Origin of the sequence: Nocardia sp. NPDC051756 (assembly GCF_040681495.1) — a bacterium.
GTDB lineage: Bacteria > Actinomycetota > Actinomycetes > Mycobacteriales > Mycobacteriaceae > Nocardia.
The window spans coordinates 1083914-1175367 of sequence record NZ_JBFAYV010000003.1 but is presented as its reverse complement, the minus strand read 5'-3'; the positions used below and the strand labels follow the sequence as shown (position 1 = coordinate 1175367).

The following is a 91454-nucleotide window of genomic DNA, read 5'->3' as shown; positions in this document are numbered from 1 at the left end:
TCGGTACCGATGTAGTTGTGGTTGAGCATCCGGGCCTCTTCTTGGGCCAGGACAACGACACGCCTCGCGCGGTCGGTGAACCTCTCGAACATCGCTCCCTCACTCTCCTGCTTCCGACATTCTGGCAACAGACGCCGCAGTGTGCTGTGTAACAACCGTGGGCGTCAGCCTGCCATGAAGCCCGGGGGTCGTGGCCCCCGCCTTCCACTCTAGTTGGCGGGAGATGCTGCCGCCGCCAGTCCACCCTATTGGCGACCAGCGTCAGCACGGTCATTCACTCATAACGTGAGCATTGCATGATTCGTTTCCGAAATGGGTTTTGCCCTCAGCGAACACCGCTGCCGCACCCGATGACCGTTCGTCCGGGTGCTACCCCGTGAAGGGTGGGATGAAACCGCACGGCGCCTCGCGCGGGTGTCCGGGGTCGAGCGCGTTGAGCACGTAGGCGGCGGCGCGTGGGCTGCCCGCGATGCCCGCGTGTTCGGAAAAGTCCTGGGCACAGCCGTCCTGGACGACAATGTTGGTCACGTTGGGACCGGGCACCAGGCCCGCCGTATAGGGCACCACGAGTTCGTCCAGGCGGGTGGCAATGTTGGTATAGGCGACCGCCGGGTCGTAGACGCCGTCCGCGTTCAGGGCCCGGAGGAAGTCCGAGCCGGCCACGACCTGACGGCAGGCCTGGCACAGCGAGCCGACCAGCGCGTCGAACGCCGGTCCGGCGCCGAGCCGCTGACTGAAGGCGGCGATTTCACCGGCGCCCGCGACGTTCGAGCCGAGCCAGGGCGGCGCGATGGCGACCAGTTTGTCCACTTTGGCCGCGCCGCCGAGCCGCTTGACGAAGTAATTGCCGATGAAATTGCCCTGCGAGTGACCGACGATGTCGACCCGCGCGGCCCCGGTCGCGGCCAGCACCCGGTCGACGAAGGCGGCGAACTGCGGTGCGCTCTGCTCCATCGGCAGCATGCCGCCGATGGCTGAAATCGGCCAGGGCAGGTCGTAGGCGCCGTAGGTCATCGAGTACACGCAGTAGCCCTGATTGGCCAGCAGCGGGGCATATACGCCCCAATTCGTCTGTGCTCCACCGCCGGTGCCGTGCGCGAGCACCACCGGGTTCGGATGCGCGGCGCTCGGGCGGCAGGACCAGTCGTTGGCGCCGGGCAGCGAACCGCCCGGATTCGCCAGTTCGTTCGGGATGCCGGCGAAGAAGTTGTAGTCGACCGGATACGGCACGGCCTGGGCCGGCGCCGAGGCGACCGCGCACAGGGCGGCGAACAGGACGACGAGCAGCGAAAAGCCTGGAACACGCGGCACAGTAGCCTCCAAATCTGGAACGTGTTCCAGAAAGCTACCGTGTGGCGGGTCCCAGGCGCGGTCGAGTCGCGAAACTGGTTGCGGCCGTTGCGGTCTAGCCCTGCCGGTAGGCGGGGACGCCCGGCTGGCCGGGGAACTGACCCTGCGCCACCTGCGGTCCGGGGGCCGCGGCACTCGCCTTGCCCTGCTGGATGCCGGAGGCGAACAGCGCGCCGCAGAGCACCAGGAAGGCCAGCGTGTGCAGCACCGCGCGGACGATGTTCCACCGCACCCAGGTGGCTTCGAAGTCGGCCCGGACCTTGGCCAGGTCGGCGATCTGCGCCGGATCACCCGCGGCGGCCAGCTGGTCGTTCAGCGGCACGTTCAGGCCGGAGGTGACGGCGAAGGCGATGATGTTGATGACCAGGCCGACGCCGATCCAGATCAGCGTGGTGCGCTGGTCCTTACCCAGGTGCAGCGCCGCGGCCAGAATCGAGAATCCGACCGTGCCCAGGAACCCGAGCATGAACACCGGGTTGATGATGACCACGTTGATCTTCTGCATCACGTCGATCATGGTGCGGTCATCGGTCTGATTCAGCGCCGGCATCACCGAGTTCGCGTAGCCGTAGAAAAGTCCGGCGATCAGTCCGGTGGCCAGGATGGCCGCGACCAGAGCGGCCAGGCGTGCGGCGGTCATAATTCCTCCTGCGAAAAACCCGACCGGAGCCCTCATCGCTCCGGTTCGATGTGTCCAATTCAAGCCGGTTTCGACACGGCTCTCCATGGCCGAGACACTCGGCCGGCTAAGCGATCGTCTACGCGCGGGTCACAGATCCCGGTCGGAGATGAGCCCGCTCTGAATCGCCAGGAAGGCCAGGCGGACTCGCTTCGCGTTCTGCGGCAGGTCTTCGACGCCGAACTTGGCGAACAGCGCGCGCAGATGCGTCTTGATCGCGTCGACGCTGAGGAACAATTCCTCGGCGATCTGCTGATTGGAGGCGGGCGTCGCGAAGGCCGCGCCGTTCTTGTACGGGCGGCACAGCGCGATCAGCACCGAACGCTGAGTTTCGGTGAGCGAGCGGAAACTCGGCGGCACCGTTCCGCTGGAGACCCGGGTGATGTCGTCGGCGACGCCGCCGAAATCGTGGAAGGACACCCGCGAGGTGCCGACCCGGATGACGTCGCCGGCCATCAGCCTGCGCCGGCCGACCAGCCGGTCGCCGTTGACGAAAGTGCCGTTGCGGGAAAGGCCGTCGTCCACGATGGTCCACTGCGCGCCGAGATATTCGATCGCCGCGTGCAGCCGGGACACCTCGGCGTCCCAGGGCAGCGCGAGGTCGGCCTGCGGCGAGCGTCCGATGGTCACGCGCTCGCGATCGGCGGTGAGCATGAGTTCCTGCTGACGACCCGTGTCATCTTGGAATCGCAAAAATGATCCGACGAATCCAGTCACTGCGCTGATACCTCGTCTCTCCATACCGCCAGTGACCGTCGCACGTTTCCATGGTGCCGCGTCCTGGAACCACGAGCAAGATCGATCCGCGCGCCACTTCGAGCAGCGTGTCATCGCGCCGCGCGGTTATATCAGCAGCCTATGAGCCGCCGGACAAAGAGAAAACCGCCGCCCCGGCGTCGCACGATTCGCTGGGACGGCGGCTGAAAAATATGAAACTAACCCTTCGCGGCCTTGTTGTACGCGTCGGTGATGTCGGCGGAGATACGTCCCCGCGCGGACACCTTGTGTCCATTCCGGCGAGCCCACTCGCGAATTGCTGCACTTTGTTCGCGATCGATGGAGACCCGACTCTTCGGGGCACCCGTCGCGGTCGCGGCGGCCTTGACCCGGCGACGGCCACTGACTCGGCGTGCGCTCGAAACCCACTCTTCCAGCCCGTCGCGCAGCTTCGCGGCATTCGCCGACGACAGGTCGATCTCGTACGAAACACCGTCGATCGCAAACTCGATGGTCTCGTCCGCGATGGACTCCCCATCGACATCGTCGATCAGGCTAACGGTGACCTTCTTTGCCATGAGATGAACGTCCTCTCGAAATCGTGCGACCCGCATACTAGGCCGATTACCCGAGGCAAGAATACCTCGAATTCCAAATTTTCCAAGACGAGGCCGAGATTTTGCAATCAGCTGGTCAGCGAGTGACCGGTCGCACAATTGGGAACAGTATTGTTTCCCGGATTCCGAGACCCGTCAACGCCATCAACAGCCGATCGATTCCCATACCCGTACCGGTGGTCGGCGGCATGCCGTGCTCCATCGCGGCAAGGAAGTCCTCGTCCAACGCCATCGCTTCGTCGTCACCTTGCGCGGCCAGTCGCGCCTGATCCACGAAGCGCTCACGCTGGATCACCGGATCCACCAACTCCGAATAGCCAGTAGCCAACTCGAAGCCACGGACATAGAGATCCCACTTCTCGGTGACCCCGGCCTTGGTCCGGTGCTGCCTGGTGAGCGGTGAGGTCTCCACCGGGAAGTCACGCACGAAAGTCGGTGCGTACAGCTTGTCGCCGTACTGGTGTTCCCACAGTTCCTCGACGAGTTTGCCGTGGCCATAGCCCTTGCCGTCGGGAATTTCCAGACCCACCCGATCGGCGAGCGCACGCAATTCCTCGACCGACGTTTCCGGTGTCACGGAGACGCCGAGGGCGTCGGAGAGCGACGGGTACATCTCGACCGTCGCCCACTCCCCGCGCAGGTCGTATTCCGTGCCGTCGGCCAGGGTGACCACCTGGGTGCCGAACACCTCCTGGGCGACTTCCTGGACCAATTCCCGGGTCATCCGCGCGGAGTCGTCGTAGGTGCCGTACGCCTCGTACGTTTCCAGCATCGCGAACTCCGGGGAATGCGTGGAGTCCGAGCCTTCGTTGCGGAAGTTCCGGTTGATCTCGAAGACCTGCTCCAGCCCGCCGACCACGCAGCGCTTCAGGAACAGCTCCGGCGCGATTCGCAGGTAGAGATCGATATCCAGGGCATTGGAATGGGTGACGAACGGCCGGGCCGCGGCGCCGCCGTGCAGCGTCTGCAGCATCGGCGTCTCCACCTCGAGGAAGCCGCGCCGTTCCAGCGCATTGCGCATGGCGCGCACCACCGCGATGCGCGTCCTGGCCATTTCCCTGGCCTCCGGACGCACGATCAGATCGACATAGCGCTGCCGGACCCGGGACTCCTCGTTCATCTCCTTGTGCGCCACCGGCAGCGGCCGCAGCGACTTGGCCGCCATGAACCAGGAATCGGCCATGACGCTCAATTCACCGGTGCGCGAGGAGATCACCTCGCCGTGCACGAAAACGAAGTCGCCGAGGTCGACATCGGACTTCCAGGCCGCGAGCGCGTCGGCGCCGACACCGTTGAGGCTGATCATCGCCTGCAGCTTGGTGCCGTCGCCCTCCTGCAGCGTCGCGAAACACAGCTTGCCGGTATTACGCATGAATATGACGCGACCAGCGACACCCGCCTGCAACCCGGTCTGGGTGTCGGCGGCCAGATCCGGATATGCGGCGCGAATTTCGGCGAGGGTATGCGTACGCGGCACGACGACGGGATAGGCGTCACCGCCGTCCGCGAGCAACCGCTCCCGCTTCTCCTTACGAATCCGTATCTGCTCCGGGGCATCGTCGGCGTCGGGCGCCACGGCAGGCCGCGAATCCGATGCGGGATCGCTGGACGAGGAAGTGTCGCTGGTGCTCACATCCAACAACCCTAGCGTGCACCGGAAATCGTTTTGCGGCCCGCCCGGCCTACTTCCCGGAGTAACGAATCGGTCTCGGCCCGGCCCCGCGTTGTTCGCCTGATTTGCGCGGTCCGCTATCCGGGGAAATAGCGGGCAGGCATCGATCCGGACACGAAACCGCTTGCGCGCCCGGATGTTTCGAGATGGAAGTGATGTAGGGTAATTACAGCGAGGCGAGCGAGTCGACCTCGCGGGCGAAGTGCGGCGCCCGGATTCCGATGTGCAGCAGACCGGCCGCCTTCAATGCGTGGAAGCCGCCGATCAGGTCGGTCGCCCGGTGCAGCCCGAGTTGCTGCAACGCCGCCGCGGCGAGGCTGGAGGTATAGCCCTCGGAGCAGGCGACGATCCATTCCACATCATGATCGGTGGCCAGGGCCAAGCGGGCCGAACTGGTCGGGTCGAGCCGCCATTCCAGCACATTCCGCTCGATCACCAGGGCGCCGGGCAACGCGCCCTCGCGCACCCGCTGCGCCTGCGGGCGGATGTCCACCAGAATCGCGCCGCGGGCGAGCGCCTGCGGCAATTCGAAGGCATAGATGCGGTTCAGCTGGGCCCGCGCTTGGTCGAGCATCTGATCGATGGTCAAACGGGTCATTACATATCACCTTCGGGCTGGTCGGTGAGAACGGTTCGGGTACGCCGCAGGGTTCCGTGGCCGGTGACCTCGTAATAGGACATGGCGGTGAGCGGCGGTGAATAGGCGTGCACGCTGAGCGTCGGTTCGAGCAGTGCGGGGTCGATCGACTCGGGGGTGCTGCCGGCCACGGACTGCGCCGGGGCCCGCATTACATCGTGCACCCAGCCGATCGGAAAGGACGCTTGATCGCCCGCGGACAGCACGCGGCGGCGCAGTTCGGTGCCGTTCCAGCGGAATTCCGAAAGCGCCCCGCTGAGCACGGTCAACGCGCCGAGCGAGCCGGCGTGGTCGTGCAGTTCGGTGGATTTTCCCGGCGTCCAGCTGATCAGCCAGACATCTACTTCGTCGTCGGTGAGCAGCCGGGTCGCCCACCGTTCGTCGGCGGGCCAAATGCCATTCGCGGGCAGCAGGTGGTCATACCGCCCGGCCAGCACGTCCTCGGCACCTTCGTCGGTCAGCCGCAATAAGTCGGCGGGACGCAGGCGAGTCGGCAATGCGGAGGCCACGGCACGTTCGAGCGGCGGGGTGGCCGAATAGGCGTCCCGGGCTACAGAAAGGGAAAGAACGGAAGAACGCATGAGCGAATCTCCAGGAGGTTGCGAACGGTCGAGGGCGGTAAGTCAGCCTCGATCGGTCGAGGCTTGGTCAGCCTCGACAACACTCCTGGGTGCGCACGCGGAAATACACAGCGGTGAGTGTATCAGCATCGGGCACTGGGGAGGCAAGCGCCGATGGGTGCGACGAATCCGACATGGCGAGAATCAGACAGCGCCCTTGCGGCGCTGGTTTCGCTCGTATACGAGACGCAACCCGGTCAGGGTGAGGTACGGGTCGTGATCGTCGATGGTCTCCGATTCCGGCACGATCAACGCCGCGGTCGGGCCGGTGGCGACCACCGCGACATCATTGCCGGAAAATGCCTCGAACTCGTCGCGAATCCGATCGATCAGTCCGTCCACCATCCCGGCGAAACCGAAAACCGCGCCGGATTGCATGGCTTCCATACTGTTCTTCCCCAGTACCGAACGCGGCCGCGCCAGCTCTACCCGGCGCAGCGCGCTGCGCTCCACCAGGGCCTCGGTCGCGATCTCCACGCCGGGCGCGATGATTCCGCCGAGGAACTCGCCCTTGGCCGAGACCAGGTCGACGCAGATCGCGGTGCCGAAATCGATCACGATGGCCGGCGAATTGTAGTGCTGATAGGCGGCCAGGCAGTTCACGATCCGGTCCGCGCCGACCTCTTTCGGGTTATCCACCAGCAGCGGAATTCCGGTGCGCACACCGGGTTCCACCAGCACGTGCGGCACGTGACTCCAATATTGGCTCAGCATGGTGCGTAGTTCACGCAGCACCGGCGGCACCGTGGCCAGCCCGGAAACTCCGACCACCTGGTCGAGTTGCGGGCCGACCAGGCCGCGCACCTGCATCGCGAATTCGTCCGCGGTCAGCAGTGGATTGGTGTGAATCCGCCAGTGCCGCACCAGTTTCGAATGCGCGCCGGTACCCGAGAAAAGGCCGAGCACGATATTCGTATTGCGGACATCGATGGTCAGCAGCATGTCAGGCGAGCGAGAGCGTGCGCGGCGAGGTGAGCCCGGAGCCTTCCGGCGCGTGCGCCGGATCGGAGCCGAGTTCGACCGGACGGTTGCGCTCGTCCACGAAAACGACCTTCGGATCGTATTCCGCGATTTCCTGCTCGTTCAGCTGGCCGTAGGCGATGAGAATGACCAGATCGCCGGGGTGGACCAGATGCGCGGCGGCGCCGTTGATGCCGATCACGCCGGACCCGCGGGCACCCGCTATGACATAGGTCTCCAGGCGCGCGCCGTTGTCGATGTCGACGATGCAGACCTGCTCGCCCTCCAGCAGATCGGCGGCGTCCAGGAGATCCTGGTCCACCGTCACCGAGCCGACGTAGTGCAGGTCGGCGTGGGTCACGGTGGCGCGGTGGATCTTCGACTTCATCATGGTGCGCAGCATTGCGTCGCCCTTTCGTTGGTTCGTCGCCTATACGGGCTGGGAGGTCCGCTGGACGGAGGCGTTGGGGTGGCCGTCGATCGGCGCGCCGAGGGTGACGGCGACATTGTCGATCAGCCGGGTGGGGCCGACCCGGGCGGCGACCAGCAGCCGGGCGTTGCCGGTCTCCGGCGCGGGACCGAGGTTGGTGGAACGTAATTCGAGGTAGTCGACGTCGACGCCGGGCACCGCGGCCAGCACCTGGCGGGCCGCTTCGACCACGGCTTCGGGTCCGAGGCCGCCCGCGTGCTTGCCCGCGGCCAGCGCCGCGGACAGGCCGAGCGCCGATTCCCGCTGGGCCGCATCGAGAAACCGGTTCCGCGAGGACATGGCCAGGCCGTCGTGCTCGCGCACGGTGGCCACCGGCTTGATCCGCACGTCGAAGTTCAGGTCCCGGACCAGCTGCCGGATCAGCGTGAGCTGCTGGTAGTCCTTCTCGCCGAAGTACACCTCGGTCGGGCGCGCGATCTGCAGCAGTTTGGCGACCACGGTCAGCATGCCGGCGAAATGCGTTGGCCTGCTTGCCCCTTCGAGCTCGGCGCCGATCGGGCCCGGCTGCACGGTGGTGCGCGGGCCGTCCGGGTACATGTCGGCGACGCTGGGCGCGAACACCAGCCCGACGCCCTCCGCGCGCAGCAGCTCCACGTCGGAATCCAGGGTGCGCGGGTACTTGTCCAGGTCTTCGTTCGCGGCGAACTGCAACGGATTCACGAAGATCGAGACGATCACGACCTGGTTGTTCCGCTTGGCCAGCCGGACGATCTCCAGGTGACCCTCGTGCAGCGCGCCCATGGTCGGCACCAGCGCGACCGTGCGGCCGACACTGCGCAGGGCGTTGGACACCTGGGTGATCACGGCGGGATCGTGGTGCACGGTCAGCTCACCGGGCTTATAGGCGGCACGTAATTTCGGATCGAACATCAGCGCCCTTTCAGCAGCTCGATGACGGCGGGATTGGTGCCTGCGCGTTCGGCGGTGCGCAGCGACAGCGCGCGATAGCCCTCGGCCAGGCGGGGATCGACGGATTCCAGTGCGGTCAGGTGCGCGGCGACGGCGTCCGCGTCACCGCGGGCGACCGGGCCGGTCAGCGCGGATTGCCCGCGGCGCAGGGCGTTGTCCAGCGCGGCGGAGGCGAGCGGGGCGAGCAGGCGCTCGGCCAGACCGTTCGGCTGGTCGTCGACGATCTGCTGCCCGAGCAGGCCGGGGCCCGCCAGCGCGACCCGAAGCGCGGCAACGGCATCCACGATCAGTGTGACCAGATGGTTGCTGCCGTGCGCGAGCGCCGCGTGATAGAGCGCCCGGTTCTGCTCGAGCACCCGGACCGGCTCGCCGCCCATCTCGATCACCAGCGCCTGCGCGATGGCGTACCCGATCTCGTCGGCGGCGGTGATGCCGAAGCACGCGTTGCCCAGCCGGGTGAGGTCTTCGTCGTGGCCGGTGAAGGTCATCGCCGGATGAATGGCCAGCGGCATGGCGCCGACGTCGGCCAGCGGGGCGAGCACGCCGACCCCGTTGGCGCCGGAGGTGTGCGCGACGATCGTGCCCGGCCGGACCACCTTCGCACTGGCCAGACCGCGGGCCAGACCGGCCAGCTCGGTGTCCGGCACGGCGAGTAGCAGCAGCTCACTGCGGGCGGCCACGTCCTCGACCGGCATGATCTCGGAATCGGGCAGCCGGGTCTGCGCGCGGCGCACCGAGGCGTCGGAGATCGCGGAGACGCCGAACACCACATGGCCGACGCGTTCGAGTGCCGCGCCGAGGGCGGAGCCGACGCGGCCCGCCGAGACGATGCCGACGGTCAGCCGGGCGGGCGCCAGATCGCCGCCCACCACCGATTGGGGGTCGTTCGAAACGGGGTAGCCCGAAGCCGCGTCGTCGTCAGAATTCACGCTTCTCGAGGTCAACGGTGTCCTCTCGATTTCGTTCCAGTCCCGCCGTGCGGGTACCGGACGTACGGCATCGAGAATATCGGCCCGATGTTTGCCAGTGCCACGGCCCTGGGCAGTGATTTACAACGCAGTGTCTGCTACCACGCCGGACGACAAGTCAGTGCCGGTCGCGACTCTTCTCCTCCGATTGCAGGTTGGCCATGATCTCGGCGACCGAGAGCCGGCGCTCGGGCGCATCGGAATCCGCGTCGGCCTCGGCCCGGCGCCGCCTGCGCGAGCTGGCCGTGCCGACCGTCGGGCCCTCCGTCGTCGGCCAGGCCGAGGGGCGGGTCGACTGGTAGGTCGGCTTGGGGGCCGGCCGGGGCGCGGGCGTCGGCTGGATGACCGGGCCCTCGGTGAAGGCGTCGGCCCAGCCGGACCCGGACTGCTCCGGATCGCCGTTGCGCACGTCGGTCACGTCGACATCGGTGACTTCGGCGTCGGACTCGTCGTCGTCCAGCGAGACCGCGGAGGTCTCGGCGGTGACCGGGTCGTCGAAGGGGCTGGCGAAGAGCGGCGGCTCCGGATGGTCGGGCACGAACACCGGGGTCACACTGCTGCGCGGTTGCTGGTTCGACGGCACGGACCAGGGTCCGGCATTCGCGGAGCTATTGTTCGCCGGCTCGCCGACCGCGCTGGTCAGCTCTTGAATCCGGGTCGCGTCGGCGCGCAGGGCGGGCCGATCCATCGGCAGGTCGCCGTCGAACAGGCGTTGCAGACTCGTCCGGAGCACGGTGAGTTCGGCGCGCAGCGCGGCCAGTTCGGTGGCGTCGGCGCCGACTTCCTCGCGCACCCGCGCCTCGATGCCGAGCTCGAATTCGCGCCGGGCGGTGACCTCACGCTCGAGCTGCAACTCGTAAACGGTCTGCAGATCACGAACCTTGGCCTTGTCTATCGTCGCTTCCTTGCGATACCTAGTCGCAGCTAATGCGCCGATGACCGCCGCCCACAGGGCCGCGACCAAACCGATCCGGACGAACTGCAAGCTGTTGCTGAAGACCAGGAAAACGCTGGCAACCAGTCCGAGCAGAATCAATACGCCGATGAACAATTTTCCCGCGTCGTCCCGCCGTCGACGGGAAGTGCTGGTACGGGAGGGTGAAACCATGCAAGCCAGGGTAGCTTGATCGACTCGGTGCGCCCACAACTCGGTGCGGCAATTCCGGAGGTGATATTTGCTACGTGGTTGCCGGATCGTCCGTCGGGTCCTCGGGAGCCCGGCAGCAATACTCGAGCCACAGGGCCGCAGCAACCAAAGCCACCCCCGCCAGCATCCCGACGATCGCGCCCGGACTGTCCGCGGCGGCCGCGCCGAGCGTGCCGCGCTGCGGGAAGACCCAGCACAGGAATCCGAGCCACACGCCCGCGGCGATCGAACCGACTTGCAGCGACGCCTTGGCCAGCGCGACCGCGCGGGCCGCGGTGATCGGATGCAGCTGATGCCTGCCGTTGCCGAGCTGGTTGTCGCTGACCCTGGCCCGGATGACGAACCCGAGCACCGCCTCGAGCGCCGCGACCGGATACAGCGACGCCCCCGCGTAGGTGGAGATCGGCGGAAAACTGTTGTACGCCATCCGGGTCGCGACCCACGCGACGATGGCCGCGATCACCACGTTCGCGGCGAGGTCCAGGATGCGGGTGGGTTTCAGCTGCACGACGCCGGACCTTCGGCGGCCGCGGACAGGATCAGCTCGGTGCGTTGCACGCCGATGCGTTCGGCGGCGGGCAGTTCGTCGAGCAGGTCGGTGATCGCCTGCGCCCGGCCGTCGACCTCGAGCACCGCGTCCGGTTCCACGTCCAGCCAGGGGATCAGGACGAACGCGCGGCGATGCGCCTGCGGATGCGGCAGCGTCAATTGCGGGTCGGCACTGCTGATCACGACCAGTTCGCCGTGCACGCGCTCGGCGCACCAGACCACGTCGACATCGAGTGTCCGTGCGCCCCAGCGCACTTCGCGGACCCGTTCGGCGGCCTGCTCGAGCCGCCGGCCGTGGCGCAGCCAGTCGACCGCGGCCAGCTCCGGATCATCGACCAGGAGAACGGCATTGAGGTAGTCGTCCTGTTCGACGCCGCCCCACGGCGGCGTCGAGTAAACCGGCGACACGGCGACGACCCGGTCGCCGAAGCCGTCCACCACGCTGCGCAGATGCGCCAGCCGGTCGCCCAGGTTGGAACCGATCGACAGCACGGCGCGGGTCATAACGGCTCCTCGCGGTGCCGCGAGGTGACCACCCGGACGTCGGCGAAGGTGTGCGGGATCGGCGCGGACGGTTTGTGCACGACCACCTCGACCGAGGCGATGCGCGGGTCGGTCATCACGTCGTCGGCGATCTCGGAGGCCACGGTCTCGATGAGGTTGCGCGGCGGGCCCTGGATGATGCGCACGGCGTTCTCAGCGAGCTCGCCGTAATGCGCGGTGGCGAGCAGGTCGTCGGCGGCCGCGGCCGCGGCGAAGTCCAGCCACACGGTCAGATCGACGACGAATTCCTGGCCGTCGCGACGTTCGTGATCGAACACCCCGTGATAGCCGAAGGCGCGCAGCCCGCGCAGCTCGATGCGGTCGGCGCCGCGCCGGACCGCCGAATTCGCCTGCGCCACGGCCGGTTCAGGGGTCGGGTTCATCGATGCGCTCCTTGTGACAGACTCGGCTGGGTGCTGCGGTGCCGGGCGGCGGCCTGCCACGCGTCGGTCACGGTGATGGCGTCCAGCGAGGCGCGCACGTCGTGCACCCGCACGCCCCAGGCGCCGTGCATGGCGACCAGCGCCGAGACGGTCGCGGTGGCGGTCTCGCGGCCGTCGGGCGGGCGCGGGCCGGCGTCGTCGGCGAGCAGCGCGCCGAGGAAGCGTTTGCGGGAGGCGCCGATGAGGATCGGCAGGCCCTGGCCGATCAGCTCGGGCAGCGCGCCGAGCAGGTCCCAGTTGTGTTCGGCATTCTTGGCGAAACCGAGGCCGGGATCGAGAATCAGGCGAGACGGGTCGACGCCGGCGGCAACGGCCAGGTCCACCTGGGTGGTCAGCTCGGCGAGCACCTCGGCGACCACGTCGTCGTAGTGATCGGCCGGGCCGGTGTGCCGGTAGTCGGCGCCCGCGCGCCAGTGCATGAGGATCCACGGGACATCCGCGGCGGCAACGACTTTCACCATGTCCGGGTCGGCGCGGCCGCCGGACACGTCGTTCACCACGGAGACGCCGGCCGCGAGCGCGGCCTCGGCGACACTGGCCCGCATGGTGTCGACGCTGGTCGGCACGCCCGCTGCGACCAGGCCGCGGATCACCGGAACCACCCGTGCGGCTTCGGTTTCCGGGTCGATGCGCACCGCGCCGGGCCTGGTCGACTCGCCGCCGATGTCGACGATGTCCGCGCCGTCGGCGTACAGCTCGATGCCGTGCGCGATGGCGAGTTCGGGGTCGAGGTAGCGACCGCCGTCAGAGAACGAATCACTGGTGACGTTGACGACGCCCATCACCACACAGGAGCGATCGCCACGCGCGAAGCTGCTCCCACCTGCGGTCATGTGATCCTCGTTCACTTCCGAAGAATGAGATCGAGCGCCTCGGAGCGCGACGACGGGCTGGACTGCAACAGTCCGCGCACCGCCGAGGTGGTGGTGCTCGCGCCCGGCTTGCGGATGCCGCGCATCGCCATGCACAGATGCTCGGCCTCGATCACCACGATGGCGCCGCGCGGGTCCAGCTTGCGCATCACCGCGTCGGCGATCTGGCTGGTCAGCCGCTCCTGCACCTGCGGGCGCTTGGCGTACAGGTCGACCACGCGGGCCAGCTTGGACAGCCCGGTGACCCGGCCGTGCTTGCCCGGGATGTAGCCGACGTGCGCGACACCGTGGAACGACACCAGATGATGTTCACAGGTGGAGTACATCGGAATGTCGCGGACCAGCACCAATTCCTGGTGACCCTCGTCGAACGTGGTGTTCAGCACCGCGTCCGGCTCGACGTAGAGTCCGGCGAACATCTCACGGTAGGCGCGGGCGACGCGAGCGGGTGTGTCGAGCAGCCCGGGCCGGTCCGGATCCTCCCCGACCGCGAGCAGCAATTCGCGCACCGCGGCTTCGGCCCTGGCCTGGTCGAACGGCTGACCGGTCTCCAGCGCGACGAGCTCTTTCCTGGTCACGCCGTTGCCGGAACCGTTCTCGTCAACACCGTCCGAATCGGCGAGCGCGTGGCCGCCGATGTGATTGTTGGCCGACAATCGAGGACACCTCCAAAATCTCGGGTCCCGGCAATCACTCGGCACCCCGATGGTCGAGCCTAATCGTCACTGCGCACGATGCGAGCAAGCGGCCCGAAGGCGGGGGCTCGCATGACCACGCAGGTCACGCGAGCCCCCGCCCGACTAGCTCAGTGCCGGCCGTTGTTCGGCCTGTCCCACTCGCCGTTCTCGCCCTCACCGTTGGGGTTCGGGCGACCCGGCTCTTCGTATCCGGGGTGTTCGCCGTAGTTGCCGCGTTCGTAGCCACCCTCCGGCTGGGCGCCCTGCGGACCCCACGCCGGCGGATAACCCTGGTTCGGCGGCGGCTCGGTCCAGCCACTGGGCTGACCCGGCTGCTGCTGCTCGTCCCGCGGCGGCCAGCCGGGGGCCGACCAACCGGCCGGAGCGCCGTAGTCCGGCCGCGAGCCGTGCGTGCCGCCGCGCTGCGGGTAACCGCCCTGCGCGGGACCCTGCGGCCCGGGGTAGCCGGTCGCGGGCTGCGCCGGGTAGCCGTACTGCGGCGGCGCGTCGTAGGCGCCGGTGTCCGGGTAACCGTTGGCGGGCTGGTTCTCCCGAGCCACGCCTGCCGGCAGCGGTGCCGGGATCTGCTCCGGCGGCGGCCACGGCTCGCCGCGCTCCAGCGCCAGCTCACCCGGGGTCTTCACCGGCGGCTTGTTCGACGGCACGCGATCGCCGAAGTCGTTGAACGCGGTGATCCGCGGCCGCTTCTGCACCGACGCGAGCAGGGTCTCGAGTTCCTTGCGGTGCAAGGTCTCCTTCTCCAGCAGCGCCGTCGCCAGCACGTCGAGCACGTCGCGGTACTCGTTCAGGATGGCCCACGCCTCGGTGTGCGCGGCCTCGATCAGGTTGCGCACTTCCTCGTCGATGGCGCCTGCGACCTCGTGCGAATAATCCGAGGCCTGGCCCATCGAGCGGCCGAGGAACGGATCCCCGGCCTCCTGGCCGTAGCGCACCGCGCCGAGGCGCGAGCTCATGCCGTACTCGGTCACCATCGCGCGAGCGATCTTGGTGGCCTGGTCGATATCGGAGGACGCGCCGGTGGTCGGCTCGTGGAACACCAGTTCCTCGGCCGCGCGGCCGCCCATCGCCATCACCAGGCGGGCGATCATCTCCGAGCGGGTCATCAGGCCCTTGTCGTCCTCGGGCACCGTCATGGCGTGGCCGCCGGTGCGGCCGCGGGCCAGGATGGTCACCTTGTAGACGGGCTCGATGTCCGGCATCGCCCAGGCGGCCAGGGTGTGGCCGCCCTCGTGGTACGCGGTGATCTTCTTCTCGTGCTCGCTGATGATCCGGCTCTTGCGGCGCGGGCCGCCGACCACGCGGTCCACCGATTCCTCGAGCGAGTCGCCGGTGATGACCGCGCCGTTCTCCCGAGCGGTGAGCAGCGCGGCCTCGTTGATCACATTGGCCAGGTCGGCGCCGGACATGCCGACGGTCCGCTTGGCCAGACCGTCGAGGTCGGCGTCGGGCGAGATCGGCTTGCCCTGCGAGTGCACCCGCAGGATAGCGCGACGACCGGCCAGGTCGGGGTTGCCGACCGGGATCTGCCGGTCGAACCGGCCCGGGCGCAGCAGCGCGGGATCGAGGATGTCGGGGCGGTTGGTCGCCGCGATCAGGATGACGCCGGTGCGATCACCGAAGCCGTCCATCTCGACCAGCAGCTGGTTCAGCGTCTGCTCACGTTCGTCGTGGCCACCGCCGAGGCCGGCGCCGCGCTGGCGGCCGACCGCGTCGATCTCGTCGACGAAGATGATGCAGGGGCTGTTCTGCTTGGCCTGTTCGAACAGGTCGCGCACGCGCGACGCGCCGACACCGACGAACATCTCGACGAAGTCCGAACCGGAGATGGTGAAGAACGGCACGCCCGCCTCGCCGGCCACGGCGCGCGCGAGCAGCGTCTTACCGGTTCCGGGCGGGCCGTAGAGCAGCACGCCCTTCGGGATCTTGGCGCCGAGGGCCTGGTAGCGCACCGGGTTCTGGAGGAAGTCCTTGATCTCGTAGAGCTCTTCGACCGCCTCGTCGGCACCGGCCACATCGCCGAACGTGGTCTTCGGCATGTCCTTGGACAGCTGCTTGGCCTTCGACTTGCCGAAGCCCATCATGCCGCCGCGACCACCGCCCTGCATGCGGGCCATGACGAAGACGAACAGGCCGAGCAGGATGATCATCGGCAGCACGAACAGCAGGATCTGGGTGAGCCAGCTGTCCTGCTTGACCACGGTGTTATAGGTCGCGCCGGAATTCTTCACAGCGTCGAAGACCTGTCCGGAACTCGCGCTGCCGCCGGGGTATTTGGCGATGATCTTGCTCTGGCCACCGGTCGCATCGTTGCCGTTTTTCAGCTCGATGCGCAGTTGCTGTTCACGATCATCGATCTGAACATTCTTGACGTTGCTCTTGTCGTTCAGCTGGCTCAATGCGACGGACGTATCGACGCTCTTCCAGCCGCGCGTGTCGTTGCCGAAATAGCTGAACGCATAGATCACGAGCAAGATGCCCGAGACTATGGCCAGGGTGCGAAACACAGTCTTGCGGTTCATAGAGCGTCGGCCGGTCCGGCCAGTCCTTTCCGGTGTCTCCGGTTCTTGCTAGCGATGCGTCGGGCGCGTCCGGCTCCGGGAGGGTTCGGATGCGGACATGCCACGTTACCGCGTACGGTCTAGTCGATACATCGCGCAGTTCGGCTGCAGGTGCAGTTAAAGGGGTAAACGGTCAAGGGACCTCGGTGGTTCCCGAAGACCCCGGTCCGGGTTACTCCAAGTGGTCACAATCATGGCATGTTCGGCCTATCGTGAGCGACGACACAACACCGCAGTGCGAGCGACGGGCACGGAGACGGTAGCTTGCGTAAACAGATAAAGGCCCCGCGAGCACCGTAAACCCAACAGAGCGCAGGGGGTATGGACATAGTTGAGCTACGGACACCCACAGCGATAGTGCGTCACGGCCGCGGGCGGTTGATCGTCCTGCGTCCTGGCTCCGATGGCGAGCGGGTGCTCGACGTCCCGATCTCGGATCTGTTGAAGGTCCGGTTGAATCGACGCGCCGACGACGCCGTTGTCATCGAGATCTATCTGAGATACCCCACTCCCGTGCTGACCGGCGTGCCCGCCGACCGCACCCCGCTGCCCGTGCTGATCGCCGAGCACGACGTCCCGGCCGCGACCGAGATCGTCGACCGGATCAACGGCCAGATCCTGGCCACCCAGCGCATCGACGTGGCCGCCCCCGATTTGAACCCGCCCGCGCCGACCTGGGGCAAGTCCGGCCCGACCCGGGCCGACGTGGACCGCGCCGTGCGCCGGATGGCGCCGAACCGCGAGGCGAAGCCGGCCATCGCCGCGCTGCACCGATATGTCACGCCCGACGAATACGTGCTGGAAACCGCGATCGCGGTCGCGCGTCCGCCGGCGGGCAGCGGCCCCGGCCTGCTCGCCGCGACCACCGGGCGGCTGCTGTTCATCTCGATCGGCACCGGCGACCGCTACGCGCACGAACTACCCATCCCGGCCGTGCTGTGGGCCCGCAACACCGACGGCACGCCGACCATGGCGGGCGAGATCGGCGCGCCCCGCGGCGAGACCGGCATGGACGTGCACGACGGCAACATCACCCTGCACTTCACCGGCAACGATCGCGCCGACACCGAACGGGTCACCCTCGCGGTGAATTTCGCGGTGCGCCGGGACTCCGCCGACGGCGGCGCGGGCCCGGCCGATCCCGGTGTGGCCCAGCTGTATTCGGAGTGGGAGCTGCTGGTCGAGCGGCATTCGCTCGGCATGGTCGACGACGCGCAGTTCCAGCGCTACGGCCGCGGCATCCTGCGCTCCTTGCCCGATGGCGGCTAGCTCGACAAATAGCTAGCCGCTCCGGCAGGTCCGGCTCAGGCCTGCACCACCGGCGGCACGGTCAGGCTGATCCGTCGCCACGGGCTGGTCGGCCGCATCCACAGCCGCAGCAGTTCCATCCGGCGGTCGACGCCGCCGTTCTTCAGCTCGGCGAGGTCCTCGCACGCCTGCCAGTAGGTCCAGCCGGTCAGGTAGGCGTCGCCGAACTGCCGCCAGTTGCGGTACTTGGCCTGCGCGATGGGCAGTGCGCGGGCCAGATAGTCCCAGGCCAGGTCGGCGTCGAGGTATCCGGCGGTGAAGGCCATCCGCGCGACCGCGACCACCCTGGCCAGATCCCACGCGTGGATGTCGCTGGGCAGCGGCCGGGCCAGATGATCGGTGAACCCGATCTTGATCGCCTGCGACCAGATGTCGTAGTCGCGGACCAGCGCCTCCGGGTTGTCCATGCCGCGGAACGAACCGACCTGCCGCAGGAACGCCCGGTGCCGATCGGCGCGCTCGCCGAAGCGGTCCCGCTCGCTGGCGTTGATCGAGGCCATCACCAGCGGATGGACCAGCGCGTACAACGGCGCGTGCATGCCGTCGAGCAACTGCTCCATCGAGGCCTGCGCCTCGGTCGCGTCGGTGATGCCCCACGCGCCGGTGAGCGTGTCGATGGCAAGCTCTCGGCGATCGCCGAGCGGATGCTCGCGCTCGGGGCCGAGCAGCAGCGCGTCGTGGAAGGCGTCCCAGCGCGCGGAGTAGAAGGCGCCGAGCGCCAGCGCGCGCAGTTCGTCGTCCGCGACCGCAGCGCCGGACCAGTGGTCCTCTTCGCGCTGATCCAGCTCCTCGTACGGGAAGGTTGTCAACGTGGGTACACCGCGGGCAGGCATGTCCCCGATTGTTCACTATGGATCTTGGAAGAGCCTGTGTAATGGGACGAATTCTGCGTGTCCGCGCAGGCGCGGCGGAGTTCGGAGATTTTCTTGCCCTGCCGCATCCCGTGCTGGAGAGCTACTGTGCTCGCATGAGTAGTAACATCACCCTCCTTCGCGGCCTGGAGCCTGCCCCGACCGAGCAGGAAATCTATGCTGCCGCACTGCAGTACGTGCGCACGGTCGGTGGTGTGTCCGGCCTGAGCTCCACGACCAAGGTCGCCGTGGACAAGGCCGTCGCGGCCATCGCCGCGGCCACCACCCAGCTACTCGCGGATCTACCCGATCGCCCGGTCGCGGCGGCGTCGGACTGATCGCCCGCTCGCCGGTTCAGGGCAGCGCGTCCACCCCGTAGGCGGCGACGCAGGCCAGCGCGACCTCCAGCGGCAGACTGCGCTGCTCGATCGGATGACCGAGCAGTTCCTCGATCCGCTGGATCCGGTAACGCACCGTGTTCTTGTGCACCCCAAGTAGTTTCGCCGTGGCCTCCGGGCTGCGGTGGCTTTTGAGATAGGCGTGCAGTGTCGCGCGCAAGCGCGCCGCGTTCGGGTCCGAGCCGGACAGCGTGCGCAATTCCCGGCCGATCAGGCCGCGCATGGCCGCGTCGTCCGCGCCGGCCAGGTAGGCGATCTCCACCTCGCGATAGCCGATGACCCGCGCCGTCGTGGCCGGACCGCGCTCGGCCACGTGCCGAGCGGCGACCGCCTCGCGATGACTCTGCCGGAATCCGGCGACCTGCCCGGCGGGCACGCCGAAGGCGATCCGGACCGGCGATTCGACCAGCCCGGCGGCGACCCGCTCCAGCGCGCCGGGTTCCTGTTCGATCCGGGCCACGTCGGCGCCGGACAGGTCGTCCAGGCCGGCCCAGGCCCACATGCCGCTCGAACCGGACGCGACCGTGAGCACCCGCGCGGTGCCGAGTTCGGTCGCCACCCGGGTCGCGACCCGCTCGAGCAGGCCGACGATCTCGTCGTCCCCGCTGCCGGATTCGCGCTCGTCGGTCCACAGCACGAAGGCGATGTGCCGCTGGCCGAGCCGGTAACCGAGCCGGGCCGAGGCCTGGTCCAGGTCGAGCTCGTCACCGGCCAGCAGCGCGCGAATGGTCTCGGTGCGCCGGTTCAGCGCGGCGCGCAGGACCCGCTCGCGCTCTTCCATGTAGGTGTCGGTGAGCAATTCGACCGACAGGCTGACCCACTTGGTCGCCCGCTCGAACAGCCGCAGCATCACCGCCCGCTCGATCTCCTGCGGCGCGGGCCGCTGATCGATGGTGTCGGTCATGTAGTCGAGCACCGCTTCCATGCCCACGTGATAGGTCCGCAGCAGCATGCGCAGTTCGAAGCCGCGCCGGGCGATGGTCCGCGCGAACGTGTGCGCCTCTTCGGGTAACGCGTATTCGAAAGTGTCGCTGGTGATTCCGCTCAGCATCACCCTGGCGTGCGCGCGGGTGCTTGCGGCCAGGTCGCGGCGCACGTCGCGGTCGGCGAGTTCGGGGACGCGGGCGATGATCGCGCTGTCGAGCCGGTCCACGATCTGCTCGAGCTGCTCGGTGCGCATCGTCTCGTAGACGTACTCCGCCAGCCAGTCGCGGACCACTTCGCTGTTGGGTCCGATGCGTTCCGGTGATGCGGCGGTCACAGCTCCTCCGATTTGTTCTCTGAGCACAAATATGCGCGCATCCGTTGACCAAAGGAGCCAAGAAACTCGCAGTTCATTGTGTCACGATCATAGTTCAGTGGCCAGATTCACAGTAGTCGGCCGATGCGGTTCACAGCACAACGTCAGTGGGAGAACAGCGTGACCAATACCGACCCAGCGCCCGCCGCGGCCAAAAAGGCACCGGCCCGGAAGACGGCCGCGAAGAAGGCGGCACCGCAGGCCGCCGAGCCGGCCCGCCCGGAGCCGGTGGCCGACGCCCCCGCCCTGCTCGAGGTGCGCAACCCCGGCACCGGCGCGCTCGTCGGTACGGTGCCCGTGGCGAGCGCGGACGAGGTCGCCGCCAAGGTCCGCGAGCTGCGGCTGTTCCAGCCGGAGTGGGAGGCCATCGGCCCGGACGGCCGCAAGGAATGGCTGCTGAAGTTCCAGGACTGGTTGATCGACAACACCGACACCCTGGCCGACGTGGTGCAGTCCGAGACCGGCAAGCCGCGCGTCGACTCGCTGATCGATCCGGCCTTCGCCACCGACCTGGTCGGCTACTACGCCCGCCGCGCCGCCAAGTTCCTCGCCGACGACCACCCGTCCCCGCACAGCCCGCTGGCCCGGGTGAAGAAGCTGACCACGGTGTACAAGCCGTATCCGGTGGTCGGCGTGATCACCCCGTGGAACTTCCCGCTGGCCATGCCCGCGCTGGACGTGATCCCCGCGCTGGCCGCCGGCGCCGCGGTGCTGCTGAAGCCGTCCGAGGTGACCCCGCTGTCCGCGCTCGAAATGGCAAGGGGCTGGGCCGAAATCGGCGCACCGCCGGTGTTCGCCGTGGTCACCGGCGCGGGCGCGACCGGCGGCGCGGTGGTCGAGCACACCGACTACATCCAGTTCACCGGCTCGACCGCGACCGGCCGCAAGATCGCCGCGGCCTGCGCCGAGCGGATGGTCCCGTACAGCCTGGAACTCGGCGGCAAGGACCCGGCCATCGTGCTGGCCGACGCCGACCTGGACCGGGCCGCGCACGGCATCGCGTTCGGCGGCATGTTCAACTCCGGCCAGGTGTGTATCTCGGTGGAGCGGGTCTACGTCGAGGCGCCGGTCTACGACGAGTTCGTGGCCAAGCTGACCGCGAACGTCAAGGCGTTGCGTCAGGGCATCGACGGCCGCGAGTCCAAGCACGACGTCGGCGCGCTGGCCAACGAGAACCAGACGAACATCGTGCAGCGCCACGTCGACGAGGCCGTCGCGGCCGGGGCGAAGGTGCTCACCGGTGGCAAGCGGGCCGGGTTCGGCACCGCGTTCGAGCCGACCGTGCTGGTCGACGTCGACCACACCATGTCCTGCATCACCGAGGAGACCTTCGGCCCGACCCTGCCGGTGATGAAGGTGGCCGACGAGGCGGAAGCCGTTCGGCTGGCCAATGATTCGATCTACGGCCTGTCCGCGTCGGTGTGGACCGGCGACAAGGACCGCGGCGAGCGGATCGCCCGGCAGCTGAACGCGGGCGCGGTGAACATCAACGACGTCTTCAGCAACCTGTTCAACTTCGCGCTGCCGATGGGCGGCTGGGGCCAGTCCGGCGTCGGCGCGCGCTGGGGCGGCGCGAACGGCGTCCGCAAGTACTGCAGGCAGCAGGCGATCACCGCGCCGATCCTGCCGACCCAGGACAAGGAGCTGTTCTGGTACCCGTACTCGATGCCGAAGCTGCTCTTCGCCCTCGGCGCCATGCGCGCCGCCGGCGCCCGCGGCCTGCGCCGCATCGACCTGCCCGCCGTTTTGAAACTCAAGGGAGACAGCAAGTGACGGACACTTCGAAGATTCGCGGCAAGATCGTCGTCATCACCGGCGGCGCCCGCGGCATCGGCCTGGCTACCGCCACCGCGTTGCAGGCGCTCGGCGCCAAGATCGCCATCGGCGACATCGACGAGGCCACCGTCAAGGAGTCCGGCACCGCCCGCGGCTTCGAGCTCTACGGCAAGCTCGACGTCACCGATCCGGCCTCGTTCGAGAGCTTCCTCGACGAGGTCGAGCGCTCGGTCGGGCCGATCGACGTGCTGGTCAACAACGCGGGCATCATGCCGACCGGCAAGCTGGTCGACGAGCCGGACCAGATCACCCGGCGCATCCTGGACATCAATGTCTACGGTGTAATTCTCGGCTCCAAGCTGGGTCTGGCCCGGATGCTGCCGCGCAAGCGCGGGCACGTCATCAACATCGCCTCGCTGGCCGGCGAGACGCACATCCCCGGCCTGGCTACCTACAACGCGAGCAAGCACGCGGTGCTCGGCTTCACCGACACGCTGCGCGAGGAGTACCGCGATTCCGGCGTGCGCTTCTCCTCGGTGCTGCCCACGCTGACCAACACCGAGCTCGGCGCCGGCGTCACCGCGCCGAAGCTGCTGCGCCCGGCCGAGCCGGAGGAGATCGCGGACGCGATCGTCGGCCTGATCGTCGCGCCGAAGTCGAAGGTCAGGGTGACCGCGGTGGCGGGGATCATCTCGCAGGTGGTCGGACTGCTGCCGGATGTGGTCGGCGACGGCATCGCCCGGGCGCTCGGCGCGGGCCACGCGTTCCTCGACGACGTCGATGCGGACAAGCGCAAGGCGTATGAGGATCGGGCGCGCAGCGTCTAGATCGCAGTCACGCAGCGGGCGCTGCGGCCGGGGATCGGTCCCGGCCGCAGCGCCTTTTTGCGTGTCCGGTGAGTGTCCGGGAGGCGTTCCGGACAGCAATACAAACCAAATTGTGACGAACATCACTATCGAGGGAGGAAATGACCGCCCGTCGGCCATATGGGGGTGTCCAGCGGACGATCGGCAATCGCGAATACCGCCAGATCCGACTCTCCCTACTGCTCGTCGGCAAACATCGGTGCTGGTCACGCGCCCAACTACATTCGACCGGCCGGATCGGGGGTCACATGCCGAAGATTCGCGGAGTCGATGGTGCGTCCCACCATCACAAGCAATATGCTGTCCCTAACAAACCTGTAGAACGTTTTGGTACCCGTATCCGAACTTTCTGGCCTGATAAGGCTGGAAATTCAGGACTGATTCTGATAGCAAGGGGCTATGGACCCGCATTTGCGCGACCTGCGGTATTTCGTCGCCGTCGCTGAGGAACTGCACTTCACCAACGCCGCTCAGCGGCTGCACATCGCTCAACCCACCCTGTCGCGTCAGATCCGTCAGCTGGAACGCCAGCTCGACGTGGTCCTGTTCGACCGCAACCAGCGCAGCGTCGCCTTGACCGTGGCAGGCAAGGAACTGCTCGAGGGCGCACGCAAGATCCTGGAGCTGTGGGAGGTCACCAACGTCTCCCTGCAGGAGGCGGGCGAGGTGCTGCGCGTCGGCATCCAATCCGCGCTCGGCCGTGGGTTGTTGAACGACCTGGAAAGCGCGAGCGGTCATCGGCTCGCGCTGCACGCGGCCTCGTGGACCGACCCGTCCAGCGGCCTGTCCGGCCGGCAGGCGGATCTGTCGCTGGTGTGGCTGCCACTGCCCGACCCGAACCGCTACCGCTGGCAGGTGCTGCGCACCGAGCCACGCTGGGTACTGCTGCCGGAGAACCATCCGCTGGCCGATCGGGAGATCATCGAGTTCACCGATCTGCTCGACGAGCCGTTCATCGCGCTGCCCACCGAAGCCGGTGCGGTGCGCGACTTCTGGCTCGGCAACGACGCGCGCAACGGACGGCAGCCGAAGATCGGCGCCGAGGCGGCGACCCCCGAGGACAAGCTGGAGGCAGTCAGTCTCGGACTGGGTGTCTGCCTGCTCGCCGAGAACAACGTGCCGATGTACCGCTGGCCGGGCCTCACCGCGCGACCGGTGGCCGGCCTCGCGCCGTGCGAACTGGCCGTCGCGTGGCGGGCCGACGACCAGCGCCCGACCATCCTCGAATTCGCCGGACGCGCGGTCGATGGCGGGTTCTCGGTCCAGCAGCCGCAACCCGCCGTCAGCGCCTGATCAGTTGATGGTGCGCCGCCACGGGTGCAGCGATTCCAGTTGCGCGGACAACCGCAGCAGGCTGGATTCGCTACCCGGCGGCCCGGCGAGCTGAGCCGCGACCGGCGTCCCGACATCGGGATGCATGCCCATCGGGATGGACGCGGCGGGCCAGCCGACCAGGTTCCACAGCGGGGTGAACGGGGAAAACCGGGCGGTGGCAAGCACATTCGCCAGCCAGCCACGGTGATGCCAGGCCCGCGCCTTGGGCGGCGGGCAGGCGAGCGTGGGGGTGATCACCACGTCATAGCGTTCGAAGTATTCGAGCAGGCGCGCCTCGACCCGGTCGATCTGGGCCGGTCGCACCAGGCGTAGTCGCTGCACCAGGCGGCCGAGCGCGAGGTGGCGGCGGGTGCGCGGCTGCAGGCGGTCGGGGTGCGGTAGCGCGGCGGCGTCCCGGGAGCCAACGGCCAACCAGCGCAAGAGGATCGACAACATCGCGTCGCCATAGGGCAACGTGGTCGGCTCGACCAGATGACCCGCCGCGGCGGCGACCGAGGCCGCGGTGCGCGCAGCATTGGTCCAGTGCCGATCGACCGGGAAGCAGCGGAGCGGCGAAGCCACGGCTAGGCCGATGCGTAGTCGGCCGGGCGGCTCCACCTCGGCTAGGTCCGGCCGGGCGGCCAGCACCGATAGCGCGAGCGCCGCGTCGCCGACTGTCGTTGCGAGCACACCGTTTTCGAACATGCCCGACCACGAGTCGACGCCGATCTCCGCGGGCACCGTGTATCGGCCCGGCTTGATGCCGTACACCCCGCAGCAGGCCGCGGGCACCCGGATCGAGCCGAGTCCGTCGTTGCCGTGCGCGATCGGCACCAGCCCGGCGGCGACCGCCGCGGCCGCGCCGCCGGACGAGCCGCCCGCGCTGCGCGCGACATTCCACGGATTACCGGTGATCCGCTCGGGAGTATCGGTGGTCCCCCACAGTCCGAGTTCCGGCACCGTGGTGAGGCCGACGACCACCGCGCCCGCCGCGCGCAACCTGCGCACCACCGAATGATCGTCGGCGACCGGACGGGCGTCGGTGGCGGCCGAGCCGGAGCGCAGGGTCTCGCCCGCCACCGCGATGTTGTGCTTGATCGCGATCGGCACCCCGGCCAGCGGCAGCACGTCGAGGTCGGCACGCTGCTCCAGCGCGGCCGCCTCGGTTCTGGCCTTCTCGGTGCGAATGACGCTGAAGGCATTGGTGTTCCGGTGTTCGGCCACGATCCGGGCCATGGTCGTCTCGACCACCTCCGTCGCGGTCAGCGAACCCTCGCGCACGCCCGCCGCGATGGTCGCGGCCGGACCGCGCGCGGCATCCTTGTCGGCGGAGTCGGCGGGGATTTGGTCGTTCGCGCCTAGCGGACTATCTTGAGCGGGCGCACTCGCTTCGGTGTTCGATCGAACAGGTGGCGCGACGACTATCTCCGCGTCCGCCACCGCTGTGGCCTTGATCTGCATGTGCTGGTCGTCCCCCGTCGCATCGTTGTCGAATTCGGGTGATCGCTCTCAAGCCGCAAGTTATCATTCCGAATACTGCTCGGGGGACGATGGCGTCGGGTGTGGCGGAAATTCTCCGCGACATCCACCGACCGACCAGTGCGGATTCTTCGGTGTCCGCCGAAGCCACTAGGTCCGAGAATGAGTGCCGACTCCGATAGAAGTTCCGAATCCACCACGGGTTTCGACCCGGGTACTGGTTTCGGCCATCCCCCGCCGCGGGCCGAATTCAGCGTTGTCGCCGCGTTCTCCGCGGCCTGGGAAGACGCCGCCTATGCCGCCGCGGGCCCGCCCGAGATCGCCGAGTTCCTGCCCGACGCGCACACCCTGCGCACCGCGGCGCTGCTCGACCTGATCCGCGTCGACCTGCGACATCGCTGGCTCCGCCGGACCGTGCTCGACGCGAACCCTACGAACGCGGACACCCGGAAACGGCTCGCCGAATACTGCGCGGAGTTTCCCGAACTTCAGCCCGGAAGTATCCCCGCCGGTCTGGTGTACGAGGAGTTCGTCATCCGCAGGCACAGCGGCGAACGCGTCGATCCGCGCGAATGTCTGCGCGAATATCCACACCAGGCGAGCGAACTCCGCGCACTGCTGAACGCCGACGATGTTGATCAGAGCACGCGGCGCGCGGCGCTCGAGGATTCCACGCTGACCGCGCTCGCGCGCACCCGGGCCGCGTTCGTCGATAACGAATTGAACCGAACCACCGAGTCGACTCGTAGTTCAGAAGTGACCCGAGCGACCACAACTGATCTGACGGGAACGGCGACAGCCATTCCCACCACGATCGGCACCGGACCGGGCCGGCTCGACGCGCTCGACCGCATCGAAATCGGCCAGCGGATCGATGATTTCGATCTGCTCACCGGCCTGGGCAGCGGCGCGTTCGCGCGGGTCTTCCTGGCCCGGCAGCGCTCGCTGCAACGGCTGGTCGCGGTCAAGATCTCCACCGACCACGGCACCGAGCCGCAGACCCTGGCCCAGCTCGACCACGACTACATCGTGCGGGTCTTCGACCAGCGCGTGCTCGACGACGGCGCCGGGGCCGCGCGCCGGCTCCGGCTGCTCTACATGCAGTTCCTGCCCGGCGGCACGCTGCTCGGCGTGCTGCGCTGGGTGCGCGCCACCCCGCCCGCCGAACGCAGCGGCCAGCTGCTGCTCGACGCCGTCGACGCGGCGATGGAGGAGAAGGGCGAGATCCGGCCGACGGATTCCAGCGTGCGCGCCGAGATCGCCGCGCTCAGCTGGCCGGAAACCGTGGCCTGGCTCGGCCGCAGGCTGGCCGAGGCGCTGGACTACGCCTCGGCGCACGGCGTGCTGCACCGCGACGTGAAACCGGCCAATGTGCTGCTGACCGCCGAGGCGGTGCCGAAGCTGGCCGACTTCAACATCAGCTTCAGCCGCAATGTCGAGGGCACCAGTCCGGTGTCCTATTTCGGCGGCTCGCTGGCGTACATGTCGCCGGAGCAGCTGGAGGCCTGCCACCCCGGATTCGGGCGCAGCGCCGCGGATCTGGACACCCGCGCGGATATCTACTCGCTCGGGGTGGTGCTGTGGGAACTGCTCACCGGGGCGAAACCGTTCGACGACAGCACCGCGGGCGCCGACGACCACGGCGACGACACGACCCTCGAAGCCATGCTGGAGCGGCGCAGCTCCGGCGTGGATGCCGCGGCGCTGGAACGGGTTCCGGCCGATTGCCCGGCGGCGCTGCGGCGGGTGCTGCTGAGCTGCCTGTCGCCGGAGCGGACGAACCGGTGGGCCAGCGGGTCGGTGCTGGCCAGGCAGCTGGAGCTGTGCCTGGATCCGCGCGCCCGCGAGCTCGTCGATCCCGCGCCGACCAGCTGGCGACTGCGGCTGCGGCCGTGGCTCGTGCTGGTCACGCTGCTGTCCGTCGGACTGCCGAATGTACTTGCCTCGCTGTACAACATCCAGCACAACCAGCACCTGATCATCAGCAGGCTGAACGAGGACGCCCAGCACAGCTTCGTGGTGATCACCGGCGTGGTGAACGCGGTGTTCTTCCCCGCGGGCATCGCGATCGTGGTGTACATGTCGCGGTCGCTGCTGACCGTGCCGCGCGGGCTACGCAAGGGCAGGCGATACGACCCGCAGACGCTGCGCCATGCCCGGCGCGACGCGCTGCTGCTCGGGGATCGCGCTGTGGCCGTGGCATTTTCGCTGTGGGTGCTGTCCGGCATCACCTTCCCGCTCACCCTGCAATTGGTGACCGGCGACCTGCCCGCGCGGGCGATCGTGCACTTCCTCGCGTCCCTGGTGGTGTGCGGGGCGATCGCGGTGGCGTATCCGTTCTTCCTGCTGACGTTCTACATGGTGCGCTGCATCTATCCGCTGTTCCTCCGGCACGGCGACATCAGCCCGGAGGACGCGATCTGGTTGCGCGGGCTGGACCGCCGGTGCAACGGATATCTGGCGGTCGCGGCGTCGGTGCCGCTGCTCGCGGTGGCGGGCGTGACCTTCCTGCCGCCGCCCGATATTCCGTTGGTGATCTTCGCGGTCCGGGTGCTGTGCGCGGGCGGCATCCTCGCGTTCGTCGGCTCCTACCTGCTGTTCCGCGCGCTGGAGGCGGACCTGCGCGCGCTGGAGCGCGTCGTCGCGCCGGAGTCGGCCGGACCGAATACCGTTGCGGCGGTGTCCGAACTCGACCAGACCGAGCCCGTGCTGGAGACCCGCACGTGAGCTCCCCGCGCGCCGATGCCGTGGCGCGGTTCGCCGCGGAGTGGCAACGCTGCCTGCGGTCCGATTCGTTCGCGCCGCCGCGCCTCGCGGATTACGTGCCCGACGGCGCCCAGGTGCGTCTCACGGTGCTGGCCGAGTTGCTGCGCATCGATCTGCGCGAACGCTGGGCCATGGCCGCTGAACTCGGCAAGCGGATTGCCGAGTACCGCAAGGAATTTCCGGAGGTCGAGCACAGTCCCGAGCTGGCCGACCTGCTCTGCGAGGAATTCCTCGCGCGCCGCAGGCACGCCCCGCTGGCCATCGACGAGTTCGTCGCCGAGTACCCCGACCTCGCCGGCGAGGTGCGCGAACGCCTCGCCGCGTTCGGCATCGACGACAGCACCGCCGACTTCGGCACCGCGGAATCGACCGAAGCCATTGCCGCACTGGCCGATCTGGCGCCCGGCCGGCAGATCGACGACTTCGACCTGATCACCGATCTCGGCACCGGGATGCTCGGCCGAGTGTTCCTGGCCAGGCAGCGGTCCATGCAACGGCTTGTCGCGGTGCGGCTTTCGGCGGGGCGGGCGAGTGCGCCGCACACCATGGCGCAGCTCGATCACGCACACATCGTCCGGGTCTTCGATCAGCGACTGCTGAGCACCGGCCCCGCGCAGGACCCCGACGACGCGTTCGATTGGGAGACAGACGATTCCGTCCGCGAGACGAGCACTGCCGCCCGCCCCCGACGACTCGGCTTCCACAGCATGGAGCGGACCGTCCCGGACGACGCCACCGTCGCCGCTCCACCCGACCTCGACACCGACCGCACCGTGGCCGACCGCAAGTCGCGGGTCGACGATGCCACGGACGCGGGCTCGCGCGACGCCGACGGCACCCTGCCGGCGAGCCACCCCGACGACGCCACCGTCGCCGCATCGCACGCTCCGGACGACGACACGGTCGCCAGCCCGCGCGCCCGCAGCACGGATTACCCGCGGCCGACGAGAACCGAGCTGCCGCCACGCGTTTCGGGCGGCAGCACAGCCGACACCGGCCGTTCCCTGCTCAGCGCCGCCGCGCCGCGCCTCGTCTACATGCAGTACCTCCCCGGCGGCACCGCGGTCGGCGTCCTCGACCAGCGACGCACCGGCCCCGAATCAGACGGCGGCGCGCTGCTGCTACGCGCCATCGATGCGGCCATGGAGTCGAAAGGCGAGATCCGGCCTGCGGATTCGAGCGTGCGGTCCGAGATCGCCACGCTCAGCTGGCCGGAGACGGTGGCCTGGGTGGGCAGGCGGCTGGCCGACGCGCTGGATTACGCGGAGCACCACGGGGTCCTGCATCACGACCTCAAACCGGCGAACGTGCTCTTCACCGCCGAGGGCATCCCGAAGCTGGCCGATTTCGCCTTGAGCGAGTCCGGCCCGCGCCCGCCCGCGGTGAATCCGGCTCAGCACGAAGATGATTCGCTGCCCTACCGGTCACCGGAACAGCTGGCCAGGCACCTCGATCCGACCATGCCCGCGCCGGGCACCCGCAGCGACATCTACTCGCTGGGCGTACTGCTGTGGGAAATGCTCACGAGCGCGAGCCCGTTCGATGACACCTGGCAGGCAGGCGATACCCCCGCCGAGATCTATGCGCAGATGCTCGCCGTACGCCGCGCCGGAGTCACCGAAACCGCACTGTCCCAACTCCCCACCGACACCCCGGCGGCCCTGCGCCGAGTGCTCCTCGACTGCCTGCATCCCGACCCGAAACGCCGCTGGCGCAACGGCGCCGAGCTGGCCGGGCAGCTCGACCTCTGCCTCGACGCCCGCGCCCGCAACCTGGCAGATCCGCCGCCGACCAGCCTGGCCCACCGGGCGCGCGGCTGGCTGATCCCGTTCGCGGCCCTGTGCATCGGCGTGCCCAACGCGCTCGCGAGCTGGTACAACATCCAGCTGAACCAGTCCCTGATCATCGATCGGATGTCGGCCGACGACCAGGCCAAGTTCGCCACGGTCGGGCTGGTCAACAATCTGATCGCTTTCTCGGTCGCGGCGATCCTGCTGATCTTCCTCACCCGCCGGCCGCTGACCATCGGCTTCCGGTTGGCCCGCGGCCGCGAGTATTCCGCCCGCACGCTGGCGAAGGCCCGCCGCGACACCTTGCTGATGGGCGACTGGGCGGTGTTGGTGCCCTTCGGTTTCTGGCTCGCGGCCGGCGTGATCTGGCCGCTCGGCCTGGCTTTCACCGGCGTCGACCTGCCGCCGAAGACGTTCCTGCATTTCTTTGCGGCACAGGTGGTTTGCGCCGCCATCGCGCTGGCCTATCCGTTCTTCCCGATCATGGTCTACGCCGTCCGCTCGGTGTATCCACAGTTGCTGGTGCGCGGCGGAATCGGGCCGGGCGACGAACGGCAGCTGCGAAATCTGGCCCGGCGCGGCAACTTCTACCTCGGCGTCGCGGCCTCGGTGCCGCTGCTCGGGGTGGCGGGCGCGACCTTCGTCGACGCCGGCGATCTGGAGTTGGTGATCGTTCCGGTGCGCTTGCTCAGCGTGGGTGGCATCCTGGCTTTCGTGGTTACCTACCGGTTGTTCCGCTGGCTAGAGGCCGACCTGCTGGCGCTCGCGCGGGCCATCCCGCAGCGGAAGCGATGACCTCGCCGCGCCCGCTCGGCCGGCTGGTGAGCCTGTCGCACGTGCATGATCCGGCGACCACGCCGCTGTATCCGGACGATCCGGAGTTCCGCACCGACATCGTCGCGACGGTCGCCAACGACGGCTACTACCTGCGCTATATCCAGCAGGGCGAGCACACCGGAACCCATTGGGGCGCACCGATCCACTTCCATTCCGACGGCCTGGCCGCCGACGAACTCGACCTGGACGATCTGCTGCTGCCCGCGGTGAAGATCGACCTGCGCGATCCGTGCGCCCGCGACCGGGACTACGCGATCACCGTCGCCGATCTGAAGCAGTGGGAGGGCAGGCACGGCCGCATCCCGAACGGCGCGGCGGTGATCGCCTGGACCGGCTGGGATGCCAAGTGGGGCACCCCGGAATTCATCGGCACGGCCGAATCCGCCGATCATCAACCGGGTTTCGCGGTGGAGACCATCGAGTGGCTGCTGCGCACCGGCCGGCTCGGCCATCGCGGCGCGCTCGGCATCGACACCTTCGGGCCCGACCTGGGCACCGACCAGACCTACGCGGTCTCCAAGCTGCTCTACGGCGAGCACCGGATCAGCCTGGAATGCCTGGCCAATCTCGCGGCCATCCCCGCGACCGGCGCCTGGATCCTGGTCGGCAGCCCGCTCTATCGCAGCGGTTCCGGCTCCCCCGCAACGATTTTCGGGATCCTGCCGGACCGCTAGGAGTAGACCTTCGGGTCCAGCGTGCCGATGTAGGGCAGGTCGCGGTAGCGCTCGGCGTAGTCGAGGCCGTAGCCGACGACGAATTCGTTCGGGATGTCGAAGCCGACATGCGCGACGTCGACGTGCGTGCGCAGCGCGTCCGGCTTACGCAGCAACGTGACCACCTCGAGCGAGGCGGGGTTGCGCGTGGACAGGTTGCGCTTGAGCCAGGACAGGGTCAGGCCCGAGTCGATGATGTCCTCGACGATCAGCACATTGCGCCCGGCAATGTCCTTGTCCAGGTCTTTCATGATGCGGACCACGCCGGAGGACGAGGTGGACGACCCGTACGACGAGACGGCCATGAACTCCATCTGGGTCGGGATCGACAACGCCTTGGCCAGGTCGGTCATGAAGAAGATCGCACCCTTGAGCACTCCGACCAGCAGCAGGTCGCCCTCGGGGGCGTCGGCGGGATAGCGCTTGGCGATGAGCTCGGCGAGCTCCTTCGTCTTGGCGGCGATCTCTTCCTGGGTGATCAGAACAGACGCGATGTCGTCCCCGTACACGTCAGCTGTTCCCTTCTGGTTTTCGCTCCCGGACGGCCGACCCATTATGTGTCATCAGCCGCTGCGCAGACGCAGTGTCAGCCTGCCATGTTCCCGCGCCGCGACCAACCTGCTACCCGGCCGGCCGCCGCCGACCGCGACGCCGCCCTGTCCGCGCCAGTCGGTGATCAGCTCGTCGACCGCGTGTAAATGCTTGCCGGTCAGCGCTTTCGCCCCGCCGGCCAGCAGCCAGGCCCGGATCGCCCGGCGGCGCAGCGCGGCCGGCGCAGTGGCGAGCGTCTCGATCGAGAGGGTCGCGCCATCACTCGCGGTGTGCAGCAGCTCACCCGCGAGGGCGTCGAGCACCGCACCGTCTTCGCGCAGTTGTTCGGCGGTTCGCGCGAGCGCGCCGGCGACCCCGCCGCCGAGCACGTCCTCCAGCAACGGCAGCACCTCGGTGCGCAGTCGAACCCTGGTGAACTCGGGTGATGTGTTGTGCGGATCCGCGTAGGGCGGCACGCCCACGTCGGCGCACAACTGCCGGGTCACCGCCCGGCGCACCCCGAGCAACGGCCGGCCCCATGGCTCGGCCCATTCGGTCATCCCGTGAATGGACCGTCCGCCGGACCCGCGAGCCAACCCGAGTAATACGGTTTCCGCCTGATCATCGAGGGTGTGCCCGAGCAGCACCGGCAGCCCGCCGCGCGCTTCGTCCAGCGCCGCGTACCGAGCGCGGCGCGCCGCCGCCTCCATCCCCCCGGCACCGTCGACCTCGACCGGGAGCACCCGGGCCGAGCGACAGCCGAGCGACAGCGCCGCGGCAACGGCAGCGGCCGCAACCACATCGGACCCGGCCTGCAATTGATGGTCGACCACCAGCGCATCGACCGCACCTACCTCGAGCACGGCCGCGGCAGTGAGCGCCAAGGAATCCGCCCCGCCGGACAGCGCAACTGCGACAGCCGTCCCAGCCTCGCCACTCGGCGCGTAGGCGACAACCCAGTCCCGCACCGCCCGCCGCACCTCGAGCACGGCGGCCGTTTCCGGCAGTCGGCGCGGACTCGACGATCCGTCGGCACCCGGCGACAACTCACCCCCGTGCTCGGAGACCCGAGGTCTCCCACCCGGCGCACGCCCCATTCCCGCAGCCTACCGAGGCCGTTCGCCCCGGCTCTGCGCGGCGCGGCGTCAGCCGAGGACGCGGCTGACCCAGAGTTCCGGGCGTTCGATTTCGTCTGTGCGCGGCAGGGTTTCGGCGTTCGTCCAGATGGTGTTGAACTGTTCCATGCCGACCCGGCCCACCACATCGTCCACGAACGCCTTGCCGCGGACGTATTGCGCGACCTTCGCATCGACGCCGAGCAACGCCCGCATGATCCGCTGCAACGGGTTGGTCGGGCGCTTGCGCCGCTGGTCGAACGCGGACCGGATCTGCTCGACCGACGGCACCACGGCCGGGCCGACCGCGTCCATCACATGATCGGCGTGCCCTTCCAGCAGCGTGCCGAGCATCAGCAACCGGTCCAGCGCCTCGCGTTGCGGCGGCGCCTGGGTGGCCCGCAGCAGACCGACCACGCCGCGCGCGGCCGGATCGTCGGGACGACCGCCGCGGCGGCGATCGCGCACCTCGTCGAGCAGCCGGGACAGCATCTCGTTGAGCGGCTCGTCGCCGACCTCGCCGAGCACCTCGACATTGGCCCGCATGTAGTCGGCCAGCCAGGGCGCGGAGGAGAACTGCACCCGGTGGGTCACCTCGTGCAGGCAGACCCAGAGCCGGAAGTCGCTCGGCGAGACGCCGAGTGCGCGTTCGACCGCCATGATGTTCGGCGCGACCAGCAGCAGCGTGCCGTCCGGCCCGGTGAACGGGTCGTACTGGCCGAGGATCGCGGTGGACAGGAAAGCGAGCATCGCGCCCGCCTGTACGCCGGCCGGTTTGCCTTGCAGCAGCCCGCGGTCGCCGGTGTCGGCGCCGGTGCCGGTCAGCTGGCCCATCGAGTCGGCGGCCGCCGCGATCCAGCCGGGCCGGTCGACGATCCGGGCGGCGGGCACCGGCTGGTCGTCGAGCAGCATGCTCACCTCCCGGACCGGTCCTTCCGCGCGCACGGACGCGTCGGCCAATTCGGCGACCACCTGCTCGGCCGAGAACCGTGAGGTCCGCGGCCCGGACGGCACTAGGGTCGCGCCGGTCTTCGCGGCCAGCTTCCAGTCGACGGCACCGGAGAACCCCGATCGGCTCTTGGACTGCTCGACCACCCCGTTGCCGGCGGGCACGACTGAGCCCGTGCCGGTATCAGCTGGGTCGGAACTTTCTCCGTGCATTGTCAACCACCCGTCACGAGCATCCACAGTTGCGTAGCGTGCCTGCGATCGCGTCCAAGGCGGGCCTGCTCACCTCCGGCGGTCGATCGTTCGACATCAACGCGAAGGTCAGCACCCGCCCATCGGCGTCGAGCACATACCCGACCAACGCGCTGGACACCGACAGAGTTCCGGTCTTGGCCCGGACGAACCCCGCGCCCTGCCGGTTGCGTTCGACATAACGGCTGGTCAGCGAACCGGTCGCACCCGCGATCGGCAGGTCGTCGAGCAGCGGCGCCAAAGTCGATGCGAGGCGGTCGTTCTCGGGCCTGGCCTTGGTGCCGGCCGGCTGCACCGCGGTCGACGCGTTCGGCTTGGCCGCGGTCGCGACCACCCGGTCGAGCAGCTTGGCCGGAATGCGGTCGTCCACCGACAGCCCGCTGTTGTCCTGCATGTCCAGCCCGGCCAGGTCGAAGCCCGCCTTGCCGAGCGCGGTGCGCACCGCGTCGACCGCGCCGGCGAAGGAAGCCTCGCCGCCGTTCGCGACGGAGATCTCCCGCCCGACCGCCTCGGCGAGAATGTTGTCGGAGTAGACCATCATGTCGCGCAGGCGGTCGCGCAGCGGCGCCGATTCCACGCTCGCCACCTCGGCCGCGCCGGGCGCCGCAGTGCCGATCCGCACCCGCGCGGGATCGAGGCCGAGGTCGGTGGCCAGCCTGCGCCCGGCGTCGAGCGCGGGCGTCGGGGTGCGCGGGGAGTACTCGACCAGCGGCTGCAACCGGCCGCCGTCGATCATCACCGACTCCATCGGCGCGATCGAGCCGTCGTGGATGTCGATCGGGTCCCAGCCCTTGGCCATGCTCGGGCCGGTGTAGGCCGAGGTGTCGACCACGATCGTGTCGATGCTGCGGCCCGAGTTCTTGATCTGGGTCACCAGGTCGGACACCCGCGCGGCGTTCGGGTAGTAGCCCTTGCCCTCCGGCTCGGCGGTCAGCGTCGGATCGCCGCCGCCGACCAGCACCAGCTCGTTCGGCGCGGCCCCGGCCACCACCTTGGTGGTCAGCCGGTGGTTGTCCGGCAGCGTGAGCAGCGCGGCGGCGGTGGTCAGGATCTTCGCGGTCGAGGACGGGATCATCGGCCGGGTCGGGTCGCCGCTCCACAGCACGGTCGCGCTGTCGGCGTCGGTGACCTGTCCGGCGAACGCGCCCAGATCCGGATTGCCGATGACCGGCGCGAGCGCGGCGGCGATGCCGGCCGGGCTCGGCGCGGGCGCGTTCGAGGGCGCCGGGACGACCTGCGGGAACGGCCGGACCGGGGCCGGCGGCGCGGCCGTGGTGAGCCCGCCGTGCCGGAATTCGTCGGTCCACGGCTTTACCGTGAGCAGCACGCCACCACCCGCCGCGAGGACGACGGCGAGCGTCACGCCGAGTCCGATCCAGATGTTGCGGCGCCGCCGGGCAGCCAAGCCACCGATGTTCTTACCAACCACAGCCCGCAGCTCTCCTCGACTGATTTCCGCAGCAGCCGCCTGCCGCACCCATGTCCCCGCCGACCACACTATCCTCGTTGCGCAACCGTTCCCCCGAACAACCTGGCGAGTCGGCAGTCGTGACTGCTCATGCTCATAGATGCACCGAAGGAGATGGCGTGGAGTTCGACGTCACCATCGAGATCCCCAAGGGCTCTCGGAACAAGTACGAGGTCGATCACGAGACCGGACGGGTCCGGCTCGACCGGCACCTCTACACCTCCATGGTCTACCCCGCCGACTACGGCTACATCGAGAACACCCTCGGCGAGGACGGTGACCCGCTGGACGCGCTGGTCCTGCTGCCCGAGTCGGTGTTCCCCGGCTGCCTCATCGAGGTGCGCCCGGTGGCGATGTACAAGATGGTCGACGAGGCAGGCGGCGACGACAAGGTGCTGTGCGTGCCGGCCGGCGACCCGCGCTGGGACCACATCCAGGATCTGAAGGATGTGCCCGAGTTCGAGCTGGCCGCGATCAAGCACTTCTTCGAGCGCTACAAGGATCTCGAGCCCGGCAAGTACGTCAAGGGCTCGGAGTGGGTCGGCCGCGCCGAGGCCGAGACCGAGATCACCGCCTCGATCCAGCGGCTGAAGGACAACGGCGGCCACTGAGCCTGCCGTACGGCCGGAAAAGCGGGAAGTCCGTTCGGGCTTCCCGCTTTTCGCGTACTACCCGGCGGCGCGCCGCTGATTGCGCTCGGCGATCACCTGGTCCAGGTGCTCACCGAGCAGCGCGAGGATCGGCGCCTCGACTTCGCCGTTCAGCCGTTCGTGGGTGAAGTGCGCGTCCTCCATCGGCGCGAAAGCCTCTGCCGCCGAGCGGTATACGCAGTAGGCCTGATGGGTCCGGCCGAGCGCCTGCAAGATCAGCCCGTGCATCACCAGCACCCGGGCCCGCGACAGCGGGCCGATGGCGCGGTTGAGCATCCGGACCGCCGCGTCGGCGATCGGCTCGGCCTGTTCCAGCTGCCCGGCCATCATGTGCACGTGCGCCAGCCGCGCCAGCGCCCAGCCTTCGCGCAATTCCACCCCGCTGAGCCGGGCCAGCCGCAGCGACTCCCGGCACAGCTCGATCGCCTGCGCGTGGTCGCCCTGGAAGCCGCGGCTCACGCCCAGTTCGTGCGTCGCCATCGCCTCCAATGCGGCGTTGCCGATCTTCGCGGCCAGGGTCTTCGCCTCGGTCGCCCGGTCCTGTGATTCGGCGAATTTGCCTGCGTCGGACAGGGTTTTGGCCATGTGCACCAGGCTGGCGCATTCGACCGCCGGATCCTCGACCCGCCGGGCCAGGCGGATCGCGCGTTCGGCGTGCCCGAGCGAGGCGGCGGTTTCGGTGCCCATCCTGGTCGAGGAGGCGAGCAGCTGCGCCGCGAACGCGGTCAGCCGCACGTCCTCGGCCGAGTCCGGGGTGAGCGACAGCGCGATGCGCTGATGGTCCCGGCCCTGGCGCAGCGTGCCGAGCGAGTAGCTGTAGATCGCGCCGAGCGTCACCCGGATCCGGCATTCGACTCGGCGGTCACCGGTCCGCAGGGCCGCGCCGAGCAGCTTGTCCAGCGCCCGGGACAGCTCCTGGCAGTGCGGGCCGCCGTCGATCAATTCCGCGGTGGCCCAGGCGATGTCGGCGGCCGGCGCGAGCGCGGGGCCACCTACCCGCGCGGTCTGTTCGTAGAGCGAGATCAGGTTCGGCCGCTCGACGTCGAGCCAGTACTGCGCGGCGATGGTGTCCCGGAACGACAGTCCTTCGGCCACCGTGGATCCCAGGTGTTCCGGCAATCGCGACCCCGGATTACACACTGTCATCAGGTTTTTCATGGTGGCCAGATAGAAGTCGAGCAGGCGGGCCAGCGCGCCGGACACCGGCTCGTCGGCGTCCGGTCCGAGGTGCAGTTCGCGGGCGAACAGCCGCGGCAGATCGTGATAGGTGTAGCGCCCGGACGCGCTGGTCTCCATCAGGTTCAGATCGACCAGCGACTCGCAGAGTTCCTCGACCAGCATCCGATCCGAGCCGAGGATCGCGGCCGCGCCGTCCAGCGAGATCTCCGCGACCTCCGGCACCGCCAGCATCCGGAACGCCCTGGCCTGCGCGCAATCGAGCTGGTCGTAGCTGAGCCGGAACGCCGCCTCCACGGCGAGGTCGCCGCTGCGCAGGGTGCCCAGCCGCTGCTTCTCGTCCGCCAGCCGCTCGGCCAGGCTGGCGACGCTCCAGTTGGGTCTGGCCGCCAGTCGCGCGCCGATGATCCGGACCGCGAGCGGCAGCCCGCCGCACGCGTCGAGCACGCTGTCCACCGCGGCCGACTCGGTGCCGACCCGGCGCAGCCCGGCGATCCCGGCGAGCAGCGTGCGCGCCTCCCCTCGCTCCAGCACATCGAGTCGCACGCCGAGAATGCCGACTACGCAAGGCAATTCGGGCATGGACGAGCGGCTGGTGATCAACACCGCGGAGCCGGGCGTGCCGGGGATCAGCGGGGTGACCTGGTCGACGTCGCGGGCGTTGTCCAGCACGACGAGCATCCGCTTGCCGTCGAGGAAGCTGCGGAACTGGGCCGAGCGCTCGGCCAGCGTCGGCGCGATCTCGCCCTCCGGAATGCCCAGGGCGCGCAGGAAATCGCCGAGGGTGTCCGCGGCCGGGGTGCCCGAGTGCCCGGCCGGGCCGCGGGCCTGCGCGAAGCCGTGCAGATCGACGTGCAGCTGCCCGTCCGGGAACTGCTCGCGCACCCGATGCCCGACGTGCACCGCGAGCGCGCTCTTGCCGATCCCGCCCATGCCGGCGATCACGCAGACCGGCACCGCGAAACCGTCTGCCCGGGTGAGCCATTCGCTGATCTGCCGGACCGTGTCGGCGCGGCCGGTGAAGTCGACGACGTCGGCGGGCAGCTGGGCGACCCGGCCGACCGTGCGCCGCGGCGGGCGCACACTGACCCCCGCGTTGTCGGTATCGCGTTGCGGCACGCGCAGATCCGCGCGCAGGATGCGCTGGTGCAGTTCGGCAAGCTGCTGACCGGGTTCGATGCCGAGCCGTTCGATCAGCACCTTGCGGGTGTCGGCGTACACCGCGAGCGCCTCGGCCTGCCTGCCCGCGTGGTAGAGCGCGGTCATCAGCAGGCCGCGGATCTGCTCGCGCATCGGGTGCTCGCCGCACAGCGGGGTCAGTTCGGCGATCACCTCTGGGTAGCGGCCCAGGCGTAGGTCCAGCTCGATTCGCTGCTCCAGCAGGGCGATTCGCCGTTCGACCAGCTGGGTGCGCTGGCGCTCGGCGTAGGGGCCGGGCAGCCCGGCCAGCGGCGTGCCGGACCAGAGCCGCAGCGCGGCGTCGAGCCGCTCGCGGACCACCTCGACCGTGTGCTCCGGCTCGGAGCCGATCCGCTCCGGCTGGACATCGAGCAGCATGTCCTCGACCATCTCCACATCGACCACGCCGGGGGCCAGCCGCAGCGCGTAGCCGCCGCCGAACCCGACCAGCACCGTGGCGGCCGCGCCGGTCGGCCGGTCCGGCTCCAGTGCCCGGCGCAGGTGCAGGATGTGGTTGCGCAGCGCGCCGATCGCGCTCGGCGTCGGATGCTCGCCCCAGACACCGTCGATGAGTTCGGGCACCGTCGCCGAACGTCCGCTGCGCAGCAACAGGGCCGCCAGCAAGGCTCGGCGCTGTTTGGAGCCCAGATCGAGCTCCAGTTCATCGCGCCACGCACGCACCTCGCCGAGTACAGCGAACTTCAGCATTCGGTCCTCTCTCTCTGACCGTCGATCGTTCAACGATGAACGTAGACAATCGTCGGACGTCTCGACGACCAGCCCCGCGTGAAGTCACCGATGAGCCACTGCGGATCCGACGTCATTGTTCAGACATCCAAGCAATGGATTCATGAGGTTTTCATGACAACTAACTGATCGGGCGCTGGTATGGGCACGGGAGCGGACATCGGACTCGGCCGGATGTCCGCCCTCGACGGGTCGAGATCGGTGGTAGATGTACAGATCCCGGTCACCGTATGTTTGCACGCGCTCCCGGCGGCGGCCACCGATGTCCGGCGACGCACGCCGCGTGGTGGTGCTAGCACCACCACGCATCCCCTGTAGGCGATACCCCGGATTCGGGTGCGCGCGGCATGGGCGGGACGGCCGCCGATTCCTAGGCTCGAAGCGTCGGGGACGCACCCATGCCTTCCGGCTCGAACAGGAGGAAATCACTGCTCATGAACCCATTTCGGCGTAACTGCGGGAAAGCGGTCCTTTCGGCCGCGCTGGTCGGTGCGGTACTCGCCGTATCCGCTTGTGGCGGTGACACTTCGGACGCCGCGCCGAAGGATTCGGCGCAGCCGGCGCCCGCCGCGGTCGTCACCGCGATGGACGACGTGGTGCGCACCGGAACGCCCGGCGTGCAGGTGGTGATCGACGGCCCCGGCGGCCATCGCACTTTCACTGCGGGCGCAGGCAACCTGGACACCCGTGCGCCGTTCCCGGCGGACGGACGGGTCCGGATCGGCAGCAACACAAAGACATTCGTGGCGACGGTGATCATGCAGCTGGTCGCCGAGGGCAAGGTCGACCTGGATGCGCCGATCGAGCGCTACCTGCCCGGGCTGGTGCAGGGCAACGGCAACGACGGGAACCGGATCTCGGTGCGCCAGCTGTTGCAGCACACCAGCGGCCTGCCGGACTACCTCGGCCACGGCTCCGCCGACGGCGTCGTGCAGGACCATTCCGAGCAGCTGAACCCGGACGACGAGGCGCTGCGCTGGCAGCACTTCGACATGGCCGACCTGGTCCGCCGGGCGATGACCGCGCCGCCGCAGTTCGAACCCGGCGCGAAATCCGTTTACACCAACACCAACTACCTGATCGCCGGCCTGCTGATCGAGCGGGTGACCGGGCATCCGGCCGCCGACGAGATCGGCCGCCGGATCATCGAACCGCTCGGCCTGCGCGACACCTACGTGCCCGCCGCGCGCGAAACGACCATCCGCGGGTCGCATCCGCAGGGCTACCACCTGGTGGGCGGCAAGTCGGTCGACTTCACCGACCTCGACCCGTCCTGGGGCGGCACGGCCGGCGACATGGTCGCCACGCCGACCGACCTGAACCGGTTCTTCACCGCGTTGTTGGCCGGAAAGCTGCTGGCCCCAGCGCAATTGGCCGAGATGCAGCGCACCGTGCCGTTCGACCGGATGCCCGGCGCCGGTTACGGTCTCGCGCTCATCCAGCGCACCACGCCGTGCGGCAAACAGGTGTGGGGCCACGGCGGCAGCATTCCCGGCTTCGAGACGCGCAACGGCGTGACCGCCGACGGCACCGCGGTGACCGTCACAGTGAACCAGCTGCCGACCTCGGAGGAGACCGCCGACGCGGTCACCCGCGTGCTCGACGCCGCGCTCTGCTCTGCCTGACCCCCACCGCGCCGATATCGGTTGCGGCCGAACAACATCGAAGGATCATCAGTGAAACGCACAAGAGCGCTGACGGCCGTCCTGGCCTCGGTCACCAGCCTGGTGGCCGGCGCCGGGCTGATCGGCTGTGCGGGGCCCGCCGCGAAGGCGGAACCGCCTGCGCTGGACCGCTTCTACAGCCAGCGGCTGGACTGGAAAGCGTGCGGAGAACCGACGCTCGACGAGGCGGGTGCGCAGTGCGCCGATGTCACCGTGCCGCTCGATTACGCTGAGCCGCAAGGACCCACCCTCACCGTCGCGATCTCCCGGCTGGCCGCCACCGATCCCGCGCAGAAGCACGGCGTCATGCTGTCCAACCCGGGTGGACCGGGCGGCGCCGGCCTGGACTTCATGGTCACCGTCAGCAAGGCGATGACGCCCGAGGTGCGGGCCCGCTACGACCTGATCGGCATGGACCCGCGCGGCGTCGGCCGCTCCTCCCCCGTGCAGTGCCACTGGCCGCGCGGCATCGGCCTGCAATCGGCCGGGGTCGACGCGGCGAGCTTCGCGGAATCCGTGGCGATGCAAGGCGAACTGGCCGCCCGCTGTGCCACCACGGAGGCGGCCCGGCTGCCCTACATCACCACCCGCAACACCGCGCGGGACATGGACGTCATCCGCGGCATCTTCGGCGAGGAGCGGATCAACTTCTACGGCACCTCGTATGGCACCTACCTCGGTGCGGTGTTCACCCAGATGTTCCCCGAACGCAGCGACCGGATCGTGCTGGACAGCGCGGCTGATCCGGACACCTACGGCACGGTGGGCATGATGCAGGCGATGGGGCCGCCGAACGAGGCCGCGCTCGACCTGTGGGCGGATTGGGTCGCGGCGCGCGACGGCGAATACCACTTCGGCACCGACCGCGCCCAGGTTCGCGGCGCGGTGCGGGATCTGATCCGCCGGGGCGCGGACCGGCCGATCCGGTTGGGCGAGTACGAGATCGACGATCACTGGATTCCGCTGGTGCTGTTCGTCGGGCTGGACTCCCCGAACCAGTACGAGATGCTGGCCGGTCAGATCCGCAAGATCGCCGACGCCGCCGAGGGCAAGCCGGTCGAGGTCGACCCGACCCTGGACGCCACCCTCGGGTACGCGTTGAAGGCCCGGCCGCAAGACAATTCGTCCCAAATGGCGATCCTGTGCGGCGACGTGGCCGCACCGCGCGATCCCGGATTCTATTGGCGCAACATCGAAGCCGCGCGGGCCGCGCAACCGGTTTTCGGCGCGTTCAGCAACAACATCACACCGTGCGCGTTCTGGGCCCCGCCCGCCGAACCCGCGACGGTGGTACGCAATTCGGTGCCTGCCCTGATCGTGCAGTCCACCGGGACACCCGGACCGCCTACGCCGGCGCGGTCGCCATGCATCACGACCTGAGCGCGTCGCGCATGGTCACGCTGCAAGACGTCCCGATCCACTGGATCTTCGGGCGCTACCAGAACTCGTGCACCTATGCGGCGGTGAACACCTACTTCCGCGACGGCACGCTGCCCGCCGCCGACGTCACCTGTCAGGCGGATTGAGCAGAGCCTAAAGGCCTGAACCCCAACGGGTTCAGGCCTTTACGCATTCAGATAGGCGAGCACGGCCAGCACCCTGCGGTGCCCCACATCCTCGGTGGACAGCCCGAGCTTCGCGAAAATACTCCGAATGTGTTTGTGCACAGCGCCTTCGCTGACCACCAGCCGCTCAGCGATGGTCGCGTTGTTGTGCCCCTCCGCCATCAACGCGAGCACCTCGCGTTCGCGCGCGGTCAACGCCGCCAGCGGATCATCGGACTTGCGCCGCACCAGCAGCTGCGAGATCACCTCGGGGTCCATCGCGGTGCCGCCCGCGGCGACCCGGCGCAGCGAATCCAGGAACCGGTCGACCTTGCCGACCCGCTCCTTGAGCAGATAGCCCACCCCGCCCGCGCCGTCGCCCAGCAGTTCGGCGGCGTAGCTGTCCTCCACCCAGGACGACAGCACCAGCACCGGCAGGCCGGGATGAATCTTGCGGGCGCTGACCGCCGCGCGCAGCCCGTCGTCGGTGAATGTCGGCGGCAACCGGATGTCGACCACCACCGCGTCCGGCCGGTCCGCGGTCACCGCGGCGAGGAAATCGTCCGCGTTGTCCACCGCGGCGACCACCTCGATGCCCGCGGTGCTCAGCAAGAGCACGAGACCCTCCCGTAGCAGGGCGTCGTCCTCGGCGATCATGACCCGCACGGCAACTCCACCCGCAACACAGTAGGGCCACCGGGCGGACTGGTCAGCACCATGCTGCCGTCCAGCGCCTCGGCCCGGCGCCGGATGCCGGCCAGGCCGCCGCCGTAGGTCTCCACCGCGCCGCCGACGCCGTCGTCGCGGATCTCGATCCGCAGCACCTCGGGCGGGCCGCCGATGGTCAGCGAAAGACCTTCGGCACCAGAATGTTTGGTCGCGTTGGTGAGCGCCTCGGTGATCACGAAGTAGGCCGCCGCCTCCACCGCCGCGGGCCGCCTGCCGACTTCGCTCGAGTCGAGCACGCACGGGATCGGGCTGCGCGCGGCGATCGCCGAGATGGCGCTCACCAGGCCTCGATCGGAGAGCACCGGTGGGTACACGTTGCGGACCACATCGCGTAGTTCGGCGAGCGCGGCCGTCGCGGTGTCCTGCGCCTTGCGCACCAAGCCCTGCGCCGCCTCGGGATCCTGGTCGCGCAGCTGATCGGCCAGGCCGAGTTGCATGATCACCGCCGCGATCCTGGCCTGCGCGCCGTCGTGCAGGTCGCGCTCGATCCGGCGCAGTTCCGCGCCGTGCGCGTCCAGCGCGGCGGCCCTGGTCGCGGTCAGGGCGGCGACCCGGTCGGCGAGCACGATGCCCTCGGCCGGTCCGAGCAGGGCGCGGGCCAGCAGCGCCTGCCAGCGGGCGACGAGCGGGATCTGCAAGACCAAGAAGCCGATGGGGAACGCGATGAGGAAGCTCAGCGCCGCCCGCGACCAGGAGTCGACCTCGAATCCGTAGCTGGTCAGCTCCCCCGGCGGGACATGCTGCCAAATCGCCGGGGTGGCCAGCTGAACCACGGTGCTGAGCGGCAGCGCGACGGCGAAGGCCGCGACCACGATCCCGGTCAGCATGTGGGTGACCAGCCAGGCGAGGTCGCGGCGATTCGCCGGATCGGTGAACACCGTCGTCACCCGCTCCCGCAACCCACCCGTGAGGGGTTGATAGGCCTCGATGATCGGCGCACCGAGTCGCCTTGCGGCCCTGCGTCGTTCGAACGACACCACCGGGCGGACCACCCGGACCGCCTCGGGCAGCGCCGGGATCCCCACCCCGATCAAGCAGAACGCGCCGACGAGCAGCAGGCCGATCACCGCGAGCATGGCCAGCACCGACGTCGCGCCGCCGACCGCCAGATATCCGATCGCACCTGGCAGGCGCCGCAATCGATCGCGCACCACGCGCAAGGCAACCATCACCTGGTCATGCTGTCAGAACGATCGGCGGGCCCGCCCGCCCGGTCGCCGCCGCGCCCGTGTCCCTCATCGACCCGGGCGCGGCAGGACCGGATTCGGTCACGCCGAGCCGGAACCTTCCGTCGGCCTGCCCGCGGCGCCATCGCGCCGGCCGCTGCCGTTCGGCGGGCTCACCGCCTCGCCGCCGCCGAGCAGCAGCCCGGCCTGGTCCACCACCCGCGCCTCGGCGTCGAGCACCGAGTTCGACTCGTCGGCGGCCGCGTCCTTGGCCGCCTGGATGCCGCTGACCATGCGCAGCGGCACCTCCCGCCAGAACAGCACCAGGATCAGCGCGAGCAACGCGATACCGGTCGCGGACAGGAACACCGTCGACATGGATTCGGCGAAGCCGACCTTGAACGGACGGGCCAGATCCGGGCTCAGCTGCTGGATCACCGAGCTGTCCTTGAGCACCGAACCGGCGGCCGAAGTGTCCTGCGCGAGCATGCCTTTCGCCAACGCGGCGTCGGCGGGGTTGCTGCTCTGCGCGCCCTCGACCACCGCGTGCTGGAACTGCGGATCGGTGGCCGCGCTGCGCATCTCGTCGGAGATGTTCGGGGTCAGCTGGGCGAACAGGATGGACAGGAACACCGCGACCCCGAGCGTGCCGCCGATCTGCCGGAAGAAGGTCGCGGCCGCGGTGGACACGCCCATGTCCTTGGGCGGCAACGCGTTCTGCAACGCCAGGGTGAGCGGCTGCATCAGGTTGCCGAGCCCGAAACCGGTGCACGCCATGAAGATCATCGCGAGCCACAGCGGGGTGTCGGCGGTCAGGAAGTGCAGCAGGAACAGGCCCAGCGTCAGCATGCTCGCGCCGATGATGGTGAAGCTGCGGTAGCGACCGGTCCGCGAGATCAGCTGGCCGGACACGACCGAGCCGGTCATCAGGCCGAGCACCATGGGCAGCATCTGCAGGCCCGCCATGGTCGGGCTGGCCCCGCGCACCACCTGCAGGTACTGCGGCAGCAGCGAGATGCCGCCGAACATGCCCGCGCCGACCACGAACGAGATCACCACGCCGAGCGCGAAGGTCTTGTTCTTGAAGATCCGCAGCGGGATCAGCGCGGCATCACGCAGCGCCTTCTCGACGAACACGAAGCCGATCACACCGAGCACACCGACCACGTAGCAGGCGATGGAACGCCCACTGGCCCAACCCCATTCGCGCCCCTGCTCGGCCACGATGAGCAGCGGGACCAGGCCGACCGCGAGGACGAACACGCCCCACCAGTCCACCCGGTCGGTCGAATGCGGCCGCTTCGGCAGCTTGAGCACCCGGTACACCACCGCGAGCGCGATCAGGCCGATCGGCACGTTCACCAGGAACACCCAGCGCCAGCCGCTGACCCCGAGGATGGTGTCCTGACCGGCCAGCACGCCGCCCAGGACCGGGCCGATCACGCTGGAGGTACCGAACACGGCGAGGAAGTAGCCCTGATACTTGGCCCGTTCCCGCGGCCCGACGATGTCGCCGAGGATGGTCAGCGCCAGCGACATCAGGCCGCCGGCGCCGATGCCCTGCACGGCGCGGAACGCCGCGAGCTGATACATCGACTGGGCCATCGTGCACAGCAGCGAGCCGACGATGAAGATCGCGATGGCCAGCATGAAGAACTGCTTGCGGCCGAACATGTCGGACAACTTGCCGTACAGCGGCGTCGCCAGCGTCGCGGTGATCAGGTAGGCGGTGGTCGCCCACGCCTGCAACGAGTAGCCGTCCAGGTCGTCGGCGATGGTGCGGATCGCGGTGGACACGATCGTCTGGTCCAGCGCTGCGAGCAGCATCCCGAGCATCAAGCCGCTCAGGATCACCAGAATCTGGCGATGGGTGAACGCGGGTGGCGCCTCCACCTTCTCCACTGTTGTCACGTGTCTTTCTCCGTCCCAGTAAAGGTCTGATCCCAATTGCGGCGCATCGCGGCGATCATCTCGGGTCTGGTGCGCTCGAAGTCGTCGACGAACTGCCGGAGCAGTTCGGCGAAATCGGCCCGGGATTGCGGCGCCCATTCGGCCATCACCCGGGACAGGTTCTCGTTGCGCCGCCTGCGGACCTCTTCGGCGACCGTCCGGCCACGTTCCGTCACGACCAGCACCGTGGCCCGGCCGTCCGCCGGGTCGGCCTGCCGCTCGACCAGTTGCTTGCCGACCAGCTGCGCCACCTGACGACTCACCGTCGAGGCGTCCGAGTGCAGCGCACCGGCCAGCGCGCCTGATCGCATCGGACCGTCACAGCACAGCCGTAGCAGCGTGCCGTAGGCCGCGGGATCGAGACCGTCCTTGGTCCACGTGCCGATCTGGGCCGCGGTGCGGTCACGGATCCGCTGCAATCGGGAAAGCTGCATCGCGATCGTGTCGACCGTTTGCTCGTCCAAACCCAAACCTTTGCTTGCATCAATCAATTAGTTGCGCGATGCAAGTATGCGGACGAGACTCCTACTGGGGCAAGTGATATACCGAGCTTTACCTGCCCTTGAACTCCGGCGTCCGCTTCTCGAACACCGCCTTGAGCGCCTCGGCGAGGTCTTCCGACGGCAGGAACGCGGAGTTCCACGCGGACACGTAGCGCAGCCCGGCGGCCACCTCGTCCTTGTTCCGCTGATCCAGCACGTCCTTCACACCCTGCACCACCAGCGGCGGATTGACGGCGATCTCGCGTGCCGTGGCGTGTGCCGCGTCCAGCACCGCCTCCTGATCCTCGAACACGTCGCTGACCAGTCCGATCTTCTCCGCCCGCGCCGCGTCGATGTCCTTGCCGGTGTAGGCGAGTTCGCGCAGCTGGCCCTCGCCGATGATGCCGGGCAGCCGCTGCAACGAGCCGATGTCGGCGACGATGGCCACCCGCGCCTCACGCAGGCTGAACTTCGCGTCCGCGCTCGCGTAGCGGATGTCCACGGCCGCGATCAGGTCCAGCCCGCCGCCGATGCACCAGCCGGAGATCGCCGCGATCACCGGCTTGCGGCAATCCGCCACCGCGGTCACCGCCGCCTGCATCTTGCGCAGCTCCACCAGGAACTCGGTGCGTGGTGCGGCCTGCGCCCGATCCGCCATCAGCGGGCCGAACGTGCCCGCCATGGCCGGCAGATCCAGGCCGTAGGAGAAGTGCTTGCCCGAACCGGTGAGCACGACCGCGCGCACCTCGGGGTCGGCGTCGAGTTCCCGGAAGATCTCCGGCAGCTCCCGCCAGAAATCCGGGCCCATCGCATTGCCCTTGCCGGGACCGGTCAACGTCACCTGCGCGACGTGGTCCTTCGTTTCTACGGTGAACGCCTGCCAATCAGTCATTCTTACAGCGTATCGAGGATCCTGGAGGCCGATACTCCGCATCCCGGAAATAGGGGTAGACCAGGCGAGACCTCCCTGCTCGACCCGTTCGCGGCCCGCGCGACCGAAGACTCTGTAAATCCTGCGCAAATTCGGTGCGGCGCACTAGGTCCCAGCTCGTCCGCCAGCGGATCATGGACAGCGTCAGCAAACCTCATTCATCGATTCGGAGGCGATCATGCTGATGCATCAAGGAATCGGTCTCGACCGGTTCAACGAAATCTCCCGGGCCCGTGCGATTCACGCGCTCTTCGCCTGCTGCGCCAACGTCACCTGGGCCGCCGTGCTCGCCGATGCCCGGCCCTATCCGGATCGGGACGCGCTGCTGGCCACGGCCGATGTCGAGTTGCTCGCGCTGTCCCAGGACGATCTGGATCGGGCGCTCGAAGCGGTTGCGCACGAACAGGTCTCGGGCGGCAGCGTGACCGAGCTGGCGCAGATCACCCGCACCCGCATCGCGCAGATGCTCGGGCCCAGTGCGGGTTACCCGGAATACTGACGCATTCGCCGAGTAGCCCGGCGCACCATCCGCAATCGCTCTACTCTGGTGGCATGCGCAGGTCGACATTGCCACCGATCGCCTGCCGAGTCGCGGACACCCTCATCGCCCGAGGCCATCACGGTGTCATCGTGACCCAGCCGGCACCAACCCCCACCGTCGCGGATGCCGCGCGAACCCTCGGTGTCGAAGTGGGCGCCATCACCAGTTCCGTGGTGTTCCTGCTGGACGAGGACCCGGTGCTGCTGCTGGTCTCCGGCGCGCACGAGGTAGACCTGGAGTCCACCGGAAAGCGCCTCGAAGGCACCCTCACCCACGCCCCCGCGGAGATGATCCGCGAGGTCACCGGCCAACCGCTCGGCGGCGTCGCCCCCGTCGGTCACCCCACCAACCTCCCCACCTGGGTGGATACCGCCCTCTCGAACCATCGCGAGGTCTGGGCCGCGGGCGGGCACCCGAACACGGTCTTCCGCACGTCATTTCACGAGTTGGTCCGGATCACCGCAGGCCTGCCGATCGACGTCGACTGAATCACTGCTTGCCGCACCGAAAATCCGTTGAGCAGCGAAAACTTTCCGGTGAACCGAAAACGTGGCTGGACGCGATGGCCCTGTGACCCGAATCCAAGCGTAGGTTTGGACTGGTGACCGAAGCAGAACGGCCCGCCACGGATTTCCAGATCCCCGATGATCTGAGCGGGATCACCGCCGAGCAATTCCGCGCGTCCATGCGCCACTACCCGGCCGGCGTCACCGTCGTCACGCTGAACTCCCCGAACGGCCCGATCGGCTTCACCGCGACCTCGTTCGCGTCCCTGTCGCTGGCCCCGCCGCTGGTCTCGTTCAACATCGCCCACACCTCATCCAGCCTCACCGCGCTGCTGGACGCCGACTCCGTCGTCATCCACTTCCTCGGCGAACACCAGCACGACCTGGCCCAGCGCTTCGCCCGCACCGCCGCCGATCGCTTCACCGACCGCTCCCTCTGGACCACCCTCGACACCGGCGAGCCGGTCCTGCACGGCACCCCCATCTGGCTCCGCGCCACCATCCACCAACTGATCCCCCTCGGCGACCACACCCTCGTCGTAGGCCTGGTCACCCGAGTCCACGACAACACCAACGAAACCCCCGCCGCCGCCCCCCTCCTCTACTACAACGGCCGCTACCACCGCCCCACCAAACTCGGCGACTGAACGCTGACGGCTACGCGACTCGCGGACGCACCTGGACAACCAGATCGGCGTCGAGCGCATGCGCAAGTCGTTCGAGCACAGGAAGACTCGGCACCGTGCCACCGGCTTCGAACCTGGCCACCGAGGATTGCGTCATGCCGGCTGCGTCGGCCAGGTTGGTCTGACTCCACCCGCGCTCCTCGCGCATCTGTCGAATCGTCCGACCGAGTTCGTATGCCAGGCGCGTAGCCTCGTAGGCTTCCGCAGCTCCCGGCTCCTTCATTCGGCGGTTTTTGATCTCCGCCCAGTCGCCGCGCTCAGCCATAGTTCTCATCCTCCTCGGCGGTGTGCAGCTCCGCCATGCAGCGGTTGAGCGCCCGCCGCGCTCTCTCGATCTGTGCCCGCTCCCGCATTCGCGTCTTGGCGAACACTGTAAGCAGAACTATTCGACGACCAGGCGCAATCCAATACGTCAACCGAAACGCGGAACCGTCGAGGTAGAACCGCAATTCCCGCAGCTTGCCGTCCAGCTGGCGGGTATACGGCTCACCTAGCAGCGGCCCATTGTCGGCTAGCAGCTCGACGTAGAACGCTGTGTTGGCGAACATGCCTGGCGGAAGACCTTCCAGCCAGTCACGCACCTCGGGTTCTAGTTCGACAATACCCCATCCCATAGCGTTGATGCTATATAGCAAGAAGGTATTGCTGTAGGTGTTTTGGGCGGAGTGCAGGCAGAACTAGCCGATGAGGCAGGGGGCGGCGCCGGTGGGGGCTTCGGAGGTGAAGGGGCGGGTTTCGGGGGTGGGGTTCCAAAGGCCTTGGGTGGTGGCGTAGTTCCAGGTCGGGCCGGTGTGGACGAGGGTGGCCACGGCTTGGATCAGGCGGTCTACGTCGGCGGGGGTGGTGCCGAGGCCGATGCTGGCGCGCAGGGCGCCGTCGAGGTCCAGGCGGGCGATCAGCGGGTGGGCGCAGAAGCGGCCGTCGCGGACGCCGATGCCATGTTCGGCGGAGAGGTAGGCGGCGACGTGGCCGGGGACGAATCCGTCCAGGGTGAAGGCGACGATGCCGACGGTGTCGGGGGCGTCGGTCCAGATGCGCAGCAGGTTGACGCCGGGGATGGCGGCGAGGCCGTCGCGGAGTCGGTCGGCGAGCCGATGTTCGGTGGCGGCGAGGGTTTCCGCATCGATCGCACAGAGCGCGTCACAGGCGGCGGCGAGCGCGGCGGCGCCGAGCACGTTGGGCGAACCGCCCTCGTGCCGCTGCGGCGCGGGCGCCCACTCGGCGCCGGTGGTGGTGACCTCGCGGACCGCGCCGCCGCCGGCCAGGTAGGGCTCCGCACGGTCGAGCCAGTCACGCCTTCCGACCAGCACGCCCGCGCCGAACGGCGCGTACAGCTTGTGCCCGGAGAACGCGAGGTAGTCGATGCCGCTGTCGCGCAGGCTGATTCGCCGATGCGGCGCGAGCTGGGCCGCGTCCACCAGGATGCGGGCGCCGCACTGGTGGGCGATGGTAGCCAGGCGTTCGAGCGGCAGCACCTCGCCGGTGACGTTGGACGCGCCGGTCACCGCGAGCAGCGCGGCGGGCTTGCTGCACAGCTCGGCGACCAGCCGCCCGATGGTCTCCTCGACGGTGGTGGCGGCCTGCACGACGCGGCGGCCGTGCCTGGTCCAGGGCAGGAAGTTGGCGTGATGCTCGATGTCGAGCACCACGGTGTCGCCGGGCACGCAGGCGGCGAGCAGGTTCAGCGAGTCGGTGGTGTTGCGGGTGAACACGACGACCTGGTCGTCGGCCGCGTCGAGGAAGCGGGTGACCGAACCGCGGGCGGCCTCGTAGCACTCGGTGGAGATCCGCGAGGCGTAGCCGGCGCCGCGGTGCACGCTCGCGTAGAACGGCAGCAGCTGCTGAATCCGGTCGGTGACCTGGGCCAAGGCCGGCGCGCTCGCGGCGTAGTCGAAGTTGGCGTAGGTGGTCGTCCCACCCTGGACCAGCGGCACCTGGAGGTCGTCACCGGAAACCCGGGCGAGGGGGGCACAGTCCTGGGTCACAACAGCAGTCATCACGAAATCCCGTCGGCTCTGGGACCCGCAATCAGGAGATTCGTCGAGTCCGCGCTTGCCACACCCGGTCGGGCGTCGGCCTGGTCGTCACCCGGAGCACCCCACCGCGGAGGAGGGTTGCCGACCAGCAAGCCGGGGCTGAACGCTGGTACTCATGACCTGATCCGAGATTGGCAGACAGCCCCCCGCGCTGTCAACCATGATCTTGTCGCGTGTGTCGGCAGGCGATAAAGCGTTGCCAATCCGGCCGTTCTGGGTTCACATCGTGGGGTGTCACTTTCGCTGCTGATCAGCTTCATCGGCCTGTGCGTCCTGCTGGCGCTCACGCCGGGGCCGGATTCGTTCCTCGTGCTGCGGTTCTCGCTGGTCGACGCGCGACCGGGGATCGCCGCCGCGATCGGGTCGGCGCTGGGCGGGATCCTGTGGGCGGTGGTGGTCGCCGCGGGTGTCGCCGCACTGCTGGAGCAGTCCGCGACGGCGTACCGCACGCTCAAGCTGATCGGCGGAATCTACTTGGTGTACTTGGGTATTCGCGCGCTGCTCGATCAGCGGCGGCAACGCCGGGCGGCCCGGGAATCCGGCGCTGCCGAGGACCTGACGCCCGCCGCCCGCGGCACCCGCACCTCGGTTCGCTCGGCGTTCACCGCGGGCGTCGTCTCGTGCATGTTCAACCCGAAGGTCGGCCTGTTCTACCTCGCCGTGCTGCCCCAGTTCCTGACCGAGGTCACCTTCGCCAACACACTCGCGCTCGGCGCCGTCGAATCGTCGATCGCCGCGGTAGCGATGGTGCTCCTGGCCCTGGCGGCCTCCCGCGCGGTCGCGCTGCTGCGCCGCCCGAAGCTCCGGGATCGGCTCGAACAGGTCAGCGCCGCCATCCTGGCCACCATCGGCCTCGGCACCGCCGCCTCCGCGGCCTGACCCGATCCGCCCCGAAACGCCCTGAGCTGCAAGATCACCAAGCTCATGTGGGGAATCACACCGGCCTGGACGGGTCGGCGCAGCGACCGCCTGGCGAACCCCACGCGCGACCCGTCCACCAGGCATTGCTTCGGCGTGCCCGACAGAAATCGCCACGACCTGCAACAACCCGGCCTGCCGTCGAGCAGTAGGCAACCGCGCCGGTGAACAACAAACGTCGACAACCCCGAGTACCGTGGACAACTGGTCACCACAGTGTTTGCCAACTGGTAACCCAGCTATGACACAAACAACATCAGGGAAGTGCGAGGCAGGTCGAATGGGAGGTGGGCAGGGCGTCATGCTCCAACCACAGGTTGATGCGACGATTGATCCCCTGCTCCGGACCGCGCACACGCCGCCGGCCCGGACCCTCGTCGACATCCTGACCGCGACCGCGCTGACCCATCCCGATGCCCCCGCCATCGACGACGGCCAGGTGGTGCTCAGCTACCTCGAACTCGTCGTCGAGATCGAGAAGACCATGGCCAGGCTCGCCAACGCGGGCGTGCGGCCGGGCGATCGGGTCGGCGTGCGGATGCCGTCCGGCTCCCGGGAGCTCTATCTGACCATCCTCGCCGTCCTGTACGCGGGCGCGGCGTATGTGCCGGTCGACGCCGACGACCCGGACGAACGCGCCCAGTTGGTCTTCGGCGAAGCGCAGGTCACCGCGATCGTCACCGGCGCGGGCATCGAGACCACCCCGGCGGGCATCCGGGCCACCGCGGACAACCCGGCCGACGCGAGCAAGAGCACCCTGCCGACCCCCGCCGACGACGCCTGGATCATCTTCACCTCCGGCTCCACCGGAACGCCGAAAGGTGTTGCGGTGACTCATCGCAACGCCGCCGCGTTCGTGGACGCCGAGGCAAATCTCTTCCTGCCGGACGCCCCGATCGGCCCCGGCGACCGGGTGCTGGCCGGACTCTCGGTCGCCTTCGACGCCTCCTGCGAGGAGATGTGGCTGGCCTGGCGCAACGGCGCCTGCCTGGTCCCCGCGCCGCGCGACCTGGTGCGCACCGGCGCCGACCTCGGCCCGTGGCTGGTCCGCCGGGAGATCAGCATCGTCTCCACCGTGCCGACGCTGGCCGCGACCTGGCCCGCCGAGGCGCTGGACGCGGTCCGGCTGTTGATCTTCGGCGGCGAGGCGGTGCCGCCGGAACTCGCGGAACGCCTTGCCGGGAACGGGGATACCGATCGCGAGGTCTGGAATACCTACGGCCCCACCGAGGCAACGGTGGTCGCCTGCGCCGCGCTGCTCGATGGCTCGTGGCCGATCCGGATCGGCCTGCCGCTCGACGGCTGGGATCTCGTGGTGATCGACGCGGCCGGAAGCCCGGTGGCCGAGGGCGAATCCGGCGAACTGGTGATCGGCGGCGTCGGCCTGGCCCGCTACCTCGATCCGGCGAAGGACGCGGAGAAGTACGCGCCGCTGCCTTCGGTCGGCTGGGATCGCGCCTATCGCAGCGGCGATCTGGTCCGCAACGACAGCGCGGGCCTGGTCTTCCTCGGCCGCGCCGACGACCAGATCAAGCTCGGCGGCCGGCGAATCGAGCTCGGCGAGATCGACAACGCGCTGCAACACCTGCCCGGGGTCGCCGGCGCGGCCGCCGCGATCCGAACAACCAAGGCGGGCAACAAGATCCTGGTCGGCTACCTCACCGGACCCGGCCCCGATTTCGACACCAAGGCGGCCAGAGCCCAACTCGCCGAACAGCTTCCGGCCCCGCTGGTCCCCCGGCTCGCGATCGTCGACGAACTGCCCACCCGCACCTCGGGCAAGGTCGACCGCAACGCCCTGCCCTGGCCGCTGCCGAACAGCACCGAGGACGACAACGACAACGATTTGACCGGCACCGCGCAATGGGTTGCGCAGCTGTGGGATTCGGTGCTGGGCGGCGAGGTCACCGACCTCGACGCCGACTTCTTCGACCTGGGCGGCGGTTCGCTCGCGGCGGCCCAGATGGTCACCGCGCTGCGTGCGCGTTATCCGCAGATCACCGTCGCCGACCTCTACGACCATCCCCGGCTCGGCGCGCTGGTGGAACTGCTGGAGCAGAGCACCCCGGCCGTCGCCGTCGAGGAACGCGTCGTGCGACCGACGCCGCGGCGCGCGCAGTGGACGCAGGTGCTCGCCACCATCCCGCTCACCACGCTCACCGGCCTGCAATGGCTCACCTGGCTGGCCATCGTCGGCAATGTCGCGGGCTGGTCCGGCTCGCTGCCGTGGCTGCCGCACCTGTCCTGGTGGTGGACCCTCGCCGCGTTCCTGCTCTTCATCTCCCCGCCCGGCCGGATGGCGATCTGCGTGGCCGGCGCTCGGCTGCTGCTGCGCGGGGTCGAACCCGGCCGGTATCCGCGCGGGGGGTCGGTGCACCTGCGGCTGTGGGCCGCGGTGCGCCTGTCCGAGGCCAGCGGCGCCGAAAACCTCTCCGGCGCACCGTGGATGGTGCCCTTCGCCCGGGCGCTCGGCGCGAAGATCGGCAAGGGTGTCGACCTGCACACCCTGCCGCCGGTGACCGGCATGCTCGAACTGGGCGACGGGTGCAGCGTGGAACCCGAGGTGGACCTGTCCGGTTACTGGATCGACGGCGACGTCGTGCACATCGGACCGGTCACCGTCGGACCTGGCGCGGTGGTCGGCTCCCGATCGATCCTGTTGCCCGGCACCAGGATCGGCAAGAACGCCGAGGTCGCCCCCGGCTCCGCGGTCTCCGGCAAGGTCAAGGCCGAGCAGGAGTGGGCGGGCTCGCCCGCCGCGAAAATCGGTAAGGCACAACACCGCTGGCCCGGGCATACGCCCGATCGGGCGGCGCACTGGGTGGCGATCTTCGGCGTCACCTCGATGGCGCTGGCCGCGGTGCCCATCCTCGGGCTCGGCGCGGGTGGGCTGTTCATCGCCTGGTTCATCCGCGATACCCGCACGCTCGCGGGCGGTTTGGGCCGCGCCTTCGCGATCCTGCCGGTCGCGACGCTGCTCAGCCTCGCGGTCTACGCGGCGATCACCATCATCCTGGTGCGGCTGCTCAGCTTCCGCTTGCGCGAGGGTTATCACCCCGTGCGCAGCCGGACGGGCTGGCAGGTCTGGTCCACCGAACGCCTGCTGGATTCCGCGCGCACCTTCCTGTTCCCGCTGTACGCGAGCCTGCTGACGCCGATCTGGCTGCGCCTGCTCGGCGCGAAGATCGGCCAGGGCGTCGAGGCGTCGACCGTGCTGCTGCTGCCCAAGTTCACCACCGTCGCCGACGGCGCGTTCCTGGCCGACGACACCATGATCGCCAGCTACGAGCTCGGCGGCGGCTGGCTGCGCATCGGCGAGGCGAAGGTCGGCAAGCGCGCGTTCCTCGGCAACTCGGGCATGACCGCGCCCGGTCGCCGGGTGCCGAAAAACGGTCTGGTGGCGGTTCTTTCGGCCGCGCCATCCAAGTCCAAGGCCGGCTCGTCCTGGCTGGGCAGCCCGCCGGTCCGGCTGCGCCGCGCACCGGAAAGCTCGGACACCGCGCGCACTTTCGATCCGCCGCCGAAGCTGCGGATCGCCCGCGCCGTCGTCGAGACCTGCCGCCTGTTCCCGGTGCTGGTCACCTTCGCCATCGGGCTCGGTGTGCTGTTCACCCTCGCCTGGCTCGCGCAGAGCCTCGGTCACCTGCCCGCCGCGCTGCTCAGCGGTGTGGTGCTGCTGGCCGCCGGCGCGATCGCGGGCGCCAGCTCGGTGGCGGCGAAGTGGTTGCTGGTCGGCCGGATCGGGGCCGAGGAACATCCGCTGTGGAGTTCGTTCGTCTGGCGCAACGAGGTCTCCGACACCTTCGTGGAAACCGTTGCCGCGCCGTGGTTCGCGCGCGCCGCGACGGGTACCCCGGTGCTGAACCTGTGGCTTCGCGGACTCGGTGCCAAGATCGGCCGCGGGGTATGGTGCGAATCTTATTGGCTACCGGAGGCGGACCTGGTGACACTCGGTGACGGCGCGACCGTGGAACGCGGCTGCGTCGTGCAGACCCATCTCTTCCACGACCGCATCATGTCCATGGACACGGTCACCCTCGGTGCCGGCGCCACCCTCGGCCCGCACTGCGTCGCGCTGCCCGCCTCGACCATCGGCGAGGGCGCGACCATCGGCCCCGCCTCGCTGGTGATGCGCGGCGACACCGTTCCCCCGTCCACTCGCTGGTGGGGCAACCCGATCGCGCCTTGGTTCGGAGGCGACCCGGGAGCGGCCCGCTGATGCCGGGGAAGTTCTACGAAGCGCCGATCGACGAATACCTGCCGCAGAACGGAAATCGGGGCTACCGGGTATCGCGGTACGAGCTCGACCTCACCTACAAGGTCACGGGCAACCGGCTGGCCGGCCGCGCCGAGATCACCGCGGTGACCACCGCCGTGCAGCCGCGCTTCGCGCTGGATCTGTCCCAGGCGCTCACCGTGACCAAGGTGTTCGTCAACGGCGCCAAGGCCGCGAAATACACCCATCAGCGCGGCAAATTGGTGATCACCCCGCAGCAGCGGATCCCGGCGGGCGGCGTGCTCTCGCTGGTCGTGCAGTACGGCGGCATCCCGCGCCCGGTGCGCGGGCCGTGGGGCGCGGTCGGCTGGGAAGAACTCACCGAGGGCGCGCTGGTGGCCAGCCAGCCGAACGGCGCGGCGTCCTGGTTCCCGTGCGACGACCATCCGAGTTCCAAAGCCAGCTACCGGATTTCGATCACCACCGACAGTCCGTACTACGCGCTGGCCAACGGCACGCTGCTGCGCAAGCAGGTCAAGGCCAGCCAGACCACCTGGGTGTACGAGCAGGCCGAGCCGATGGCGACCTATCTGGCGACCATCCAGATCGGGCCGTATCAGAAGCACCGCATCGTCGCCCCGGCCAACTCGGTGCCCATGCACGCCGTGGCGCCGGTCCGGTTGCGCGCCAACTTCGAACACGACTTCGCCCGGCAGCCGCAGATGATGGAGGTCTTCAGCGAGCGGTTCGGTCCGTATCCGTTCGAGGGCTACACCGTGGTCGTCACCGACGACGAGCTGGAGATCCCGATCGAGGCGCAGGGCATCTCCATCTTCGGCGCCAACCACTGCGACGGCAGGCGCGGTGCCGAGCGGCTGGTCGCGCACGAGCTGGCGCATCAGTGGTTCGGCAACAGCCTGACCATCCGGCAGTGGCGCGACATCTGGCTACACGAGGGCTTCGCCTGTTACGCCGAATGGATCTGGTCCGAGGAAGCGGGCGGGCCGACGGCCGATCAGCTGGCCCGCGCGGCCAGGCACAATCTGTCCAGGCAGCCGCAGGACATCGCGGTCGGCGACCCGGGTCCGCAGCACATGTTCGACGATCGGGTGTACAAGCGCGGTGCGCTCACGCTGCACGCGTTGCGCCTGGAACTGGGCGATCTGGGTTTCTACGATCTGTTGCGGGAGTGGACGATTCGCTACCGGCACGGGTCGGTGAGCACCGAGGAGTTCACCGATCTGGCCGGGCATTACAGCCGGATTCCGTTGCGGCCGCTGTGGGACAGCTGGCTGGTCGGCAAGCCGTTGCCGCAGCTTCCGCCGTCCGCGGTGTAGCTCAGAACACCAGGTAGCGCGAGGCGAGTTCTTCGACCAGGGGGTCGTCGTCGGGGACGCTGTTGAGCGCCTCGAGGTCGGATTCGACCGAGAGCTGGCGGGTGTCTTCTTGTTCGGTGTCCGGTGCGCCGTCTTCCGCGAGTTGACGTAGTAGCTTCGCGCGGACCCGGTCCTTCAGGGAATCACTCATGGATGCAGCTTGCCCGGTCCGCGGCGGCGGAATCGCGGTGGCACGCCGGGTTGGATCACACCGGAGAGAGCCAGGTTCCCCACGGGGTGTTGCGCAGCACGGTGTAGATGGTCAGCAGCGCGAAGAAGGTCCACATCGTGGCGCGGCTGATCGAGGGCAGGCGCATTCGCCGGCCGCGCCAGGCACGCAGGGTCCAGTCGGTTATCCACAGGACGAACGCGAGCACCAGCGGGATCGCAAGCAGGTTGCTGTGCAACGAATCCAGCAGATTGCCGTCGGTCAGGTTGTGGATCGCCCGCATGCCGCCGCAGCCGGGGCACCAGAATCCGGTGAGCGCGTAGACCGGGCACACGCCATAGGAACCTTCGACATGTGGGTCGCGCACGTGCAGCAGCACACCGATCCCGATGCCCACGCCCGCCACCAGCAGCGGAACCCCTATGCCACGCAGACCCTGCCTGGTCGGGGGCGCTGATTGCTGGTGCGCCGCCGGTTCCGGTGCCACGTGCGTGCTGTCCACAGCACCAACGGTAACTGCGCGCCGCCGGTCACCGCCACAGGTCCTACTCGGGTTGGGCGAAGCGCAGGGTGTTGCCGGACGGGTCGATCAGCTCGAAGCCGAGGCCGCCCGGGCCGTCCTCGGGCGGACCCGGTTTGGCGTAGCGGTATTCCTTCCCCGCCAGCTCGGCGTACCACGCCTTGACGTCGGCCACCGCCATCCACACGACGGTGCCCGGTGTGCCGTCCCCGTGATGCTCGCTGAGGTGTAGTTTCGCCACGCCCCGGGAGACCTCCGCGTAGAGCGGGAAGTTGTCGCCGAACCGGTGTTCCCAGTCGACGGTGAAACCCAGGTAATCGCAATAGAACTCGTATGCCCGCGCGGCGTCGAACATGCGCAGGACGGGGATGGGAGCTGCGAAGCCGATCTCGTCGGAAGCCACCCGGCGATCATCGCACCGGGGTCCGACAAGATCGAATATATTTGCTATTTACGCAGGTAGAGTATGATTTCCGCTGTGGATGCCGCTGGTTCTACCCGGCTCGACGGATTCGCGATCAACGCGACTCGCAAGCTCGAATTCGGGCATGTGGGGCACTGGTCCGCACCCGGGCATCGCGATCTCGACGACGACAGCCAGCGGATGGTCGCGGTCGAGATCGATCCCGGCGACGGTTCCTCGGTCGTGGTGTTCGTCCGCGCACCCAACCGCAGCGACGTGCCGAGCGACTTCCATCCGGACGACCAGGTGTGCCTGGTGATCCCCGAGGTGATCGCCGCGCTGTACTCCGCCAACTGAGCGGGTGCGCGTAAACCGTTACTGGATTGCCACTTTCGCGGGCTAACGCAACCCTGCTCGATTAGCGATGAAGACAGCAGAGGCCCGCTCCGGACGTTAATTCTTTGTGAAAACAGACAGTGTCACTGCACCGAATTCCGGGTATTCAAGCCTACGAGCCAGAAGTTCCGCTGCGGCGCGCTTGCACTAGCAAGCACTCAGCTTGCACTGTACTGTGGCGGCAGACACAAAGGAGTGCCCGATGCTGGTGAAGTCGATGAAGACTTTGGCGGACGCGCGTAATGGCGCCCTGACCGCCGGTTACCGCGCCGGATTGCGATCACGCACCTTCCGGACCGCGTCGTTGAACGCTCCTACCGCTCCCCTGGAAGTCATCCCGGTCACCACCGTGGACGGCGCCCGCCTGCGGGTGCACGCGTACGGCCCCGCCGACGGCGAGGTGATCGTGCTGATCCACGGCTGGAGTTGCAGCATCGAGTACTGGAATCCGCAGATCAACGCGTTCGCCGATCGGTATCGGGTGGTCTGCTACGACCAGCGCGGGCACGGCGCCAGCGAGCTCGGCCGGCGCATGCCGAGCCGGGACACCCTGGCCGACGACCTGTCCGCCGTACTCGACGCGACCCTGCGCCCCGGCCAGCGCGCCGTGCTCGCCGGCCACAGCATGGGCGGAATCACCGTGCAGGCGTGGGCCGCTCGCTATCCCGAGCAGGTCGCCCGCCGCGCGTCCGCCGCCATCCTGCTCAACACCACCGCGGGCAACATCCGTTACGACACCGACCTGCTCCCGCTGCTGAACAAGCAGCTCATCGTGCAGAACAAGCCCGTCACCGTGCTCGGCGCCCCGCTGCGCCTGCCGACCTTCGTCTCCGAGACCGTGCTGACCAGCCCGGTCCCGCTGCCCGGCGGCTGGTTGGTCAGCGCGGTGCTCAAGGACCGGGTGATGAGCAAGCACGCCTCCGCCGACGAGGTGAACTTCGCCCTCGGCATCGTTCGCTCCTGTCGTCCGCTGGCCCGCGGCAAGCACGCCGCCGCCCTGGCCGACCTCGACGTCAGCGACGGCGCCGCACACCTGACCATCCCCACCACGGTCATCTCCGGCAGTTTCGACCGGCTGCTGCCGGAGCGGATGGCCCGCCGGATCGCCGACACCCTGTCCCGCACCGGCCATCTCGCCGCTTACCACACCTGGCCGACCGGCCACCTCGGCAATATCGAGGCCGCCGACCGCTTCAACGCCGAACTCGAGCTGGTCGCCCAGCAGGCCACGCAGCGCACCGCCGTCGCGGGCTGACCCCTGAACGTTCTCCTGGGCCGGTCAACGGCGCCCGGCCCAGGAGCAACACCCACGCACCGATGAGTTCTCCGCCGCGAGATCGTCCTTACTGCTGAGCAGGCAATCACCCGTCAGCAGAAGAGGTTTCGCGAATGTTGATCATCGCCGGTTATGCGGAAGTCGACCCCGTCCAGCGGGACACGTACGTCAGCGCCTTCCGGGACCTGCTCAGCCGCTGCCGATCCGCCGTCGGCTGCCTGGATTGCGCCATCACCGCCGACCCCGTCGACCCGGCCCGGGTGAACGTCTTCGAACGCTGGGACACCCCGGAAAACCTCGAAGCCTGGCGCGCGGTGGCCAACGCCCCCGACCTCGCTATCGATATCAAGAGCAACTACGTCATGCAGTACACCGTCACCGACGAACGCCCGCCCTTCGACTGAGCCGACGCTGTCGTCTGAACAACTGTCCCCTGAACAGCGGATATCCGCCGACCGATCCCGATGGAATCGTGTCCAACGTACATTCCCCAAACATTTTGTTAAGGAAATACGTTGAGTACTTCAGATTTTCGATCTTTCAGCATTCGCAAGGCAGCAACGGCAGTCGTCCTGGCGGCAGCGGTAACCATGGCGGCGGCCGCGGGCGTGTCCGCGGCCCCGCCGTCGGGTAGCAGCGGCAGCGGGAGTGGCAGCAGCGGCGGCGGACCCGGCAGCAGCGGCAGCGGGTAGCGGCCCCGGCACCCCCGCCCCGCCGACCCAGCAGTGCAACCAATCGACCCAAGCCGGTGGCCCAGGCGTCACCAACACGATGCACCAACTCGGCCGCCCCGGACCGGCCTCGTTCGTCCTGTCCTACGAAACCTTCAACATCCCCGACCAGATCGAGGTCTTCTACCAGGGCGCCCGCGTCCACAACACCGGCTACATCGGCGACGACATCAACGAAGGCACCGGTTCAGCCGTGATCAACATCCCGCCCGGCACCGCAACCGCCGTACTCGTCCGCGTCACCGGCCCAGGCGGCACCGACTGGAACTACACCGTCCACTGCCCCCGCTGAACCCCTCTTACCGGACGGGACATGACGACGGCCGCTCATGTCCCGTTCTACGAGCTTGGTCAGAATTCGAGCTCAGTCCATGGGATGGCGATCGAGAACGGGAACTCGATCTCGATGCCCGCCTCGTCGGCATGGGTCCATTCGCCGGCAAGCAGGTAATTGTTCGTGCGTAGCGGATGCACCCCGGTCGGCAGGTGCCCATGCCCCGACTCGAGTGCGTAGGCACGAACCGTGGCAATGGCACTCGACTCAGGCGCCAACCTGACTTCCCAGTACCAGGGGATCCCTGCACCGGCATACCTGCCTTTTTTGGCCTCGACGTCGGTCTGCGTGTTGGACGGGGACAACACCTCACCGACCAGCAGAACCTCTGCGGCACGTACATCTTGGTATGCGGAGCCCAGGCAGCGGTGAACGAGGAAGTCGGGCGTCAGAAAATTCGACTTCCCGCTGACGCCCAAGAAGACATTGGTCTCGAGATTGACCTGCCAGCAATGCTCCGGGCTCTCCGACATGACCTTCCATGCGCACCGCTCGATGGCATTGGTCAAACGGCGCATGAATGTCTGATGTTCAGCGGGGCCACGGCGGACCCACACCACCCGGCCGTCCCATAGCTCGATCTGCTCGGCGACCTCCTCAGGGAGAAGCTGCAACTCCTCCCAGGTCATGAACTCGGGGAGGTCGGGCCGCTCGATGCTCGGGAGAGACATGCCGCAATGATAATGGTCCAACTGCCCGCCTAACCAGGGAGTTTGCCTGCCACGTCGCCGAACGGGACCTGATGACGGCTGCCGTGGCGGGTCAGCGCCATGATGTCCCGTACGACGGGCCATCGACGGTTAGTCCAAGCCGGCGAGTTTGGCGGATAGGACTGCGCGTTCGCGAGCGTTGCCGCACAAGGTGATTGCGTGGGTCAGTTCGGTGCGGGCTTCCGAATTTCGGCCTAGTTGGATCAGGAGTTCGCCGCGGACGCTCGGGAGCAGGTGGGTGCCGGAAAGTTCTGGGGCGGAGGATAATTCGTCGACGATCAGTAGTGCGGCCGCTGGGCCCTGGGCCATGGATACCGCTACCGCGCGGTTGAGGTCGACGACCGGGGAGGGGGTCAGGCGGCCGAGGGCTTCGTAGAGCAGCACGATGCGTTCCCATGCTGTCTCCTCGACCGACGGTGCGACAGCATGGCATTCGGCGATCGCAGCCTGTAGACCGTAGGCGCCGAGACCTCGTCCTACCCGCACCGCGCGATCCAAAGCCGCACGGCCACGGCGGATTGCGGCGCGATCCCAGCGGCGACGGTCCTGGTCCGCCAGCAGGACCGGGTGCCCATCCGGTCCGGTGCGGGCCGGAAAACGTGCCGCGGTGAGCTCGAGCAGGGCCAGAAGTCCTTGTGCCTCAGGCTCGTTCGGCACCAACCGGGAGAGCACCCGGGCCAGTCGCTGTGCCTCGCCGGCGAGCTCGGACCGGATCAGCTCGCTGCCGGAACTGGCCGACGATCCTTCGGTGAAGATCAGATACACCACGTTGAGCACGGATCCGAGCCGCGCCTCCCGCTCCTGCGCGGACGGCACCTCGAACCGCACCCTGGCCGCGGCCAGCGTCTTCTTCGCCCGGGTGATCCGCGCCTGCACGGTCGCCGTCGGCACCAGGCACGCCTTGGCGATCTCGTCGCTGGTGAGACCGCCGACGACGCGCAGCGTGAGCGCAACCCTGGCGTCCCTGGACAGCGTCGGGTGACAGGAGATGAACATCAGCGCCAGGATGTCGTCATCGATCTGGTCCGGATCCCACAGCACGTCACCGGCCGCCGTCGGCTCGGGCGGTTCGCTGCCCGACACGGCACCGCCCTCACCCAGATTGTGGGCGAGGGCCGTGTACCGGTCGTCGAGGGCCGAGCGCCGCCGGAACGCGTCGATGGCGCGCCGCCGGCCGACGGTGAGCAGCCAGCCCGCGGGATTGTTCGGCACCCCGTCGCGTGGCCAGGTCACCAGCGCTTCGGCCAGCGCCTCCTGCGCGAGGTCCTCGGCGAGCGAGAAATCGCCGGTGTAGCGCGCCAGCGCGCCGACGATCCGCGCGGATTCGATCCGCCAGACGGCGGCGACGGCCTCACGACCAGTGTGTTCGGCCATCGCCCGCCGTCCCGGTCAGAGCTGGCCGGTGGCTTCGCGCCACTCCCGCTCCTTCTTGACCCACTCGTTGTCCTGCGGGAATTCGTCGATCGAGGCGACCCGCCTGATCTCGGTCTTGAATCCCGGCCCGGCCATCGGCATGCGCTTGGCCCACTCGATCGCCTCCTCCTTCGACGCCACGTTGAGAATGTAGAAGCCGCCGAACAGCTCCTTGGTCTCACCGTAGGGGCCGTCGGTGACGATGGGCTGCTCGGCGGAGTAATCGACCACCACACCCTCGGCCGCGTCCACCAGCCCCTCGGCCGCGAGCAGCACCCCGGCCCGGATCAGCTCCTCGTTGAACTCCCCAACGATCTCCAGCATCTTCTCGAAGTCGACCTCCCCCATCCCCGCGTACGCCTCATCCGTCGCGCGCATCACCAGCATGTACTTCATGGTTCGTCTCCTCGGTTCATCCGGGTCCCCTGTGGACCCTTTCACTCTTAGGTCGAACGGAGGTCACCAAAGATCGACACGCCCCCAAAATTTCTTTTCGGAGGTGCGCGACTGTCGGCTGTTGCACCGAGAACGCCGGTCGAACGAGCGCCACTGCGCGGCAGATCAAGCAGGCCGAAAACTACGCTGGCATCCGTTGAGTCGAAGCGCGGACGCAAGAAGTCGAACCAGGGGGATCCATGACATCAACCGACTACAAGGCACTGCACTTCTCCCAGGCGAATCCCGCCGGCCCTGGCCAAGGGGATGTGCCGGCCCTGCTGCGCACCATCGCGTCCACGATCGAGACCCTCGGCCCCGTCACGGTGGCGGATCTGATCCTGCACACCGAGGCCACCGCGGACGGCAACTGGCCGTCGATCACGGTGTACTACAGCAAGGACGACACGGAGTAAGAACGAAAAAGCCCCTGCATGCGAATCCGCATGCAGGGGTTATCGGGCTGGAGCCGCCTGCGAGAATCGAACTCGCGACCTTTTCATTACGAGTGAAGCGCTCTACCGACTGAGCTAAGGCGGCGTGCCTTTCGGCGTGGCGAGTCTATCGTCTCGGGGGCTGGATCGCGAAAACGGGTGGTCACCGGGGCGGGGTCAGGTGGTTTGGGCGGCGGTCAAGGCGGCGGCCAGGGCGGCCAGGGCGAAGCGGGGTTTGACGTTGACGTCGAGGGCTTCGCGGCAGGCCAGGACGGCGTCGATGGATTTGAGCAGGCCCTCGGGACGGACACGGTCGGCCAGGTCGTGGATCTGGTCGGACAGGTCGGGGTGGGTGAGGGCTACGCCGGAGCCGTTGCGGGCGGCGCCGAAGCGGACGGCGAGGGCGTCACGGTAGACCCCGGCGACGTCGATGAGGGCGCGGTCGAGCGAGTCGCGGCCGGTGCGGGTGGCGCGTGACTTCTGCCGGCGTTCCAGGTCTTTCAGCACGCCGGCCGAACCACGGGTGGCGCCCGCGGCACCCTTGCCGGTGCCGCCCGCGCCCATCGCGGTGGCCAGTTCTTCGCGCTCGCGGTCGTCGCGGCCGGCGCTCATCTGTTTGGCTTCGTCGTCGGCGGCCTTGACCAGTTCGTCGGCGGCGGCATAGGCGGCACCGGGTTTCGAGGCGGCGGCGACCAGGGCGAGTGCGCGTTGCCGACGTTCACGCGCCTCGGCGTCGGTGGCCAGGCGGCGAGCCCGGCCGACGTGTCCGCCGGAGATCGAAGCCGCCCAGTTCGCGGTCTTCTCGTCGAGGTTGTCGCGTTCACGGAGCACCCGCGCGATGGCGGGCACCGAAGGCGTTACCAGATGGACGTGCCGGCACCGCGAACGCAGGGTCACCGAGATGTCTTCGGGGTCGACCGAGGGCGCGCAGAGCAGGAACACCGTCCGGTCCGGCGGCTCCTCGACCACCTTCAGCAGCACGTTGCCCGCGGCCTCGGTCAATCGGTCGGCGTCCTCGATGACGACCACCTGCCACCGACCGGTGCTCGGCCTGCGCGAGGCGATCTGCACGATCTCGCGCATCTCCTTGGTGCTGATGCTCAGCCCCTCCGGGATCACCCGGCGCACGTCACCGTGCGTGCCCGCCATGGTGGTGGTGCAGGCATGGCAGTGACCGCAGCCGGGCATGCCGGGATCGGTGCACTGCAGCGCGGCCGCAAAGCACAGTGCCGCAACGGATCTGCCCGATCCGGGCGGCCCGGTGAACAGCCACGAGTGCGTCATCGCCCCCTGGACGACCTCCGCCCGGGCCGCGACCGAGGCAGTCGTGAGCGCGGACTCGACCGCCTCCTGGCCGACCAACCGATCGAAGACACCTGCCACGCCGTACACCCTAGCGGCCCGCACCGACACGGATCGCCCGGTCGGGTCCGGGCGACGCGCGGACCGGTATTGACCACGCCGCCGGCCGGGCGGATCCTCGAGAAGGAGGTGGAATCACTGTGAGAATTCTGTTGATCACCGGCGATGCGGCCGAAGACCTCGAGGTCATGTACCCGTATCAGCGTCTGCTGGAAGAGGGCCACGAGGTGCACATCGCGGCCCCGGCTGTGAAGAAGTTGCAGTTCGTGGTGCACGACTTCGTCGACGGCTTCGATACCTATACCGAAAAGCTCGGGCACAGTTGGCCGGCCGATGTCGCGTTCGCCGACGTCGATCCGGCCACCTACGACGCGCTGGTGGTGCCGGGCGGCCGGGCGCCGGAGTACCTGCGCAACAACCCGGACTGCCAGCGCCTGGCCCGGCACTTCGCGGAGGCGGGCAAGCCCATCGCCGCGCTGTGCCACGGACCGCTGATCCTCGCTGCCGCAGGCGTTTTGGTCGGCCGCTCGTGCAGCGCGTACCCGGCGCTGGCCCCGGACATCGAGGCGGCCGGGGCCAAGTTCGTGGACAGCGAGGCCTACGTCGACGAGAACATCGTCACCGGCCGCGCCTGGCCCGACCACCCGGCCTGGATGCGCGAATTCCTCAGGGTGCTGGGCAAATAGCGCGTTACGCGATCCGCGAGTAGGTGCTGTTCGCGCCGTCGAGTTCTTCGCGGATGATGTCGGCGTGCCCGGAGTGGTGCGCGATCTCCCGCAGGATGTGCAGCAGCGTGTAGCGCACGGTCCACCAGATCCGTTCCTGTGACCAGGGGGCGGTCGGCGTCGGGACCGAGGTGTCCAGGCTGTCCACGGTGCGGATCAGCTCCGCCGTCGCCGCCGCGACCGCGTCCCACTCGGCGAGCAGGCCTGCGACGGTCTCGCCCTCGGCCATCACGTACTCGCCGTCGAACTGCGCGGCATCGAGTTCCGCGGTCTCGTCCCGCTCGATGAGCACGGTGGTCCAGTGCCGCTCACAGTTGATCAGGTGGTGCAGCAGTCCGCCGAGGGTCAGTTCGCTGGCTGTGGTGCGCCTGCGTGCCTGCTCGTCATCGATGCCGCGCACCGTGATTCGGAACAGATCGCGCTGGTCGGCGAGAATGCTGATCAGGTCTTCGCGTTCCTGGTCGGCCATGGGTGGATCCTTTCGCGGGTCGAGCACTCGGACCGTAGATTACGGTGGTCCGCCCGACCCGCGAACTCAGGACTTCCCGACGCCGGTCTTCTTCGCCGCCGTCTTCTGCGCGGCGGTCTTCTTGGCGACCGTCTTGGTGGTCGTCGACTTGCTCGCGGTGGCCTTCTTGGCCGCGGTTTTCTTCGCCGCGGTCTTCTTGGCGGGCGCCTTCTTGGCCGCGGCCTTCTTCTTCACCGGTCCGCGTGCACGTCGATCCGCGAGCAGCTCCATCGCCCGCTCCGGGGTGATGGACTCGATCTCGTCGCCCTTGCGCAGGGTGGCATTGGTCTCGCCGTCGGTGACGTACGGACCGAAACGTCCGTCCTTGATCACCATCGGCTGACCGGATGCGGAGTCGTTGCCCAGCTCGCGCAACGGCGCCGTGGCCGAGGCCTGCCGCCCGCGCCGCTTCGGCTCGGCGTAGATCTTCAGCGCCTCGTCGAGCGTGACGTCGAAGATCTGATCCTCACTGGTGAGCGAGCGAGAATCGGTGCCCTTCTTCAGATATGGGCCGTAACGGCCGTTCTGCGCGGTGATCTCCTCGCCGGAGGCCGGATCGGCACCGACCACGCGCGGCAACGACAGCAGCTTGAGTGCGTCGTCGAGGGTGACGCTCGCCAGTTCCATCGACTTGAACAGCGACCCGGTGCGCGGCTTGGGCGCGGCCGCCTTCTTCGCCGTTTTCTTGGCGGGCGCCGGGGTCTCATCGGCGGCGGGTTCGGGCAGCACCTCGGTGACGTACGGGCCGAAACGTCCTTCCTTGGCGACGATTTCATGCCCGGACGTCGGATCGATGCCGAGTGAGCGGCCTTCCTGCGGCGTCGAGAACAGCTTCTCGGCGACCTCGATGGTCAGCTCGTCCGGCGGCAGATCGTCGGGCAGGTTGGCCCGCTGCGAGACCGAATTGCCTTCGGGGTCATCGGGATTGATGACCATTCGCTCCAGGTACGGCCCGTACCGGCCGACCCGGACGACCACGTCGCGGCCCTCGTCATCGGCAAAGAGCTTGATGGAGTTGATTTCTCGCGCGTCGATGTCGTCGAGCCGCTCGCCGACCATCTTCTTCAGACCGCCGGACCGCGCGACCGAACCCTCGGCGCCGGTCTCGCCGCCGAAATAGAAGCTGGACAGCCAACTTCCGCGCTGCTCGCGACCGCCGGCGATGGCGTCGAGGTCGTCCTCCATGCCCGCGGTGAAGTCGAAGTCGACCAACCGGCCGAAATGCTCTTCCAGCAAACCGATTACGGCGAACGCCACCCACGACGGCACCAGCGCGCTACCGCGCTTGTACACATAGCCGCGGTCGAGAATCGTCTTGATGATCGACGCGTAGGTCGACGGGCGGCCGATGCCGAGCTCTTCGAGCGTCTTGATCAGCGAGGCTTCGGTGTATCGCGCGGGCGGATTCGTGCTGTGCCCATCGGGATTCAGCTCGACCGCGGTGACGCCCTGGCCCTCGGCCAGCGCGGGCAGCCGGGATTCGGCGTCGTCGGATTGACCGCCCGCCTCCTCGTCCACGCTCTCCACGTAGGCCTTGAGGAAGCCGGCGAAGGTGATGGTGCGACCCGACGCGGAGAACACGCATTCCTCGCCGGTGGTGGCGGTGCCGGTGATGCGCAACGTCAGCGTGGTGCCCCTGGCGTCGGCCATCTGCGAGGCGACCGTGCGCTGCCAGATCATCTCGTAGAGCCGGAACTCGTCGTTGTCCAGCCGCGCGTGCAGCTGGCCCGGGGTGGCGAAGGTGTCGCCGGCCGGGCGGATCGCCTCGTGGGCCTCCTGCGCGTTCTTCACCTTGCGGGTGAATTGCCGCGGGGTCGGATGCACGTACTCGGCGCCGTACAGCTGGGTCGCCTGCGATCGGGCCGCGGCGATAGCCGACTCGGACAGCGTGGTCGAGTCGGTACGCATATAGGTGATGTAGCCGTTTTCGTACAGCCGCTGCGCGACCCGCATCGTGCGCTCGGAGTTGAAGCGCAGCTTGCGCCCGGCCTCCTGCTGCAGCGTCGAGGTCATGAACGGCGGATACGGCTTGCGGGTGTACGGCTTGGCCTCCGCGGAGGAGACCACCAGGTCGGCGCCGTCGAGCGCCTGCGCCAAGCGGCGGGCATAGCCCTCGTCCAGCACGACGACGCCGGACGCGGTCTTGAGCTGACCGTCCGAGCTGAAGTCACGACCGGTCGCGACGCGCGCGCCTGCGACATTCACCAGCCGCGCACCGAAGGTCCGCGGGTTGCTGGTGTCGCCGTCTTCGCCGGGGCCCGCGTCGAGCTTCGCGGCGATGTCCCAGTATTCGGCCGAGCGGAAGGCCATCCGTTCGCGCTCGCGCTGGACGATCACCCTGGTGGCGACCGACTGCACGCGACCGGCGGAGAGCCGGGGCATGACCTTCTTCCACAGCACCGGACTGACTTCGTAGCCGTAGAGCCGGTCCAGGATGCGGCGGGTCTCCTGCGCGTCGACCAGATCGTTGTCCAGGTCTCGCGTGTCGGCCGCGGCCGCTTGAATGGCGGGCTCGGTGATCTCGTGGAAGACCATGCGCCGGACCGGGACCTTGGGCTTGAGCGTTTCCAGGAGGTGCCAGGCGATCGCCTCGCCCTCCCGGTCGGGGTCGGTGGCGAGGTAGAGCTCGTCGGCGTCCTTCAGCAAGCTCTTGAGCTCGGCGACCTTGGCCTTCTTATCGGGGCTCACCACATAGATGGCCTCGAAGTCGTGGTCCACGTCGACGCCGAGGCGCGCCCAGGACTCACCCTTGTATTTGGCGGGAACGTCCGCCGCTCCCCGTGGCAAGTCCCGGATATGTCCCACCGAGGCCTCGACCGTGTAGTTACGGCCTAGGTAGGGCGCGATTTTTCGGGCCTTGGTTGGGGACTCGACGATCACGAGACGACGCAGGGGACGGCCCTGGTCGGCTGCACCGCGGTCTCGTGTTGCCACCGGCGAATACACCTTTCCTGTCGACCCGCGTTGGCGCTTTTCGGCGCTGTGCGCGGCTGGGGCAAGCGGGGACGACGGCTGGGCGTCGCCACCAGACACGTTTATACCTTGACGCTACGTGTGGTCGAGTGCTTGCGACTTGAACCACAGAGCGTACGCGCGTCACTGCGACTCAGTATGCCTTGTGTTCAGGCCCCGGCTGTGCCACGGCGTGTTCACCAGTCTCCGACCCGAGTCACCCGGGTGTGTCTTTGCCCTAGATATAGCTCGTCCCCCACCCCCGGGTTACCGGCGGTGAGGGACGAGAGTTGGATTGCGTCGCTCAGCTGAGCGCGCGAACTCCGGTGGCCTGCGGGCCCTTGGTGCCCTGGCCGACCTCGAACTCGACCTTCTGGTTCTCTTCGAGGGTGCGGAAGCCCGACCCCTGAATTTCGGAGTAGTGGACGAAGACGTCAGCGGAGCCGTCCTCGGGCGCGATGAAGCCGAACCCCTTCTCCGCGTTGAACCACTTCACAGTTCCCTGTGCCATTCTGTTCCTTCTCTTTTCTTACCGGAACGGCGGACAACTGGGTTCGTCCACCGGGCCCGTTCCGACCGCTGTACTGTTGGTTCCCCCTGCAGGAAAGCACCAAGCACACCGTTCGCAACATCGATCCTGCTGACGGTTTGGACTTTGGATCCGACCCTCGAACACAGAAGCTTGCGACCAGGAACCAGTGAACCATGTCTTCGAGCAATTCAACAGTCGAGTTACCGACAATTTGCAAAAAAGTTGATCTTGCGAATGCGCAGGTGAGGGACACAATGCCAGAATCCAGACTTGAGGTTCGTTTGCCTCCCGATAACCGAGTGTGCGTATGGCAAACAGCCTGTGACCCAGGTCGCTATTTGGTATCGAATTGGCAGGTAGGGCTTCCTAACCGCGCACGTTTCACACTTTCTCAGCGTGTCGCGGCGCGCGCCGCATGAATCCGGCGAACTCGACCGCCCGGACAACGCCGAACAACGGCCTCGGCTACGGGACATCGTTGCTGAATCGTGTCCTAGCCGGAGACCCTTCCGACGACCCCCGGCTGACCCATGTCGTAGAGCTACCTGCACGCGCCGCCGAGGTCACCACCTGGCCCGATTGGACATCGCCGGAAGTGATCTCGGCATTACAGGACACCGGAGTCGACGCGCCGTGGAGTCATCAGACCCGCACCGCCGACCTCGCCCACGGCGGCGCGCACGTCGTGGTCAGCACCGGGACCGCGTCCGGCAAGTCGATGGGTTATCAACTGCCGGTATTGACCGCGCTGCGCGACGATCCGCGGGGCACGGCTATTTATCTGTCACCGACCAAAGCGCTCGGCGCCGATCAACTGCGGGCAGTCGGCGCGCTGACCCATGAGGGACCGCTCCGCGATATTCACCCAGCAACCTACGACGGCGATACGCCGGCCGAGATCAGGCAGTGGGTGCGGGCCAACACACGCTGGGTTTTCACCAATCCCGACATGCTGCATGTGGGGATCCTGCGCTCGCATCAGCGCTGGGCACGGGTGCTGCGCAGGTTGCAGTACGTGGTGGTCGACGAATGCCATGCGTATCGCGGGGTTTTCGGATCGCACGTGGCGTTGGTGCTGCGCAGGTTGCGGCGGATCGCCGCACGGTACGGGGCCGATCCGGTGTTCATCCTGTGCTCGGCGACCACTGCCGAGCCCGCGGCTGCGGCCGCTCGGCTGATCGGGGCGCCGTGCGTCGCGGTCACGGAAGACGGGTCGCCGCAGGGGCCGCGCACCGTCGCGTTGTGGGAGCCGCCGCTACTCACCACGGTGACCGGGGAAAACGGCGCACCGGTCCGGCGGGCGGCCACCACGGAGGCCGCGCGGATCATGGCGGACCTGGTGGTGGAGGGCGCGCGGACGCTGACTTTCGTGCGGTCGCGGCGCGGGGCCGAGCTGACCGCGATGGATGCGCGGCGGCTGTTGAGCGAGGTCGATCCGGACCTGGCCGAGCGGGTCGCCGCCTATCGGGCCGGGTATCTCGCGGAGGATCGGCGGGCGCTGGAGACGGCGCTGTCGGATGGTTCGCTGCTCGGGGCGGCGACCACCAACGCGCTCGAGCTCGGGGTGGATATCGCGGGGCTCGATGCGGTGGTGATCTGCGGTTTTCCCGGGACGGTCGCGTCGTTCTGGCAGCAGGCGGGGCGGGCTGGGCGACGTACCCAGGGGTCGTTGGTTCTGCTCGTGGCCAGGGACGATCCGCTGGATACCTATCTGGTGCATCATCCGGAAGCGCTGTTGGACAAGCCGGTCGAGGCGACCATCACCGACCCGCGCAACCCTTATGTACTGGGGCCGCAATTGCTCTGTGCCGCCTTGGAACTGCCGCTCACCGACGCCGAGGTGGACGAGCTCGGTGCGCTCGAGGTGCTCACCGGGCTGGCTGAGAAAGGGCTGATCAGGCGGCGGGTGGGGGGCGAGGACCGGGGGCGTTGGTACGTCACCGCGGAGACGCAGCCGCACGACGCCGTCGATGTGCGCGGCGGGATCGGTACGCCGGTGGCGATCGTCGATGGGGAGACGGGCCGATTGCTCGGCACGGCCGATGCCGGGCGGGCACCGGCGACGCTGCATCAGGGGGCGGTTCATCTGCATCAAGGGGAGACCTTTGTGGTCGATGAGCTGGAGCTCGAGGATGGTGTCGCGTTCGTGCACGCCGCTGAGCCGGGGTGGACCACCAGCGCTCGGTCGGTCACCTCGATTGCCATCGATGAGTTGACCGAGCAGCGCGTTCACGGCCGGGTGATGACGGCGTTGGCGCAGGTCAGGGTGACCAGTCAGGTGGTCGGGTATCTGCGGACACTGGTCAGCGGCGAGGTGCTCGATCTGGTCGAACTCGATATGCCCGAGCACACGCTGGTGACCAGGGCGGTGCTGTACACGGTCAGTCCGGAGTTGCTGGCGCTGGCCGGGATCGACCCGGCGGACGTGCCGGGCGCGCTGCATGCCGCCGAGCATGCGGCGATCGGGCTGTTGCCGCTGGTGGCGACCTGCGATCGGTGGGATATCGGCGGGGTTTCCACCGCCGAGCATCCGGATACCGGGCTGCCGACGGTGTTCGTTTACGACGGTCAACCAGGTGGTGCGGGGTTCGCCGAGCGGGGGTTCGCCCAGTTGCAGCGTTGGCTCTCGGCGACCCTCGCGGTGATCGAGTCCTGCGGGTGCGCGGCCGGCTGCCCGTCCTGCGTGCAGTCGCCCAAGTGCGGGAACGGGAACCATCCGCTCGACAAGGCCTGCGCCGCACGATTACTCACCGCGGTGCTGGCCGAGCTGTCCGTCAGGTGACATCGTCGAGCTCGGTTCGTGACGGGGCCGAGCTCGACGCGTGCCCAGATATCGACCTGACCTGCGTGAACACGGCGGCGACGTCGGACGGCCCGGCTGGACGTCGGTCCAGGAGCCACGGCCGAATAAAGAGGAATGTATTCAGGTTAACTGCGCTATTGCCACATCGCCGCCTGCGTACATGCGCATTCATTAGATACTTTATCCGCACGCCTGCGGACAATTGTGCCGTCTGAAATTAAACGGCCAGGGCAATTGCCGATTTCCGCTACTCGCGACAACGGCATCCGGGTGCGTCCGCACTTAGGTTTCTCTCAGTCTTCAACGGGTCCGGCGCGTGCCACTGCGCGCACCGTGCTGACGACTAACAGACTCATTGGTACATTCCTGTTAACAATCACAGTGGCGTCCCACTCGGCGACTTCACACTCTTGCATGCGCGTTCCCATCCGGCGCGCGACTTCGCTCGCTGCCGCGCATCCCGCATCGGCCCCTTCGGTCAATGCGCCCGCCGCTGCGAGCGCAGCCAAATCGGCGGCGGCCTGCGCTTGATGCCGGGTGACAACCACCACACCGACCTGCCCGATCATCAGCGTTGCCGCGATGAGGCCGGCCAGCGCGAGGCAGGCGAACACTGTCGCTGCACCGTCGTCGGCTCGCAGGTTCGTGACTGTGCGCGTTCGGGCCGTCCGGCTTCGACGATCCGCCACACGGTGCCCGGTTGGCCCGCTCACGGGGTCGTTCCTGGTTCACGGGATGCGATGGCGTCCGCATGCAGGGTCAGCAGCGGTAGGAGCGGCGCTCGCGTGGTGACTCGGGCGATCACGTGATTGCCCTCACTACGCACTGAGATGTCCGCGGCCGGCGGCGCCACGCGGCGGGCCGCCGAGATCGCGTTCGCTTCATCGCCGCGCGCGGACAGGCGCGCCGCCTCGCGAGCGGCGTCGACGCAGCGCACCTGCGTCGACGCCGCCAGCAAAGCCCCGACGCACAGCGCAACAGCGACGATCAGGGTCGCGAGCGCGATGGCCGCCTCCACCGTCACCGAACCCCGGTCAGCGCCGAGACTCGTTGCCCTGCAACGGTTTATCAACCCCACTAGACAGCGGTGTTGAGCGCCCGATCGATGATCTTCGTCAGCGCGTTCACAATGCTGTCCCCGGTCACCACCCCGTACAGCACCGCCCCGAACGCCGCGGCAGCGATCGTTCCGATCGCATACTCCGCCGTACTCATCCCATCGTCCGCGACCACCACGTGCATGACTCGCAAACGCAGCTCCGTATATACAGCCCTCGATCCGTGGATCGCGTGGCTCGCCATTCGCTCGATCCCCACCTGATTCCCCTCTCATCTCATCCCGCACGGCCGATCCGCACAGGTGTGTTCCACTGGGCTGGGTACGCCGTGCGTGCACGACCCTCGCCACGCCGACCAGCCGACTCATGACTTCACCTCGTCGCCGCGAGGCGCAGCGGCACAAGAGGGTTGTCGACTTGCCCGCGAAAGCTCGTCCACGGCAGTCGATCGCCGAGCACCCGGCCCGGCAGTCCGCGCAGGCATTGCTCCGGCGCCGACTCCCTGGTTCACGACTCCACCTCGACGTCGTTTCGGGTCCGTCTACGCGCGAGGGGTGTCGGCCTCGCCGAAGGTCGTTCACAGGAGTCCACCGCCGAGCACCCGGCCGGCCAGGCCGATCACCACGGGGACGATGCCGAGACAGACGAAGGCGGGGAGGAAGCAGAGGCCGAGCGGACCACCGATCAACACTCCGGCCCGCTCGGCTCGCGCCGCAGCGGCATCCTCGACCGCCGCCCGACGCTGTTCGGCCAACTCCCCGACCGCGACCGCCAGCGAGGCGCCCGACCGCGCCGATCGCCGCGCCATCCGCGCCAACGACTCGACCTCCTCGGCACCCGGTTGCCCAACCCTGTCTTCCGCCGTCCGCTCCCACGCTGTCGCGGCATCCGCACCGAGCGCGAGCAGATCCGCGGCCCGGCGCAGCGCGTCCCCCAACACCTCCGGCGCGCCCGGCGCCACCGCGCGGGCCGCGCCCGCCATCGGCAATCCGGCGCGCAGACACGCGGCAAGCAGATCGAACACCGACGCCGAGGCCAGCGGATCGAGCTGCCGCTTCGACACCGGCTTTGCCGCGCGCGCCACCCCTGGTTGCCACAGCGCCCGCAACCGACGACTCACCGCGACCCGGCCGGGCAACAGAATCAGCGCGACCGCAATCAACAGGATCGGCAACACCGGATAACCCGCGGTCAGCTCCACCCAGAACCTCCTCACACATGTCACGACATGAATGTGCTTCGAGCACAAGGCAAGTCCCGTCGGCTAGACCGAAGTACGTCGCGCACGCCGGACCCACCGAACTAGCTCTGCCTGCGAAACCCGATGCGGTGTCCACCGGTCGACGTCTCCGCCCCGAACCATCGCCCAGACGGGCAAGGCCTCGCGGTCCTGGGCGTGGAGTTGCTTCAGGGGCCAGTCGATGCCGGTGCAGCGCCACCGGCTGGGCGGCGGAACTCCCCGACCGATCGCGCTCGCGAGCAAGCATGCCTGCACAAAGTTGCTTCATACGAGGACCTTTCGGGTGATGGCGTCGGTCCACAGCAAGCCGGCGCAGGCGAGGGCGGCACCCAGTGGCAGCAGGATGGTGCCGGCGGACGAAGCGAACAGCACGTGCAATGGCGCGGCACCCATCAGTTGGCCGAGCCCGATGCCGAGCAGTGGGAGCGCCGCCAAGACGCCGGCGGTCGCGCGTGGGCCGGCAAGAGCTGCGGTTGTGCGTCCATGAAAACGGATGCGCCCCACCAGGTCTGTGCGCGCCGCGGACAACAGTTCGGCAAGCGCCAGTCCGTGCCGCTCCGCCACCTGCCAGGCGTCGGCAATACGCGACAACTCCCCCGCGACAATCGAATCCGCCTGTCGCAGCCCCTCCGCCGCCGAACCACCCAACCGACTGCGCCCAGCACTCACCGCGAAAGCCTTCGCGGATTCACCCCGCGCCTCACTCGCCGCCACCTCCGCCGCCGCACTCGGATGCGCGCCAACCCGCAACTCCCCGATCACCGCCTCCAACGCATCCAGCAGGTAGGCGCACTCGGCACTCCGACGCCGATCCCGACCCCCTCGCCGAACCCGAAACCCCACCGTCCCAACCACCATCGCCGCCGCAAGAAACGCCCCGACCCCGAACACCAGAACGGCCACCACTCCACCGCCGGCAGCAAACTGAAGCACCCTGTCGCGCTGAACCTTTCGCGCCACAACAGGTCCAGCGAACAGTCCCTCGAACCGCCGACGCGACGCCGCGGCAGGCGCCGTGAGCAAAGCGAGCGCGAGACACATCAACGCAGCGGTCACCGGGCGAGCCTTTCGTCGAGGAGTTGGGTCAGGTCGTGGACGGCGGGGGTCGGGGCGGAGGTGTGCCAGGCGGGGGTTATGTGGACGTGGCCGGATTCGTCGCGGTGGACGAGTCCGATTTCGCGGAGGCCGCGGGAGCCGTCGGGGCGGCGGTGGACGTGTAGGACTACCTGGACGGCGGCGGCCAGTTGGCTGTGGAGAGCGGCTCGGTCCATTCCGCCTAGGGCCGCAAGGGCTTCCAGGCGGGCGGGGACTTCCTGTGGGGAGTTCGCGTGGACTGTGCCGGCGCCGCCGTCGTGGCCCGTGTTCAACGCGGTCAGTAGATCTACGACCTCGGCACCTCGGACCTCGCCGACGACGATGCGGTCCGGGCGCATGCGCAGGGCCTGGCGCACCAGGTCGCGGACGGTGACCGCGCCGACGCCCTCGACGTTCGCGGTGCGCGCGACGAGTCGCACGACGTGCGGGTGTGGTGGGGCGAGTTCGGCAGCGTCCTCCACGCAGACGATTCGCTCGCTCGGTCCCACTTTGGCCAGCAGGCCGGACAGCAGCGTCGTTTTGCCCGCGCCGGTGCCGCCGACCACCAGGAACGCCAGGCGCGCCGCAATGATTCGCTCCAGCAAGAGCTTTGCGTCGGCCGGTACCGCGCCTGCCGCCGCCAACGCGTCCAAGCCTTGAGTGGCGGGACGCAGCACGCGCAGCGACAGGCAGGTGCCGCCGTGAGCCACCGGCGCGAGCACAGCATGCAGTCGCACACCGAACGAATCGCCCAGTGCCGCTCCGGTTCCGGACAACCTGCCATCCACCCACGGCTGCGCGTCATCAAGCCTCCGACCGGCAGAGAGGGCGAGCCGCTGCGCGAGCCGGCGCACCGCCGCCTCGTCCGGAAAGGTGATCGAGGTCTTCTCCAGACCGTGCCCACGATCTATCCACACCGCATCCGGCCCGGTCACCAGCACATCGGCGACCCGAGGATCATGCAGCAACGGCTCGAGCACCCCCGCCCCGGTCATCTCGGTCTGCAACAACCGCAACGCCCGCAGCAGATCCGTATCCCCGAGCACCCCACCCGCCTCAGCCCGAATAGCCGCCGCAACCTGCGCCGGCTCCGGATCCCCCGCCCCACCGGACAACCGCTCCCGCACCCGATCCAACAACTCCGACGTCACCAACGCACTCATCGCCGCCCCCGCCCCACCGTCGGGCGGATACCGTGAAATGCCATGTCATCGAGCCGCACTCGACGACCGTGCATCGCCAGAATCGTTCGCCAGTCGGTCGCGGTGCCACCGTGCCGACGCGTCTCCCCCGCGCTCATCGCCGCTGTCCAGCCGGCGCACTCAACACACTGAGGACCGCGTCGGCCGCGTCGCGCAATGGTCCGCGGCGGTGCACGGTCAACCCGCCACGTTCCAGACGAGCGGCCAGCCCGGGTTGGGCGCGGACGGCGGCGAGCAGGGGGAGGTCGAGAACTTCGGCGACCTCCGGTCCGCGCAGTCCGCCGGGGGCCGGACCACGGACTATCAAGCCCTGGTTGGGGTTTCGGCGGCCTATGTGGGCGGAGACGGATTCGGCGGCGGCGACGGCGCGGATTCGGGCGGGGACGACCAGGACGACGAGGTCGGCGGAGTCGAGCATTTGGTCGGCGTGCGGGCCGCGTTCGCCGGAAATGTCGCAAACCACCAAATCGCCTGCGGCACGGCCTGCTTCGATGACGGCGCGGACGGCGGCGGGGCCGATCTCGCGTGGCAACCGGCCCGCACCGCAGCGGCCGCAGGCGAGGACGGCCAGGCCGGGGGCCGCCGTAGGGAGGGCGGAGTGCAGGGCGGCGGCGGCGACTCTGCCGTCTTCGACGACCAGGTCGGGCCAGCGCAGGCCGGTGCTCGATTCGATGCCGAGCAGCAGGTCGAGGCCGCCGCCGAGGGGTGCGCCGTCGACCAGGACGGTGTCGTGACGGAACCCCTCGGCGGCCGATCGCAGCGCAAGCGCGGCGGCCAGAGTCGACGCTCCGGCACCGCCGGCGGCACCCGCCACGGCCACCACGACACCGTCTCCGGTGCGGTGTTCGCCGTACTCAGCAAACATCTCGACAAGTCCCTCGGCGCCTCCGGGCAACGCGATGACCCGCTCGGCGCCGACGGCCGCGGCGGCCTGCCAGTCGAGCAGCGCCGGTTCGCCCTCGGTGACCAGCACGACCCCGATGCGGCGTAGATATCCGGCTTCGGCGGCTGCGCGCGCCGTGGTTGTGTCCAGGATCACCAGGGGTGCTCCGGTCCACGCGTGCCTGCCGACGGGCAGTGCACGTTCGTCCAGGCCGCGTTCGGCCGCGGCGGCGACGCGACGGACCTCGTCGCGCAGCCGGGGGTCGGGCAGGAGCACGAGGGCCGGTGGCGGGCTGCTGTTGTCCGGCGCCACTTCAAGATTCATGCGGCTGAGCGTTGCCGAGATCGGGCGACGGCAGAAGAGGCGATGTGCCGATTGTGGATAACTCGGGGGTGTGCAGAACTTTTGTGTCTGCGGGAGGGGATGCGAACCGTCCCTTGAATAGAGGACGGCCCCAGCCGGGGGGGGAGGAGGCTGGGGCCGTCGGGTTCAGCCCCGGGGGGTCGGGCTGAACGCGCCTGGACTATGTCCAGGTGCTAGCAATACTACACCCAAGCCCCGCCCACAACGCAAGTCTGTCGCGGCAGAACTTTACGGCGATTACGGGCTCCGCGGCTGCGGGGCAAACTCCCCGCTCGCGGTCGCGGATGCGGCTTCGGGGGCGGCCATGATCGATAGCCGCGTCGTCCCCACTCGGTCCCCAGTTCCGCACGCGGACGACCGGTACTCCGCGCACGGCCGGAGCGCCCGCGGAGGTACGCCTATGCTGGTCGGGTGGACTCACCCACCGCGCACGGACGCGTCGCCGCCTTCTTCGATCTCGACAAGACCGTGATCGCGAAATCGAGCACGTTCGTGTTCAGCAAGCCGTTCTACGCGCAGGGCCTGTTGAATCGCCGTGACGTGCTCGAAAGCAGCTACGCCCACTTCTTGTTCATGCTCTCCGGCGCCGACCACGACCAAATGGAGCGGATGCGCGCGCATCTCACGAACATGTGCGCCGGGTGGGACGTGGAGCAGGTGAAAACCATTGTGGCGGAGACGCTTCACGAGCTGGTGGACCCGCTGATCTACGCCGAGGCGGCCGATCTCATTGCCGACCACAAGATCCGGGGCCACGACGTGGTGATCGTGTCGGCCTCGGGCGAGGAGATCGTCGGCCCGATCGCCGAGGTGCTCGGCGCCTCGCACGTCGCGGCCACCCGGATGGTGGTCGAGGACGGCAAGTACACCGGCGAGGTCGAGTTCTACTGCTACGGCGAGGGCAAGGTCGCGGCGATCGAAAAGCTCGCCGCCAGTGAGGGTTACGACCTCGCGCGCTGTTACGCGTACTCCGACTCGGTGACCGATCTGCCGCTGCTGAGCGCGGTCGGCCATCCGACGGCGGTCAATCCGGATCGCAACCTGCGCCGCGAGGCGATCGCCAAACACTGGCCGATCCTGACCTTTTCGAATCCGGTGTCGCTGTGGGCCCGCTTCCAGGCGCCCTCGTCCACCACCCTTGCCGCGACCGCGGTGGTCGGCTTGAGCGCGCTGCTGGCCGGCGCGATCAGTTATCGATTGCTGCGCCGGCGCAACTGAGCCTTAGCCACGGCGCACGGCGCACGGCACACCGCCTCCTGCTGCTCGAGCGAGAGCGGGGTGCTTGCCACGGGGGTTTGCTGACGGAACGCGAAATAACTCGCGACCAGGTATTGAACCACGAAACGCCGATCGACACGCCGAATATCGAATGTCTTACCACCCCTTGATGTGAGGGCCGTCACAGGGTAGAAAGGTAACTACGGAAGGTCGGAAGGCCAAGGCAGGACCGGAAGAGAAGGTTCCGTCTCCCAACCACCCTTCCCAGCACGGGCACCAGGCACCCACGCGGAGCGCGCCGCGACAAGGGCAGAAGCGTTGTGGGCCTGCGAAATCCGGGTCTTCGTCGGCGAGGGCCTCGCACAGGTTGCGGGGATGAACCGTCGGAGTTCGGACTATCGCCGAGGCCGCAAGAACACAACCCACCCAGCACGCTTGGTAACCGGGTAGTCCGTGCTACGCGGGCGGCGAGGTCGACAACGACAACGCCGCCCGTTTTGATGTCCGAAGCCTTATCCCGACGCCGAATCGGCGATCGACGTGGCCTCCCGCGCACCGTCCTCCAGCGCACCGCAGCACAGCATCACCCAGCTGCCGACCGCGTCCACCGCACCGCTGCCGAAGCCCGCCGCGGCCTCCAGATACGCCTGCCGGCGCCGCAGCCAGAAAACCTCGGGCACGCCAAGACTGTGCGGATCCAGCCCGCTCGACACGGCCACCAGCCGCGACGCCGCCCGCGCCACCACGCCGTCGGCGGTCCCGAACGGCCGCAACGCGAGCAGCTCCCCGTGCACCACCGCCGCGATCACCGGCGCGGGCGCACTCGACCCGAGCACCGCCTGCACCAACAGGTCCAACCGCTCCGCCACACCGGCATCCGCGCGCGGCCGGCCGAGCGCCCCCTCGTCGGTCACCAGATCGGCGGCGGCGAGCAGATGCAGCCGGGCCAGCGCCTGCAACGGCGCCCGCTGCCAGGTGCCCACCAGATTGCGCAGCGCGTCACCGTCGAGGGCCTGCCCGACGCGCAACGATCCGGCCAGGATCGGATCACCGACCTGACCGTCGGCGGGCAGCTCGGTGCTGCCGCCGTCGATGGCGGCGGAGGATCGGGCCGCACGCACCGCGGCCTCGGCGGCCGTGGTCGGCCAGCCGCGCCGATTCGCCTTGTGCCGGTGCACCTCGGCGAGCGCGTCGCGGGCACGGTCGGCGGCGGCGCGGACGCCGGGCAGGTCGACGAGGGGCTGTAGCGGATCGGTCACGGTTAACGAGGCTACTTGCGCCCGCGCGGACACCGGACCCAGCCCGGGCACCCGGTCCGGACAGAAAACGGCCACCCCGGCCCGGATGGGTCGAGGTGGCCGTATCGCCGCTCAGCGTGCCGACAACCGCGGCAGGCCGACTTCCTCAGCTCACCAACAGATCTCGGCCGGGAATGGCGTCCAGCAGCCGGCGCGTGTACTCCTCGCGCGGGCTGTCGAAGACCTGCTCGGTCGAGGCGGCCTCGACCACCTTGCCGGTCTGCATGACCAGCACGTCGTCGGCGATCTGCCGGACCACGGCCAGGTCGTGGGTGATGAACACGTATGACAGGCCGAGCTCGGCTTGCAGATCGTTCAGCAGCCGCAGGATCTGCGCCTGCACCAGCACGTCGAGTGCGGAAACCGCCTCGTCGCAGACCACGACCTCGGGCGAGAGCGCGAGGGCGCGGGCCACGGCGACGCGCTGCCGCTGACCGCCGGACAGCTCGTTCGGATACCGCCGCATCACGGTGGACGGCAGCGACACCTTGTCCAGCAGCTCGCGAACCGTGGTCTCCCGCTCCTTCGGCGTGCCGATGCCGTGCGTGCGCAACGGCTCTTCGATGGTGCGGTAGATCGAGTACATCGGGTCCAGCGAGCCGTACGGGTCCTGGAAGATCGGCTGCACCCGGCGCCGGAACGCGAAGGCGCTCTTGCGATCCAGCTTGGCCACTTCCTTGCCGTCGAACACGACCTTGCCCGAGGTCGGTTCGAGCAGCCCCAGGATCATCTGCGCGACAGTCGATTTGCCCGAACCGGACTCACCGACGATGGCGGTGGTGGTGCCGCGCCGCAGCCGGAACGAAACATCCTGCACCGCAACGAAGTCCGTCCACTTCCAGGGCGCGCTGCCACGGATCTTGAAGGTCTTGGTCAGGTTGTCGACCACCACCACGTCGTCCGGGGCGTCGGTCAGCTCGGTGTCGGCGGCCGCGATCTGCTCGGCCACCGGTACCGCCTGCTCGCGAATCTCGATGCGCTGCTTCACCGAAGACAGTCGCTGCGAGGCGAGCGAGGGCGCCGAGTTCACCAGTCGCTTGGTGTACAGGTGCTGCGGTTCCCGCAGAATCTGCAGTGCCGGACCGGATTCCACCACCCGGCCGCGATACATCACCACCAGATGCTCCGCGCGTTCGGCGGCGAGGCCGAGGTCGTGGGTGATCAGGAGCACCGCGGTGCCGAGCTCGTTGGTCAGGCCCTCGAGGTGGTCGAGGATCTGCCGCTGCACGGTGACGTCCAGCGCCGAGGTCGGCTCGTCCGCGATCAACAGCTTGGGGCGGCAAGCCAATCCGATGGCGATGAGCGCACGCTGGCGCATACCGCCGGAGAACTCGTGCGGGTACTGGTTCACCCGTCGCTCGCCGTCGGACATGCCCGCCTCGTGCAGCAGCTCGATGGCGCGTTCCTTGGCCGCCTTGCCCTTGGCGATCCCGTTGGCCTCCAACGTCTCCCGGATCTGGAAGCCGATCTTCCAGACCGGGTTCAGGTTGGACATCGGGTCCTGCGGCACCAGCCCGATCCCGCTGCCGCGCACCGCGACGACGTCCTTCTTGGACGCCTTCGCCAGGTCCTTGCCGTCGAACATGATCGAGCCAGAGGTCACCTGGCCGGTGCCGGGCAGCAGATCGATGATGGCGTGCGCGGTGGTGGACTTGCCCGAGCCGGATTCGCCGACGATCGCAACGGTCTGCCCCGGGTACACCGACAGATTCACATCACGGACGGCGGGCACCTGCTTGCCCTCGGAGGTGAAACAGACGTTGAGATCCTTGATTTCGAGCAGTGGCGACTGTGCGCTGCGGAATTCACTCACCGCTTCCTCGCCTTCGGGTCGAGGGCGTCGCGCACCGCGTCGCCCAGCATGATGAAGCTCAGCACGGTCAGCGCCAGCGCCGTCGCGGGGTAGAACAGGATCGCGGAGGTGCGAATCTCCTTCTGCCCCGAGGCGATATCGGCGCCCCAGGAGACGATCGTGCGCGGCAGCCCGACACCGAGGTAGGACAACGTGGCCTCGGTGACGATGAAGACGCCGAGCCAGATCGTGGTGACCACGATCAGCGGGCCCGCCGCGTTCGGCAGCACGTGGCGGATCAGCGTGCGTATTCGGGATACGCCCAAAGCCTTTGCCGCCGTGACGTAATCGCTGTTCTTCGACTGGATCACCGCACTGCGCGCGATCCGGGCGGCCTGCGGCCAGGTGAACCCGGACAGGATGATGATCACGGTCCAGATGGTCCGCGAATCGAGCAGCTGCATGATCACGATCGCGGCCAGCATCAGCGGGATCGCGTAGAAGATCTCGGCGACCCGCGACACGATCGAGTCGAGCAGCCCACCGTAGAAACCGGCCAGCGCGCCGAGGGTGCCGCCGATCAGTACGAACAGGATGGTCGACCCGACGCCGGCCATCACCGACGCCCGCGCGCCGTACACGGTTCGGGCGTAGATGTCACAGCCCTGCTTGTCGAAACCGAACGGGTGACCAGGACCGCGCGGATCCATGCTGAAGTCGCCGTTGCAGTAGCGCGGATCCTGGCTGGTGAAAAGGCCGGGCCAGATGACGACGACGAGCACGAACACGATCATCAGCATGGCGACGATGAAGATCGGGTTGCGTCGCAGTTGTCGCCAGGCGTCCTGCCAGATACTGGTCGGTGAGCCGGCTTCGACGACCATGTCGGTGGCGAGCACCTCGACTTCGTCGGGCGGTGCGACGAAGTAGATCTGCCTGCCGCGGGCCGCGCTTTCCGCGAGGTCGATTCCTTTTCCTTTGTCGAGGTCAGGCATAGCGGATCCTCGGGTCGAGGGCGGCATAGAGGAGGTCGACGACCAGGTTCGAGACCAGGAAGATGATGATCAGCACGGTCACGAACGAGACCACCGTCGGCGGTTCGCCCCGGGTGATCGCCTGGTACAGCGTGCCGCCGACACCGGGGATGTTGAAGATGCCCTCGGTGACGATGGCACCGCCCATCAGCGAACCGAGTTCGGCGCCGAGGAAGGTGATCACCGGGATCATCGAGTTACGCAGGATATGCACCGTCACCACCCGGCGCCTGCTCAGCCCCTTGGCGGTCGCGGTGCGGACGAAGTCGGCGGACATGTTCTCCGCCACCGAGTTCCGGGTCAGCCGCAGCACATAGGCGAACGACAACGACCCGAGCACGAAGGCGGGGACCAGCAATTCGGTGAAACTCGCCTTGCCGGTGACGGTCACCGGTGCGATCCCCCACTTCACCCCGAGCAGGAACTGGGCGAGGAAGCCGACGACGAAGATCGGGACCGCGATCACGATCAGGCTGATGACCAGCATCGTCGAGTCGAACAGCTTGCCCTTGCGCAGGCCGGCGATCAGGCCGAACACGATACCGAAGACGGCCTCGATGCATACCGCCATCGAGGCGAGTTTGATGGTGATCGGGAAGGCCCGCGCCAGCTCGTCGCGCACCGGCCTGCCGGAGAAGGCGGTGCCGAAGTCGAACGTGACGATGCCCTTCAGATACAGCAGATACTGCATGAAGAAGGGCTGGTCGAGGTGGTACCGGGCGCGAAGCTGGGCTTCCACCGCGGGGGTCATCGGTTTGTCGCCGGCGAGCGCCTGAATCGGGTCACCGGGAATGAGGAATACCAAGGCATAGATGAGCAACGTCGCCCCGAGGAACACGGGGATCATTTGAAGCAGACGCCGCACGATATACCAGGCCATTTACGCCTCCTGGGTTCAGTGACGAGCCGCGCTGCCCGAGGGGCGGCGCGGCTCGATCAGCGGCTACTTCTCGATGTTTTCGAAGTCGAACAGGCCGTTCCAGGCGAGCTCGGCCTTCTTCACCTTGTCCGAACGACCGGCGTCGGCGATGTAGTCGAGCACCGGGATGTCGGCCATTTCCTTGAGCATCAGGGTCTGCGCCTGAGCGACGAGCTTGTAGGACTCCGCCTGCGTCGGCGCGGCGAGCGCGGCGTCGAGCAGCTTGTCGAACTCCGGGTTCTTCCAGTCGACGTTGTTGGTCTCGGAGTAGCTGTAGTACTGCGAGGTCAGGAACTGGAGCATGGTCGGGTAGTCACCCTGCCAGCCGTAGCGGAAGGCCTTGCCGATGCTCTTGGCGTTGACCTCGTCGCGGATGTTCTTGAACGTCGGGTACGGGGCGCCGACGGCCTCGATGCCGAGGGTGTTCTTGATGCTGTTGGCCACCGCTTCGATCCACGCCTGGTGGCCGCCGTCGGAGTTGTAGGCGATCTCGTAGCGACCCGACCACGGGGAGATGGCGTTGGCCTGGGCCCACACCTTCTTGGCCTCTTCAGGGTTGAAGTTCAGCGCCTCGGAGCCGGGCAGGTTCCCGTCGAAGCCGGGCAGCGAAGCCGAGGTGAAGTCGCGGGCGGGCTTGCGGGAACCGTGGAAGATGTTCTCGCAGATCTGCTCCCGGTTGATCGCCATCGACAGGGCCTTGCGGCGCAGCACGCCTTCCTCACCGGAGAAGTGCGGGACGTTGGCCTGGATGCCGATGTGCTGGTTCTGCGCGGTCGGCTTGGTGATCGCGCGATCACCGAGGTCCTTCTTGTAGGACGCCAGCGCGCTGTCCGGCACGGTGTCGAGCGTGTCGAGGTTGCCGGCAAGCAGATCGGCGTAGGCGGTGTCGAAGGACTGGTACATCACAAACCGCAGGCCCTTGTTCTTCGGCGCGCGGCCACCCTTGTAGTCGGGGTTCGGCACCAGGTCGATCTGCACGTTGTGCTGCCAGGCGCCGTTGCTCGCGAACTTGTACGGGCCGTTGCCGATCGGGTTCTCGCCGAACGCCTTCATGTCCTTGTAGGCGGCCTCGGGCAGCGGGTAGAACGGCGCGTAGCCGAGCTCGGTCTCGAAGTCGATGGAGGGCGACTTGAGCGCGACGGTGAAGGTCTTGTCATCGACGACCTTCAGGCCCGACATCGTCTGTGCCGTGGGCTTTTCCGCCGACACCTCGTCGAAGCCGACGATCGGGGTGAACGCGTAGCTCTGCAACTGAGCATTGGTACCGAGGGCGCCGTAGTTCCACGCGTCGACGAAGGACTTGGCGGTCACCGGTGAGCCGTCGGAGAACTTCCAGTCCGGCTTGATGGTGATCGTGTAGTTCTTCCGGTCCGTCGTCTCGATCTTCTGCGCCAGCTCGTCGTGCGCGACGCCGTTGCCGTCGTAGTACTTCAGGCCGGCGAACAACCGGTCGACGACGCGTCCGCCCATGTTCTCGTTGGTGTTGGTGGGCACCAACGGGTTCTGCGGCTCACCACCGTTCGTGGTGACGATGCTCGCGTCGGCACTGTCGTCCGACGAGCATGCCGACAGTCCGAGGCTCGTAGCCAGCAGTGCTGCCGCAGTCAGCGCCATTGCTCTGTTGAATCTCAACGCGTTCTCCCGATTTCGAGAAGGGCGGAATCCTTGGCACGCGCATGAGGTCACCAGGCGCATGCCGGCACAATCCGCCTTGGGTGCCTCGCAGATTATCCACAAGAACGGGGCTTGTCATCGGATTGACAAAGGTTCGTTCCACTTGTTACCAATCCGGCAACATGCCCGAAACACGAAAAACATCGCGCAAATATGACCTAACGGCCGGAACATTGCCTCTGTAGAGACCGTCCGGTGTCTCCGGGGCCGACCCTTCCGTTGCGGATTACGCGACGGCGTGTCGAGACCGAAACCCGGTGAACAGACCGGACGCGGCGTAGGTCACAGTTGATTACTGTCGAACGTGCTGCGTTTGATTCGTGCGCTCAGGCTACGTGGAAAGAAGAAACGAGATGACCGAAACCGCCGACCACAGGGACTCGTACACGCCGAGCGCGGAGTTCGCCGCGGCGGCCAACGCCGGTGCCGAGCTCTACCCGCAGGCGTCGGCCGATCGCGACGCGTTCTGGGCCGAGCAGGCGAGTCGGTTGCACTGGCATCAGCCCTGGACTCAGGTGCTGGACTGGAGCGACGCACCGGTGGCGAAGTGGTTCACCGGCGGCAAGCTCAATGTCGCCTACAACTGCGTCGATCGGCACGTGCTCGACGGGCACGGCGACCAGGTCGCCATCCACTGGGAGGGTGAGCCGGGCGATACGCGCGCGATCACCTACCGCGAGCTGCTGGCCGAAGTCAGCCGCGCCGCAAACTACTTCACCGAGCTGGGCCTCGAAGCGGGCGACCGGGTCGCCATCTACATGCCGATGGTGCCCGAGGCCATCGTGTCGATGCTCGCCTGCGCGCGCCTGGGCCTCACCCACTCGGTGGTGTTCGCCGGCTTCTCCCCCACCGCGCTGCGCCAGCGGGTCGACGACGCGAGCGCCCGGCTGATCATCACCACCGACGGGCAGTGGCGGCGCGGCAAGGCGGCCCCGCTCAAGGAGGCAGTGGACGAGGCGCTGTTCGCGAACGGTGACGTGCCGCATTCCGTCGAGCACGTACTCGTGGTGCGCCGCACCGAGATCGAGGTGCCCTGGACCGACGGCCGCGACCTGTGGTGGCACGAGACGGTCGCGCAGGCATCGCCGGAACACGAGGCTCAGGCGTTCGATGCCGAGCATCCGCTGTTCATCCTCTACACCTCCGGCACCACCGGAAAGCCCAAGGGGATCCTGCACACCACCGGCGGCTACCTGACCCAGACGTCGTACACGCACCACAACGTCTTCGATCACAAAGCGGGACAAGACGTTTACTGGTGCACCGCCGATATCGGCTGGGTCACCGGACACAGCTACATCGTCTACGGGCCACTCGCCAACCGCACCACCCAGGTGGTCTACGAGGGCACGCCCAACTCGCCGGACGAGCACCGGCATTTCCAGATCATCGAAAAGTACGGCGTCAGCATCTATTACATCGCGCCGACGCTGGTGCGCACGTTCATGAAGTGGGGCCGCGAGATTCCGGCCGCGCACGACCTGTCCAGCATTCGCCTGCTCGGCAGCGTCGGCGAGCCGATCAACCCGGAGGCGTGGCGCTGGTACCGGGAAGTCATCGGCGGCAACCGCACGCCGATCGTGGACACCTGGTGGCAGACCGAGACCGGCGCCATCATGATCTCCCCGCTGCCCGGCGTCACCGCGACCAAGCCCGGCGCGGCGATGGCCGCGCTGCCCGGCATCTCGGCGCTGGTCGTCGACGAGGAGGGCAAGCCGGTGCAGCGCGGCGAGACCGAGGCCAACGGCTACCTGGTGCTCGACCAGCCGTGGCCGTCGATGCTGCGCGGCATCTGGGGCGACATGGAGCGCTACCGGGCCACCTACTGGGAGCGCTACGCCGAACAGGGCTGGTACTTCGCCGGCGACGGCGCGAAGCTCGACGCCGACGGCGACCTCTGGGTGCTCGGCCGGGTGGACGACGTGATGAACGTGTCCGGCCACCGGATCTCCACCGCCGAGGTGGAGTCGGCGCTGGTCGGGCATTCCGGCGTCGCGGAGGCCGCAGTGGTCGGGGCCAGTGACGAGACCACGGGTCAGGGCATCGTCGCGTTCGTGATCCTGACCGCGGAGACCAAGGACACCGGCGCGGACCTGGTGACCGAGCTGAAGGCCGAGGTGTCGCGCGCGATCAGCCCGATCGCACGGCCGCGGGAGATCCACGTGGTGCCCGAGCTGCCCAAGACGCGCAGCGGCAAGATCATGCGGCGGTTGCTGCGCGACGTGGCCGAGGGCCGGGAACTCGGCGACACCTCGACGCTGGTCGACCCCAACGTCTTCGAGGCGATCCGGGCGACCAAGGCGTAGCTCCGAACCGAACAGGCAGGCGCATGTTAGGGCCGGTGGCGTGTTTCGTCACCGGCCTTACCCGTTAGGATTGCGTAAGGTGTGCCGGGAAGTCTGGTCGGCATGCGGTCGCGTACCTGACAGCCGAATCGGTGGATGGCGTGGTCGCAGCGTTGACCGACCCTGCCGAAAGGTTCCCCGTGATCACGCAAGTGCGCTCGGAACTGTCCCGCTATCTCCGCACCGAAACAGTCGGCGGTGCGATCCTGCTCGTCGCGGCCGCCGCGGCATTGCTGTGGGTGAACTCGCCCTGGGGCGACAGCTATCTGACGATGACCCAGACGACGCTCGCCATCCCGCCGCTGCACCTGGATCTCACGCTGGCCGAGTGGACCGCGGACGGCCTGCTCGCCGTCTTCTTCTTCGTCGCCGGGCTGGAACTCAAACGCGAACTGGTCGTCGGCGAGCTGGCCGACCCGAAACGCGCCGCACTGCCGATCATCGCGGCGGTCGGCGGCGTGGTCACCCCGGCCTTGATCGCGTTCGTGGTCGGCTTCGGCGCGCCGGGGATGGATCGCGGCTGGGCCATTCCGGTGGCCACCGACATCGCGTTCGCACTGGCCGTGCTGGCCATGACCGGTTCGCGCATCCCGGCGAGCGCGCGGGTGTTCCTGCTCAGTCTCGCCGTGGTCGACGATCTGATGGCCATCATCCTGATCGCGATTCTGTTCACCACGACGCTGGCGCTGCTGTGGCTGCTGGTCGCCGCGGCCTGCTTCGCGGGGTGGGCGCTGGCCCAGCACAAACGGATCAGCACGCCGTGGCTCTATCTCCCGCTGGCGCTGGTGTCCTGGTACGCGTTGCACGAGGCGGGCATCCATCCGACGCTGGCCGGCGTCGCGCTCGGCTTGCTCACCCGGGTGCGGACCGACCCCGGCGAGGCGGAGGCGCCGGCCACTCGATTGGAGCATCTGATCCAGCCGATCTCGGCCGGGCTGTGCGTGCCGCTGTTCGCGTTGTTCGCCTCCGGAGTTCCGTTGGACGGCAAGGTATTCGGCGAGCTGTTCAGCGAC

Annotated in this window: 84 protein-coding genes, 1 tRNA gene and 1 riboswitch (1 of these 86 cut by a window edge); of the genes, 28 read left to right on the top strand and 57 right to left on the bottom strand. The window is 68.3% G+C overall.

Annotated elements, in window-relative coordinates:
- Positions 1–369: 369 nt before the first annotated feature.
- The 18 genes from AB0M22_RS16965 to ftsH form a co-directional block, all read right to left on the bottom strand.
- On the bottom strand, positions 370–1311 hold the full coding sequence (locus AB0M22_RS16965) for an alpha/beta fold hydrolase (RefSeq protein ID WP_364726830.1): 942 nt from the start codon (positions 1309–1311) through the stop codon (positions 370–372).
- Positions 1312–1405: 94 nt separating this feature from the next.
- On the bottom strand, positions 1406–1990 hold the full coding sequence (locus tag AB0M22_RS16960; RefSeq protein WP_364726827.1) for an anthrone oxygenase family protein: 585 nt from the start codon (positions 1988–1990) through the stop codon (positions 1406–1408).
- A gap of 129 nt (positions 1991–2119) precedes the next feature.
- Positions 2120–2683: an FHA domain-containing protein gene (locus AB0M22_RS16955; RefSeq protein WP_364727022.1), complete on the bottom strand. Its 564-nt coding sequence runs from the start codon at positions 2681–2683 to the stop codon at positions 2120–2122.
- A 281-nt stretch (positions 2684–2964) separates the two neighbouring features.
- Complete coding sequence (locus AB0M22_RS16950; protein ID WP_029900677.1) at positions 2965–3324, bottom strand: Lsr2 family protein; 360 nt, start codon at positions 3322–3324, stop codon at positions 2965–2967.
- A 115-nt stretch (positions 3325–3439) separates the two neighbouring features.
- The gene (gene lysS / locus AB0M22_RS16945; RefSeq protein WP_364727018.1) at positions 3440–4939 is read right to left on the bottom strand and encodes a lysine--tRNA ligase; all 1500 of its coding nucleotides are present in this window, start codon (positions 4937–4939) and stop codon (positions 3440–3442) included.
- Positions 4940–5201: 262 nt separating this feature from the next.
- Positions 5202–5624, bottom strand: a complete 423-nt coding sequence (locus AB0M22_RS16940; RefSeq protein ID WP_364727016.1) for a rhodanese-like domain-containing protein — start codon at positions 5622–5624, stop codon at positions 5202–5204.
- 8 nt (positions 5625–5632) lie between these two features.
- The gene (locus tag AB0M22_RS16935; protein ID WP_364726824.1) at positions 5633–6253 is read right to left on the bottom strand and encodes a cysteine dioxygenase family protein; all 621 of its coding nucleotides are present in this window, start codon (positions 6251–6253) and stop codon (positions 5633–5635) included.
- Positions 6254–6436: 183 nt separating this feature from the next.
- Positions 6437–7234 (bottom strand): type III pantothenate kinase, encoded by a 798-nt coding sequence (locus AB0M22_RS16930; protein ID WP_364726822.1) that lies wholly within the window; start codon positions 7232–7234, stop codon positions 6437–6439.
- A gap of 1 nt (position 7235) precedes the next feature.
- Positions 7236–7655, bottom strand: coding sequence for an aspartate 1-decarboxylase (panD, locus tag AB0M22_RS16925; RefSeq protein ID WP_364726819.1), 420 nt, complete (start codon positions 7653–7655; stop codon positions 7236–7238).
- A 27-nt stretch (positions 7656–7682) separates the two neighbouring features.
- On the bottom strand, positions 7683–8612 hold the full coding sequence (gene panC / locus AB0M22_RS16920) for a pantoate--beta-alanine ligase (protein WP_364726816.1): 930 nt from the start codon (positions 8610–8612) through the stop codon (positions 7683–7685).
- Positions 8612–9523, bottom strand: a complete 912-nt coding sequence (locus AB0M22_RS16915; RefSeq protein ID WP_364727014.1) for a DUF2520 domain-containing protein — start codon at positions 9521–9523, stop codon at positions 8612–8614. The genes panC and AB0M22_RS16915 overlap by 1 nt, the downstream gene beginning before the upstream one ends.
- A 214-nt stretch (positions 9524–9737) precedes the next feature.
- On the bottom strand, positions 9738–10727 hold the full coding sequence (locus AB0M22_RS16910) for a DUF6779 domain-containing protein (RefSeq protein ID WP_364726813.1): 990 nt from the start codon (positions 10725–10727) through the stop codon (positions 9738–9740).
- A gap of 70 nt (positions 10728–10797) precedes the next feature.
- Entirely contained in the window at positions 10798–11268 is a 471-nt protein-coding gene (locus AB0M22_RS16905; RefSeq protein ID WP_364727011.1) for a DUF3180 domain-containing protein, read from the bottom strand.
- The gene (folK, locus tag AB0M22_RS16900) at positions 11265–11819 is read right to left on the bottom strand and encodes a 2-amino-4-hydroxy-6-hydroxymethyldihydropteridine diphosphokinase (RefSeq protein WP_364726810.1); all 555 of its coding nucleotides are present in this window, start codon (positions 11817–11819) and stop codon (positions 11265–11267) included. The genes AB0M22_RS16905 and folK overlap by 4 nt, the downstream gene beginning before the upstream one ends.
- A complete protein-coding gene (folB, locus tag AB0M22_RS16895) occupies positions 11816–12241 on the bottom strand; it encodes a dihydroneopterin aldolase (protein ID WP_364726807.1) in 426 nt (141 codons plus the stop codon). The genes folK and folB overlap by 4 nt, the downstream gene beginning before the upstream one ends.
- Positions 12238–13134 (bottom strand): dihydropteroate synthase, encoded by an 897-nt coding sequence (gene folP / locus AB0M22_RS16890; RefSeq protein WP_364726804.1) that lies wholly within the window; start codon positions 13132–13134, stop codon positions 12238–12240. Before folP ends, folB begins: the two co-directional genes overlap by 4 nt.
- Before the next feature lie 11 nt (positions 13135–13145).
- Entirely contained in the window at positions 13146–13751 is a 606-nt protein-coding gene (folE, locus tag AB0M22_RS16885) for a GTP cyclohydrolase I FolE (RefSeq protein WP_364727009.1), read from the bottom strand.
- Between the two features lie 227 nt (positions 13752–13978).
- Entirely contained in the window at positions 13979–16390 is a 2412-nt protein-coding gene (gene ftsH, locus AB0M22_RS16880; protein ID WP_364726801.1) for an ATP-dependent zinc metalloprotease FtsH, read from the bottom strand.
- A gap of 396 nt (positions 16391–16786) precedes the next feature.
- Between ftsH and AB0M22_RS16875 the strand changes: the two genes are divergently transcribed.
- Positions 16787–17698 carry a hypothetical protein gene (locus AB0M22_RS16875; RefSeq protein WP_364726799.1) on the top strand — a complete coding sequence of 304 codons (912 nt, stop codon included), beginning with the start codon at positions 16787–16789 and terminating at the stop codon, positions 17696–17698.
- Positions 17699–17733: 35 nt separating this feature from the next.
- Here the strand turns inward: AB0M22_RS16875 and AB0M22_RS16870 are convergent, their stop codons facing one another.
- Positions 17734–18570: a DUF1266 domain-containing protein gene (locus AB0M22_RS16870; RefSeq protein ID WP_150401012.1), complete on the bottom strand. Its 837-nt coding sequence runs from the start codon at positions 18568–18570 to the stop codon at positions 17734–17736.
- A 134-nt stretch (positions 18571–18704) separates the two neighbouring features.
- On the opposite strand from AB0M22_RS16870, the gene AB0M22_RS16865 reads away from it, so the two are divergent.
- Positions 18705–18926, top strand: coding sequence for a DUF2277 family protein (locus AB0M22_RS16865; RefSeq protein WP_364726795.1), 222 nt, complete (start codon positions 18705–18707; stop codon positions 18924–18926).
- A 16-nt stretch (positions 18927–18942) separates the two neighbouring features.
- On the opposite strand, the gene AB0M22_RS16860 is transcribed toward AB0M22_RS16865, so the two are convergent.
- On the bottom strand, positions 18943–20247 hold the full coding sequence (locus AB0M22_RS16860) for a helix-turn-helix domain-containing protein (RefSeq protein WP_364726792.1): 1305 nt from the start codon (positions 20245–20247) through the stop codon (positions 18943–18945).
- 159 nt (positions 20248–20406) lie between these two features.
- On the opposite strand from AB0M22_RS16860, the gene AB0M22_RS16855 reads away from it, so the two are divergent.
- The 3 genes from AB0M22_RS16855 (at position 20407) to AB0M22_RS16845 (ending at position 24221) form a co-directional block, all read left to right on the top strand.
- Positions 20407–22059 (top strand): aldehyde dehydrogenase family protein, encoded by a 1653-nt coding sequence (locus tag AB0M22_RS16855; protein WP_364726789.1) that lies wholly within the window; start codon positions 20407–20409, stop codon positions 22057–22059.
- Positions 22056–22889 carry an SDR family oxidoreductase gene (locus AB0M22_RS16850; RefSeq protein WP_364726786.1) on the top strand — a complete coding sequence of 278 codons (834 nt, stop codon included), beginning with the start codon at positions 22056–22058 and terminating at the stop codon, positions 22887–22889. Before AB0M22_RS16855 ends, AB0M22_RS16850 begins: the two co-directional genes overlap by 4 nt.
- Before the next feature lie 438 nt (positions 22890–23327).
- Complete coding sequence (locus AB0M22_RS16845; protein ID WP_364726783.1) at positions 23328–24221, top strand: LysR substrate-binding domain-containing protein; 894 nt, start codon at positions 23328–23330, stop codon at positions 24219–24221.
- Here AB0M22_RS16845 and AB0M22_RS16840 read toward each other — a convergent pair whose 3' ends face one another.
- On the bottom strand, positions 24222–25703 hold the full coding sequence (locus AB0M22_RS16840) for an amidase family protein (protein ID WP_364726780.1): 1482 nt from the start codon (positions 25701–25703) through the stop codon (positions 24222–24224).
- Positions 25704–25883: 180 nt separating this feature from the next.
- On the opposite strand from AB0M22_RS16840, the gene AB0M22_RS16835 reads away from it, so the two are divergent.
- From AB0M22_RS16835 to AB0M22_RS16825, 3 genes are read left to right on the top strand one after another with little or no spacing between them, the layout of a single operon-like run.
- The gene (locus AB0M22_RS16835) at positions 25884–28448 is read left to right on the top strand and encodes a serine/threonine-protein kinase (protein ID WP_364726777.1); all 2565 of its coding nucleotides are present in this window, start codon (positions 25884–25886) and stop codon (positions 28446–28448) included.
- Positions 28445–31072 (top strand): protein kinase, encoded by a 2628-nt coding sequence (locus tag AB0M22_RS16830; protein WP_364726775.1) that lies wholly within the window; start codon positions 28445–28447, stop codon positions 31070–31072. The genes AB0M22_RS16835 and AB0M22_RS16830 overlap by 4 nt, the downstream gene beginning before the upstream one ends.
- Entirely contained in the window at positions 31069–31788 is a 720-nt protein-coding gene (locus tag AB0M22_RS16825) for a cyclase family protein (protein ID WP_364726772.1), read from the top strand. Before AB0M22_RS16830 ends, AB0M22_RS16825 begins: the two co-directional genes overlap by 4 nt.
- Here AB0M22_RS16825 and hpt read toward each other — a convergent pair.
- Genes hpt through AB0M22_RS16805 form a run of 4 tightly spaced genes read right to left on the bottom strand, consistent with a single transcriptional unit; the run spans position 31785 to position 36087 of the window.
- Positions 31785–32336 carry a hypoxanthine phosphoribosyltransferase gene (gene hpt / locus AB0M22_RS16820; RefSeq protein ID WP_150401002.1) on the bottom strand — a complete coding sequence of 184 codons (552 nt, stop codon included), beginning with the start codon at positions 32334–32336 and terminating at the stop codon, positions 31785–31787. The genes AB0M22_RS16825 and hpt overlap by 4 nt on opposite strands.
- Before the next feature lie 54 nt (positions 32337–32390).
- Positions 32391–33455 carry a tRNA lysidine(34) synthetase TilS gene (gene tilS / locus AB0M22_RS16815; RefSeq protein WP_364726769.1) on the bottom strand — a complete coding sequence of 355 codons (1065 nt, stop codon included), beginning with the start codon at positions 33453–33455 and terminating at the stop codon, positions 32391–32393.
- Positions 33456–33503: 48 nt separating this feature from the next.
- The gene (locus tag AB0M22_RS16810; protein ID WP_364726766.1) at positions 33504–34634 is read right to left on the bottom strand and encodes a zinc-dependent metalloprotease; all 1131 of its coding nucleotides are present in this window, start codon (positions 34632–34634) and stop codon (positions 33504–33506) included.
- A gap of 13 nt (positions 34635–34647) precedes the next feature.
- Positions 34648–36087 carry a D-alanyl-D-alanine carboxypeptidase gene (locus AB0M22_RS16805; protein WP_364727005.1) on the bottom strand — a complete coding sequence of 480 codons (1440 nt, stop codon included), beginning with the start codon at positions 36085–36087 and terminating at the stop codon, positions 34648–34650.
- Between the two features lie 173 nt (positions 36088–36260).
- Here AB0M22_RS16805 and AB0M22_RS16800 point away from each other — a divergent pair, with 173 nt between their 5' ends.
- Entirely contained in the window at positions 36261–36752 is a 492-nt protein-coding gene (locus tag AB0M22_RS16800; RefSeq protein ID WP_150400999.1) for an inorganic diphosphatase, read from the top strand.
- A gap of 57 nt (positions 36753–36809) precedes the next feature.
- Here AB0M22_RS16800 and AB0M22_RS16795 read toward each other — a convergent pair whose 3' ends face one another.
- The gene (locus AB0M22_RS16795; RefSeq protein WP_364726762.1) at positions 36810–39854 is read right to left on the bottom strand and encodes a BTAD domain-containing putative transcriptional regulator; all 3045 of its coding nucleotides are present in this window, start codon (positions 39852–39854) and stop codon (positions 36810–36812) included.
- Positions 39855–40327: 473 nt separating this feature from the next.
- Here AB0M22_RS16795 and AB0M22_RS16790 point away from each other — a divergent pair, with 473 nt between their 5' ends.
- The 3 genes from AB0M22_RS16790 to AB0M22_RS16780 are packed head-to-tail and all read left to right on the top strand — an operon-like array spanning position 40328 to position 43083.
- Entirely contained in the window at positions 40328–41518 is a 1191-nt protein-coding gene (locus AB0M22_RS16790; RefSeq protein WP_364726759.1) for a serine hydrolase domain-containing protein, read from the top strand.
- 51 nt (positions 41519–41569) lie between these two features.
- A complete protein-coding gene (locus AB0M22_RS16785) occupies positions 41570–42937 on the top strand; it encodes an alpha/beta fold hydrolase (RefSeq protein WP_364726756.1) in 1368 nt (455 codons plus the stop codon).
- A complete protein-coding gene (locus AB0M22_RS16780) occupies positions 42922–43083 on the top strand; it encodes an alpha/beta hydrolase (protein WP_364726753.1) in 162 nt (53 codons plus the stop codon). Before AB0M22_RS16785 ends, AB0M22_RS16780 begins: the two co-directional genes overlap by 16 nt.
- A gap of 39 nt (positions 43084–43122) precedes the next feature.
- Here AB0M22_RS16780 and AB0M22_RS16775 read toward each other — a convergent pair whose 3' ends face one another.
- From AB0M22_RS16775 to AB0M22_RS16755, 5 genes are all read right to left on the bottom strand, one after another.
- Positions 43123–43767: a response regulator transcription factor gene (locus tag AB0M22_RS16775; protein ID WP_364726751.1), complete on the bottom strand. Its 645-nt coding sequence runs from the start codon at positions 43765–43767 to the stop codon at positions 43123–43125.
- Positions 43755–44999 (bottom strand): sensor domain-containing protein, encoded by a 1245-nt coding sequence (locus tag AB0M22_RS16770; RefSeq protein WP_364727002.1) that lies wholly within the window; start codon positions 44997–44999, stop codon positions 43755–43757. Before AB0M22_RS16770 ends, AB0M22_RS16775 begins: the two co-directional genes overlap by 13 nt.
- A gap of 99 nt (positions 45000–45098) precedes the next feature.
- The gene (locus AB0M22_RS16765) at positions 45099–46907 is read right to left on the bottom strand and encodes an MDR family MFS transporter (RefSeq protein WP_364726748.1); all 1809 of its coding nucleotides are present in this window, start codon (positions 46905–46907) and stop codon (positions 45099–45101) included.
- The gene (locus AB0M22_RS16760; RefSeq protein WP_364726745.1) at positions 46904–47410 is read right to left on the bottom strand and encodes a MarR family transcriptional regulator; all 507 of its coding nucleotides are present in this window, start codon (positions 47408–47410) and stop codon (positions 46904–46906) included. The genes AB0M22_RS16765 and AB0M22_RS16760 overlap by 4 nt, the downstream gene beginning before the upstream one ends.
- Positions 47411–47498: 88 nt before the next feature.
- Positions 47499–48320, bottom strand: coding sequence for a crotonase/enoyl-CoA hydratase family protein (locus AB0M22_RS16755; protein WP_364726742.1), 822 nt, complete (start codon positions 48318–48320; stop codon positions 47499–47501).
- Positions 48321–48537: 217 nt separating this feature from the next.
- Between AB0M22_RS16755 and AB0M22_RS16750 the strand changes: the two genes are divergently transcribed.
- The 3 genes from AB0M22_RS16750 to AB0M22_RS16740 all read left to right on the top strand — a co-directional run bounded on the left by AB0M22_RS16750 (position 48538) and on the right by AB0M22_RS16740 (position 50053).
- A complete protein-coding gene (locus tag AB0M22_RS16750; RefSeq protein WP_364726739.1) occupies positions 48538–48858 on the top strand; it encodes a 2-oxo-4-hydroxy-4-carboxy-5-ureidoimidazoline decarboxylase in 321 nt (106 codons plus the stop codon).
- Between the two features lie 53 nt (positions 48859–48911).
- A complete protein-coding gene (locus tag AB0M22_RS16745) occupies positions 48912–49388 on the top strand; it encodes a YbaK/EbsC family protein (protein ID WP_364726737.1) in 477 nt (158 codons plus the stop codon).
- A gap of 113 nt (positions 49389–49501) precedes the next feature.
- Complete coding sequence (locus tag AB0M22_RS16740) at positions 49502–50053, top strand: flavin reductase family protein (RefSeq protein ID WP_364726734.1); 552 nt, start codon at positions 49502–49504, stop codon at positions 50051–50053.
- Between the two features lie 10 nt (positions 50054–50063).
- Here the strand turns inward: AB0M22_RS16740 and AB0M22_RS16735 are convergent, their stop codons facing one another.
- The 3 genes from AB0M22_RS16735 to AB0M22_RS16725 form a co-directional block, all read right to left on the bottom strand.
- Positions 50064–50357, bottom strand: coding sequence for a helix-turn-helix transcriptional regulator (locus tag AB0M22_RS16735; protein ID WP_364726731.1), 294 nt, complete (start codon positions 50355–50357; stop codon positions 50064–50066).
- Positions 50350–50706 carry a type II toxin-antitoxin system RelE/ParE family toxin gene (locus AB0M22_RS16730; protein WP_364726728.1) on the bottom strand — a complete coding sequence of 119 codons (357 nt, stop codon included), beginning with the start codon at positions 50704–50706 and terminating at the stop codon, positions 50350–50352. The genes AB0M22_RS16735 and AB0M22_RS16730 overlap by 8 nt, the downstream gene beginning before the upstream one ends.
- Before the next feature lie 63 nt (positions 50707–50769).
- The gene (locus tag AB0M22_RS16725) at positions 50770–52089 is read right to left on the bottom strand and encodes an aminotransferase class V-fold PLP-dependent enzyme (protein ID WP_364726725.1); all 1320 of its coding nucleotides are present in this window, start codon (positions 52087–52089) and stop codon (positions 50770–50772) included.
- A 46-nt stretch (positions 52090–52135) separates the two neighbouring features.
- Positions 52136–52249: riboswitch (SAM riboswitch) on the bottom strand.
- Positions 52250–52359: 110 nt separating this feature from the next.
- Here AB0M22_RS16725 and AB0M22_RS16720 point away from each other — a divergent pair.
- The 3 genes from AB0M22_RS16720 to AB0M22_RS16710 all read left to right on the top strand — a co-directional run bounded on the left by AB0M22_RS16720 (position 52360) and on the right by AB0M22_RS16710 (position 58599).
- Entirely contained in the window at positions 52360–53007 is a 648-nt protein-coding gene (locus AB0M22_RS16720; RefSeq protein ID WP_364726722.1) for a LysE family translocator, read from the top strand.
- 340 nt (positions 53008–53347) lie between these two features.
- Positions 53348–57265, top strand: a complete 3918-nt coding sequence (locus AB0M22_RS16715; protein WP_364726719.1) for a Pls/PosA family non-ribosomal peptide synthetase — start codon at positions 53348–53350, stop codon at positions 57263–57265.
- Entirely contained in the window at positions 57265–58599 is a 1335-nt protein-coding gene (locus tag AB0M22_RS16710) for a M1 family metallopeptidase (RefSeq protein ID WP_364726716.1), read from the top strand. Before AB0M22_RS16715 ends, AB0M22_RS16710 begins: the two co-directional genes overlap by 1 nt.
- Before the next feature lies 1 nt (position 58600).
- Here the strand turns inward: AB0M22_RS16710 and AB0M22_RS16705 are convergent, their stop codons facing one another.
- From AB0M22_RS16705 to AB0M22_RS16695, 3 genes are read right to left on the bottom strand one after another with little or no spacing between them, the layout of a single operon-like run.
- Positions 58601–58789 carry a hypothetical protein gene (locus AB0M22_RS16705; protein WP_364726713.1) on the bottom strand — a complete coding sequence of 63 codons (189 nt, stop codon included), beginning with the start codon at positions 58787–58789 and terminating at the stop codon, positions 58601–58603.
- A gap of 55 nt (positions 58790–58844) precedes the next feature.
- The gene (locus AB0M22_RS16700) at positions 58845–59309 is read right to left on the bottom strand and encodes a DUF2752 domain-containing protein (protein ID WP_364726710.1); all 465 of its coding nucleotides are present in this window, start codon (positions 59307–59309) and stop codon (positions 58845–58847) included.
- A 43-nt stretch (positions 59310–59352) separates the two neighbouring features.
- The gene (locus tag AB0M22_RS16695) at positions 59353–59730 is read right to left on the bottom strand and encodes a glyoxalase superfamily protein (RefSeq protein ID WP_364726707.1); all 378 of its coding nucleotides are present in this window, start codon (positions 59728–59730) and stop codon (positions 59353–59355) included.
- Positions 59731–59805: 75 nt separating this feature from the next.
- On the opposite strand from AB0M22_RS16695, the gene AB0M22_RS16690 reads away from it, so the two are divergent.
- From AB0M22_RS16690 to AB0M22_RS16675, 4 genes are all read left to right on the top strand, one after another.
- The gene (locus AB0M22_RS16690) at positions 59806–60087 is read left to right on the top strand and encodes a hypothetical protein (RefSeq protein WP_364726704.1); all 282 of its coding nucleotides are present in this window, start codon (positions 59806–59808) and stop codon (positions 60085–60087) included.
- 241 nt (positions 60088–60328) lie between these two features.
- Positions 60329–61381, top strand: coding sequence for an alpha/beta hydrolase (locus tag AB0M22_RS16685; protein ID WP_364726701.1), 1053 nt, complete (start codon positions 60329–60331; stop codon positions 61379–61381).
- 134 nt (positions 61382–61515) lie between these two features.
- Complete coding sequence (locus tag AB0M22_RS16680; protein WP_364726698.1) at positions 61516–61806, top strand: antibiotic biosynthesis monooxygenase; 291 nt, start codon at positions 61516–61518, stop codon at positions 61804–61806.
- Between the two features lie 244 nt (positions 61807–62050).
- The gene (locus tag AB0M22_RS16675; RefSeq protein WP_364726695.1) at positions 62051–62425 is read left to right on the top strand and encodes a hypothetical protein; all 375 of its coding nucleotides are present in this window, start codon (positions 62051–62053) and stop codon (positions 62423–62425) included.
- Positions 62426–62484: 59 nt separating this feature from the next.
- On the opposite strand, the gene AB0M22_RS16670 is transcribed toward AB0M22_RS16675, so the two are convergent.
- From AB0M22_RS16670 to AB0M22_RS16660, 3 genes are all read right to left on the bottom strand, one after another.
- Positions 62485–63138 carry a Uma2 family endonuclease gene (locus AB0M22_RS16670; protein ID WP_364726692.1) on the bottom strand — a complete coding sequence of 218 codons (654 nt, stop codon included), beginning with the start codon at positions 63136–63138 and terminating at the stop codon, positions 62485–62487.
- A 129-nt stretch (positions 63139–63267) separates the two neighbouring features.
- Positions 63268–64551, bottom strand: a complete 1284-nt coding sequence (locus tag AB0M22_RS16665) for a sigma-70 family RNA polymerase sigma factor (RefSeq protein WP_364726688.1) — start codon at positions 64549–64551, stop codon at positions 63268–63270.
- Positions 64552–64566: 15 nt separating this feature from the next.
- Positions 64567–64986 carry a YciI family protein gene (locus tag AB0M22_RS16660; protein WP_364726686.1) on the bottom strand — a complete coding sequence of 140 codons (420 nt, stop codon included), beginning with the start codon at positions 64984–64986 and terminating at the stop codon, positions 64567–64569.
- 239 nt (positions 64987–65225) lie between these two features.
- On the opposite strand from AB0M22_RS16660, the gene AB0M22_RS16655 reads away from it, so the two are divergent.
- Positions 65226–65441, top strand: coding sequence for a hypothetical protein (locus AB0M22_RS16655; protein WP_364726683.1), 216 nt, complete (start codon positions 65226–65228; stop codon positions 65439–65441).
- 48 nt (positions 65442–65489) lie between these two features.
- Here AB0M22_RS16655 and AB0M22_RS16650 read toward each other — a convergent pair.
- Positions 65490–65565 (bottom strand) — tRNA-Thr (locus AB0M22_RS16650).
- 71 nt (positions 65566–65636) lie between these two features.
- The gene (locus AB0M22_RS16645) at positions 65637–66842 is read right to left on the bottom strand and encodes a DNA polymerase III subunit delta' (protein ID WP_364726680.1); all 1206 of its coding nucleotides are present in this window, start codon (positions 66840–66842) and stop codon (positions 65637–65639) included.
- Positions 66843–66961: 119 nt separating this feature from the next.
- Between AB0M22_RS16645 and AB0M22_RS16640 the strand changes: the two genes are divergently transcribed.
- Positions 66962–67507 carry a DJ-1/PfpI family protein gene (locus AB0M22_RS16640; protein ID WP_364726677.1) on the top strand — a complete coding sequence of 182 codons (546 nt, stop codon included), beginning with the start codon at positions 66962–66964 and terminating at the stop codon, positions 67505–67507.
- Between the two features lie 4 nt (positions 67508–67511).
- On the opposite strand, the gene AB0M22_RS16635 is transcribed toward AB0M22_RS16640, so the two are convergent.
- The 3 genes from AB0M22_RS16635 to AB0M22_RS16625 all read right to left on the bottom strand — a co-directional run bounded on the left by AB0M22_RS16635 (position 67512) and on the right by AB0M22_RS16625 (position 71517).
- Positions 67512–68015, bottom strand: a complete 504-nt coding sequence (locus tag AB0M22_RS16635) for a DUF664 domain-containing protein (protein WP_364726675.1) — start codon at positions 68013–68015, stop codon at positions 67512–67514.
- A 66-nt stretch (positions 68016–68081) separates the two neighbouring features.
- Positions 68082–70934: a type I DNA topoisomerase gene (topA, locus tag AB0M22_RS16630; protein WP_364726999.1), complete on the bottom strand. Its 2853-nt coding sequence runs from the start codon at positions 70932–70934 to the stop codon at positions 68082–68084.
- A 376-nt stretch (positions 70935–71310) separates the two neighbouring features.
- Positions 71311–71517: a cold-shock protein gene (locus AB0M22_RS16625; RefSeq protein ID WP_011206895.1), complete on the bottom strand. Its 207-nt coding sequence runs from the start codon at positions 71515–71517 to the stop codon at positions 71311–71313.
- 436 nt (positions 71518–71953) lie between these two features.
- Between AB0M22_RS16625 and AB0M22_RS16620 the strand changes: the two genes are divergently transcribed.
- Entirely contained in the window at positions 71954–74320 is a 2367-nt protein-coding gene (locus AB0M22_RS16620) for a DEAD/DEAH box helicase (protein WP_364726672.1), read from the top strand.
- A gap of 314 nt (positions 74321–74634) precedes the next feature.
- Here the strand turns inward: AB0M22_RS16620 and AB0M22_RS16615 are convergent, their stop codons facing one another.
- The 7 genes from AB0M22_RS16615 to ssd form a co-directional block, all read right to left on the bottom strand.
- Complete coding sequence (locus AB0M22_RS16615; RefSeq protein WP_364726997.1) at positions 74635–75030, bottom strand: Rv3654c family TadE-like protein; 396 nt, start codon at positions 75028–75030, stop codon at positions 74635–74637.
- A gap of 20 nt (positions 75031–75050) precedes the next feature.
- Positions 75051–75365, bottom strand: coding sequence for a TadE family type IV pilus minor pilin (locus tag AB0M22_RS16610; protein WP_364726670.1), 315 nt, complete (start codon positions 75363–75365; stop codon positions 75051–75053).
- A gap of 53 nt (positions 75366–75418) precedes the next feature.
- Positions 75419–75583 carry a DUF4244 domain-containing protein gene (locus AB0M22_RS16605; protein WP_364726995.1) on the bottom strand — a complete coding sequence of 55 codons (165 nt, stop codon included), beginning with the start codon at positions 75581–75583 and terminating at the stop codon, positions 75419–75421.
- Positions 75584–75976: 393 nt separating this feature from the next.
- Complete coding sequence (locus AB0M22_RS16600; RefSeq protein WP_364726667.1) at positions 75977–76600, bottom strand: type II secretion system F family protein; 624 nt, start codon at positions 76598–76600, stop codon at positions 75977–75979.
- A gap of 303 nt (positions 76601–76903) precedes the next feature.
- Positions 76904–77542 (bottom strand): type II secretion system F family protein, encoded by a 639-nt coding sequence (locus AB0M22_RS16595; protein ID WP_364726664.1) that lies wholly within the window; start codon positions 77540–77542, stop codon positions 76904–76906.
- 149 nt (positions 77543–77691) lie between these two features.
- Entirely contained in the window at positions 77692–78876 is a 1185-nt protein-coding gene (locus AB0M22_RS16590; RefSeq protein WP_364726661.1) for a TadA family conjugal transfer-associated ATPase, read from the bottom strand.
- A gap of 133 nt (positions 78877–79009) precedes the next feature.
- Positions 79010–80122: a septum site-determining protein Ssd gene (ssd, locus tag AB0M22_RS16585; protein ID WP_364726658.1), complete on the bottom strand. Its 1113-nt coding sequence runs from the start codon at positions 80120–80122 to the stop codon at positions 79010–79012.
- 450 nt (positions 80123–80572) lie between these two features.
- On the opposite strand from ssd, the gene AB0M22_RS16580 reads away from it, so the two are divergent.
- Positions 80573–81379, top strand: a complete 807-nt coding sequence (locus tag AB0M22_RS16580) for an HAD-IB family hydrolase (RefSeq protein WP_364726656.1) — start codon at positions 80573–80575, stop codon at positions 81377–81379.
- A 512-nt stretch (positions 81380–81891) separates the two neighbouring features.
- On the opposite strand, the gene AB0M22_RS16575 is transcribed toward AB0M22_RS16580, so the two are convergent.
- From AB0M22_RS16575 to AB0M22_RS16555, 5 genes are all read right to left on the bottom strand, one after another.
- Positions 81892–82638 (bottom strand): oxidoreductase, encoded by a 747-nt coding sequence (locus AB0M22_RS16575; RefSeq protein ID WP_364726653.1) that lies wholly within the window; start codon positions 82636–82638, stop codon positions 81892–81894.
- 145 nt (positions 82639–82783) lie between these two features.
- Positions 82784–84490 (bottom strand): ABC transporter ATP-binding protein, encoded by a 1707-nt coding sequence (locus tag AB0M22_RS16570; RefSeq protein WP_364726649.1) that lies wholly within the window; start codon positions 84488–84490, stop codon positions 82784–82786.
- Positions 84487–85464 carry an ABC transporter permease gene (locus AB0M22_RS16565; RefSeq protein WP_364726647.1) on the bottom strand — a complete coding sequence of 326 codons (978 nt, stop codon included), beginning with the start codon at positions 85462–85464 and terminating at the stop codon, positions 84487–84489. The genes AB0M22_RS16570 and AB0M22_RS16565 overlap by 4 nt, the downstream gene beginning before the upstream one ends.
- Positions 85457–86383 (bottom strand): ABC transporter permease, encoded by a 927-nt coding sequence (locus AB0M22_RS16560; protein ID WP_364726644.1) that lies wholly within the window; start codon positions 86381–86383, stop codon positions 85457–85459. The genes AB0M22_RS16565 and AB0M22_RS16560 overlap by 8 nt, the downstream gene beginning before the upstream one ends.
- 63 nt (positions 86384–86446) lie before the next feature.
- Complete coding sequence (locus AB0M22_RS16555) at positions 86447–88036, bottom strand: ABC transporter substrate-binding protein (RefSeq protein ID WP_364726992.1); 1590 nt, start codon at positions 88034–88036, stop codon at positions 86447–86449.
- A 413-nt stretch (positions 88037–88449) separates the two neighbouring features.
- Between AB0M22_RS16555 and acs the strand changes: the two genes are divergently transcribed.
- Both acs and nhaA read left to right on the top strand, forming a co-directional pair.
- Complete coding sequence (gene acs / locus AB0M22_RS16550; RefSeq protein WP_364726642.1) at positions 88450–90402, top strand: acetate--CoA ligase; 1953 nt, start codon at positions 88450–88452, stop codon at positions 90400–90402.
- A 182-nt stretch (positions 90403–90584) separates the two neighbouring features.
- Positions 90585–91454: the 5' portion of a Na+/H+ antiporter NhaA gene (nhaA, locus tag AB0M22_RS16545; protein WP_364726989.1), read on the top strand. 348 nt of this gene lie beyond the right edge of the window; 870 of the gene's 1218 nt are visible here — the first part of the coding sequence; it begins with the start codon at positions 90585–90587; its stop codon lies off the right edge, out of view.

Bases quoted from the DNA above. Each gene is read 5' to 3' on its own strand.
- AB0M22_RS16960 (WP_364726827.1), bottom strand. From the start codon at position 1,990: ATGACCGCCGCACGCCTGGCCGCTCTGGTCGCGGCCATCCTGGCCACC.
- AB0M22_RS16955 (WP_364727022.1), bottom strand. From the start codon at position 2,683: ATGCTCACCGCCGATCGCGAGCGCGTGACCATCGGACGCTCGCCGCAG.
- AB0M22_RS16950 (WP_029900677.1), bottom strand. From the start codon at position 3,324: ATGGCAAAGAAGGTCACCGTTAGCCTGATCGACGATGTCGATGGGGAG.
- AB0M22_RS16935 (WP_364726824.1), bottom strand. From the start codon at position 6,253: ATGCGTTCTTCCGTTCTTTCCCTTTCTGTAGCCCGGGACGCCTATTCG.
- AB0M22_RS16930 (WP_364726822.1), bottom strand. From the start codon at position 7,234: ATGCTGCTGACCATCGATGTCCGCAATACGAATATCGTGCTCGGCCTT.
- panD (WP_364726819.1), bottom strand. From the start codon at position 7,655: ATGCTGCGCACCATGATGAAGTCGAAGATCCACCGCGCCACCGTGACC.
- panC (WP_364726816.1), bottom strand. From the start codon at position 8,612: ATGTTCGATCCGAAATTACGTGCCGCCTATAAGCCCGGTGAGCTGACC.
- AB0M22_RS16910 (WP_364726813.1), bottom strand. From the start codon at position 10,727: ATGGTTTCACCCTCCCGTACCAGCACTTCCCGTCGACGGCGGGACGAC.
- folK (WP_364726810.1), bottom strand. From the start codon at position 11,819: ATGACCCGCGCCGTGCTGTCGATCGGTTCCAACCTGGGCGACCGGCTG.
- folB (WP_364726807.1), bottom strand. From the start codon at position 12,241: ATGAACCCGACCCCTGAACCGGCCGTGGCGCAGGCGAATTCGGCGGTC.
- folP (WP_364726804.1), bottom strand. From the start codon at position 13,134: ATGACCGCAGGTGGGAGCAGCTTCGCGCGTGGCGATCGCTCCTGTGTG.
- ftsH (WP_364726801.1), bottom strand. From the start codon at position 16,390: ATGAACCGCAAGACTGTGTTTCGCACCCTGGCCATAGTCTCGGGCATC.
- AB0M22_RS16870 (WP_150401012.1), bottom strand. From the start codon at position 18,570: ATGCCTGCCCGCGGTGTACCCACGTTGACAACCTTCCCGTACGAGGAG.
- AB0M22_RS16865 (WP_364726795.1), top strand. From the start codon at position 18,705: ATGAGTAGTAACATCACCCTCCTTCGCGGCCTGGAGCCTGCCCCGACC.
- AB0M22_RS16845 (WP_364726783.1), top strand. From the start codon at position 23,328: ATGGACCCGCATTTGCGCGACCTGCGGTATTTCGTCGCCGTCGCTGAG.
- AB0M22_RS16840 (WP_364726780.1), bottom strand. From the start codon at position 25,703: ATGCAGATCAAGGCCACAGCGGTGGCGGACGCGGAGATAGTCGTCGCG.
- AB0M22_RS16835 (WP_364726777.1), top strand. From the start codon at position 25,884: ATGAGTGCCGACTCCGATAGAAGTTCCGAATCCACCACGGGTTTCGAC.
- AB0M22_RS16825 (WP_364726772.1), top strand. From the start codon at position 31,069: ATGACCTCGCCGCGCCCGCTCGGCCGGCTGGTGAGCCTGTCGCACGTG.
- tilS (WP_364726769.1), bottom strand. From the start codon at position 33,455: ATGGGGCGTGCGCCGGGTGGGAGACCTCGGGTCTCCGAGCACGGGGGT.
- AB0M22_RS16810 (WP_364726766.1), bottom strand. From the start codon at position 34,634: ATGCACGGAGAAAGTTCCGACCCAGCTGATACCGGCACGGGCTCAGTC.
- AB0M22_RS16795 (WP_364726762.1), bottom strand. From the start codon at position 39,854: ATGCTGAAGTTCGCTGTACTCGGCGAGGTGCGTGCGTGGCGCGATGAA.
- AB0M22_RS16790 (WP_364726759.1), top strand. From the start codon at position 40,328: ATGAACCCATTTCGGCGTAACTGCGGGAAAGCGGTCCTTTCGGCCGCG.
- AB0M22_RS16780 (WP_364726753.1), top strand. From the start codon at position 42,922: ATGCATCACGACCTGAGCGCGTCGCGCATGGTCACGCTGCAAGACGTC.
- AB0M22_RS16770 (WP_364727002.1), bottom strand. From the start codon at position 44,999: ATGGTTGCCTTGCGCGTGGTGCGCGATCGATTGCGGCGCCTGCCAGGT.
- AB0M22_RS16755 (WP_364726742.1), bottom strand. From the start codon at position 48,320: ATGACTGATTGGCAGGCGTTCACCGTAGAAACGAAGGACCACGTCGCG.
- AB0M22_RS16750 (WP_364726739.1), top strand. From the start codon at position 48,538: ATGCTGATGCATCAAGGAATCGGTCTCGACCGGTTCAACGAAATCTCC.
- AB0M22_RS16745 (WP_364726737.1), top strand. From the start codon at position 48,912: ATGCGCAGGTCGACATTGCCACCGATCGCCTGCCGAGTCGCGGACACC.
- AB0M22_RS16735 (WP_364726731.1), bottom strand. From the start codon at position 50,357: ATGGCTGAGCGCGGCGACTGGGCGGAGATCAAAAACCGCCGAATGAAG.
- AB0M22_RS16730 (WP_364726728.1), bottom strand. From the start codon at position 50,706: ATGGGATGGGGTATTGTCGAACTAGAACCCGAGGTGCGTGACTGGCTG.
- AB0M22_RS16725 (WP_364726725.1), bottom strand. From the start codon at position 52,089: ATGACTGCTGTTGTGACCCAGGACTGTGCCCCCCTCGCCCGGGTTTCC.
- AB0M22_RS16715 (WP_364726719.1), top strand. From the start codon at position 53,348: ATGCTCCAACCACAGGTTGATGCGACGATTGATCCCCTGCTCCGGACC.
- AB0M22_RS16710 (WP_364726716.1), top strand. From the start codon at position 57,265: ATGCCGGGGAAGTTCTACGAAGCGCCGATCGACGAATACCTGCCGCAG.
- AB0M22_RS16705 (WP_364726713.1), bottom strand. From the start codon at position 58,789: ATGAGTGATTCCCTGAAGGACCGGGTCCGCGCGAAGCTACTACGTCAA.
- AB0M22_RS16685 (WP_364726701.1), top strand. From the start codon at position 60,329: ATGCTGGTGAAGTCGATGAAGACTTTGGCGGACGCGCGTAATGGCGCC.
- AB0M22_RS16680 (WP_364726698.1), top strand. From the start codon at position 61,516: ATGTTGATCATCGCCGGTTATGCGGAAGTCGACCCCGTCCAGCGGGAC.
- AB0M22_RS16670 (WP_364726692.1), bottom strand. From the start codon at position 63,138: ATGTCTCTCCCGAGCATCGAGCGGCCCGACCTCCCCGAGTTCATGACC.
- AB0M22_RS16665 (WP_364726688.1), bottom strand. From the start codon at position 64,551: ATGGCCGAACACACTGGTCGTGAGGCCGTCGCCGCCGTCTGGCGGATC.
- AB0M22_RS16660 (WP_364726686.1), bottom strand. From the start codon at position 64,986: ATGAAGTACATGCTGGTGATGCGCGCGACGGATGAGGCGTACGCGGGG.
- AB0M22_RS16655 (WP_364726683.1), top strand. From the start codon at position 65,226: ATGACATCAACCGACTACAAGGCACTGCACTTCTCCCAGGCGAATCCC.
- AB0M22_RS16635 (WP_364726675.1), bottom strand. From the start codon at position 68,015: ATGGCCGACCAGGAACGCGAAGACCTGATCAGCATTCTCGCCGACCAG.
- AB0M22_RS16625 (WP_011206895.1), bottom strand. From the start codon at position 71,517: ATGGCACAGGGAACTGTGAAGTGGTTCAACGCGGAGAAGGGGTTCGGC.
- AB0M22_RS16620 (WP_364726672.1), top strand. From the start codon at position 71,954: ATGAATCCGGCGAACTCGACCGCCCGGACAACGCCGAACAACGGCCTC.
- AB0M22_RS16605 (WP_364726995.1), bottom strand. From the start codon at position 75,583: ATGCACGTGGTGGTCGCGGACGATGGGATGAGTACGGCGGAGTATGCG.
- AB0M22_RS16590 (WP_364726661.1), bottom strand. From the start codon at position 78,876: ATGAGTGCGTTGGTGACGTCGGAGTTGTTGGATCGGGTGCGGGAGCGG.
- ssd (WP_364726658.1), bottom strand. From the start codon at position 80,122: ATGAATCTTGAAGTGGCGCCGGACAACAGCAGCCCGCCACCGGCCCTC.
- AB0M22_RS16565 (WP_364726647.1), bottom strand. From the start codon at position 85,464: ATGCCTGACCTCGACAAAGGAAAAGGAATCGACCTCGCGGAAAGCGCG.
- AB0M22_RS16560 (WP_364726644.1), bottom strand. From the start codon at position 86,383: ATGGCCTGGTATATCGTGCGGCGTCTGCTTCAAATGATCCCCGTGTTC.
- AB0M22_RS16555 (WP_364726992.1), bottom strand. From the start codon at position 88,036: ATGGCGCTGACTGCGGCAGCACTGCTGGCTACGAGCCTCGGACTGTCG.
- acs (WP_364726642.1), top strand. From the start codon at position 88,450: ATGACCGAAACCGCCGACCACAGGGACTCGTACACGCCGAGCGCGGAG.